The sequence below is a fragment of the Phyllobacterium sp. 0TCS1.6A genome (assembly GCF_026420825.1).
Taxonomy (GTDB): Bacteria; Pseudomonadota; Alphaproteobacteria; order Rhizobiales; family Rhizobiaceae; genus Phyllobacterium.
Window position 1 is genome coordinate 120,748 of sequence record NZ_JAPMAB010000006.1, and the last position, 112,285, is coordinate 233,032.

Annotated in this window: 113 protein-coding genes and 1 tRNA gene (2 of these 114 running past the window's edge); 65 read left to right on the forward strand and 49 right to left on the reverse strand. The window is 60.6% G+C overall.

What is annotated here, in order from left to right; all coding sequences use genetic code 11:
• The 6 genes from map to phaC all read right to left on the reverse strand — a co-directional run.
• A protein-coding gene (gene map / locus OSJ75_RS14340) for a type I methionyl aminopeptidase (RefSeq protein WP_267228523.1) crosses the window boundary here: on the reverse strand, positions 1-214 show its beginning. The gene continues 617 nt to the left of window position 1, outside the view; the window shows 214 of its 831 coding nt (coding positions 1-214); the start codon lies at positions 212-214; the stop codon falls past the left edge of the window.
• Between the two features lie 15 nt (positions 215-229).
• Complete coding sequence (gene sfsA, locus OSJ75_RS14345) at positions 230-931, reverse strand: DNA/RNA nuclease SfsA (RefSeq protein WP_267228524.1); 702 nt, start codon at positions 929-931, stop codon at positions 230-232.
• A 775-nt stretch (positions 932-1,706) separates the two neighbouring features.
• Positions 1,707-1,859, reverse strand: coding sequence for a hypothetical protein (locus OSJ75_RS14350; protein WP_250018621.1), 153 nt, complete (start codon positions 1,857-1,859; stop codon positions 1,707-1,709).
• 606 nt (positions 1,860-2,465) lie between these two features.
• Positions 2,466-2,541: transfer RNA gene (locus OSJ75_RS14355), tRNA-Glu, on the reverse strand.
• Between the two features lie 122 nt (positions 2,542-2,663).
• Positions 2,664-3,977: a YcbK family protein gene (locus OSJ75_RS14360; protein ID WP_267228525.1), complete on the reverse strand. Its 1,314-nt coding sequence runs from the start codon at positions 3,975-3,977 to the stop codon at positions 2,664-2,666.
• Positions 3,978-4,279: 302 nt separating this feature from the next.
• Positions 4,280-6,100: a class I poly(R)-hydroxyalkanoic acid synthase gene (gene phaC / locus OSJ75_RS14365; RefSeq protein WP_267228526.1), complete on the reverse strand. Its 1,821-nt coding sequence runs from the start codon at positions 6,098-6,100 to the stop codon at positions 4,280-4,282.
• Positions 6,101-6,217: 117 nt separating this feature from the next.
• On the opposite strand from phaC, the gene OSJ75_RS14370 reads away from it, so the two are divergent.
• The 22 genes from OSJ75_RS14370 (at position 6,218) to OSJ75_RS14475 (ending at position 27,349) form a co-directional block, all read left to right on the forward strand.
• Positions 6,218-6,574, forward strand: coding sequence for a hypothetical protein (locus OSJ75_RS14370; protein ID WP_267228527.1), 357 nt, complete (start codon positions 6,218-6,220; stop codon positions 6,572-6,574).
• Positions 6,575-6,709: 135 nt separating this feature from the next.
• Complete coding sequence (locus OSJ75_RS14375) at positions 6,710-7,939, forward strand: MFS transporter (protein WP_267228528.1); 1,230 nt, start codon at positions 6,710-6,712, stop codon at positions 7,937-7,939.
• 437 nt (positions 7,940-8,376) lie between these two features.
• Positions 8,377-8,742: an NADH-quinone oxidoreductase subunit A gene (locus tag OSJ75_RS14380; RefSeq protein WP_250018626.1), complete on the forward strand. Its 366-nt coding sequence runs from the start codon at positions 8,377-8,379 to the stop codon at positions 8,740-8,742.
• Positions 8,733-9,314, forward strand: a complete 582-nt coding sequence (locus OSJ75_RS14385) for a NuoB/complex I 20 kDa subunit family protein (protein ID WP_250018627.1) — start codon at positions 8,733-8,735, stop codon at positions 9,312-9,314. The genes OSJ75_RS14380 and OSJ75_RS14385 overlap by 10 nt, the downstream gene beginning before the upstream one ends.
• 10 nt (positions 9,315-9,324) lie before the next feature.
• The gene (locus tag OSJ75_RS14390; RefSeq protein ID WP_250018628.1) at positions 9,325-9,930 is read left to right on the forward strand and encodes an NADH-quinone oxidoreductase subunit C; all 606 of its coding nucleotides are present in this window, start codon (positions 9,325-9,327) and stop codon (positions 9,928-9,930) included.
• A gap of 86 nt (positions 9,931-10,016) precedes the next feature.
• On the forward strand, positions 10,017-11,207 hold the full coding sequence (locus tag OSJ75_RS14395; protein ID WP_250018629.1) for an NADH-quinone oxidoreductase subunit D: 1,191 nt from the start codon (positions 10,017-10,019) through the stop codon (positions 11,205-11,207).
• Positions 11,207-12,379 (forward strand): NADH-quinone oxidoreductase subunit E, encoded by a 1,173-nt coding sequence (locus OSJ75_RS14400; protein ID WP_267228529.1) that lies wholly within the window; start codon positions 11,207-11,209, stop codon positions 12,377-12,379. The genes OSJ75_RS14395 and OSJ75_RS14400 overlap by 1 nt, the downstream gene beginning before the upstream one ends.
• 57 nt (positions 12,380-12,436) lie before the next feature.
• Positions 12,437-13,738 carry an NADH-quinone oxidoreductase subunit NuoF gene (gene nuoF, locus OSJ75_RS14405; protein WP_250018631.1) on the forward strand — a complete coding sequence of 434 codons (1,302 nt, stop codon included), beginning with the start codon at positions 12,437-12,439 and terminating at the stop codon, positions 13,736-13,738.
• Between the two features lie 11 nt (positions 13,739-13,749).
• Complete coding sequence (locus tag OSJ75_RS14410) at positions 13,750-14,316, forward strand: hypothetical protein (protein ID WP_267228530.1); 567 nt, start codon at positions 13,750-13,752, stop codon at positions 14,314-14,316.
• Entirely contained in the window at positions 14,316-14,480 is a 165-nt protein-coding gene (locus tag OSJ75_RS14415; protein WP_267228531.1) for a hypothetical protein, read from the forward strand. The genes OSJ75_RS14410 and OSJ75_RS14415 overlap by 1 nt, the downstream gene beginning before the upstream one ends.
• Positions 14,480-16,573 carry an NADH-quinone oxidoreductase subunit NuoG gene (nuoG, locus tag OSJ75_RS14420; RefSeq protein ID WP_267228532.1) on the forward strand — a complete coding sequence of 698 codons (2,094 nt, stop codon included), beginning with the start codon at positions 14,480-14,482 and terminating at the stop codon, positions 16,571-16,573. The genes OSJ75_RS14415 and nuoG overlap by 1 nt, the downstream gene beginning before the upstream one ends.
• A gap of 16 nt (positions 16,574-16,589) precedes the next feature.
• Positions 16,590-17,636 carry an NADH-quinone oxidoreductase subunit NuoH gene (nuoH, locus tag OSJ75_RS14425; RefSeq protein WP_250018635.1) on the forward strand — a complete coding sequence of 349 codons (1,047 nt, stop codon included), beginning with the start codon at positions 16,590-16,592 and terminating at the stop codon, positions 17,634-17,636.
• Entirely contained in the window at positions 17,633-18,124 is a 492-nt protein-coding gene (gene nuoI, locus OSJ75_RS14430) for an NADH-quinone oxidoreductase subunit NuoI (protein ID WP_250018636.1), read from the forward strand. The genes nuoH and nuoI overlap by 4 nt, the downstream gene beginning before the upstream one ends.
• A 152-nt stretch (positions 18,125-18,276) precedes the next feature.
• Positions 18,277-18,897: an NADH-quinone oxidoreductase subunit J gene (locus OSJ75_RS14435; RefSeq protein ID WP_250018637.1), complete on the forward strand. Its 621-nt coding sequence runs from the start codon at positions 18,277-18,279 to the stop codon at positions 18,895-18,897.
• A gap of 2 nt (positions 18,898-18,899) precedes the next feature.
• Positions 18,900-19,208, forward strand: a complete 309-nt coding sequence (gene nuoK, locus OSJ75_RS14440; RefSeq protein ID WP_099999304.1) for an NADH-quinone oxidoreductase subunit NuoK — start codon at positions 18,900-18,902, stop codon at positions 19,206-19,208.
• 7 nt (positions 19,209-19,215) lie between these two features.
• A complete protein-coding gene (gene nuoL, locus OSJ75_RS14445) occupies positions 19,216-21,207 on the forward strand; it encodes an NADH-quinone oxidoreductase subunit L (protein ID WP_267228533.1) in 1,992 nt (663 codons plus the stop codon).
• Positions 21,207-22,712 carry an NADH-quinone oxidoreductase subunit M gene (locus OSJ75_RS14450; RefSeq protein WP_250018639.1) on the forward strand — a complete coding sequence of 502 codons (1,506 nt, stop codon included), beginning with the start codon at positions 21,207-21,209 and terminating at the stop codon, positions 22,710-22,712. The genes nuoL and OSJ75_RS14450 overlap by 1 nt, the downstream gene beginning before the upstream one ends.
• Positions 22,713-22,730: 18 nt before the next feature.
• The gene (gene nuoN / locus OSJ75_RS14455) at positions 22,731-24,167 is read left to right on the forward strand and encodes an NADH-quinone oxidoreductase subunit NuoN (RefSeq protein ID WP_250018640.1); all 1,437 of its coding nucleotides are present in this window, start codon (positions 22,731-22,733) and stop codon (positions 24,165-24,167) included.
• 8 nt (positions 24,168-24,175) lie between these two features.
• Positions 24,176-24,973, forward strand: coding sequence for a biotin--[acetyl-CoA-carboxylase] ligase (locus OSJ75_RS14460; RefSeq protein WP_267228534.1), 798 nt, complete (start codon positions 24,176-24,178; stop codon positions 24,971-24,973).
• 20 nt (positions 24,974-24,993) lie between these two features.
• The gene (locus OSJ75_RS14465; RefSeq protein ID WP_250018642.1) at positions 24,994-26,667 is read left to right on the forward strand and encodes a ribonuclease J; all 1,674 of its coding nucleotides are present in this window, start codon (positions 24,994-24,996) and stop codon (positions 26,665-26,667) included.
• A gap of 8 nt (positions 26,668-26,675) precedes the next feature.
• On the forward strand, positions 26,676-27,080 hold the full coding sequence (gene mce / locus OSJ75_RS14470; RefSeq protein ID WP_250018643.1) for a methylmalonyl-CoA epimerase: 405 nt from the start codon (positions 26,676-26,678) through the stop codon (positions 27,078-27,080).
• Complete coding sequence (locus OSJ75_RS14475; protein WP_267228535.1) at positions 27,080-27,349, forward strand: DUF1467 family protein; 270 nt, start codon at positions 27,080-27,082, stop codon at positions 27,347-27,349. Before mce ends, OSJ75_RS14475 begins: the two co-directional genes overlap by 1 nt.
• A 35-nt stretch (positions 27,350-27,384) precedes the next feature.
• Here OSJ75_RS14475 and OSJ75_RS14480 read toward each other — a convergent pair whose 3' ends face one another.
• Entirely contained in the window at positions 27,385-28,377 is a 993-nt protein-coding gene (locus OSJ75_RS14480; RefSeq protein WP_267228536.1) for a glycosyltransferase family 2 protein, read from the reverse strand.
• A 657-nt stretch (positions 28,378-29,034) separates the two neighbouring features.
• Between OSJ75_RS14480 and proS the strand changes: the two genes are divergently transcribed.
• The 4 genes from proS (at position 29,035) to dnaE (ending at position 36,206) form a co-directional block, all read left to right on the forward strand.
• Positions 29,035-30,384 (forward strand): proline--tRNA ligase, encoded by a 1,350-nt coding sequence (proS, locus tag OSJ75_RS14485; RefSeq protein ID WP_267228537.1) that lies wholly within the window; start codon positions 29,035-29,037, stop codon positions 30,382-30,384.
• Positions 30,381-31,667, forward strand: a complete 1,287-nt coding sequence (locus OSJ75_RS14490; protein WP_267228538.1) for a lipoprotein-releasing ABC transporter permease subunit — start codon at positions 30,381-30,383, stop codon at positions 31,665-31,667. The genes proS and OSJ75_RS14490 overlap by 4 nt, the downstream gene beginning before the upstream one ends.
• Positions 31,668-32,351, forward strand: a complete 684-nt coding sequence (locus OSJ75_RS14495; protein WP_250018648.1) for an ABC transporter ATP-binding protein — start codon at positions 31,668-31,670, stop codon at positions 32,349-32,351. It begins immediately after the preceding gene.
• Positions 32,352-32,735: 384 nt separating this feature from the next.
• Positions 32,736-36,206: a DNA polymerase III subunit alpha gene (dnaE, locus tag OSJ75_RS14500; RefSeq protein WP_267228611.1), complete on the forward strand. Its 3,471-nt coding sequence runs from the start codon at positions 32,736-32,738 to the stop codon at positions 36,204-36,206.
• A gap of 11 nt (positions 36,207-36,217) precedes the next feature.
• Here dnaE and OSJ75_RS14505 read toward each other — a convergent pair whose 3' ends face one another.
• Positions 36,218-37,534, reverse strand: a complete 1,317-nt coding sequence (locus OSJ75_RS14505; RefSeq protein ID WP_267228539.1) for a DNA polymerase IV — start codon at positions 37,532-37,534, stop codon at positions 36,218-36,220.
• Between the two features lie 87 nt (positions 37,535-37,621).
• Positions 37,622-37,903 carry a DUF3572 domain-containing protein gene (locus tag OSJ75_RS14510; RefSeq protein ID WP_250018650.1) on the reverse strand — a complete coding sequence of 94 codons (282 nt, stop codon included), beginning with the start codon at positions 37,901-37,903 and terminating at the stop codon, positions 37,622-37,624.
• Positions 37,904-38,203: 300 nt separating this feature from the next.
• On the opposite strand from OSJ75_RS14510, the gene OSJ75_RS14515 reads away from it, so the two are divergent.
• Both OSJ75_RS14515 and OSJ75_RS14520 read left to right on the forward strand, forming a co-directional pair.
• On the forward strand, positions 38,204-38,575 hold the full coding sequence (locus tag OSJ75_RS14515) for a response regulator (protein ID WP_250018651.1): 372 nt from the start codon (positions 38,204-38,206) through the stop codon (positions 38,573-38,575).
• A 21-nt stretch (positions 38,576-38,596) separates the two neighbouring features.
• On the forward strand, positions 38,597-39,970 hold the full coding sequence (locus OSJ75_RS14520) for a PleD family two-component system response regulator (RefSeq protein WP_267228540.1): 1,374 nt from the start codon (positions 38,597-38,599) through the stop codon (positions 39,968-39,970).
• Positions 39,971-40,042: 72 nt separating this feature from the next.
• On the opposite strand, the gene rpmG is transcribed toward OSJ75_RS14520, so the two are convergent.
• From rpmG to topA, 6 genes are all read right to left on the reverse strand, one after another.
• Positions 40,043-40,210 carry a 50S ribosomal protein L33 gene (rpmG, locus tag OSJ75_RS14525; protein ID WP_250018653.1) on the reverse strand — a complete coding sequence of 56 codons (168 nt, stop codon included), beginning with the start codon at positions 40,208-40,210 and terminating at the stop codon, positions 40,043-40,045.
• Between the two features lie 131 nt (positions 40,211-40,341).
• Positions 40,342-41,520 (reverse strand): MFS transporter, encoded by a 1,179-nt coding sequence (locus tag OSJ75_RS14530; protein ID WP_267228541.1) that lies wholly within the window; start codon positions 41,518-41,520, stop codon positions 40,342-40,344.
• A 3-nt stretch (positions 41,521-41,523) separates the two neighbouring features.
• Positions 41,524-42,267, reverse strand: coding sequence for an NUDIX hydrolase (locus OSJ75_RS14535; protein WP_267228542.1), 744 nt, complete (start codon positions 42,265-42,267; stop codon positions 41,524-41,526).
• Positions 42,268-42,269: 2 nt separating this feature from the next.
• Positions 42,270-42,698, reverse strand: a complete 429-nt coding sequence (locus OSJ75_RS14540) for a DUF983 domain-containing protein (RefSeq protein WP_267228543.1) — start codon at positions 42,696-42,698, stop codon at positions 42,270-42,272.
• Positions 42,695-45,013: a ribonuclease R gene (gene rnr, locus OSJ75_RS14545; RefSeq protein WP_416362567.1), complete on the reverse strand. Its 2,319-nt coding sequence runs from the start codon at positions 45,011-45,013 to the stop codon at positions 42,695-42,697. Before rnr ends, OSJ75_RS14540 begins: the two co-directional genes overlap by 4 nt.
• 9 nt (positions 45,014-45,022) lie before the next feature.
• Entirely contained in the window at positions 45,023-47,635 is a 2,613-nt protein-coding gene (topA, locus tag OSJ75_RS14550) for a type I DNA topoisomerase (protein ID WP_267228544.1), read from the reverse strand.
• A gap of 332 nt (positions 47,636-47,967) precedes the next feature.
• On the opposite strand from topA, the gene OSJ75_RS14555 reads away from it, so the two are divergent.
• Positions 47,968-48,171: a hypothetical protein gene (locus tag OSJ75_RS14555; RefSeq protein WP_250018659.1), complete on the forward strand. Its 204-nt coding sequence runs from the start codon at positions 47,968-47,970 to the stop codon at positions 48,169-48,171.
• Here the strand turns inward: OSJ75_RS14555 and dprA are convergent.
• From dprA to OSJ75_RS14590, 7 genes are all read right to left on the reverse strand, one after another.
• Positions 48,148-49,281 (reverse strand): DNA-processing protein DprA, encoded by a 1,134-nt coding sequence (gene dprA, locus OSJ75_RS14560; RefSeq protein ID WP_267228545.1) that lies wholly within the window; start codon positions 49,279-49,281, stop codon positions 48,148-48,150. The two genes, OSJ75_RS14555 and dprA, sit on opposite strands and share 24 nt — an antisense overlap.
• On the reverse strand, positions 49,278-49,892 hold the full coding sequence (gene plsY, locus OSJ75_RS14565) for a glycerol-3-phosphate 1-O-acyltransferase PlsY (protein ID WP_267228546.1): 615 nt from the start codon (positions 49,890-49,892) through the stop codon (positions 49,278-49,280). Before plsY ends, dprA begins: the two co-directional genes overlap by 4 nt.
• A gap of 26 nt (positions 49,893-49,918) precedes the next feature.
• A complete protein-coding gene (locus OSJ75_RS14570; protein ID WP_267228547.1) occupies positions 49,919-51,205 on the reverse strand; it encodes a dihydroorotase in 1,287 nt (428 codons plus the stop codon).
• Positions 51,202-52,167 carry an aspartate carbamoyltransferase catalytic subunit gene (locus tag OSJ75_RS14575; protein WP_267228548.1) on the reverse strand — a complete coding sequence of 322 codons (966 nt, stop codon included), beginning with the start codon at positions 52,165-52,167 and terminating at the stop codon, positions 51,202-51,204. The genes OSJ75_RS14570 and OSJ75_RS14575 overlap by 4 nt, the downstream gene beginning before the upstream one ends.
• 88 nt (positions 52,168-52,255) lie before the next feature.
• On the reverse strand, positions 52,256-53,041 hold the full coding sequence (locus OSJ75_RS14580) for an ABC transporter ATP-binding protein (RefSeq protein ID WP_250018664.1): 786 nt from the start codon (positions 53,039-53,041) through the stop codon (positions 52,256-52,258).
• Positions 53,038-53,814, reverse strand: coding sequence for an ABC transporter permease (locus OSJ75_RS14585; protein WP_267228549.1), 777 nt, complete (start codon positions 53,812-53,814; stop codon positions 53,038-53,040). Before OSJ75_RS14585 ends, OSJ75_RS14580 begins: the two co-directional genes overlap by 4 nt.
• A gap of 53 nt (positions 53,815-53,867) precedes the next feature.
• Positions 53,868-54,815, reverse strand: coding sequence for an ABC transporter substrate-binding protein (locus OSJ75_RS14590; RefSeq protein ID WP_267228550.1), 948 nt, complete (start codon positions 54,813-54,815; stop codon positions 53,868-53,870).
• Between the two features lie 246 nt (positions 54,816-55,061).
• On the opposite strand from OSJ75_RS14590, the gene OSJ75_RS14595 reads away from it, so the two are divergent.
• Complete coding sequence (locus tag OSJ75_RS14595) at positions 55,062-56,690, forward strand: acyl-CoA dehydrogenase family protein (protein ID WP_250018667.1); 1,629 nt, start codon at positions 55,062-55,064, stop codon at positions 56,688-56,690.
• 267 nt (positions 56,691-56,957) lie between these two features.
• Positions 56,958-57,278 carry a DUF6105 family protein gene (locus OSJ75_RS14600; RefSeq protein ID WP_267228551.1) on the forward strand — a complete coding sequence of 107 codons (321 nt, stop codon included), beginning with the start codon at positions 56,958-56,960 and terminating at the stop codon, positions 57,276-57,278.
• On the opposite strand, the gene ruvX is transcribed toward OSJ75_RS14600, so the two are convergent.
• Positions 57,245-57,742, reverse strand: a complete 498-nt coding sequence (gene ruvX / locus OSJ75_RS14605; RefSeq protein ID WP_250018669.1) for a Holliday junction resolvase RuvX — start codon at positions 57,740-57,742, stop codon at positions 57,245-57,247. The genes OSJ75_RS14600 and ruvX overlap by 34 nt on opposite strands.
• 112 nt (positions 57,743-57,854) lie before the next feature.
• On the opposite strand from ruvX, the gene OSJ75_RS14610 reads away from it, so the two are divergent.
• From OSJ75_RS14610 to OSJ75_RS14645, 8 genes are all read left to right on the forward strand, one after another.
• Entirely contained in the window at positions 57,855-58,559 is a 705-nt protein-coding gene (locus tag OSJ75_RS14610; RefSeq protein ID WP_267228552.1) for a metal-dependent hydrolase, read from the forward strand.
• A gap of 120 nt (positions 58,560-58,679) precedes the next feature.
• The gene (gatC, locus tag OSJ75_RS14615) at positions 58,680-58,967 is read left to right on the forward strand and encodes an Asp-tRNA(Asn)/Glu-tRNA(Gln) amidotransferase subunit GatC (protein ID WP_250018671.1); all 288 of its coding nucleotides are present in this window, start codon (positions 58,680-58,682) and stop codon (positions 58,965-58,967) included.
• A 3-nt stretch (positions 58,968-58,970) separates the two neighbouring features.
• On the forward strand, positions 58,971-59,453 hold the full coding sequence (locus OSJ75_RS14620) for a GNAT family N-acetyltransferase (protein WP_267228553.1): 483 nt from the start codon (positions 58,971-58,973) through the stop codon (positions 59,451-59,453).
• A 9-nt stretch (positions 59,454-59,462) separates the two neighbouring features.
• Entirely contained in the window at positions 59,463-60,944 is a 1,482-nt protein-coding gene (gatA, locus tag OSJ75_RS14625; RefSeq protein WP_267228554.1) for an Asp-tRNA(Asn)/Glu-tRNA(Gln) amidotransferase subunit GatA, read from the forward strand.
• Positions 60,941-61,414, forward strand: a complete 474-nt coding sequence (locus OSJ75_RS14630; protein WP_267228555.1) for a GNAT family N-acetyltransferase — start codon at positions 60,941-60,943, stop codon at positions 61,412-61,414. The genes gatA and OSJ75_RS14630 overlap by 4 nt, the downstream gene beginning before the upstream one ends.
• Position 61,415: 1 nt before the next feature.
• A complete protein-coding gene (locus OSJ75_RS14635; protein ID WP_250018675.1) occupies positions 61,416-62,210 on the forward strand; it encodes a YdcF family protein in 795 nt (264 codons plus the stop codon).
• Positions 62,207-63,388, forward strand: coding sequence for an NAD(P)/FAD-dependent oxidoreductase (locus OSJ75_RS14640; protein ID WP_267228556.1), 1,182 nt, complete (start codon positions 62,207-62,209; stop codon positions 63,386-63,388). Before OSJ75_RS14635 ends, OSJ75_RS14640 begins: the two co-directional genes overlap by 4 nt.
• A 143-nt stretch (positions 63,389-63,531) precedes the next feature.
• Positions 63,532-63,711 (forward strand): flagellar FlbD family protein, encoded by a 180-nt coding sequence (locus OSJ75_RS14645; RefSeq protein WP_250018677.1) that lies wholly within the window; start codon positions 63,532-63,534, stop codon positions 63,709-63,711.
• A 398-nt stretch (positions 63,712-64,109) separates the two neighbouring features.
• Here OSJ75_RS14645 and OSJ75_RS14650 read toward each other — a convergent pair whose 3' ends face one another.
• From OSJ75_RS14650 to OSJ75_RS14660, 3 genes are all read right to left on the reverse strand, one after another.
• Positions 64,110-64,253, reverse strand: a complete 144-nt coding sequence (locus OSJ75_RS14650; protein WP_267228557.1) for a hypothetical protein — start codon at positions 64,251-64,253, stop codon at positions 64,110-64,112.
• Positions 64,254-64,336: 83 nt separating this feature from the next.
• Positions 64,337-65,869, reverse strand: coding sequence for an acyl-CoA carboxylase subunit beta (locus tag OSJ75_RS14655; RefSeq protein ID WP_250018678.1), 1,533 nt, complete (start codon positions 65,867-65,869; stop codon positions 64,337-64,339).
• A 104-nt stretch (positions 65,870-65,973) separates the two neighbouring features.
• Complete coding sequence (locus OSJ75_RS14660) at positions 65,974-66,414, reverse strand: VOC family protein (protein WP_250018679.1); 441 nt, start codon at positions 66,412-66,414, stop codon at positions 65,974-65,976.
• Positions 66,415-66,673: 259 nt separating this feature from the next.
• Between OSJ75_RS14660 and OSJ75_RS14665 the strand changes: the two genes are divergently transcribed.
• The 6 genes from OSJ75_RS14665 to OSJ75_RS14690 all read left to right on the forward strand — a co-directional run bounded on the left by OSJ75_RS14665 (position 66,674) and on the right by OSJ75_RS14690 (position 70,357).
• Entirely contained in the window at positions 66,674-67,255 is a 582-nt protein-coding gene (locus tag OSJ75_RS14665) for a cold-shock protein (RefSeq protein ID WP_250018680.1), read from the forward strand.
• 8 nt (positions 67,256-67,263) lie between these two features.
• Complete coding sequence (locus OSJ75_RS14670) at positions 67,264-67,746, forward strand: DUF192 domain-containing protein (protein ID WP_250018681.1); 483 nt, start codon at positions 67,264-67,266, stop codon at positions 67,744-67,746.
• An 11-nt stretch (positions 67,747-67,757) separates the two neighbouring features.
• Positions 67,758-68,513, forward strand: a complete 756-nt coding sequence (locus OSJ75_RS14675; protein WP_371929495.1) for an alpha/beta fold hydrolase — start codon at positions 67,758-67,760, stop codon at positions 68,511-68,513.
• Positions 68,514-68,671: 158 nt separating this feature from the next.
• Complete coding sequence (gene cysE, locus OSJ75_RS14680) at positions 68,672-69,496, forward strand: serine O-acetyltransferase (protein WP_267228558.1); 825 nt, start codon at positions 68,672-68,674, stop codon at positions 69,494-69,496.
• A 90-nt stretch (positions 69,497-69,586) separates the two neighbouring features.
• Entirely contained in the window at positions 69,587-69,793 is a 207-nt protein-coding gene (locus OSJ75_RS14685; RefSeq protein WP_105733161.1) for a DUF3126 family protein, read from the forward strand.
• 33 nt (positions 69,794-69,826) lie between these two features.
• On the forward strand, positions 69,827-70,357 hold the full coding sequence (locus OSJ75_RS14690; protein ID WP_267228559.1) for a gamma carbonic anhydrase family protein: 531 nt from the start codon (positions 69,827-69,829) through the stop codon (positions 70,355-70,357).
• A 1-nt stretch (position 70,358) separates the two neighbouring features.
• On the opposite strand, the gene OSJ75_RS14695 is transcribed toward OSJ75_RS14690, so the two are convergent.
• Positions 70,359-70,970 (reverse strand): transglutaminase-like cysteine peptidase, encoded by a 612-nt coding sequence (locus OSJ75_RS14695; protein WP_416362568.1) that lies wholly within the window; start codon positions 70,968-70,970, stop codon positions 70,359-70,361.
• Positions 70,971-71,282: 312 nt separating this feature from the next.
• Between OSJ75_RS14695 and OSJ75_RS14700 the strand changes: the two genes are divergently transcribed.
• Positions 71,283-71,993 carry a rhomboid family intramembrane serine protease gene (locus OSJ75_RS14700; protein ID WP_267228560.1) on the forward strand — a complete coding sequence of 237 codons (711 nt, stop codon included), beginning with the start codon at positions 71,283-71,285 and terminating at the stop codon, positions 71,991-71,993.
• Positions 71,994-72,105: 112 nt separating this feature from the next.
• Entirely contained in the window at positions 72,106-72,537 is a 432-nt protein-coding gene (locus tag OSJ75_RS14705; protein WP_250018685.1) for a CBS domain-containing protein, read from the forward strand.
• 38 nt (positions 72,538-72,575) lie between these two features.
• Here OSJ75_RS14705 and OSJ75_RS14710 read toward each other — a convergent pair whose 3' ends face one another.
• From OSJ75_RS14710 to folE, 3 genes are all read right to left on the reverse strand, one after another.
• On the reverse strand, positions 72,576-73,547 hold the full coding sequence (locus OSJ75_RS14710; protein ID WP_267228561.1) for a patatin family protein: 972 nt from the start codon (positions 73,545-73,547) through the stop codon (positions 72,576-72,578).
• Positions 73,548-73,657: 110 nt separating this feature from the next.
• On the reverse strand, positions 73,658-74,077 hold the full coding sequence (gene hisI / locus OSJ75_RS14715) for a phosphoribosyl-AMP cyclohydrolase (protein ID WP_250018687.1): 420 nt from the start codon (positions 74,075-74,077) through the stop codon (positions 73,658-73,660).
• Between the two features lie 9 nt (positions 74,078-74,086).
• Positions 74,087-74,713 carry a GTP cyclohydrolase I FolE gene (gene folE / locus OSJ75_RS14720; RefSeq protein WP_250018688.1) on the reverse strand — a complete coding sequence of 209 codons (627 nt, stop codon included), beginning with the start codon at positions 74,711-74,713 and terminating at the stop codon, positions 74,087-74,089.
• A gap of 262 nt (positions 74,714-74,975) precedes the next feature.
• Here folE and OSJ75_RS14725 point away from each other — a divergent pair, with 262 nt between their 5' ends.
• Positions 74,976-75,419 (forward strand): iron-sulfur cluster assembly scaffold protein, encoded by a 444-nt coding sequence (locus tag OSJ75_RS14725; RefSeq protein ID WP_250018689.1) that lies wholly within the window; start codon positions 74,976-74,978, stop codon positions 75,417-75,419.
• A 4-nt stretch (positions 75,420-75,423) separates the two neighbouring features.
• A complete protein-coding gene (gene yidD, locus OSJ75_RS14730) occupies positions 75,424-75,768 on the forward strand; it encodes a membrane protein insertion efficiency factor YidD (RefSeq protein WP_267228562.1) in 345 nt (114 codons plus the stop codon).
• A 66-nt stretch (positions 75,769-75,834) separates the two neighbouring features.
• On the opposite strand, the gene OSJ75_RS14735 is transcribed toward yidD, so the two are convergent.
• Positions 75,835-77,610 carry a glucan ABC transporter ATP-binding protein/ permease gene (locus OSJ75_RS14735; protein ID WP_250018691.1) on the reverse strand — a complete coding sequence of 592 codons (1,776 nt, stop codon included), beginning with the start codon at positions 77,608-77,610 and terminating at the stop codon, positions 75,835-75,837.
• 196 nt (positions 77,611-77,806) lie between these two features.
• Here OSJ75_RS14735 and crcB point away from each other — a divergent pair, with 196 nt between their 5' ends.
• From crcB to OSJ75_RS14750, 3 genes are all read left to right on the forward strand, one after another.
• Entirely contained in the window at positions 77,807-78,184 is a 378-nt protein-coding gene (crcB, locus tag OSJ75_RS14740; RefSeq protein ID WP_267228563.1) for a fluoride efflux transporter CrcB, read from the forward strand.
• A 96-nt stretch (positions 78,185-78,280) separates the two neighbouring features.
• Positions 78,281-79,264, forward strand: a complete 984-nt coding sequence (locus OSJ75_RS14745) for an RluA family pseudouridine synthase (RefSeq protein WP_250018693.1) — start codon at positions 78,281-78,283, stop codon at positions 79,262-79,264.
• A 28-nt stretch (positions 79,265-79,292) separates the two neighbouring features.
• Entirely contained in the window at positions 79,293-80,075 is a 783-nt protein-coding gene (locus OSJ75_RS14750; RefSeq protein ID WP_267228564.1) for an ATP12 family chaperone protein, read from the forward strand.
• A gap of 86 nt (positions 80,076-80,161) precedes the next feature.
• On the opposite strand, the gene glnA is transcribed toward OSJ75_RS14750, so the two are convergent.
• The 4 genes from glnA to uvrA form a co-directional block, all read right to left on the reverse strand.
• Positions 80,162-81,571 (reverse strand): type I glutamate--ammonia ligase, encoded by a 1,410-nt coding sequence (gene glnA, locus OSJ75_RS14755; protein ID WP_250018695.1) that lies wholly within the window; start codon positions 81,569-81,571, stop codon positions 80,162-80,164.
• A 62-nt stretch (positions 81,572-81,633) separates the two neighbouring features.
• Positions 81,634-81,972, reverse strand: coding sequence for a P-II family nitrogen regulator (locus tag OSJ75_RS14760; RefSeq protein WP_008123000.1), 339 nt, complete (start codon positions 81,970-81,972; stop codon positions 81,634-81,636).
• Positions 81,973-82,190: 218 nt separating this feature from the next.
• Complete coding sequence (locus OSJ75_RS14765) at positions 82,191-82,994, reverse strand: DUF72 domain-containing protein (RefSeq protein ID WP_416362569.1); 804 nt, start codon at positions 82,992-82,994, stop codon at positions 82,191-82,193.
• Positions 82,995-83,016: 22 nt separating this feature from the next.
• Positions 83,017-85,938: an excinuclease ABC subunit UvrA gene (uvrA, locus tag OSJ75_RS14770; protein ID WP_267228565.1), complete on the reverse strand. Its 2,922-nt coding sequence runs from the start codon at positions 85,936-85,938 to the stop codon at positions 83,017-83,019.
• Between uvrA and OSJ75_RS14775 the strand changes: the two genes are divergently transcribed.
• The 3 genes from OSJ75_RS14775 to OSJ75_RS14785 all read left to right on the forward strand — a co-directional run bounded on the left by OSJ75_RS14775 (position 85,913) and on the right by OSJ75_RS14785 (position 88,349).
• On the forward strand, positions 85,913-86,266 hold the full coding sequence (locus OSJ75_RS14775) for a hypothetical protein (protein ID WP_267228566.1): 354 nt from the start codon (positions 85,913-85,915) through the stop codon (positions 86,264-86,266). The two genes, uvrA and OSJ75_RS14775, sit on opposite strands and share 26 nt — an antisense overlap.
• 77 nt (positions 86,267-86,343) lie before the next feature.
• Positions 86,344-86,847, forward strand: a complete 504-nt coding sequence (locus tag OSJ75_RS14780; RefSeq protein ID WP_250018698.1) for a single-stranded DNA-binding protein — start codon at positions 86,344-86,346, stop codon at positions 86,845-86,847.
• A gap of 218 nt (positions 86,848-87,065) precedes the next feature.
• Positions 87,066-88,349 (forward strand): NAD(P)/FAD-dependent oxidoreductase, encoded by a 1,284-nt coding sequence (locus OSJ75_RS14785; protein ID WP_267228567.1) that lies wholly within the window; start codon positions 87,066-87,068, stop codon positions 88,347-88,349.
• Between the two features lie 17 nt (positions 88,350-88,366).
• On the opposite strand, the gene OSJ75_RS14790 is transcribed toward OSJ75_RS14785, so the two are convergent.
• The gene (locus OSJ75_RS14790; protein WP_267228568.1) at positions 88,367-88,996 is read right to left on the reverse strand and encodes a MarC family protein; all 630 of its coding nucleotides are present in this window, start codon (positions 88,994-88,996) and stop codon (positions 88,367-88,369) included.
• Between the two features lie 252 nt (positions 88,997-89,248).
• On the opposite strand from OSJ75_RS14790, the gene gyrA reads away from it, so the two are divergent.
• The gene (gene gyrA, locus OSJ75_RS14795) at positions 89,249-92,032 is read left to right on the forward strand and encodes a DNA gyrase subunit A (RefSeq protein WP_267228569.1); all 2,784 of its coding nucleotides are present in this window, start codon (positions 89,249-89,251) and stop codon (positions 92,030-92,032) included.
• 14 nt (positions 92,033-92,046) lie between these two features.
• On the opposite strand, the gene OSJ75_RS14800 is transcribed toward gyrA, so the two are convergent.
• On the reverse strand, positions 92,047-92,184 hold the full coding sequence (locus OSJ75_RS14800) for a hypothetical protein (RefSeq protein ID WP_250018701.1): 138 nt from the start codon (positions 92,182-92,184) through the stop codon (positions 92,047-92,049).
• A 199-nt stretch (positions 92,185-92,383) separates the two neighbouring features.
• On the opposite strand from OSJ75_RS14800, the gene coaD reads away from it, so the two are divergent.
• The 5 genes from coaD to tgt are packed head-to-tail and all read left to right on the forward strand — an operon-like array spanning position 92,384 to position 96,242.
• Entirely contained in the window at positions 92,384-92,878 is a 495-nt protein-coding gene (gene coaD / locus OSJ75_RS14805) for a pantetheine-phosphate adenylyltransferase (RefSeq protein WP_250018702.1), read from the forward strand.
• A 15-nt stretch (positions 92,879-92,893) separates the two neighbouring features.
• Positions 92,894-93,478 carry a peptidylprolyl isomerase gene (locus OSJ75_RS14810; RefSeq protein ID WP_250018703.1) on the forward strand — a complete coding sequence of 195 codons (585 nt, stop codon included), beginning with the start codon at positions 92,894-92,896 and terminating at the stop codon, positions 93,476-93,478.
• A gap of 24 nt (positions 93,479-93,502) precedes the next feature.
• On the forward strand, positions 93,503-94,015 hold the full coding sequence (locus OSJ75_RS14815) for a peptidylprolyl isomerase (RefSeq protein ID WP_250018704.1): 513 nt from the start codon (positions 93,503-93,505) through the stop codon (positions 94,013-94,015).
• 17 nt (positions 94,016-94,032) lie between these two features.
• Positions 94,033-95,112, forward strand: coding sequence for a tRNA preQ1(34) S-adenosylmethionine ribosyltransferase-isomerase QueA (gene queA / locus OSJ75_RS14820; RefSeq protein ID WP_267228570.1), 1,080 nt, complete (start codon positions 94,033-94,035; stop codon positions 95,110-95,112).
• Positions 95,109-96,242 (forward strand): tRNA guanosine(34) transglycosylase Tgt, encoded by a 1,134-nt coding sequence (gene tgt, locus OSJ75_RS14825; protein WP_267228571.1) that lies wholly within the window; start codon positions 95,109-95,111, stop codon positions 96,240-96,242. Before queA ends, tgt begins: the two co-directional genes overlap by 4 nt.
• 18 nt (positions 96,243-96,260) lie before the next feature.
• Here tgt and OSJ75_RS14830 read toward each other — a convergent pair whose 3' ends face one another.
• Positions 96,261-96,914: a TetR/AcrR family transcriptional regulator gene (locus OSJ75_RS14830; protein WP_267228615.1), complete on the reverse strand. Its 654-nt coding sequence runs from the start codon at positions 96,912-96,914 to the stop codon at positions 96,261-96,263.
• An 84-nt stretch (positions 96,915-96,998) separates the two neighbouring features.
• On the opposite strand from OSJ75_RS14830, the gene OSJ75_RS14835 reads away from it, so the two are divergent.
• Together OSJ75_RS14835 and OSJ75_RS14840 are read left to right on the forward strand one after the other, a co-directional pair.
• The gene (locus OSJ75_RS14835) at positions 96,999-98,240 is read left to right on the forward strand and encodes an efflux RND transporter periplasmic adaptor subunit (protein WP_250018707.1); all 1,242 of its coding nucleotides are present in this window, start codon (positions 96,999-97,001) and stop codon (positions 98,238-98,240) included.
• Positions 98,237-101,329, forward strand: a complete 3,093-nt coding sequence (locus OSJ75_RS14840; protein WP_250018708.1) for an efflux RND transporter permease subunit — start codon at positions 98,237-98,239, stop codon at positions 101,327-101,329. Before OSJ75_RS14835 ends, OSJ75_RS14840 begins: the two co-directional genes overlap by 4 nt.
• Positions 101,330-101,405: 76 nt before the next feature.
• Here the strand turns inward: OSJ75_RS14840 and OSJ75_RS14845 are convergent, their stop codons facing one another.
• From OSJ75_RS14845 to OSJ75_RS14895, 11 genes are all read right to left on the reverse strand, one after another.
• Positions 101,406-101,660, reverse strand: coding sequence for a GlsB/YeaQ/YmgE family stress response membrane protein (locus OSJ75_RS14845; protein WP_267228572.1), 255 nt, complete (start codon positions 101,658-101,660; stop codon positions 101,406-101,408).
• Between the two features lie 148 nt (positions 101,661-101,808).
• Positions 101,809-102,813: a N(2)-acetyl-L-2,4-diaminobutanoate deacetylase DoeB gene (gene doeB / locus OSJ75_RS14850; protein WP_267228573.1), complete on the reverse strand. Its 1,005-nt coding sequence runs from the start codon at positions 102,811-102,813 to the stop codon at positions 101,809-101,811.
• Positions 102,814-102,820: 7 nt separating this feature from the next.
• Positions 102,821-104,002 carry an ectoine hydrolase DoeA gene (gene doeA / locus OSJ75_RS14855; RefSeq protein ID WP_416362570.1) on the reverse strand — a complete coding sequence of 394 codons (1,182 nt, stop codon included), beginning with the start codon at positions 104,000-104,002 and terminating at the stop codon, positions 102,821-102,823.
• 33 nt (positions 104,003-104,035) lie between these two features.
• Positions 104,036-105,028, reverse strand: a complete 993-nt coding sequence (eutC, locus tag OSJ75_RS14860; RefSeq protein ID WP_267228574.1) for an ectoine utilization protein EutC — start codon at positions 105,026-105,028, stop codon at positions 104,036-104,038.
• Positions 105,016-106,008 carry a hydroxyectoine utilization dehydratase EutB gene (gene eutB, locus OSJ75_RS14865; protein WP_267228575.1) on the reverse strand — a complete coding sequence of 331 codons (993 nt, stop codon included), beginning with the start codon at positions 106,006-106,008 and terminating at the stop codon, positions 105,016-105,018. Before eutB ends, eutC begins: the two co-directional genes overlap by 13 nt.
• Before the next feature lie 2 nt (positions 106,009-106,010).
• Positions 106,011-106,790, reverse strand: coding sequence for an ectoine utilization protein EutA (eutA, locus tag OSJ75_RS14870; protein ID WP_267228576.1), 780 nt, complete (start codon positions 106,788-106,790; stop codon positions 106,011-106,013).
• A 9-nt stretch (positions 106,791-106,799) separates the two neighbouring features.
• On the reverse strand, positions 106,800-107,456 hold the full coding sequence (gene ehuD / locus OSJ75_RS14875) for an ectoine/hydroxyectoine ABC transporter permease subunit EhuD (RefSeq protein WP_250018714.1): 657 nt from the start codon (positions 107,454-107,456) through the stop codon (positions 106,800-106,802).
• A gap of 9 nt (positions 107,457-107,465) precedes the next feature.
• On the reverse strand, positions 107,466-108,125 hold the full coding sequence (gene ehuC / locus OSJ75_RS14880) for an ectoine/hydroxyectoine ABC transporter permease subunit EhuC (RefSeq protein WP_250018715.1): 660 nt from the start codon (positions 108,123-108,125) through the stop codon (positions 107,466-107,468).
• A 75-nt stretch (positions 108,126-108,200) separates the two neighbouring features.
• The gene (gene ehuB / locus OSJ75_RS14885) at positions 108,201-109,049 is read right to left on the reverse strand and encodes an ectoine/hydroxyectoine ABC transporter substrate-binding protein EhuB (protein ID WP_250018716.1); all 849 of its coding nucleotides are present in this window, start codon (positions 109,047-109,049) and stop codon (positions 108,201-108,203) included.
• A 48-nt stretch (positions 109,050-109,097) separates the two neighbouring features.
• Positions 109,098-109,895, reverse strand: coding sequence for an ectoine/hydroxyectoine ABC transporter ATP-binding protein EhuA (gene ehuA / locus OSJ75_RS14890; RefSeq protein ID WP_250018717.1), 798 nt, complete (start codon positions 109,893-109,895; stop codon positions 109,098-109,100).
• A 124-nt stretch (positions 109,896-110,019) separates the two neighbouring features.
• Positions 110,020-111,405, reverse strand: coding sequence for a PLP-dependent aminotransferase family protein (locus OSJ75_RS14895; RefSeq protein WP_267228577.1), 1,386 nt, complete (start codon positions 111,403-111,405; stop codon positions 110,020-110,022).
• Positions 111,406-111,488: 83 nt separating this feature from the next.
• On the opposite strand from OSJ75_RS14895, the gene OSJ75_RS14900 reads away from it, so the two are divergent.
• Together OSJ75_RS14900 and OSJ75_RS14905 are read left to right on the forward strand one after the other, a co-directional pair.
• Positions 111,489-111,977, forward strand: a complete 489-nt coding sequence (locus OSJ75_RS14900) for an Lrp/AsnC family transcriptional regulator (protein ID WP_267228578.1) — start codon at positions 111,489-111,491, stop codon at positions 111,975-111,977.
• Positions 111,978-112,095: 118 nt separating this feature from the next.
• A protein-coding gene (locus tag OSJ75_RS14905; protein WP_267228579.1) for an NAD-dependent succinate-semialdehyde dehydrogenase crosses the window boundary here: on the forward strand, positions 112,096-112,285 show its 5' end (the start). It continues 1,304 nt past the right edge of the window; the window shows 190 of its 1,494 coding nt (coding positions 1-190); its start codon is at positions 112,096-112,098; the stop codon falls past the right edge of the window.

The following is a 112,285-nucleotide window of genomic DNA, read 5'->3' on the forward strand; positions in this document are numbered from 1 at the left end:
CGGGCAGGGCGCCATGGTCGGCGCCGAACTCGAAGACGAAGCGGTCGATCGTATTGGTGGTAACGCCCGGCGCGACGATGGAGGCAAGCTCGTCGAGGCAGCGCGCCGTAAGCTGACACGCCTTGCGCATGGCCTCGAAGGCCTCCGGACCGTGAAGCCGGATCTGTCCGGTATTCTTCAGCGGCGCATGTTGTGCATCGAGATAGGTGACCATGGCGTCGTCCGATTGCTAGATAATGATAGGGATCGCGGCGATTGCAGCAATTCCTGCCGGAGTGATGTGGCATTTTACGGCGTAAGCTTCAACCCCGCGCGACATCGCTCTGTCGAACGCCGCCCGGTAGAGCGGGTCGAGGTCGCCGCAAATGCCGAGGCAATCGCAGTCGCCACGCTGAACGACGTAGAACATCACGCCACGATGGCCATTTTCCACCATGTTGCCGAGTTCGTCCAGATGCTTTGCACCGCGCGCCGTCGGCGAATCGGGAAATTCCGCGAGACCCGGGGTGCGCGAGAAGTGGACATTCTTGACTTCGACATAGGCGTCGCCGCGCACGGGATCGCTCAAGAGAAGATCGATGCGGGAACTGGCGCCGTATCTTTGCTCGCGGCGCAGCCCGCCATAGCCCGAAAGTTCCGGGATGAGCCCGGAAAGGATGGCCTCTTCCGCGATCCTGTTCGGCAGGCCGGTATTGACGCCGACCATTTCGCCGCCGACCTCGACGATTTGCAGCGTATGCGGATATTTGCGCTTCGCATCGCCGCTATGCGACAGCCATACCCTGATGCCCGGATCGGTCAATCCGAGCATCGATCCGGTATTGGGGACGGAACTGGTAATGGCGCGGCCATCATCGAGCACGATATCGGCGAGGAAGCGCTTGTATCTTTGCACGAGCCTGCCGGTGACGAGGGGATCCATGAAGTTCATGGCCGGAGGATTAGCCGAATCGCCGCTGCGAATAAAGCGCCGCCGGGGACTTTTGCCGGGTGGCGGTCGGCAAGGGGGATGGATTTGCGAGCCTTCAGCGCGGGCTCCATGCTTTTTCTGCAATCAAATCAATCATCCTCATCCCGGGGCGGGTGGAAGCACGCGCTCTATTCATGCAACGCACGACCCTCCCGGTGGGATGGATTTTCGGCCTCAGAAAATATTTTACCCTGCAAGCCACTGATTTCGCTCATTCCTCCCCCCGGCTGCCAAAATAAATAACACGGACTTATCCCACCACTTTGGAACAGGGTTATTTTGTACAAATCCTTTCCAGTGGGGGAGCAGCTTCCGGTGCTGTTTCGATTGCTGGGAAAGGGTGGCGTTGCCGGATGGTCGGAAGTGACAAACCCGATCGGCCGGCAAACTGCAGATGGAAACGGAGGTAGCGCTCTTGTTTCCGGGTTGTTGCGTCTGACAAGCGCAGCAACAGCAGGCAAAGACGTCGCGGGCGGTCTTCGGACCTCGACCCTGATACCTACTGACGCGCTGAAGACCGCCCGTCTCCCCCCATTTTCAATGACCAGACGCGATTTCGCGGGCGTGGTGAGGATTTTGGCTATTCAGGCACCTGTTCTGGCTGCCACCACAAAATCCCCTGAAGGTTAGCTCCCCCCATGATGAGCCAACCTCCCTCATGCTGAGCCTGTCGAAGCACGCACGATGCTTTTGCAGCTTCCCAGGGTGGCAGTTGGCGTTGGCGGTTGGCAGGACGCTATTTCTGCAGGCTCGCGGAATGCGGTGCATGGGGTGCGTGCAGGAGGTTCGTTCGGGCCAGCGGACCGTCCGACAGCATGACGAGTGTTGCAGCCATGAGACCGGCCGCGAGGAATATGATGGTGGTCCTGGTGTCTTTCGTGAATCTCATGCACCGGTTATCGCCGCCAATACAGCCAGGATTATGATGCAATCTGGCCGCTTCGGGGGCAGGCAAAAGACCTGCCTTTCGAAAAAAGGCAGGTAAATTTGCTCTGGGGTGGGAGAATCGGGCCCGCTTGGAGGTTTAACCGAGCCCTGCTGCCCGATGGGAATCGTGGCAGTGATTTTATGATATGCCACCTCATCATTTCAGCCTCATAACTTTGTCTAACATGGCGTGACAAAGCTTGAAAAAGTGGGGCTGTTCTAAAGGGCGGGACTATCACATCTTATTGATAGGGACATCACCCTGAAGGAGGACGCTCATGAATTACAAGATCCTACTCCCAATCGTGGCACTTGCCGCCTTTACCTTGACCGCATGTGACAACAAGCCATCGGAAGGGACTGCAACGCCGCCGGCGACCACAACCGAACCCTCTACGCCTGCCACGCCGGCCCCTGCGGAACCCGCACCATCACAGCCGGCGCCCGCCAACTAGGCGCTCGCGCAAAAGGTTTCAAAGATGGCCGGCTGGACAGTCGGCCATTTTTCATTGGCCAGGCCGCTTGTGAGCTCGGTCATCTAAATGCTTGAATATCCAGGGAAAGAACCTGGTACGCCCAAGGGGAATCGAACCCCTGTTTCCGCCGTGAAAGGGCGGCGTCCTAGACCGCTAGACGATGGGCGCCCCGCAGGTAAGCGGCTTATAGTGAAACAGTTTTTCCGCCGCAACCCCATAAGTCATTCTTTTTTTGAAAAAGTCGATTTTGTGCAGAATTTTATCGGGCGCGCGATCCGGCATCGCCGATCTCAGCCGCGCCGGCGCGAGCAGCGCCAGTTCCAGTCGCGGCGCGGGCCGATATCGACGTGCACTGATTCGGTATGGCAATAGGTTCCGACGCCGCCACGGCCGGACATGTTGCGGGCGAAATTCGCCAGTTCCCACTTCGAAACGCCGGGCACCTGGATGTCGGCGGCGGCACAGGACATGTGCAGCGATGCCTTCGCGCCGTTCACCTTGCGATTGTAGGGCGGGCTGCGATAGCCGGAGGTGACGATGACGTTCTTGCCGTATTTGCGTTCGATCGCCTTCAGCATGCCGACGAGCTGCGGCTTCAGGCAGGCGACATCGACCGATTCGCGCTGGACCTTGAGCCCGTTGGGTGCGAGGCGCGCCAGACCGGCCGCCGATGCGAGAATCACCGGAGTGCCCGCTGCCTCGACATCGTCATCGTCATAGAGGCTGTCGCGCTGCATGATCTGGATGCCGGCATTCGGGCGGACGCCGGGCAGGGACGCCAGACGCTCGCTCTTGCCCTCGTAGGATTCAGCCGACGGCAATGCAGAATCATCGCCCGATGCGGCTTTCGTGGCGCGCAGCTCCGGCTTCGACTGCGGATCGATGACCGCGACGAGGCGTTTTGAAGCCGGCCGGGAATTGTTGTTGGAGAAGAGCCTCAGCAACGCGCCGTTGGATTTCGGCGGCGTCGCCTTCGCCTGTGCCGGCGCGGCATAGGCCGCTTCCGTCTTCGTGCTGGCGTCGTCGGCGCTCACATCACCCTCGGCGCGGGCCTCGGTACCAGCGCCGGTGCCAGCCTCGGCGCCAGCAGCAGCCGGTGCCCCGGTGGAGGCGCCAGTGGACGCGCCGGTGGAAGCACTTGCCGTCGAGCTGCCGAAGAGCGAGGTGCGGACAGGCTGTTCGGCGCCCTGCGCCGCGCTTGCGGTCTGAACCGGCGTGTCCTTGGCCTTGCTCGATCCGAACAGCGACGTCTTCGTCTCCTGCGGGGCGGGCGCGGCCGCAGCCGGTTCCGCAGCGGCGGTGACCGTCTCGGCCTTGGCGCCATCCTGGGCCTCGGCAGGCTTGGCGGGCTTGGCGGCGGCATTCAGCGCCTGGAGCGCGTTGGTCTCGGTGCTGCCGGCCAATGCCAGGGCGCGCGGCCCGACTTCCTGCGTGCCGCCGGAGGCCATTGCGCCGGTTTGCGCCGCCTTTTCCTGCTCGCCGTCAGGTGCGGATGCGGCCGGTGTCGCGGTGGACGTCGCAGTCGGGGCGAGGCCGGCGGTGAGGTTTGGATTGGAGACAGTCGACGTACAGGATGTGGCGGCGAGGGAAGCGAGCCCGACCATACATGCGATTGTGCTTGCCCGAAGGGCAGAGATTGAGCGCCGCAGTATTTTCAACGATTCCCCCGTCCTGGCATTCTATACCGGCCGATGCCTGGTCAGAACGCTTCTATAAGAGCAGTAAGCTCGCGAAGTCCTGTCGAGGTGCGTAATACACCCATAGAGAGCAAAAAGAACTAGTTGTTTTTGCTCGGCTGCACAAGACACGAACTATAACCAGAATGAGGCAAAAGCGTGATACGACACTTTCCTGCCTTTGTTGTTAACCTTGATATACAGGCGATCTTGCTTGGGCCGATACGATATCAGACCCGGACGCGCACATAGGTGCCGGGTGCATCGGCCAGCACTTCGACGTGATTCGCGCCGGGTTGGCGCGCGGCGACGCGCGTATCGTCCTGCGCCGTGATCCAATCGTGCCAGTGATTCCACCACGAGCCGGGATGTTCTTCGGTGTGCGCCAGCCAGTCCTCGAACGACCCCTTCGGCGCGCCGCCGGTCCAGTACTGATACTTGTTCTTGCTCGGCGGATTGACCACCCCGGCAATATGGCCGGAACCCGAGAGGACATAGGTGACGTCGCCGCCGAAATGATGACAGCCGGTGAAAACCGACAGCGCCGGCGCGATGTGATCTTCCTTCGCCGCCAGATTGTAGATCGGTATCTTCACGTCCTTCAGCGAGAGTTGCTCGCCCGCCAGCCGCATCATCCCGCGCACCAGATTGTTGTCCAGATAGCAATTGCGCAGATAATAGGAGTGGTTGGCGGCGCTCATGCGCGTGGCGTCGGCATTCCAGTAGAGCAGGTCGAACGGCACTGGCTCGCGGCCGCGCATGTAATTATTGACCACATAGGGCCAGATCAGGTCGCCGGAGCGCAGCATGTTGAACGCCATCGCCATCCGCGTGCCTTCGAGGAAGCCTTCCGCCGACATGGCATTCTCCAATGCCCGGATCTGGTCCTCGTCGACAAAGACCTTCAGGTCGCCCGCATGGGTGAAATCGACCTGGGTGGTGAAGAGAGTGGCGCTTTTTATCCGCTCCTCGCCTTCCTTGGCGAAGAGGGCGAGCGCGGCGCTCAGCAGCGTCCCGCCGACGCAATAGCCGATGGCGTTGATGTCCTTTTCGCCGGTGATCTTCTCCACCGTGTCGAGGGCGTAGCGCAATCCCTCATTGACATACGCCGTCCAGTCCTTCTGCGCGTGGCGCTGGTCGGGATTGACCCAGGAGATCACGAATACCGTGTGGCCATGATCGACCGCCCATTTGATGAACGACTTTTCCGGGTTGAGATCGAGGATGTAGAATTTGTTGATCCATGGCGGGCAGATCAGGAGAGGGCGCTTCAACACCTCTTTCGTGGTCGGTTCGTATTGGATGATTTCCGCGACTTCGCTTCTCGCCACGACCTTGCCGGGCGTCGTCGCGATATTTTCGCCGAGCGCGAACTTGGTCAGGTCGGACTGGCGCAGGCGCAGGTCGCCGCCGCCGGCCGCAATGTCCTCGGCGAGCATCTTCATGCCCCTGACGAGATTCTCGCCATTGCTGGCAACCGTCTCCTTGTAGAGTTCCGGATTGGTCAGGAGGAAGTTGCTCGGCGACGCCGCCGCCGTCAGCTGCTTGACGTAGAACGAGGCCTTGTGGCGCGTATGTTCGTCGAGCCCCTCGGCGTTTTCCACCAGGTCGATGGCCCAGCGCGAGGTGACGAGATAGGCCTGTTTCAGGAAATCGAAGAACGCATTGCGGCCCCAGTCTTCATCGTTGAAGCGCTTGTCGTTCCTGTCCGGTTCGGCGACGGCCTCGACCTCCTCGCCGCCGAGACGCCTGATGGAATTGGCCCATATCTGCATATAGCTGGCGAAGAGCTTCGTCTGCGCCTCGACCGCGCGCGATGGCTCCGCCAGCCAGTATTCGGTGACCTTGGAGAAGGTTTTCACCACATCGGCGACGGGATCGGCGAGCGTGTCGCGCTTCATGCCTTTTTCGCGGGGCTCGACCCAGGCAGAGGCAGCCTTGCCGGCCTGCTCGATCATATGGGCGACATTGCGCGCGAAAGCATCCGGATCCTTGACGACGTAGCTGTCGAGGTTCGGGAACTTGCCTCCCTTGCCGCCCTGATTATCCATGCAGTCGCTTCCTCCCGGTCACAGCATTCTTGACATGATAACATAAGATGGTGCTATCCCTCCAAGGCGCAATTGGTGTAGCCATGAGAAATATCGATACAGCAGTCAGGATAAACGATGATTATGACGCTTGAACCGCTTGCCCGTGGCTTGGCAGTTGCATCCCTGATTGCGGCCTTGAGCGCCTGCGCCAATACGCCTCCGGCGCCGGGTGCCAGCTCGCCGCTGGTCGGCCCGGTCAATACCGGCACCTATCCGCACTTCACTCCGGACCCGAAGGGCGAGACGACTCAGTTCACGCCCGAAGAGAAGACTGCGCTGCAACAGCGCCTCGTCGCCGCCAAGGGCAGGCAGGCGGGCCCGTCGGCAGACCCTGCAGCCGCGGCGCGCAAACAGGCGGAGATAAGGCAATTGCGCGAGCAGCAGGCGCAAGACCTCAAGGATATCGAGGGCCAGACGGTCGAAGGCCAATAGCCCGCCAACAGCCTGAAAACCGGTAGCTGAAAGCAGCCTGTCCGTTAATGCAACGCTGCGTTGCATTAATATCATTTGTGCGCGCACCGCCCCCAATGCAGCATCGCATTTTTCAACCTTCTGCGGTCCCCAGCCATGCCCTTGCCGATTCTCGCCCTAGCGATAGCCTCCTTCTGTATCGGAACCACCGAATTCGTGATCATGGGACTTCTGCCCGAAGTCGCCGCCGACCTGTCGGTTTCGATCCCGAGCGCCGGCCTGCTGGTCACCGGCTATGCGCTCGGCGTCGTCCTCGGCGCGCCGATCATCGCCATCGCCACCGCATCGATGCCGCGCAAGCCGGTACTGGTCGGGCTGGCCATGCTGTTCGTCATCGGCAATCTCTTCTGCGCCATCGCGCCGAACTACTGGCTGCTGATGCTGGCGCGCGTCGTGACCGCCTTTGGGCATGGAGCGTTCTTCGGCATCGGTTCCGTCGTCGCGGCCAGCCTCGTGCCACGCCACAAGCGGGCCAGCGCGATCGCCCTGATGTTTGCCGGCCTGACCCTTGCCAATATTCTCGGCGTGCCGGCCGGCACGGCGCTCGGCGAAGTCTATGGCTGGCGCTCGACCTTCTTTGCCGTCGTCGTCATAGGCATTGCCGCGGTCATCGCGATCCATGTCCTGGTGCCGTCGGCAGGCGAGGGGCAGAAGGGGGCCGGCATACTCAATGAGGTCAAGGTTCTGGCCAAGCTGCAGGTCTGGCTCGCCATGCTGATATCGGCGCTGGCGTCAGGCAGCCTGTTTGCGGTCTTCACCTATATCAAGCCGATCCTGACCGATGTTTCCGGCATTTCGACCGGCAGCGTCACCTGGGTGCTGCTGCTCTTCGGTGCGGGCATGACCGTCGGCAATGTGGTCGGCGGCAGGCTGGCCGACTGGAAGCTGATGCCGACCGTGCTGGCGACGCTGGTCGCCCTTGCCGTGACGCATGTCGTGCTGGCCGAGGTCGCGGGCTTTGCCACGGCGACCATCGTGCTGGTGTTCTTCTGGGGCGTCCTGACCTTCGTCATCGTTCCGCCGCTGCAGATGCGGGTGGTGGAATCGGCCGACGAAGCGCCAAACCTTGCGGCCACGCTCAATCAGGGCGCCTTTAATTTCGGCAATGCCGCCGGCGCCTGGATCGGCGGCGCCGCGCTGACCCTCGGCGTCTCCTATCAGCAGCTTCCCTTCGTCGGCGCTGCGCTTGCCGTTGTCGGCCTCGGCTTTGCGGCCTGGTCGGCATGGCTGGACAGCCGCGGGCGGCGCGCGAATGCCCCGGTGGAGATCGGCGAGGTGCTCGACCAGGAGATGGCGCTCGAGCCGCTTGCGGGCGTCCAGGGCTAGCCGGCAATTCCGCTGCCTGGCCCGATGTCCGCTACCCGGTTTATTGCCGCCTCCTGACCGTGCATGAATCGTTCATAGGACCGGCCCGGATCGTTCGTAGGACCGAATGTCGCAGTTAGGATTTTAGCGGTCGGTGCGGCGAAGGAACCGGGTCACATTAATATCATTCTAAAGAGCGTTTTTAGGGTGATTTTCGATCAGAAAGTGAGAAGAATCGTGATTTTTGCTGGTGTTTTTGCAGGCTGGGCGCATATTCTGCAGCGGGTAGGGGCGGTTCAGAACGTGATTGTTGCACTTGCGTGCTTGGCGCTAACGCGCTAACCCTCGCCCAACGTCCAGCCGGAAGGTTGGCGTGGCCTGTCGCGTGTTTGCGGCGACTGTTTTTATGACATGGCATTCTTGTCAGCCTGAGTTCAATAGGCGGAAAAAGACGGATCATGAACGAGCTCTTAAGTTCCTATCTGCCCATCGTAATCTTTATCGGTGTGGCGCTGCTGATTGGTGTGGCGCTTCTTGTTGCCCCATTCCTGGTGGCATATAGCGCGCCGGACGCCGAGAAGCTCTCGGCCTATGAATGCGGCTTCAATGCTTTCGACGACGCCCGCATGAAGTTCGACGTTCGCTTCTACCTCGTCTCGATCCTGTTCATCATCTTCGATCTCGAAGTGGCCTTTCTCTTCCCCTGGGCGATATCGTTTGGCGCCGTCGGATGGTTCGGCTTCTGGTCGATGATGGTTTTCCTGGCCGTGCTGACGATCGGCTTCATTTATGAATGGAAGAAGGGAGCGCTGGAATGGGATTGACCAACAGCAATACCACCCTGGTTGCGCCGCAGCCAAAAGGTATAATCGACCCGAATTCGGGCAAGCCGATCGGCTCCGACGATGCTTTCTTCGGCGAGATAAACAATGAGCTGGCCGACAAGGGTTTCATCCTGACTTCGGCCGATGCGCTCGTTACCTGGGCGCGCACCGGTTCGCTGATGTGGATGACCTTCGGTCTTGCCTGCTGCGCCGTGGAAATGATGCACACCTCCATGCCGCGCTATGACGGCGAGCGTTTCGGCTTCGCGCCGCGCGCCTCACCGCGCCAGTCCGACGTGATGATCGTCGCCGGCACGCTGACGAACAAGATGGCGCCTGCGCTTCGCAAGGTCTACGACCAGATGCCGGAGCCGCGCTATGTCATCTCCATGGGCTCCTGTGCCAATGGCGGCGGCTATTATCACTATTCCTATTCGGTGGTGCGTGGCTGCGACCGCGTGGTGCCGGTCGATATCTACGTGCCGGGCTGCCCGCCCACGGCGGAAGCGCTGCTCTACGGCGTTCTGATGCTGCAGAAGAAGATCCGCCGCACCGGGACGATCGAGCGATAGGATGGTGACGATGTTCGAAGAAGCGCTGACCGAGCTTTCAGCCTATCTGAGCGAAAAGCCTGCGCTGTCGCTCAAATCGGTCGAGGTCGCCTATGGCGAACTCAATCTCGAGGTGGAGAGGGACGGCCTGCTCGACCTTCTGACCTTCCTGCGCGACGATGTGCAGTGCCAGTTCGTATGCCTCATCGACATTTGCGGCGTCGACTATCCGTCGCGGGTGCACCGGTTCGACGTGGTCTACCACCTTCTGTCGCCACGGCAGAACTTGCGCGTCCGCGTCAAGGTCGCGACGGACGAGGATACGCCGATACCATCGGCGACGCCGGTCTATCCGGGCGCCGACTGGTATGAGCGCGAGACCTACGACCTTTACGGCGTGCTGTTCTCCGGTCATCCGGATCTGCGCCGGATTCTCACCGATTACGGTTTCGAGGGACATCCGCTGCGCAAGGATTTCCCGCTTACCGGTTTCGTCGAAGTTCGCTACGATGACGAGATGAAGCGGGTCGTCTACGAGCCCGTCGAATTGCGTCAGGAATTCCGTAAGTTCGATTTCGAGTCACCATGGGAAGGCACGGATTATGTGCTTCCGGGCGACGAAAAAGCGAAGCAATAGGGGGAGACAGTGGGTTCGTTCTCCAAAATCCCGCCTGTTTGCCTGAATCCTGCTTTGGATCGTCAGTTTCAAGAAATGGCCTAGCGATGACTGAACACAACGTTCGCAACTTCAACATCAATTTCGGGCCGCAACATCCTGCGGCGCACGGCGTTCTGCGCCTTGTGCTTGAGCTGGATGGCGAGGTGGTCGCGCGCGTGGACCCGCATATCGGTCTTCTGCACCGCGGCACCGAAAAGCTGATGGAAGCCAAGACCTATCTTCAGGCCGTGCCCTACCTCGACCGCCTCGATTATGTGGCGCCGATGAACCAGGAACATGCCTTCGCGCTCGCGGTGGAGCGTCTGCTCGGCCTCGAAGTGCCGATGCGCGGCCAGCTGATCCGCGTGCTTTTCTCCGAGATCGGCCGTATTCTCTCGCATCTTCTCAACGTCACCACGCAGGCCATGGACGTCGGCGCGCTGACGCCGCCGCTCTGGGGCTTCGAAGAACGCGAGAAGCTGATGGTCTTCTACGAGCGCGCGAGCGGCGCCCGCATGCACGCGGCCTATTTCCGTCCGGGCGGCGTCCATCAGGACGTGCCGGACCAGCTGATCGAAGATATCGGCAAATGGTGCGATCCGTTCCTTGAGACCGTCAAGAACCTCGACGATCTGATCACGCCGAACCGCATCTTCAAGCAGCGCAACGTCGATATCGGCGTCGTTTCGCTGGAAGAGGCCTGGGCCTGGGGATTCTCCGGCGTCATGGTCCGTGGTTCCGGCGCCGCGTGGGACCTGCGCAAATCGCAGCCCTATGAGTGCTATTCCGAGATGGAGTTCGATGTACCGATCGGCAAGAATGGCGATTGCTACGACCGCTATCTGATCCGCATGGAAGAGATGCGCCAGTCGGTTCGCATCATGCGCCAGTGCGTCGACCGGCTGCTCGGTGCCGAGAAGGTCGGGCCGGTGTCCAACACCTCCGCCAAGATCGTGCCGCCGAAGCGCGGCGAGATGAAGCGTTCGATGGAAGCGCTCATCCATCACTTCAAGCTCTATACGGAAGGCTATCACGTTCCCGCCGGCGAAGTTTACGCCGCCGTGGAAGCCCCGAAGGGCGAATTCGGCGTGTTCGTCGTCGCCGATGGTTCCAACAAGCCCTATCGCGTCAAGCTGCGCGCGCCCGGTTTCGCCCATCTTCAAGCCATGGATTTCCTGTGCCGTGGTCATATGCTGGCCGACGTTTCCGCCGTGCTCGGCTCGCTCGATATCGTATTTGGTGAGGTTGATCGTTAATGTCAGTCCGTCGTCTCGCAGAAGATAATTTCCAGCCGGGGACATTCGCGTTCAACCGCGAAAACAGCGCCTGGGCGAAGCTTGCAATCAAGAAATATCCCAAGGGCCGCGAACAATCCGCTGTGATACCGCTGCTGATGCGGGCGCAGGAGCAGGAAGGCTGGGTGACGAAGGCCGCCATCGAGCACGTCGCCGAAATGCTCGACATGCCGATGATCCGCGTGCTGGAAGTCGCCACCTTCTATACGCAGTTCCAGCTGAAGCCGGTCGGGACGCGCGCGCATTTCCAGGTCTGCGGCACGACGCCCTGCATGCTGCGCGGCTCGGAGGACCTGAAGAAGGTCTGCCAGAGCAAGATCCATCATGAACAGTTCCATCTCAACGAGAGCGGCACGCTGTCATGGGAAGAGGTGGAATGCCTCGGTGCCTGCGTCAACGCCCCGATGGTCATGGTTTTCAAGGATACCTACGAAGATCTGACGCCGGAGCGCCTCGAAGAGATCATCGATGCCTATGAGGCGGGCAAGGGTGCCGAACTGCCGGTAGGACCGCAGATCGAACGGCATTTCTCCGCGCCCGAAGGCGGATTGACCTCGCTGACCGAAAGGGCGGCCAACGCCAACAAGGCATCGTCCGGCGATGCGGGAGCGGCGGCGGTGCCCCCTTCCAATGCCGCCAAGCCCGTGACCCATGCGGAGGCGACCGATCCCGCGATCAAGTCGCCATCCACGGTGAAGGCGCCGAAAGGCGCGGAAGCCGCCACGTCGACGCCCGCGCCGAAGCAGTCCACCACGCGGCGGACCATCAAGAACCCGCCGCTGGCAGAGGGTTCGCCTGGCGAGAAACCAACGGTACAGTCGATCGAGGCGGACCCGAAGGCCCTGTCGCTGACCGACAGGAACCGGCCGGCTGCCGTCGAGCGTCCGGCGCAGGTCGACGATTTGAAGCTGATTTCCGGCGTCGGGCCGAAGATCGAGCAGACTTTGCATGAACTGGGCATATTCACCTATGCGCAGATCGCGTCGTGGAAGAAGGCCGAGCGCGAATGGGTCGACGGCTATCTGAAGTTCCACGGCCGCATCGAGCGCGAGGAATGGGTGAAACAGGCCAAGGCATTGGCCAAGGGCGGCGAAGCGGAATACATCAGGGTATTCGGCAAGACGCCGCGATGATGAATTCGGACGCTTCCGGCGTTCGACAGGTGCACGAAGAGAATAGGACGGTGTGAAATGCTTGCTGATAAAGACCGCATCTTCACCAATATTTATGGCCTTCACGACAAATCGTTGAAGGGCGCAATGTCTCGTGGCCATTGGGACGGCACTGCCGGCATCATCGCCAAGGGCAGGGACTGGATCATCGAGGAAATGAAGGCTTCCGGCCTGCGCGGGCGCGGCGGTGCCGGCTTCCCGACCGGGCTTAAATGGTCCTTCATGCCGAAGGAAAGCGACGGCCGTCCGCATTATCTCGTCATCAATGCCGACGAATCCGAGCCCGGCACCTGCAAGGACCGCGATATTATGCGGCACGATCCGCACACGCTGATCGAAGGTTGCCTCATCGCCGGTTTCGCCATGGGCGCGCACACCTGCTACATCTATGTCCGCGGCGAATACATTCGCGAGCGCGAGGCGCTGCAGCGGGCGATCGACGAGTGCTACGATGCGGGCCTGCTCGGCAAGAACAACAAGAATGGCTGGGATTACGACATCTTCGTCCATCATGGCGCCGGCGCCTATATCTGCGGCGAGGAGACCGCGCTGCTCGAAAGCCTTGAAGGCAAGAAGGGCCAGCCACGGCTGAAGCCGCCATTCCCGGCCAATATGGGTCTCTACGGCTGCCCGACGACGGTCAACAACGTCGAATCCATTGCCGTTGCGCCGACGATCCTGCGCCGCGGCGCTTCCTGGTTCTCCAGCATCGGCCGCCCGAACAATGTCGGCACCAAGCTGTTCATGGTCTCGGGCCACGTCAACCGTCCCTGCACGGTCGAAGAGGCAATGGGCATCCCGTTCCGCGAACTGATCGAGAAGCATGCCGGCGGCATTCGCGGCGGCTGGGACAACCTGCTGGCGGTCATCCCCGGCGGCGCATCCTGCCCGGTCGTCCCCGCGGCGGACATCATCGATTGCCCGATGGATTTCGATGGCCTGCGCGGGGTGAAATCCTCCTTCGGCACGGCTGCCGTCATCGTCATGGACAAGTCCACCGACATCGTGCGGGCGATTGCGCGGCTGTCCTACTTCTTCAAGCATGAGAGCTGCGGCCAGTGCACGCCGTGCCGCGAAGGCACCGGCTGGATGTGGCGGGTGATGGAACGCATGGTCACCGGCAATGCCCAGAAGCGCGAAATCGACATGCTGCTCGACGTGACCAAGCAGATCGAGGGCCATACGATCTGTGCGCTCGGAGACGCGGCCGCCTGGCCGGTGCAGGGACTCATCCGTCACTTCCGCCCGGAAATCGAGCGGCGTATCGACGAGTTCTCGCGCAACGCCTCGGCCAGCCCCGTTCTCGTCGCGGCAGAGTGAGGCGGACGCCGATGAGCAAATCCCGGAACAGGACGAGCGAAGTCGATGTCATGGCGCTGCTGCCACGACAGTTCGCTCCGGCTGCCAATCTGTTCGGCCCCGTCATGGGCGCCGCGGCTGCGGCCTCGGTCGTCGGTCTCGGTGTTGCCAGCCAGTTCTGGGGGTTCTGGGCAGGTGCGTTCGCCGGCGGTCTCGACGCTGCGCGGACGGGGGAGGCCCATGTTCCGGCCCAGCCCTCGCGGGGCGAACGCGCTGACGAGCTCGACCGGCTGAAACAGATGATCCGCGCCCGGCCGGATATCAGGGATCAGGTGAAGAGTCCGGTGCAAGCATCGGAAAAGAAAGAAGTATCGTCCGCTATTGCCGTCAAGGACGATCTGAAGCGGATTTCCGGCCTTGGTCCCAAGGCCGAGCAGGTGCTGAATGGGATGGGCATCTTCACCTATGAACAGGTGGCGGCCTGGACCTCGGAAGAAATAGCCGGGATCGATGCGCGGTTGCGGCTTGGCGGCCGTATCCGGCGCGACGACTGGACCGGCCAGGCGGCGGCGCTCGTCATATCGGATGGAGCGCGCTGATGCTGTCCGGAGAAATTGGAAGATTGTTCGACGACCAGCCGGCAGGGCTTTGCCGGGGCAGGTCGGGGACTGATATCCGCGCCTTGGTGCCGCTTGATGCCGGTGCCGGTTTTGCGGATGTGCATGCAGCTTTTGAAGCGGCAACAGGTGCCGGAGAAGAATAATGGCGAAGATCAAAGTCGACGGTAACGAGCTTGAGGTACCGGATCACTACACGCTGCTGCAGGCAGCGGAAGCGGCAGGCGCCGAGGTGCCGCGCTTCTGCTTCCATGAGCGCCTGTCGATCGCCGGCAATTGCCGCATGTGCCTCATCGAGGTGAAGGGCGGGCCGCCCAAGCCTGCCGCATCCTGCGCCATGGGCGTGCGCGATCTGCGCCCGGGTCCGAACGGCGAGACGCCGGAAATCTTCACCAATACGCCCATGGTCAAGAAGGCCCGCGAAGGCGTGATGGAGTTCCTGCTGATCAACCACCCGCTGGATTGCCCGATCTGCGACCAGGGCGGCGAGTGCGACCTGCAGGACCAGGCGATGGCCTTTGGCGTCGATTCTTCGCGCTACAAGGAGAACAAGCGCGCCGTCGAGGACAAGTATATCGGGCCGCTGGTCAAGACGATCATGACCCGCTGCATCCATTGCACGCGCTGCGTCCGCTTCACCACGGAAGTTGCCGGCATTTCGGAACTGGGCCTGATCGGCCGCGGCGAAGATGCCGAGATCACCACCTATCTCGAGCAGGCGATGACCTCCGAACTGCAGGGCAATGTCATCGACCTCTGCCCGGTCGGTGCGCTGACGTCCAAGCCCTACGCCTTCCAGGCGCGTCCGTGGGAGCTGAGCAAGACCGAATCGATCGACGTCATGGACGCCGTCGGTTCCGCTATCCGCGTCGATACGCGTGGCCGCGAAGTCATGCGCATCCTGCCGCGCGTCAACGAACAGGTCAATGAAGAGTGGATTTCCGACAAGACCCGCTTCATCTGGGACGGACTGCGCACGCAGCGCCTCGACCGCCCCTATGTGCGCACGAATGGCAGGCTTGTCGCAGCCACCTGGCCGGAAGCCTTCGCCGCGATCAAGGCAGCGGTTTCGGCGACGGGCGGCGACAGGATCGGCGCCATTGCCGGCGATCTTGCGACCGTCGAGGAAATGTATGCGCTGAAGCAGCTGATGCAGTCGCTCGGCTCGGCCAATATCGACGCCCGGCAGGACGGTTCGGTCCTCACCAACGCCAATGGCCGCGCGAGCTATGTCTTCAATCCGACGATCGACGGTATCGAACAGGCCGACGCCATCCTGATCATCGGCTCCAATCCGCGCTTTGAAGCGTCGCTGCTCAATGCGCGCATCCGCAAGCGCTGGCGTGCAGCGGGCATCCCGATCGCCGTCATCGGCGAGAAGGCGGACATGCGCTTCAACTACGAATATCTCGGCGCCGGGGCGGAAACGCTCGCCGATCTCGCGGCCGGTTCGCTCAAGTTCCTTTCGGTGCTGCAGAAGGCCAAGAACCCGATGATCCTGATCGGGCAGGGCGCGCTGAACCGCCCGGACAGCGCTGCGGTGCTTGGACTGGCAGCGAAGCTCGCCGCCGATACCGCGGCGATCGGCGCGGACTGGAACGGTTTCGGCGTGATCCACACGGCTGCCAGCCGCGTCGGCGCGCTCGACATCGGCTTCGTGCCCGGCGAAGGCGGCAAGACGGTCGCCGAGATGAAGGATGCGATGGATGTCGTGTTCCTGCTCGGCGCGGATGAATTGAACTGGGGCGACCGGTCCGCCGACGCCAACAAGGCCTTCACGGTCTATATCGGCACGCATGGCGATCAGGGCGCGCACAATGCCGACGTGATCCTGCCGGGCGCCGCCTATACGGAGAAGTCCGGAACCTATGTGAATACGGAAGGACGGGTGCAGATGGCGGCCCGCGCCGGCTTCGCGCCCGGCGATGCCAAGGAGGATTGGGCGATCCTGCGCGCCCTGTCGGATGTCCTTGGCCAGAAGCTGCCCTTCGACTCGCTCGCGGCGCTGCGTGCCCGTCTTTACGGCGAATATCCACACCTTGCGGCAATTGATACGATTGAGGCTGGGAACCCTGACGATATAAGGAAGCTGGCGAGCGTGACCGGGCCTGTCGACAAGACCGGTTTCGTTTCGCCCGTCGCCGATTTCTACCTGACCAACCCGATCGCACGTGCCTCGGCTGTGATGGCCGAATGTTCCGCGCTCGCCAAGGGCGGCTTCAAGCAGGCAGCCGAATAGGCGGGAAGAGACTGATATGGAAGATATATTCGCAACCTACATCCTGCCGTTTCTGATCATCCTCGGGAAGTCGCTCCTGCTGCTGGTCGTGATGCTGCTCATCATCGCCTATCTGCTTTATGCGGATCGCAAGATCTGGGCGGCGGTACAGCTTCGTCGCGGCCCGAACGTGGTCGGGCCCTTCGGCCTGCTGCAATCCTTCGCCGACCTTCTGAAATTCGTCGTCAAGGAGCCGATCATCCCGTCGGGCGCCAACAAGGGCATCTTCCTGCTCGCGCCGCTGGTGTCGTCGGTTCTCGCCATGGCGGCCTGGGCCGTGGTTCCGGTGAATGAGGGCTGGGCGGTAGCCAATATCAATGTCGGCATACTCTACGTCCTGGCGATCTCCTCGCTGGAGGTCTATGGCGTCATCATGGCCGGCTGGGCGTCGAACTCGAAATATCCGTTTCTCGGCGCGCTTCGCTCGGCGGCGCAGATGGTGTCCTACGAGGTGTCGATCGGCTTCGTCATCGTCACCGTTCTCCTCTGCGTCGGTTCGCTCAACCTGACCGATATTGTCCTGTCGCAGAAGGACGGACTGGGCACGATGGTCGGCCTGCCGAACAGCTTCCTCGACTGGCATTGGCTCGGCCTGTTCCCGATGTTCATCATCTTCTTCGTCTCCGCCCTTGCCGAGACCAACCGTCCGCCATTCGACCTGGTGGAAGCCGAGTCGGAGCTCGTCGCCGGCCACATGATCGAATATTCGTCGACGGCATTCCTGCTGTTCTTCCTTGGTGAATATGTCGCCATCGTGCTGATGTGCGCCCTGACCACCATCATGTTCCTCGGCGGATGGCTGCCCCCGGTCGATGTATGGTTCCTCAACTGGGTGCCGGGCGTCGTCTGGTTCCTGCTCAAGCTGTTCTTCTGCTTCTTCATGTTCGCCATGGTGAAAGCATTTGTTCCGCGCTATCGCTACGACCAGTTGATGCGCCTCGGCTGGAAGGTCTTCCTGCCAATCTCGCTCTTCATGGTCGTCGCCACCGCGGCCTTCCTTAAAATAACGGGTCTTACGCCATGAGTTCGCTTGCACAAGCTGCAAAATCACTCCTGCTTCTGGAATTTGTCGGCGCATTCTTCTTGTCGATGCGGCAGTTCTTCGCGCCGAAGGCGACGCTGAACTACCCGTTCGAAAAGGGGCCGCTCAGCCCGCGCTTCCGCGGCGAGCATGCGTTGCGCCGCTATCCCAATGGCGAGGAACGCTGCATCGCCTGCAAATTGTGCGAGGCGATCTGCCCGGCACAGGCGATCACCATCGAGGCCGGCCCGCGCCGCAATGACGGAACGCGCCGCACCGTCCGTTATGACATCGACATGGTGAAGTGCATCTATTGCGGTTTCTGCCAGGAGGCTTGCCCGGTGGATGCCATCGTCGAGGGGCCGAATTTCGAATTCGCCACCGAGACCCGCGAAGAACTCTACTATGACAAGGAGAGGCTTCTGGCGAACGGCGATCGTTGGGAACGCGAACTGGCGCGCAACATAGCATTGGATGCGCCTTACCGCTGAGTGTGCGTGCGCGCTTGTGTCCTTCCAAGGTAGCTTCTACCGAGGGGAAACTTGCGCTAAGAGGCGTGAAAATTTGGAAGGTCGGTCCGCCCGTGGCGGAGCGGCTGTGAGAATGGCAGTTCATGCTGCCGGATTGGAAATCGAGGAAACCCATGCTGACAGGTATAGCGGCGGCGTTTTTCTACCTCTTCGCCTTTATAACGATCGCCAGTGCTTTCATGGTGATCGCGGCCCGCAACCCCGTACATTCCGTACTGTTCTTGATCCTGGCATTCTTCAATGCGGCGGGCCTGTTCCTGCTGACTGGCGCTGAATTCCTGGCGATGATCCTGCTGGTCGTCTATGTCGGCGCCGTTGCGGTTCTCTTCCTCTTCGTCGTCATGATGCTCGACGTGGATTTCGCGGAACTGAAAAGGGGAGCGCTGCAATATGCGCCCATCGGCGCGCTCGTCGGCATCATTCTCGCTGCCGAACTCATCGTCGTCCTGGCCGGATCGGTCTTCGCGCCCAATGTCGCTTCGGTCGCCGTGCAGCCATCGCCGGATGCCGCGACACGCAGCAATACGGCGGCGCTCGGCGATATTCTCTACACGGATTACGTGTACTTCTTCCAGATCGCCGGGCTTGTCCTGCTGGTCGCGATGATCGGCGCCATCGTGCTGACCTTGCGCCACAAGGAAGGCGTCAAGCGCCAGAACATAACGCAGCAGGTCCGCCGCACGCCGGAAACGGCGATCGAGGTCAAGCAGGTCGAAACAGGCAAGGGTATTTGATTATGGAAATCGGTATCGCACATTATCTCACGGTTTCGGCGCTGCTCTTCACGCTCGGCATCTTCGGTATCTTCCTGAACCGCAAGAATGTCATCGTCATCTTGATGTCGGTCGAGCTCATCCTTTTGGCCGTGAACCTGAATTTCGTAGCTTTTTCGGCTGCTCTCGGCGATCTCGTCGGGCAGATCTTCGCATTGTTTGTCCTGACCGTGGCTGCCGCCGAGGCGGCGATCGGTCTTGCAATTCTAGTCGTGTTCTACCGCAATCGGGGGTCGATTGCCGTGGAAGACGTCAACATGATGAAAGGTTGACGGGGACATGCTGTACCTGGCGATTGTCTTCCTTCCGCTTGCCGGTTTCCTGATAGCGGGCCTGTTCGGCGCGTCGATCGGCGCCAAGGCGAGTGAATATGTGACGACGGGCCTGCTGATCGTCGTGGCGATCCTGTCGTGGATCGCTTTCGTGACGGTCGGCCTCGGCCATACCGAGGCTTTCAAGGTACCGGTGCTTCACTGGGTCGAATCTGGCTCGCTGAGCTTCGACTGGGCCTTGCGCATCGACACGCTGACGGTGGTCATGCTTGTCGTGGTGAACACGGTGTCCGCGCTGGTGCATGCCTATTCCATCGGCTACATGCACCATGATCCGCATCGCCCGCGTTTCTTCGCCTACCTGTCGCTCTTCACCTTCGCCATGCTGATGCTGGTCACTGCCGACAACCTCGCGCAGATGTTCTTCGGCTGGGAAGGCGTCGGCCTTGCCTCCTACCTGCTGATCGGCTTCTGGTTCAAGAAGCCATCGGCCAATGCCGCGGCGATGAAGGCCTTCATCGTCAACCGCGTCGGCGATTTCGGCTTCCTCCTCGGCATCTTCACGCTGTTCGTGCTTTTCGACACGGTGCAGTTCGACACGCTGTTCTCGGCGGCGGCACAATACCTGCCGGCTGAAGGCGCTGCCGGCGGCGATGCCGTCGTGCTGAATTTCCTCGGCTACAGCCTCGACAAGCAGGGTGCGATCACGGTTGCGGCCTTGCTGCTGTTCATGGGCGCCATGGGCAAATCGGCGCAGTTCCTGCTGCACACCTGGCTTCCGGACGCCATGGAAGGCCCGACGCCCGTCTCGGCGCTGATCCATGCCGCGACGATGGTCACGGCCGGCGTCTTCATGGTGGCGCGGCTTTCGCCGATCTTCGAACTGTCGCATACGGCGCTGATCGTCGTGACGGTCGTCGGCGCGACCACGGCGTTCTTCGCCGCGACGGTGGGCCTGGTCCAGAACGACATCAAGCGTGTCATCGCCTATTCGACCTGCTCGCAGCTCGGCTACATGTTCGTTGCGCTCGGGCTCGGTGCCTATGGCGCCGGCATCTTCCATCTGTTCACGCACGCCTTCTTCAAGGCGCTGCTGTTCCTGTGCGCCGGTTCCGTCATCCATGCGGTTTCGGACGAGCAGGACATGCGCCACATGGGCGGCCTGCGCAAATACATCCCCAAGACCTATTGGATGATGATCATCGGCACGGTCGCGCTGACGGGCCTCGGCATTCCGGGCACCATCATCGGCACGGCAGGCTTCTTCTCGAAGGACATGATCATCGAATCGGCCTTTGCGTCGCACAGCCCGGTCGCCGGCTATGCCTTCATCCTCCTCGTGGTGGCGGCGATCTTCACCAGCTTCTATTCATGGCGCCTGATTTTCATGACGTTCCACGGCCAGCCGCGCGCCAGCCATGACGTCATGCACCACGTGCACGAATCTCCCTATGTCATGCTGGTTCCGCTGTTCATTCTCGCCATTGGCGCGCTGTTCGCCGGTGTCGTCTTCCGCGAGTATTTCTTCGGCCACGAATATGCCGAGTTCTGGAAGGGCGCGATCTATACCGGCCCGGAAAACGAGATCCTCAACGAGTTCCACCACGTGCCCTTCATCGTGGCCGCGTCGCCGTTCCTGGCGATGGTCGCAGGCTTCCTCGTGTCCTGGTACTTCTATATCCGCTCGCCGGAAACCCCGAAGCGTCTGGCCGAGCAGCATCACGGGCTCTACCAGTTCCTGCTCAACAAATGGTACTTCGACGAACTCTATAATTTCATCTTCGTCCGTCCGGCCATGGCTCTCGGCAAGTTCCTGTGGAAGCGCGGCGATGGCTGGCTGATCGACGGGCATGGTCCCGACGGGATTTCCGCCCGCGTCGTCGATGTCACCAACCGGGTCGTGCGCCTGCAGACCGGCTACCTTTATCACTATGCGTTCGCGATGCTCATCGGGGTCGCCGCACTCGTCACGTGGATGATGCTCGGGAGCAACTTCTGATGACCGACTGGCCAATACTTTCTACCGTAACATTCCTGCCTCTGGTCGGCGCCTTCCTCGTCCTCATGATCCGCGACGACAGCGATGTCGCGCGCCGGAACATCCGCAATGTCACGCTGTGGACGACAATCATCACGTTCCTGCTGTCGCTGCCGATCTGGTACTATTTCGACAATAGCGAGGCGGGCTTCCAGTTCGTCGAGAAGTTCGACTGGCTGGACTCCGGCATCTCCTATCACATGGGCGTCGACGGCATTTCGGTGCTGTTCGTCATTCTGACGACCTTCCTCATGCCGCTGTGCATCCTTGCCAGCTGGGAGGCCATCCAGAACCGCGTGAAAGAGTACATGATAGCGTTTCTCATTCTCGAGACGCTGATGATCGGCGTGTTCTGCGCGCTCGATATCGTGCTCTTCTACGTCTTCTTCGAGGCGGTGCTGGTTCCGATGTTCATCATCATCGGCGTCTGGGGCGGCAAGCGGCGCGTCTATGCGAGCTTCAAGTTCTTCCTCTATACGCTGCTCGGTTCGGTGCTGATGCTGCTCGCCATCATGGCGATGTACTGGCAGGCCGGCACCACGGACATCCCGACGCTGCTCGCCTATTCCTTCCCGGTCTCGATGCAGACCTGGCTGTGGCTCGCCTTCTTTGCGTCCTTCGCCGTGAAAATGCCGATGTGGCCCGTCCACACCTGGCTGCCGGATGCGCACGTCGAAGCGCCGACGGCCGCCTCGGCCATCCTCGCCGGCATCCTCTTGAAGCTTGGCGGCTACGGCTTCCTGCGCTTCTCGCTGCCGATGTTCCCGATCGCTTCGGCCGACTTCGCGCCGCTGATCTATACGCTTTCCGTCGTCGCCATCGTCTATACGTCGCTCGTCGCGCTGATGCAGGAAGACATCAAGAAGCTGATCGCCTATTCGTCCGTCGCCCATATGGGATATGTGACGATGGGCATATTCGCGGCGAACGAGCAGGGCATCCAGGGTGCGCTGTTCCAGATGCTGTCGCATGGCCTCGTTTCGAGCGCGCTGTTCCTGTGCGTCGGCATCGTCTACGACCGCACCCATACGCGTGATATCGCGGCCTATGGCGGCCTCGTGAACAACATGCCGAAATATGCCGTGGTCTTCCTGATCTTCACGATGGCCAATGTCGGACTGCCCGGCACCTCGGGCTTCATCGGCGAATTCCTGGCGCTGATGGGCGTGTTCCGCGTCAATAGCTGGGTGGCGCTGTTTGCCACGACGGGCGTGATCTTCTCGGCGGCCTATGCGCTCTGGCTTTACCGGCGCGTGGTGTTCGGAAGTCTCGACAAGGAGAGCCTCAAGGCGCTTCTCGACATGACGCCGCGCGAAAAGGCCGTGATCTACCCGCTGGTGATCCTGACGATCTTCTATGGCGTCTATCCGATGCCCGTCTTCGATGCCACGGCGAGTTCCGTCCACGCACTGATCAATCAATACAATAACGCGCTATCCACGGCTGCCACGCTGGCGCTGAAATAGCAGGAGAGGCCAAGGCCGATGCAGACCGACATGATTGCAAACCTTTCGCTGATGGCGCCCGAATTGCTGCTCGCAATCGGGGCCCTCGCTCTCCTGATGGTTGGAGCCTTCGCCGGCGAGAAATCCTATAGCCTCGTCAATGGCCTCAGCATTGCCGTCCTGTTGCTGGCGCTCGCCCTGGTTGTCGTGTTCCCGCAAGACGGGCACGTCTTCGGTCGTGCCTTCATCTCGGATTCGTTCGCGCGCTTCATGAAAGTACTGACCCTCGTCGGATCGGTGGTGACGCTGATCATGTCGTCGGGCTTCGCGAAATCGGAGAAGTTCGACAAGTTCGAGTTCCCGATCCTCGTCCTGCTGGCGAATGTGGGCATGCTGCTCATGATTTCCGCCAATGACACGCTTTCGCTTTATCTCGGCCTCGAGCTACAGTCGCTTGCGCTCTATGTCGTCGCCGCGATCAATCGCGACAGTGTCCGTTCGACGGAAGCCGGCCTGAAATATTTCGTCCTCGGCGCGCTGTCCTCGGGCATGCTGCTCTACGGTATTTCGCTCGTCTACGGCTTCACCGGCCATACGGGCTTCGAGGGCATCGCGCAGTCGCTGGCCGGCGGCGAACGGCCGCTCGGCGTGGTGTTCGGGCTGGTCTTCATCTTTGCCGGACTGGCATTCAAGATTTCGGCCGTGCCGTTCCACATGTGGACGCCGGACGTCTATGAGGGCGCGCCGACCCCGGTCACCGCCTTCTTCGCCAGCGCGCCGAAGATGGCTGCCATGGCGCTGCTGACGCGCGTCGCGGCGGAGACGTTCCAGCCGATCACCGCCGACTGGCGCCAGATCATCGTCTTCATCGCCATTGCCTCGATGGTCCTCGGCGCCTTTGCCGCCATCGGCCAGCGCAATATCAAGCGGCTGATGGCCTATTCCTCGATCAGCCACATGGGCTATGCGCTCGTCGGCCTTGCCGCCGGCACCGCTGTCGGCGTGCGCGGCGTCGCCATCTACATGCTGATCTATCTCGTCACCACGCTCGGCACTTTCGCCTTCATCCTGGCGATGCGCCGCAAGGACGGCAATGTCGAGCAGATCAGCGATCTTTCCGGTCTTTCCCGCACCAATCCGATCATGGCCACCATCCTGACCATCCTGATGTTCTCGCTGGCCGGCATTCCGCCGCTCGCGGGCTTCTGGGGCAAGTGGTACGTGTTCCTTGCCGCGATGCAGGCCAATCTCTATGCGCTGGCCATCATCGGCATCGTCGCTTCGGTCGTCGGCGCGTTCTACTACCTGCGTATCATCAAGATCATGTGGTTTGACGAACCGGCAGGCGGCTTCGTACCCGTGGCCGGCGAGCTGCGCCTCGTGCTCGGCGCATCCGGCCTGCTGGTCCTGTTCTACGTATTGGTTGGCGGTCCCGTCAGCACCTACGCGGAAGCAGCGTCCCGCTCGTTCTTCTAGGTCCGGGGATGGGCTTCACGCTATCGCCGCTGGCGCAGCAGAACGGTTTCAGGCTTGAGGCATTCGATGCGATAAGCTCGACCAATGCCGCGGGCCTCGAACGCGGGCAGGCCGGGGAGCCCGGAAAATTATGGATCGTATCGAAGAACCAGGCCAGCGGCCGCGGCAGGCGGGGGCGGGCATGGTCCTCGCCCACGGGCAATCTCGCCGCATCGCTGCTGCTGACCGATGGTCTCGAACTGCGCAACGCCGCAACGCTCGGCTTCGTCGCCGGGCTCTGCCTCATCGAAGCACTGGACGCGGTGGCGCCGCCGGCCGTGACCGCGACAGTGGATTTCAGGTTGAAATGGCCGAATGATCTGCTTGCAAATGGCGCGAAGCTCGCCGGCATCCTGCTCGAATCGACGCAATTGCCCAATGGCTGCCTCGCGCTCGTCATCGGCATCGGCGTCAATGTCGTCGCCTTTCCGGAGGGCCTGCCATATCCGGCCGCCTCGCTGCACGGCCTCGGCGTCGACTGCGATGCCGAGACGCTGTTCCTGGCAATGTCCGACAGCTGGCAGGAAAACTTCGCGCGATGGAATGGCGGGCAGGGGCTTGCCGCCATACGCCGGCGCTGGCTCGAACGGGCGGCGGGTATCGGCGGCGAAGTCGCCGTTCGAATGGACGGCGGGGTGGTACATGGTGTATTCGAAACTATTGACGACGATTGCCAGTTTGTCATTCGCGAGAGTGATGGCCGTCGTTTGAAGATTGCAGCAGGCGATGTCCATTTTGGCGCTATCGCTTCGGCACATGCCGATTGAATTATGTTCTAGGAGTTTAGATGGCACATTCCGATCAAGCGGAGCTTGTATTTCTGCCCTTGGGTGGTGTTGGCGAGATCGGCATGAACCTTGCAATGTATGGCTACGGTCCCGCCCATAAGCGGGAATGGGTCGTGGTCGACATGGGCGTGAGCTTCGCCGGGCCGGACCTGCCCGGCGCCGACCTCATTCTGCCGGATATCCGCTTCCTGCAGGCCGAGCGGAACAATCTGCGCGGCATCGTCATCACCCATGCCCATGAAGACCATTATGGCGCCTTGCTCGACCTCTGGCCGCTGCTGAACGTCCCGGTCTATGGCACGCCGTTCACCGCCGGCCTGCTGGAGGCCAAGCGCCAGTCCGAACCGGGTGCTCCGAACATTCCCGTTACGGTCTACAGGGCCGGCGAGACCTTCCAGGTCGGCCCGTTCGAATTCGAGGCGATTGCCGTCACCCACTCCATTCCCGAACCGGTCTCGCTGGCGATCAAGACACCGCTCGGCACCGTGATCCATACGGGCGACTGGAAGATGGACCCCGAGCCGGCGCTTGGACCGCTTATCGATGAGCGGCGCTTCCGCGCGCTTGGCGATGAGGGCGTGCTGGCGCTGATGTGCGATTCGACCAATGCCCTGCGCGATGGCGAATCTCCCTCGGAGCGCGAAGTCGGCGAGAGCCTGCGCGAGATCATCGAACGGGCGCGCGGACGTGTGGCGATCACGACCTTTTCGTCCAATGTCGGGCGCATTCGCTCCATAGCGCTGGCTGCGCGCGATGCCGGGCGCCAGACCCTCGTGCTCGGCCGCTCGATGAAGCGGATGATCCAGGTCGCCAGCGAACTCGGCTATCTGGACGGCGTGCCGGAATTCCTCAGCGAGGATGATTACGGCTATATACCGCGCGAGAATATCGTCGTCGTGCTGACCGGCAGCCAGGGCGAGTCCCGTGCGGCGCTGGCCAAGCTTGCCCGCGACGAGATGCGCAGCGTGGCGCTGTCGCCGGGCGATACGGTGATTTATTCGTCGCGCGCCATTCCCGGCAACGAGAAAGCCATCATCGACACCAAGAACATGCTGATCGAGCAGGGCATCCACATCATCTCCGATGGGGATGAACTGGTGCATGTGTCCGGCCATCCGCGCCGCAACGAATTGAAGCGGATGTATGAATGGGTGCGGCCGCGCATCCTGGTGCCGGTTCATGGCGAGGCGGCCCATCTGGTCGGGCAGGGCTCCCTTGCCGCCATGGCCGGCATTCCCGAGGTTCCGCAGGTGCGCAATGGCGATGTCCTGCGGCTGGCGCCGGGCCGGCCTGAAGTCATAGACCAGGCTCCCTTCGGACGGCTGTTCAAGGATGGCAAGCTGATCGGCGACGAGGAAGAAACCGGGATCAGCGAACGCCGCAAGCTCTCCTATGTCGGGCATGTGGCGGTGTGCATGCTGCTCGATGCCAAGTACAACATATTGGAAGATCCGGAGGTCGTGCCCTATGGCGTGCCGGAGACCGATGCCGAGGGCGAACTCTTCGAGGACCTCTTCTACGACGTGACCGTCGAGGCGGTGCAGAGCATACCGCGCGAGAAGCGGCGCGATCTGGCGATGGTGCGCGAAGCGATCCGCCGGGCCGTACGTTCGGCTGCCAACGAGGTCTGGGGCAAGAAGCCCGTCGTTACCGTCTTCGTCACGCAGGTTTGAGAGGCGTCATGCTCGGCAGGTTGAATCACGTCGCGATTGCCGTTCCCGATCTGGCGGCGGCCTGCGCGACCTATCGCGACATGCTGGGCGCCGAGCTCTCGGAACCGGCCGCTCTGCCGGAGCATGGCGTCACGGTCGTCTTCATCGATGTCGGCAATACGAAGATCGAACTGCTGGAGCCCCTGGGCGCCGACTCGCCCATCGCCGCCTTCCTGGCGAAGAACCCTTCCGGCGGCATGCACCATGTCTGCTACGAAGTGCCCGATATCGCCGCCGCCCGCGATCAGCTAAAACAGAAGGGAGCGCGGGTTCTCGGAAATGGCGACCTGAGGATCGGCGCGCATGGCAAACCCGTTCTTTTCCTTCACCCGAAGGATTTCAACGGAACCCTTATCGAGCTGGAGCAGGAATAATGCCAGTTGCAACGGCGATGGCCGTCTATTTCATCTTCTGGTGGCTCGTGCTTTTCACCATGCTGCCGATCGGCCTGCGCACGCAGGCGGATGAGGATGATGTCGTTCTCGGCACCACCCCGAGCGCACCGCACAAGCACCGCATGGGCAGGATATTCCTGCTGACGACGATCGTTACGACCATCATTTTCGCGATCTTCTACATCGTCAATGAAAAGCTCGGCTATGGCGTCGGCGACCTGCCGATCTTCTTCCCGACGCTTGACTGATTGAACCCATGGCCCGGCATTGCCGGACCCAGAGCTCACGCGCCGGTCGTGGTGCGATAATGCGCGATATCGCGCCCGGTCAGGCCATGCAGCAGGCCGGCGAGGCTCCCCAGGCAGATGGAAGCCGCCACCAGTTGCGCCCCGCCGCGAAACGGCAGCAGCAGCAGGCAGGCCAGAAACTTGAAAAGGCGGGCGATCATGGAGCCGGGCAGACGCAGCGCCGTCTTCCACGGCCGCAGGGCAAGTTTCTTGCGCAGGGCAACGGCACAGGTATCGCGGCTGCGGCAGAATTGATAGCGAAGCGTCAGCCTGGCCAAGGGCATTGTCTCGGCGGCGATGGCCGCCGGCGCCCAACCCGTCCTCGCACCACGTCTGACCGCCTCTTTCCAGAGCTGCGAATCTTCGCCGCCGGCAAAGCCCAGCGTTTCATCGAAGCGGAGGGCGGTGCCGCGGAAAAACTCGAGATTGCCGAGCCAACTGCCGGTGGCGAGGACGATCCTCGCGGCCCGTCCCTGCTTCCACAGCCGGGAAGCGCCGTGTTCCTTGGCGCGATTTCGCCGGTCGATGCCGTTCCAGACCAACCTATGCCAGGTTCCGGCAGCCGGTTCGAGCGGCAATAGCCGCACGGGGCCGCCCACAATATCCAGATCGTCCCGATCGCGCGCCGCCAGCAGATGCTCGAGCCAGTGCGTATCGACCACTTCGTCATCATCGGCGAAGAGCAGGATGTGGCAATCAGCATGAAGCGCAGCATCCAGCGCCCGATTGCGGGCGAAAGCGATACCAAGGCGAGGCTCGATCTCGTAGTGAACGGCGCGTTCCGGCACCGATAGGCGAAATCTCTCGACGATATCATGCAGGTTCGCCCGAGGATTGTTCTCCACGATGGCGAAGCGCAGTTCGATTCCGGGCGGAACGGCGAGTGCTGAATAGGACCTCAGCAGACATTCGAGCATAACCGGTCGATCGCGCGTTACGGTTGCAATGCAGACGCAGCGCGGGGCGGTGGCGATTTGATTCGTCATCATGCACGCGCCCTCTGCGGCGCTGGGCGGAAACAAGCATCGATCCGGGCACAGGATCGACGCTCGGCCGACCGTCGCAAGGAGCAGCCTTGGCGCAGGTAGATCAGGCGCAGGAGGGATGTGGCGCAGAGCCATTGCCCGGGATCACTATCCCGGCACTTCAGATAGAAAAGGGACATTTAAAATTAACTCGTTGAAATAAAAGATAAAAATCAGTTCAGTTAAAAATGGGCAGGCAAAGATGCGAAAAACTTGCGGAATGGAGACAGCTAAGCGGAAGACAAAAAAAATGCAAGGCTTTCGCCTTGCATTTAAAGATCGCGTCTGACCCAGTCCACTTGCGTGGCGGCTGCGGAAAACCGCGCCAGGGTCACATCCTCCCAAGACTTTGACCGCGTAGGAAAGCGGAAATATTCTCACTTTCTCCTTATGATTAAAAAAATAGCGGAGTGCCTCCGAAATGTCACGAAAAATATTCGGAAACGTCATTTTTTGATTAGGATTTTAGCAACGGCGATTCACTGGCTTCGCCCAACTGGCAAAGATCGATGGTTGCGGGTTTCCAATCCACCCGTAAGCCAGTAATAAATACCGACTTTGCACTTGGTTTTGCCTGATTCTTCAAGCAATTCAGGCTTCACACAATTCTGGTGATTCTCAATGCGGCTTTCCCGTTACTTTCTGCCCATCCTCAAAGAAAACCCCAAGGAGGCAGAAATTGTCTCGCACCGGCTGATGCTCCGCGCCGGCCTCATCCGCCAGGAGTCGGCGGGCATCTATGCGTGGCTGCCGGCGGGGCTGCGCATCCTCAACAAGGTCAGCGCGATCATCCGCGAGGAGCAGAATCGTTCGGGCGCGATCGAGCTGCTGATGCCGACCATACAATCGGCCGATCTCTGGCGCGAAAGCGGCCGCTACGACGCCTATGGCGACGAGATGCTCCGCATCAAGGATCGCGGCGAGCGCGACATGCTCTACGGGCCGACCAATGAAGAGATGATCACCGAGATATTCCGCTCTTATGTCAAGTCTTACAAGGACTTGCCGCTGAATCTTTATCATATTCAATGGAAGTTCCGCGACGAGCGCCGGCCGCGTTTCGGTGTCATGCGCTCGCGCGAATTCCTGATGAAGGACGCCTATTCGTTCGATCTGGATTTCGAGGGCGCGAAGGCCGCCTATAACAGGATGTTCGTGGCCTATCTGCGCACCTTCTCCAGACTGGGGATCAAGGTCATTCCGATGCGTGCCGATACCGGGCCCATCGGCGGCGATCTCAGCCATGAGTTCATCATTCTCGCCGAGACCGGCGAAAGCCAGGTCTTCTGCGATCGCGCCTATCTGGAAATGCCGGTTCCGGGCCCCGATACGGATTTCGACGACGATGCCGGGATCGCCAGCATCGTCGCCCGCTGGACCGCACCCTATGCCGCCACCGACGAAATGCACGACGAAGCGGCCTGGGCCAAGGTCGATGCTGGCGAGCAGCTTGCCGCCCGCGGCATCGAAGTCGGCCACATCTTCCATTTCGGCACCAAATATTCGGAACCGATGGGCGCGAAGGTCACCGGGCCGGACGGCAGGGAATATCCGGTGTCGATGGGCTCCTATGGCATCGGACCTTCCCGCGTCATAGCTGCGATCATCGAGGCTTCGCATGACGAGAACGGCATCATCTGGCCGCAGGCCGTGGCGCCTTTCGGTGCCGGCATCATCAACATGAAGCCCGGCGACGAAGCCTGCGATGCCGTTTCGCAGAAAGTCTACGACGTCCTGACGAAAGCCGGTCTTGACCCGCTTCTCGACGATACGGACGAGCGCCCGGGTTCGAAATTCGCGACGATGGATCTTATCGGCCTGCCGACGCAGGTCATCATCGGGCCGCGCGGCGTTGCTGCCGGCGAGATAGAGATCAAGGACCGTGCCACGGGCAACCGCGAGACGCTGACGATAGAAGCCGCCATCAACAAGCTGGCCGGGCCGGCAGATTTTCAGGCAGGAACTCTATGACCGCAAAAGACGAGGCCGCTCCGACCGGCTCGAGGGCCTTTTCGGCCTATGAACGAATGATCGCGTGGCGATATTTGCGCGCCCGGCGGAAAGAGACGTTCATCTCGGTCATCGCCGGCTTTTCCTTCACCGGGATCATGCTGGGCGTTGCGACGCTCATCATCGTCATGGCGGTGATGAACGGCTTTCGCAGCGAACTGCTGACGCGGATACTCGGCATAAACGGCCATGTGATCATGCAGCCGATGGACAGGCCGCTCGACGATTTCGACGCGGCGATCAAGCGGATCGACGGCGTGCAGGGCGTTTCCTTCGCTATTCCGGTCGTCGAGGGCCAGGTTCTGGCCACCGGCAATGTCGGGGCAGGGTCGGGCGCGCTCGTTCGTGGCCTGCGCGAGGAAGATATCGCCAAGCTGCAACTTGTCGCCAAGAATGTGCGCCAGGGCACTTTCCAGGGCTTCAACAGCGCCGGCGGCGTCGCCATCGGCACGCGCATGGCGGAAAACATGGGGCTCGGGCTGGGCGACTCGCTTACGCTGATCTCGCCGGATGGCGACGTCACGCCGCTCGGCGTCGGCCCCAGGATGAAGTCCTATCCCGTGACCGCGATCTTCGAAGTCGGCATGTCGGAATATGATTCGTCTATCGTCCTGATGCCGCTTGAAGAGGCGCAGACCTATTTCAACCAGGAGGGCAAGGTCCAATCCCTCGAGATCTTCGTCGACAATCCCGACGCGGTCGATTCGATCAAGAAGCCGATCGAGGATGCCGCCCAGCGCTCGGTGATGTTGACCGACTGGCGTCAGCGCAACCAGACCTTCTTCTCGGCACTTCAGGTGGAGCGCAACGTCATGTTCATGATCCTGACGCTCATCGTGCTCGTCGCCGCGCTCAATATCATTTCGGGGCTGATCATGCTGGTCAAGGATAAGGGGCACGACATCGCGATCCTGCGGACGATGGGGGCGACGCGAAACTCGATCCTGCGCATATTCCTGATGACGGGCGCCGCCATCGGCGTCACCGGAACCATCGCCGGCGTCATTCTCGGCGTCGTCGTCTGCCTGAACGTGGAGCGGATAAGGCAGTTCTTCTCTTGGTTGTCCGGTACGACATTGTTCAACCCAGAGCTTTACTTCCTCAGCACATTGCCGGCCAAGATGGATTTCAACGAGACGTTCAGCGTCATCCTGATGGCGCTTGTGCTGTCGTTTCTGGCCACTCTTTTTCCGGCATGGCGGGCGGCCAAGCTCGATCCCGTCGAAGCGCTGAGGTATGAATAGATGAGTGCTGCACCCATCCTGCAGCTGACGGGCGTCGGCCGCCGCTATGACGAGATCGGCCGCGAGCTGATCATCCTCGACGAGGCGAATTTTTCACTGGGTCGCGGCGAGATGGTTGCGCTTGTTGCCCCATCGGGCGCCGGCAAATCCACCCTGCTGCACACGGCCGGCCTGCTTGAGCGCCCCGACAGCGGCGACGTCCTGCTCGACGGCCGTTCATGCGGCGCGCTGTCCGATGACGAACGCACGGCCATTCGCCGCAATGATGTCGGCTTCGTCTACCAGTTCCACCATCTCTTGCCGGAGTTCACGGCGCTGGAGAACGTGATGATGCCGCAGATGATTCGCGGCATGTCGCCTTCCATCGCCTCCGAACGGGCGCAGCAGCTTTTGGACTACATGAAGGTCGGCGCCCGGGCGTCGCATCGGCCGAGCGAACTTTCCGGCGGCGAGCAGCAACGCGTCGCCATCGCCCGCGCCGTCGCCAATGCGCCGCTGGTGCTGCTGGCCGACGAGCCGACGGGCAATCTCGACCCGGTGACATCGTCCTATGTGTTCGAGGCTCTCGAAGCGCTCGTGCGTCAATCCGGCCTGTCGGCGATGATAGCGACGCATAATCACGAGCTCGCGCGCCGCATGGATCGCCGCGTGACGTTGAAGAACGGCAAGATAATAAATCTCTGAACAGACGGGCGCGTTTACCTTTTGAAAACCATTAGGGCGCGGTGGCGGATAAACAGGCTTGACGAGAGAACAAAAATAGAACAAAACAGAGACACAACGACAACGAAGAAGGGTTTATACCATGAACGAACTTTTCCAGGACGTTATGTCATTCGTTACTGTCAGCCTGTTCATAGCAACATTCGCCATGTGGGTGAGCGTCATTTGATGGAAGCCAATAACGGTGCCGGCCGTCTTCCGGCATCGTTCTCCACCGGAGATGCGGCGTACCGGCCGGAAAGCTGTAGACACCGGTTTAGCCATGCGGAACTATAGGGCCGGGCGGTAGAATCGAGTTCTCCGTTCAATTCTCGGAGATTGATCGTGGCTGACGGACAGATTGGTATGGACGTGTCGAAGAGCGCATTGCGCTTTGTGCACCTCAGGGTTCACTCGGCCTATTCGCTGCTTGAAGGCGCGTTGCAGGTTCCGAAGGTCATAGACCTCGCGGTCAAGAATTCTGCTCCGGCGATTGCAATCACCGATACGAACAATCTCTTCGGCGCACTCGAATTCGCGCAGAAGGGGTCCAAGGCCGGGCTGCAGCCCATCATTGGCTGCCAGCTGGACATCGCCTTTCACGATCAGAGCGAGGAAAGCCGCAGCGTCAACAGGCGCGAGGCATTGGGGCTGGCCCCGATCGTTCTGCTGGCCGCGACGGAGACGGGCTATGCCAATCTCGTGCGGCTGGTCAGCCGCGCCTATCTGGAGACCGTCAGCGGCGATCCGGTGCATATCCGCTGCGACTGGCTGGTTGGCGCAACCGAAGGCCTGATAGCACTGACGGGCGGGCCGGAAGGTCCCATCGCCAAGGCGATCAGGGATGATCGCACCGACAGGGCCCGCCAGCGGCTCGTCAGCCTGAAATCGCTGTTCGGCGACCGGCTCTATGTCGAACTGCAGCGGCACCGGGGCTATGACCGCGCGCTGGAGGCGGCCCAGGTCGAGCTTGCCTATGCGCTGGAACTGCCGCTGGTCGCGACGAATGACGTGTTCTTCTCCATGAGCGCCGATTACGATGCGCATGATGCCTTGCTCGCCATCGCATCCGGCTCGCTGCTTTCGATCGACGATCGCAGGCGGCTGACGCCCGATCACTACTTGAAGAGCGAGGCGGAGATGGTCGAGCTTTTCGCCGATCTGCCCGAGGCCATCGACAATACCGTCGAGATCGCGCTGCGCTGTTCATACTACCCGAAGAATCGCGCGCCCATCCTGCCGCGCTTCACCGGCGAAAGCGCCGATCCGGATGCCGCCCTCGAGGCGGAGGCGGAGGAGTTGGCGCGGCAGGCTCGCGAGGGGCTGGCGCGTCGGCTGGAGACGCTGGGGCTCGCCGAGGGCCACACGCCGGAAGGTTACGCGCAGCGCCTGGAATATGAAATCTCGGTCATAACCCGCATGAAATATCCGGGCTATTTCCTTATCGTCTCGGACTTCATCAAATGGGCGAAGGCCCATGACATCCCGGTCGGCCCGGGCCGTGGTTCCGGCGCCGGTTCGCTGGTTGCCTATGCCCTGACGATTACCGACGTCGATCCGCTGCGTTTCTCGCTGCTGTTCGAGCGCTTTCTCAACCCCGACCGCGTCTCGATGCCGGATTTCGACATCGACTTCTGCCAGGACCGGCGCGATGAGGTCATCCGCTATGTGCAGGGCAAGTATGGCAGGGACCAGGTCGCCCAGATCATCACCTTTGGAACGCTGCAGGCCCGCGCAGTCCTGCGCGATGTCGGGCGCGTTCTCGAAATGCCCTATGGCCAGGTCGATCGCCTGACCAAGATGGTGCCGGCCAACCCGGCCAATCCGGTGACGCTTTCCAAGGCCATCGAGGACGAACCGCGGCTGCGCGAGGAGCGGGACAAGGAACCGGTCGTCGAACGGCTGCTGGATATCGCGCTGAAGCTTGAAGGGCTTTACAGGCACGCCTCGACCCATGCCGCCGGCATCGTCATCGGCGACCGCCCCTTGTCCGAGCTGGTGCCGATGTATCGCGATCCGCGGTCGGACATGCCCGTCACGCAGTTCAACATGAAGATGGTCGAGGAGGCGGGGCTGGTCAAGTTCGACTTCCTCGGCCTCAAGACGCTGACCGTGCTGCAGACGGCGGTCAATCTTGTGAAGCGGCGCGGCATTTCAGTCGATCTGTCGAACCTGCCGCTGGACGACAGGCTGACCTATGAGATGCTGTCGCGCGGCGAGACGGTCGGCGTGTTCCAGGTTGAAAGCACGGGCATGCGCAAGGCCCTGATCGGCATGAAGCCCGATCGGATCGAGGACATCATCGCGCTCGTCGCGCTTTATCGCCCGGGCCCGATGGAGAATATCCCGACCTATAATGCCCGCAAGAATGGCGAGGAGGAGATGGCGTCGATCCATCCCAAGATCGACCATCTGGTCAAGGAAACGCAGGGCGTCATCATCTACCAGGAACAGGTGATGCAGATCGCGCAGGAAATGTCCGGCTATACGCTGGGCGAAGCCGACCTTCTGCGCCGCGCCATGGGCAAGAAGATCCGCTCCGAGATGGATCTGCAGCGCGTGCGTTTCGTCGATGGCGCTGTCGAGCGTGGCGTGACCAAGCCGCAGGCCAATTTCATCTTCGACCTGCTGGCCAAATTCGCCGATTACGGCTTCAACAAGTCGCATGCCGCGGCCTATGCCATCGTCTCGTTCCAGACCGCCTATATGAAGGCGCATTTCCCGGTCGAGTTCCTCGCCGCGTCGATGACTTACGATATGTCCAATACGGACAAGCTCAACGATTTCCGGCGCGAGGCTGTTCGCCTCGGCATCGAGGTCGTGCCGCCGTCGGTCAACACGTCCTATCGGCTGTTCGAGGTGGGCGAGAACCGGATCTTCTATTCTCTTGCCGCCATCAAGGGTGTCGGCGAGGCGGCCGTTGATCACATCGTCGAGAAGCGCGGCGCCACGCCCTATGCCAGCCTGGAGGATTTCTGCGAGCGGATAGACCCGCGTGTCGTCAACCGGCGCGTCTTCGAAAGCCTCATCAATGTCGGGGCGTTCGATTGCTTCGGTCGCGACCGCCCCGCGCTCATTGCCGGCCTCGACCGCATCATCGGCCATGCGCAGAGGACCCAGGAGGACAGCATCAGCGGGCAGGCGGATATTTTCGGCGCAATGGCCGGTGCGGGTTCGCAGGCGATACAGCTCCCCGCCGCCGCGCCATGGCTTTCCTCGGAGAAGCTCCGCCGCGAATTCGAGGCGGCGGGCTTCTATCTGTCGGCGCACCCGCTCGATGAATATCGGCCGATCCTGGAGAAGATGCGGGTCCAGAACTGGGCCGACTTTTCCGCCGCGGTCAAGCGCGGCGCCAATGCCGGGCGTCTTGCCGGCACCATCACGGCCAAGCAGGAGCGCAAGACCAAGACCGGCAACAAGATGGGAATCATCCAGTTTTCCGACGCATCAGGCCAGTTCGAAGCGGTGCTTTTCTCCGAGGCGCTCAATCAATTCCGCGACCTGCTGGAGCCCGGCCGTTCCGTGGTCGTCACGGTTGGCGCCGAAGATCGTCCCGAGGGCATAAGCCTGCGCATCCAGACGGCGCAATCGCTCGAGGACGAGGCAACGCGCATGCAGAAGTCGTTGCGCCTCTATATGCGCAACAGCACGCCGCTCAGTGCCCTCAGCCCCTATCTGGCGCCGCAGAATGACGGCCAGGTCGTCAGCCTTATCCTGATCAAGGAGAATGGCGCCAATGAAGTGGAGATAGAGTTGCCCAACCGCTACCGCGTCGGTCCGCAGGTGGCGAGTGCAATGAAGGCCATTCCCGGTATAATTGAAGTCGAAATGGCCTGACGGCCGGCGCCTCAGTCGATCTCGTCGGGAATATCCGGGCGCCGCCGCTTTATCTTGCCGAAAGTATAGCCGGTCTCCACGGCATCATTGCCGAATTTCAATCTCAGCTTGTCCATGGCCGTTTCGGCCACGGCGCGTTTCGTCCCCTGTATATCGACGAGATCGAGCGGGTCGGCGCGGCCGTCATCGGCAAGGTCGCTGACCCCGATGCCGATGAGCCGGAAGCGCGTGCCGTCGATCTCCTTCACCAGCAGCGAATAGCCGGTGCGGAAAATGCGGTCCGCCAGTTGCGTCGGATCGGCCAGTTGGCGATTGCGCGTCCGCAGCTTGAAATCCTTCGATTTGAGCTTGAGGACGACCGTCCGCCCGGCAATGTCGGCTGCCTTCAGCCGGCGCGCCACCTTTTCCGAGAGCGAGCGCAGGATCGGCGTCAGTTCCTCGAGCGTAGCGATATCCTCGTTGAACGTCGTCTCGGCGGACACGCTCTTGCTCTCGCCGTCGGGCTCGACCTTTCGTTCGTCGAGACCCCTTGAAAGCCGATAGAGGCGCTGGCCCATGGTGCCATAGGCGCGCATCAAAGGCCCTTGTTCCATGGTTTGCAACTGGCCGATGGTGCGGATGCCATCACGTTCCAGCGATGCGGCGAAGGCCTTGCCGACGCCCCAGATCATCGTCACCGGCTTGTCGTGGAGGAAGGCGACGGCTTCCTCGCGGCCGATGATCGAAAAGCCCCGCGGCTTGTTGAGGTCCGAAGCGATCTTGGCCAGGAACTTGCAGTAGGACAGGCCGATCGACACCGTCACCCCGACTTCCCGTTCGATCCGGTCGGCAAACTGCGCCATCACCCGTGCCGGCGGATCATGATGCAGCCGCTCCGTGCCCGAAAGATCGAGGAAGGCCTCGTCGATCGACAACGGCTCGACCAATGGCGTGAGGTCGCGCATCAACTGCCTGATCTGGCGCCCGACGCCCACATATTTCTCCATGTCCGGTTTTATGACCACCGCGTCCGGACAGGCTTCCAGAGCCTTGAACATCGGCATTGCAGACTTAACACCATGGATGCGCGCAATGTAGCAAGCCGTTGAAACAACGCCACGTTTTCCGCCGCCGATAATTACCGGCCTGTCGCGCAGTTCCGGGTTGTCACGCTTCTCGACCGAAGCATAGAACGCGTCGCAATCCACATGCGCAATGTTGAGGCTGTAAAGTTCGTCATGGCGCAGCAGCCGCGGACTGCCGCATTTGTGGCAGCGGCGCGACGCCGTTGTCTGTAGCGTCAGGCAGTCCCGGCAGAAACCGAAGTTCGGGGCATTCAGATTGACCATGGTGCGCAACGGAACATAGGATGAACGTGATGCACACTACCGAAGCGGAAACGCGCTTGCAATGCGCGGCGCGTCGCTGTGCACCGTTCAATCGGGCACGGCGCCGCCAGGAAGCAGGAAAAGCGCTTCACGGAAGTGGCGCGGATCGGTGTTCGTGTCCTCGCAATAGCGCACCAGTGTCGGCTCATGCGCAAGATAGAACTGCAGCACGCCGGCGAGAAACCCGGGCTCGCCCGCTGCCACGCGGATCTGGTCGGCGGTAATGCCCGTCAATGCGAGAAATCGCGGCATCAGTTCCTGGTCGCCGGCAAGATATACCAGGGCGTCGATTGCGAGCGTCTGTGCTTCGTCGAGCGTTATAGTTTTCATCGTCCACGCCAATATTGATCCCGGCCAGTCGTACAGCGATTCTCGGCGGATTGGAGACAATAAGTCTGCGATTGTGAGCCGATTGGAACAGGCGGCCCACGGTATGGTGTTGAACATGTTGAAAAGAAGATGTTGAATAATGCTTGGTTAAACATGATCGACAGCATTTGGCGGGTTGGGCCAAGAGTTTTCTTTTCATCAATCATCAGCCGTTATTCCAGAGGCAACCAGGATTGCCAGCACTGCCCGGACAGGGTCGATCGCCGCTTCTGCGCAAATGAGTGAAATGGGAAATTGCCTATGGTGAAGAAAGTCATGATCGTCGAAGACAATGAGCTGAACATGAAGCTCTTTCGCGATCTCATCGAGGCCAGCGGCTATGAAACCATTCGCACGCGCAACGGGCTGGAGGCGCTCGATCTTGCCAGGGAACATCGCCCCGACCTGATATTGATGGATATTCAATTGCCGGAAGTATCGGGACTCGAGGTAACGAAGTGGCTGAAAGCCGATGATGATCTGCACACGATACCGATCATCGCCGTGACCGCCTTCGCCATGAAGGGGGACGAGGAGCGTATTCGCCAGGGAGGGTGCGAAGCCTATATTTCGAAACCCATCTCCGTTCCGAAATTCATCGAAACCATCAAATCCTATCTCGGCGATGCATGATCCGCTCCGGAGAAACCTGCCATGACGGCCCGCATACTTGTCGTTGACGATGTTCCTGCAAATGTCAGGCTTCTCGAAGCGCGACTGAGCGCCGAATATTATGATGTCGTGTCGGCCACCAATGGCTATGACGCGCTCGAGATCTGTGAAAACGGCAATATCGACGTGATCCTTCTCGATGTCATGATGCCCGGGCTCGACGGTTTCGAGGTTTGCCGCAGGCTGAAATCGCGGCCGGCCACGGCCCATATTCCGGTCATTCTCGTCACGGCGCTCGATCAGGAGGCCGACAGGATCACCGGGCTCAATTTCGGCGCGGAAGATTTCCTCAGCAAGCCCGTCAACGATCTGCAGCTGCTGGCGCGGGTGAAAAGCCTGGTGCGGCTGAAGAACCTGACCGACGAGCTGCGCCTGCGCGTCGCGACGACCCGCGATGCGGGGCTCGAATCGCTTCTCAATACGCCGGCCGAGATTTCCGGCCGCGAGGCGCGCATTCTGCTGATCGACGAGCGGCCCGAAATCATCGCCCGATTGCAGGAAGTGCTGGCGCCGGAAGCGCGGGTGGAAGTGCAGGGCGATCCGCAGACCGGGTTCTTCGATGCGGCACAGGGCAATTATGATTGCCTCTTCATCGCATCGAGCCTTTCGAACCACGATCCGCTGCGCATATGCGCGCAATTGCGTTCCCTGGACAATACCCGTTCGCTGCCGATCGTCCTGATGGCCGAACTCGGCGAGGAGCCTCTCATCCGCCGCGCGCTGGACCTCGGCATAAGCGATTATCTCGTGCAGCCATTCCGCTCCGACGAGCTGATTGCCCGCCTGCGCACGCAGCTGCGCCGCAAGGCCTATCATGATGGCCTGCGGGCCAGCGTCGTCAAAAGCTACGAGATGGCCGTCACGGACAGCCTTACTGGGCTGCATAACAGGCTCTATCTCGAAACCCACCTTTCCAGCCTGTTCAAGCGTGCTGCCGAGCGCAAGCGACCCTTGTCGGTGCTCATGATCGATATCGACCGCTTCAAGATGATCAACGACACGTTCGGGCATGATTGCGGCGATGAAGTCCTGCGCGAATTCGCGCGCCGGCTGCGCAGGAATGTTCGCGGCAGCGATCTCGCCAGCCGCTATGGCGGGGAGGAGTTCTTCATCGTCATGCCGGATACCGATGCGGCGATGGCATCGATCGTCGCCGAGCGAATCAGGCGGGAGACGGCGTCGACGCCGTTCACCATCGACCAGGATGGTATCGGCGTGCCCGTCACCATCAGCATCGGCATTGCCAGTATCCACACCGGCACCGACAGCGTCCAGGCGCTGCTGAAGCGCGCGGACGTGGCGCTGTACGAAGCCAAGGCGGCCGGGCGGAACCGGGTGGTCTCGGCCGCAGCCTGACGCGACTATAAAAAGCCCGGCACAAATAAAAATGCCGCCCGGAGGCGGCAGTTTTAAGCGGTGGAAACCAGATTACTTGATCTTGGTTTCCTTGAATTCTACGTGCTTGCGCGCGACCGGATCGTACTTGCGGAAAGACAGCTTTTCCGTCTTCGTACGGCTGTTCTTGCTCGTGACATAGAAGAAACCGGTGTCAGCAGTAGACAGAAGCTTGATTTTGATATTCGCAGCCTTAGCCATTTTCAGGTTACCTGTTCTGATTATTGAGGACCGCTATTCAAGTCCAGCAGTGTGGCTATAAGCGGGAATTCGGTCGGACACATAAACCAACCCGGTGAAAAGTCAAGCCTCAGCTCGACACAAAGGCGGCATCAGCCGTGCCGCCTGAGCAATCTGCCGCCGACGAGCAGGGCATAGGCGGCAAAGAAGACCGCAAGACTGATGGCAAAGCCGCCGGGGCCCATCAGGTCCATTCCGATGCCGATTGCCTGGGGTCCGACAAGCATGCCGATGGCATAGCAGAAGACGAAGGCGGCATTGGCCGAGGCAAGCTCGCGCCCGGTGAGCTGGGAGCCGAGATGCGCCAGCCCGACCGTGTAGAGGCCGGCCACGGCGCCGCCCCATACGAAGAGCAGTGCCGCCACCAGATACCAGTTGAGATAGATGAAGGGCAGGAGGCACATGCCGGCAAGACCGATGACGCTGCAGGCAAGCAGCAATTTGCGCCGGTCCTTCACATGATCGCTCAGGAGGCCGATCGGGATCTGCATCAGCACATTGCCAAGCCCGATCGTCGTCAGCAGCAGCGCGGCGTTGGCCTCCGTATAGCCGATGCGGGCGCCAAAGACCGGGAAGAGGGCAAAGCCGCCCGTTTCCACGGCGCCGAAGACGAAGACCGCCGCCGTGGCCGTCGGCACCGCCCAGATGAAGGGCGCGAAGGGCACATGCTCCTCCTCATGGAAATCCGGACTGTCGTTCCAGGCGAACATGACCGGCACCATGGCGAGGATGATAATGGCGAAACCGACGGCAAACGGCATGATTCCACTGCTGCCGATATGCGCGAAGAGCCAGGGGCCAAGGGCGAAGCCCATGGAGAGCACCGTGCCGTAAATGCCGAGCACGAGACCGCGCCGATCGGGTGGCGCAGCGGCATTGATCCAGTATTCGGACAGGATGAAGAGCATGGTCAGCGCGAAATGCAGGAATATGCGCAGGATGACCCAGACCCAGAACTGGGTGAAGAAGTGGAAGCCGAAGAAGGAAAGCCCGCCGATCAGCAGCATGATCAGCAAGGTGGGGACGACGCCCAGCCGCGCGGCGATCGGCGCCGCGAAAGGCGCGGCGATGATCGATGCCACGCCCGCCACGGCGGCGTTCAGCCCGATCATGGTGGCCGAGTGGCCGCGGCTTTCGAGAATGACGCTGAGGAGAGGGATGCCGAGGCCGATCGCGACGCCGACGGCGCTGATCGTGGCGATGGCTGCGACGAGTGCGCGCCAGTGAGTGCGAACCCGTGTCTGGTCCGGCTGGGATCGCGAGGCATCCATGATCTAAATGACCTCTCGCACGAAGCGCCCATGTTTCATGCCGTATTGCACCAGCGCATTGCCGGGCGCCAGCTCAGGATTGTCCTGGAGCAGCGCTCGCGCTTCGCCGATGATCATGCGGGTGATATTCGGAATGTCGAGGGCTGTGGCCTCGTCGAATGTCGGCCAGGCGAGTTCCTCGAGTTCCTGCGCCGGACCGGTGATGGCGGGAAGCCTGTCGGCGACGGATTCGGCGAATGCCAGGAAGAACCGCGTATCGAACCGCCGCGATCCTCCGGGCGGTGTCGTGGCGCGGGCGAAATAGCGTAGTGCCGACAGATCCGGTGCGATGCCACGCTCGGCGAAGGCGGTCCAATCGTCGAATGCCGGCCAGCGGCCGGCGTCGCTGCGGCGGCCCATGATCAATCCGGCTTCCTCATAGGTCTCCCGGATTGCGGCCAGTGCCACGGCGCGGCAACGTGCGCGCGTGCCGCGTGCACCCATTCCGCCGAGAAGCTTGCGCTGGTCATGATCGCTCAATTCGGCGAAAGCGGGCACTTTTCCATCGCTGGGCTCGACCCTTCCGCCCGGGAATACGAACTTTCCGGGCATGAATACGTGCCGCATGTGCCGTTTGCCCATGAGGACCCGCCAATCCTTGCCGGAGCGATCGACGATGAGGAGCGACGCCGCATCGCGCGGACGCACGCGAACCGTCTTGGCAGTTACCCCCGATGTCGTGAAATTGCTCAGCTTGTTCAGGCTCATGATCAATGTTTCGAAGCGTGAGGATCAGTGCTCTCGCCGAAACCATGCATATAATTGGCCCATTGCAGGCCGATGACAGCACCCTTGACCGGCTGGAGCAGTCCGATCGACATGATGATCGTCAGCGGCACCCAGATGGCAAGATGCGCCCAGTTGGACATGACGAACAGCGTCTCGGCGGCCAGAAAGCCGGCGAGCACGATGTGGCCGACGATCGTGATCGTTATATAGGCCGGGAAATCATCGGCCTGCTGATGCGTATAATCTTCACCGCAGGCGGAACAATGATCCACCGATTTGACGAACGAACGGAAAAGCCGGCCCTCGCCGCAATGGGGGCAGCGGCCGAGGAAGCCGCGCCACATCGAGCGGCCGACCGCGCGGCTGGGTCGGGCCGGGGCCACGCCCATTCCGGAAAACTGATTCGTCATCTTCTACCTTTTCTTCCGTTGCGACCGGCGCCGGAGAATCGCTTCTGACCGCCGGCCCGCCTGGCCTTGTGGTGCGATCGAACGCCTGCCGGTACCGCATGCGGCTCGGACAGCATCTCGAAGCGCAACGCACCCGCCACGGGCAGAGCTTCCACCAGACGGACCTCCACCACATCACCCAGACGGAAGCCCTTGCCGCTTCGCTCGCCGGAAATGGTGTGGTTGGCCTCGTCATAGAAATAGTATTCATCGCCCAAGGTTGAAATGGGAATGAAGCCATCGGCGCCATATGTCGCAAGCGAGACGAAGAGCCCGGCCTTCGTCACGCCCTGTATGCGCCCTTCGAACGTGCTGCCGACGCGTTCGGCGAGGTGATGGGCGATTAGCCTGTCGATCGTGTCGCGCTCCGCCGCCATCGCCCGTCTTTCAGCGGCGGAAATGAGCGCGGCGGTTTCAGCCAGGACCTCCTCCTCGCGCGGGGTGATGCCGTCGGAGCCGAGCCCGAGCGCCGCGATCAGCGCGCGGTGGACGATCAGATCCGCATAGCGCCGGATCGGTGAGGTAAAATGCGCGTAATGATGAAGATTGAGGCCGAAATGGCCGATATTGGCCGGATTGTATTCGGCCTGCGACTGGGAGCGAAGCACGACCTGGTTTACCAGTTCCTGCTGTTCGCTGCCTTCGACCCGCTTCAGAATGTGGTTGAACTGGTCGGGCCGCAGCTGCGCGCCGCGAGCAAGCGAAATATCGAGCGTGCGCAGGAATTCGCGCAATATCTCCTGCTTCGCAAGCGACGGCGCATCGTGAATCCGGTAGATCAGCGGCTGCTTCTTTCGCTCCAGCGTCTCGGCTGCCGACACATTCGCCTGGATCATGAACTCTTCGATCAGCTTGTGCGCATCGAGCCGGGGCGGGATGAAGACCTTGTCCACCTTGCCGTCGGCGTCGAGCAGGATCTTCTTCTCCGGCAGGTCGAGTTCGAGCGGCTCGCGGGCATCGCGGCCCCGCTTCAGGACCGCATAGGCGTCCCAGAGCGGCCGGAGGATCGTCGCAAGGATGGCGCTCGTCTTCTCGTCCGGTGCTCCGTCTATCGCCGCCTGGGCCTGGCCATAGGAAAGCCGCGCATGCGAGCGCATCATGATGCGGTGGAAACTGTGCGAGATTTTCCTGCCTTCGGCATTGAACCGCATGCGCACCGCCAGGGCAGGGCGATCCACCAGCTCCTTCAGGGAGCAGAGGTCGTTCGAGATGCGCTCCGGCAGCATGGGAACGACCCGGTCCGGGAAATAGACCGAATTGCCGCGTTCGAGCGCCTCGCGGTCGAGATGGGAGCCGGGCGTGACATAGGCCGCCACATCCGCGATCGCCACGGTCGCAACCACGCCGCCGGGATTGCCTTCGTCGCTGTCGGGCTCCGCATAGACGGCGTCGTCATGATCCTTGGCATCGGCAGGATCGATGGTGACAAGCGGCAGGTCCCGCCAATCTTCCCTCTTGGCCATCGCCGCCGGCTTCGCCGCCTCGGCCTCCGCCAGCACTGCCTCGGGAAAGACATGCGGAATCTCATGTTCGTGGATCGCTATCATCGACAGCGCTTTTTCGCTGGATACGGAACCCACGACCTGGCTTATGCGGCCGAGCGCCAATCCATGCCGGCTGGGCTTGCTGATTTCGACCTCCACGAGGTCGTTCGGCTTGGCATTGTTCAGCTGGCTCGGGTCGATGACGATCTCCGCCTGACGGCGTTCCACCGGCTCAAGCCGCCATTCGCCCGTGTCGAGCCGGCGCAGGACGCCGAGGATATTGTCGCGGCGATGTTCGATCCGCTTGATGATGCGGGCGGTATATTCCGGTCCCGAGGGATCGGCGCCGCGGAAGATGCGCGCCAGGACCCGGTCGCCGACGCCCGCCGTCACTGCCCTGGAACTGCGTGATGCACGGATGAAAACGACGGGTGCAGGCGTGTCGTCATGGGACGGCCATTCGGCCGGCCGGGCGATCAGCCCGCCATCGCTGTCGCGTCCCGTCACGTCGAGGACGGCGACGCTCGGCAGGCTGCCCGGCACGGCAAGGCGTTTGGAGCGCTTTTCGATAAGGCCGTCATCGGCAAGATCGCGCAGCACGGCCTTGAGGCCAATGCGCGCATCGCCTTTAAGGTTGAACGCCTTGGCTATGTCGCGCTTGCTCGACAGGTCCGGGTTCTCCCGGATGAACTCCATGATCTGTTCGCGGCTCGGCATGCGGATTTCGCGGGCCGGGGCAGAATTGTCTGGCCGCTTCTTTCCGCTTTTCGGTGGAGATATACGGCGTGCCAATTTCGTATCCTAACTTGCTTTCTTTGCCGCTGCCTTTTTTGGAGCCGCTTTCTTGGCGGCCGGCTTCTTGGCAGTTGCAGTCTTCTTCGCGGCAGGTTTCCTGGCGCTCTTGCTGCCGGCCTTCTCCGAGATGAGAGCCAGCGCCTCCTCGACGGTAACGGCAGCCGGGTCCTTGCCCTTGGGCAATGTCGCGTTGACCTTGCCCCAATTGACATAGGGACCGTACCGGCCATCCCGCACCGTGATCGCGCCACCGTCCGGGTGATCGCCAAGCTGCTTCAGCGCTGCCGGCGTGCCGCCGCCGCGGCGCGGGCCCTTGGAGAGCTTGTCTGCCAGAACGGTGACGGCGCGATTGATGCCGATCGAGAACACATCCTCGATGCTGTCGACATTCGCATAGGCCCCGTCATGGGTAATATAGGGGCCATAGCGACCTATTCCAGCGGCAATCATCTTGCCGGTTTCGGGATGCTGGCCCACATCGCGCGGCAGTGAAAGCAATGCCAGCGCCTTTTCATGATCCATGCCGTCGACGGTCCAACCTTTCGGCAGGCTGGCGCGCTTGGCTTCCTTGCCGTCGCCGCGCTGGACATAGGGACCAAATCGGCCGTTGCGGACGCTGATCTCCTCGTCGGTATGGGGATCCTTGCCGAGAACCTTCGGCTCGTCGCCATTGCCGCCATTTTCACTGGCCGTCTCGCTACCGCCGAGCTGGCGCGTGAACTTGCAGTCCGGATAATTCGAGCAGCCGACGAAGGCGCCGTATTTGCCGAGTTTCAGCGACAGGGTGCCGGTGCCGCAGACCTGGCATATGCGGGGATCGCCGCCATCTTCGCGCGGCGGAAATACGAGAGGGCCGAGACTTTCATTGAGCGCGTCCAGCACATTCGTGACGCGCAATTCCTTGATGCCATCGACCGAGCCGAAGAAATCCGTCCAGAAATCGCGCAGGACGTCCTTCCATTTCAGCTTGCCGTCGGAAATCTCGTCGAGCTTTTCCTCCAGTCCGGCCGTGAAATCATATTCGACATAGCGCGGGAAGAAGTTTTCGAGAAACGCCGTGACCAGGCGACCCTTGGCCGCCGGAATGAGCTTGCGCTTTTCGATGCTGACATATTCGCGGTCGCGCAGCGTCGCCAGCGTCGCCGCATAGGTCGACGGGCGACCGATGCCGAGCTCTTCCATCTTCTTGATCAGCGTCGCTTCGGAATAGCGGGGAGGCGGCTCCGTCGAATGCTGCTCCGTATCGATCTTCTCGCGCGCAAGGTTCTCGCCGGCGCGGATTTCCGGCAGCCTTGCGCCGTCCTCGTCCGTGTCTTCCTCTTCGCGATGGTCCGTATAGGCACCGAGGAATCCGTCAAAGCGCACCACCGAGCCCGTTGCACGAAGCTGCGCCGACTGCGAGCCGTTCACAGCGTCGATCTCGACCGTCGTCCGCTCGATATCGGCGGCCTGCATCTGGCTGGCGATCGCCCTTTTCCAGATCAGTTCATAAAGTCGAGCCTGGTCGGCATCGAGGAATTTGCGCACATCCTTGGGATGACGGTTGAAGTCCGTCGGGCGAATGGCTTCGTGCGCCTCCTGGGCGTTCTTTGCCTTCGTCGCGTAGTAGCGCGGCTTTTCCGGGACGTATTTCTCGCCGAAGACCTTGCCTATCGTCTGGCGGGCTGCCTGCACCGCCTCAGGCGCCATCTGCACGCCGTCGGTACGCATATAGGTGATGAGACCTGCCGTCTCGCCGCCAAGATCCATGCCCTCGTAAAGCCGCTGCGCCACCTGCATCGTGCGCGAGGCCGAAAAACCGAGCTGGCCGGATGCGGCCTGCTGCAAGGTCGAGGTAGTGAAGGGCGGCCCGGGATTGCGCTTCGTCGGCTTGGCCTCGACGCTCGCCGCCTTGAACGCAGCGCCGTCAAGCATGGCCTTGATCTGGCCGGCCTGTTCGGCGTTCTTGATGTCGAGCTTCGCCAGCTTCTTGCCGTCCACCGATACGAGGCGGGCCGTGAAACTGTCATTACGCAAGGTCTTGAGCAGGGCCGCAACGGTCCAATATTCCTCGCGGACAAACCGCTCGATCTCGGCCTCGCGGTCGGAAACGAGCCTCAGCGCCACCGATTGCACCCGTCCGGCCGAACGTGCGCCGGGGAGCTTGCGCCAGAGAACGGGCGAGAGCGTGAAGCCGAACAGATAGTCGAGCGCCCGCCGCGCCAGATAGGCATCGACCAGCGGCATATCGATATCGCGCGGATTCGACATCGCCTCGAGTACCGCGCCCTTGGTGATGGCGTTGAATACGACGCGCTGCACCGGCTTCTTGCCGATCGCCTTCTTCTGCTGCAATACCTCGAGAACATGCCAGGAAATGGCTTCTCCCTCGCGATCCGGATCGGTTGCGAGGATGAGGCCGTCGCTGTCCTTGAGCGCCTTTACAATGTCGCCAAGGCGCTTGGACGAGGCGGAATCCACCTCCCAGGACATCGAAAAATCATCATCGGGACGAACCGAGCCATCCTTTGCCGGCAGATCCCGAACATGCCCAAACGACGCCAGGACCTTGTAACCGGAACCCAGATATTTGTTGATTGTTTTGGCCTTGGCGGGCGATTCGACGACGACGACATTCATTACGAGATTATACTTTCCTGCCTTTGCCACAGCGCAAAAGCACTTCTTCCATTACGAAACAGCCCTGTGAAATGAACAGGCCACGGCATCACGTCAAGGTCTGTAAGCGAAAAATCGTTAAATACAACCTACAGTTGCTCGCAGGTAATATGCAATTGATGGTATTTAATTGCGAGTCAAGATCAAGGGGGAGGTTGGACCCGAACTGGAAACGCTGCCTTATATCATTGAAAAACAGCGGCTTAAACAAACGATTTGATAAATGCCAATTTCACGGCACGGCCTTTATATAAGAACAATTTTCTAATTCAAGTTAATTTGGAGATCAATTTATGGGAAATGACCCGGTCAACCAGAAAAATTCCATCGACAATGTCCGGTATATTCAACAATTACTTGGTGAGCTGCGCGCCATTGCACGGGCCAGCCAAAAGGAGATGTTGGCCTATCTGATCGAGATTGCCTACATCGAAAGTTGTGACGAGTTGCGCAAGGATCTTGAAGACCGCAACTCAACCATAAGAAAGAGAAACTAGCCCTCCCGAGTGCCGTACAAGGCGTCCGGCGAGGTCGAGTTCCAGAAGAATCAACATTACGGCGGAAGGGTGCAACCCGCTCGTGCGGACCAGATCGTCCAGATCCACAGCGACCGGGCCGAGGAGGGTGATGAGCCTGTCCCTGTCGGTTTCATCGGGCGGCGGCACCACCGCAAAATCCGCTGCCGGCGCCAGCAGCTCGGCTTGATCCACCAGCGGTCGCTCGCTGAGCGGCGTGACCGCTTCGATGATATCGGCGGTCTCCGTAGCCACGATCGCTCCATTCTTCAAAAGCTGGTTCGCCCCCTTCGCCCTCGGATCGAGAGGCGAGCCGGGCACGGCGAAGACCAGCCGGCCCATTTCCGAGGCGAGGCGGGCGCTGATCAATGAACCGGACCGTTCAGCCGCCTCGACCACGACCAGCCCGAGGGCAAGTGCCGCGATGATGCGGTTGCGCCGCGGGAAATCCCTGGCGCGCGGTTCCCAGCCGAACGGCATCTCGCTGATCACCGCGCCGTTGCGCGCAGGAATGGCGTTGAACAGTTCGATATTCTCCGGCGGATAGGGATGATCGAGCCCGCCGGCCATGACCGCCACGGTTCCATGCTCGATGCTTGCATGATGGGCGGCCGTATCGATGCCGCGGGCGAGGCCGGATATGACCGCGAAACCGGCTTCGCCGAGCTCCCTGGCAAAAGTGCGCGCAATCTTGATTCCCACCATGGAGGCATTGCGGGCCCCGACAATGGCCACGGCAGGCGCCCGGAAAACCGCCGGATCGCCCTTTATCGCCACCACGGGCGGCGGATTGTCGGCCTGGCGGAGGTAGAGCGGATAGTCCGGCTCGCCGATGCAGGTGAAACAGGCGCCCATTCGAGCGGCGAGCGCGAGTTCGCGCTCCACTTGTTCTACGCTGGCGACCCGTATCTGCCGCTTGCCGCCGCCGCGCCGCACCAGTTCGGGCAACATGGCGATGGCATCGGCGGCCGTGCCGCAATGGGCGATCAGGTCGCGAAATGTGGCTGGTCCGACATTCTCGCTGCGGATGAGGCGCAGCCAGTTCAGTCGTTGCATGTCAGAAAGGCGGATGCCCTTCCTGGCTTCATTCATCCCTTCGCCCCGATCTTGCCTTCCGTACCGGAAACAAGACGTCGAATATTGGCGCGATGCTTCATGAAAACGATAATCGTAAGGATGAAAAACAATAGTGAAATGGATTTTTGGTCGATCAGATAGAGCGCGACCGGAACAACGACCGACGCGACGAGGGCGGCAAGCGACGAGTAGCGCGTCACGAAGGCGACGAGCAGCCACGCTGCCGCGAAGATCAAGGCGACAGGCCAGTAGAGGCCCAGCAACACGCCGAGATAGGTGGCGACGCCCTTTCCGCCCTTGAATTTCAGCCATATCGGAAAGATATGACCGAGAAAGGCGCCAAGGCCGGCAAGAAGGGCGTAGTCACCGCCCCAACGGCCGGCGATCAGCACAGCCGCCGTGCCCTTGAACATGTCCAGCAGCAATGTCGCGGCGGCGAGCTTCTTGTTGCCGGTGCGCAGGACGTTGGTGGCGCCGATATTGCCGGAACCGATGCTGCGAACATCGCCGAGCCCGGCGATGCGGGTGAGGATGAGACCGAACGGGATCGAGCCGAGCAGATAGCCGAACAGGAGCGCGAGCAGCAAAAGCATGCGGTTGCTCTCGTCGCTGAACAATCCCAACATGGAAATTCCCCCGATGGCCAAAAGCGCTAGATGCTGAACACGGATTGCCCGGCAACGAATGTCTGTAGAACCCGGCCCTGGAACCGCGCACCTTCAAAGCAGGTGTTCTTGGAACGCGACCGCAATCCTTCTTCCGTCACAATCCACGGTTCGTCAAGATCGACTATGGTCATATCCGCCTTGGCGCCGGGGCGCAGCGAACCACCCTCTATGCCGAATATCCGCGCCGGGGCGGTGGACATGGCGTCGATGATGCGCAGCAAGGGCACGTCGCCATTATGATAGAGGCGCAACGCCGCCGCGAGCATGGTCTCCAGCCCGATGGCACCGGCCGCCGCATCGGCAAAGGGCAGCCGTTTCGTATCGACATCCTGCGGATCATGAGCGGAAACGATGATGTCGATCGTACCGTCGCGCAGGGCTTCGACCATTGCCAGCCGATCCTCCTCGAGCCGCAATGGCGGCTGCAGCCGGAAGAAAGTCCGGAACTCGCCGACGTCATTTTCGTTCAAAGACAAATGGTTGATGGAGCTTGCTGAAGTAACGTTCAAGCCGAGCTCCTTGCCTCGGCGTATGACGTCGGCCGACATGGACGTCGATATCTGCGCGGCGTGGTAGGCGCCCTTGGTCAGCGCAGCGAGCCGCATGTCGCGCTCCAGCGGAATGACCTCTGCCTCGCGCGGCGTGCCGGAAAGACCGAGCCAGCTTGCGAACAGCCCCTCGTTCATCACGCCATCGGCACCGAGATGAGGATCGCGCGGCTCCTGGCAGAGCACGACGCCATAATCACGGGCGTAGGTAAGGGCGCGCCGCAGGAGCTGCGTATTGTTGATCGAATGCTTGCCCTCGGAGATCGCGACGGCGCCGGCCTCCTTCAGCAGGCCGATCTCGGTCATTTCCTCGCCCTTCAGGCCACGGGTGGCGGCGGCAGCGGGATAGACGTTGATGACGGCCGTATCGCGCGCCGTGCGCTTGACGAATTCGACCAGCGCCACATTGTCGATGACGGGATCGGTGTCGGGCATCATGATGACGGAGGTCACGCCGCCCGCCGCCGCGGCATGGCTTGCGGAGGCGATGGTTTCGCGGTGCTCCGCGCCGGGTTCGCCGATGAATACGCGGGCGTCTACCAAGCCCGGGAGAATGGTCTTGCCGGAGCAGTCGACGATTTCGGCCCCGTCCGGCGTGCCCTGGTTCCGCGCATCCGCGCCGCTGGCGACGATCTGGCCGCCGTCGATGATGATGGTGCCGGTCTCGTCGATGTCCCGGGAAGGATCGACGATGCGGGCATTGGTGAAAACCTTGACGCTCATCCGGCCACTCCCGCAGGGTTGCGGCGAAGATCGAGCAACGCCTCCATCACGGCCATGCGCACGGCAACGCCCATCTCGACCTGTTCCTGAATAGCGCTCTGCGAACCGTCGGCGACCTCGGACGAGATCTCGACGCCGCGATTCATCGGTCCTGGGTGCATGACAAGAGCATCCGGCTTGGCATAGCGCAGCTTTTCGCTGTCGAGACCGTGATAACGGAAATATTCGCGCACCGAGGGAACGAAGGATCCGGCCATGCGCTCGCGCTGCAGGCGCAGCATCATGACGACGTCGGCGTCCTTCAACCCCTCCTGCATGTCGTGATGCACCTCGGCGCCCATTTGCGCGATGCCCGATGGCAGCAGCGTGGACGGCGCCACGACGCGAACCCGCGCGCCCAGAGCGTTGAGGAGAATGATGTTCGACCTCGCCACGCGCGAATGAAGGACGTCGCCGCAAATGGCGACGATCAGCCGCTCGACCTTGCCCTTGGCACGCCGAATGGTCAGTGCGTCGAGCAGCGCCTGTGTCGGGTGTTCATGGGCGCCATCGCCGGCATTGATCACCGAACATCCGACCTTCTGTGCCAGCAATGCGGCCGCGCCGGCGGAAGAATGGCGGATCACCAGCACGTCCGGCCGCATGGCATTGAGCGTCATTGCCGTATCGATCAGCGTTTCGCCCTTCTTCACGGATGAATTGCCGACGGACATGTTCATGACGTCGGCTCCGAGCCGTTTGCCGGCGAGTTCGAAGGATGATTGCGTCCGGGTCGAGGCTTCGAAGAACAGATTGATCTGGGTCCGCCCCCGCAGCACCGTCTTCTTCTTCTCGGACTGGCGCGAAACGGCAATTTCGCTGTCGGCCAGATCAAGCAATTGAACGATATCTTGCGGGGAAAGTCCCTTGATGCCAAGCAGATGGCGGTGGGGAAACAGGGGAGAGGCGGGTTCTGATGTCATATCAAGTCTCCCCTATAAGCGTCATGGCCCCATGCTGCAAGCGCGTGCTGCCAATGTCCACCTAAATCCGCCGATCGTCATCCTGTCGTCAGTGCACCTCGGCCGCAAGTATGGCTTCGGTGCGGATCTCCTCGGTGAGGTCGAGGCGCAGCCGCGAAAATTCGGGGCTGGCCTTGATCGTATAGTGGCGCGGATGCGCCAGCGGCACCGGCGTTATCGACTTCACTCGCCCCGGCCGCGCCGACATGGTGACCACATGGGATGCCATGAAGATCGCTTCCTCGATGTCGTGGGTGACGAAGATCACGGTCTTCTGTTCGCGTTCCCATATGCCCAGCAGCAATTCCTGCATCAATCCGCGTGTCTGGTTGTCGAGCGCGCCGAACGGCTCGTCCAGCAGCAGGATCTTCGGGTCGTTGGCCAATGCCCGGGCGATTGCGGTTCTTTGCTGCATGCCGCCCGACAATTGCTTGGGCCAGTGATGCTCGAAACCCTTGAGGCCAACCTTTTCGATATAGGAGGCGACGATTTCCCGCCGATCCCTGTCGCGCACGCCGCGCTCCCGCAGGCCGAAGCCGATATTCTGCTCGACCGTGAGCCATGGGAACAGCGTATAGGACTGGAAGACCACGCCGCGATCCGCGCCTGGCCCACGCACCGCAGTGCCGTCCAGCGTGACGGTGCCGGTCGTCGGGGTGTCGAGGCCGGCGATGATCCGCAGGAGCGTCGACTTTCCGCAGCCGGATGGACCGAGTATGGAGACGAAATCATTGTGTTCGACGGTCAGGTCCGTCGGTTGCAGCGCCTGCGTCGGCTGTCCGCCATGGCTTCCCGGAAAGACGCGGCTGACGCCCTTTATGATGAGCCTGCTCATGCGAGCCTCCAGGCAAAGAGCCAGCGATTGACCGATTTGAACAGGAAGTCGGAGATCAGCCCGATGATGCCGATGATGATGATGCCGAAAATGATCTGGCCGGTGGCGAGCAGTGCCTGGCTGTTGATGATCATATAGCCGATGCCGGAGGACGCGCCGATCATTTCGGCGACGATCACATAGGTCCAGGCCCAGCCGAGAACCAGCCGCAGCGTCTCGGCTATGTCAGGCGCATTGGCGGGTATCAGCACGCGGTTGACGATGCCGCGATCATTGGCCCCGAGCGTATAGGCGGCCTCGACCAGATCGCGGCGTGTATTGCCGACGGCGACGGCGACCATCAGGACGATCTGGAAGACCGCGCCAATGAAGATCACCAGCAGCTTCTGCATTTCGCCGATGCCGGCCCAGAGTATGAGCAGCGGCACGAAGGCCGATGCGGGCAGGTAGCGGGCAAACGAGACAAATGGTTCGAGCAGCGCTTCGATGGGCTTGTAGGCGCCCATGGCTATTCCAAGCGGCACCGCAACGATTGCGGCGATGAGAAAGCCGCCGACGACACGCCAGATCGTCATGCCGATATCGTAGAGGAAGTTCTGCTCGGACAGGAGAAACCAGCCGTCGCGCAGCATGGTCAGCGGATCGGCGAGAAATGTGCTCGACACGAAACCGCCAAAAGTTGCAAGCGACCAGGCGCCGACGAACAGGACGAAGAACAGGATACCGAGCAGGGTGCGGGCGCGCGAACCGATCGGTTGGAGAGGATGGGGCATATTATGTCCGGATTTGAACGGGAGACCACCGCAAGGCGGCCCCCCGTGAGGTCTTACTTGATGAAGCTCGTATCGACGATCGCGGAAATGTCGGGCTTCTGCTTGATGATGCCGATTTCGAGAAGCAGATCGGCAGCTTCATTGGAGAAGCTGGTAAACTCGCCTTCGAAGAATTTCTGGTTGGCGGCCTTGTCCTGCCACTTCAGATGCTTGGCCGATTCGCCGAACTTCTCGGCCGATTGTTTCACGTCCGCGCCCATCGTCTCATAGGCCTTCTTCTCATCGGCGGCGATCAATTCAAGCGCCTCGAAATAGCTCGCGGCAAGCGCCTTGGCGGCTTCCGGGTTCTTCTCCAGGAATTCATTGGTGCAGCCGAACGTGTCCATCACCATGGGGTAGTCGATGGTCGTGGCGATGATCTTGCCCTTGTCGGGCGCGGAACGCACCGTCGAGAGATAGGGCTCATAGGTCATGGCGGCATCATTCTGCCCTGCGACAAAAGCCTGCGCCGCCGGGCCAGGCTCAAGATTGACGACTTTGACATCCTTCAACGTCAGGCCGTTCTTCTTCAGAATCCAGGCGAGGGCGAAATAGGGCGAGGTGCCCGGCGCCGATGCTGCGACGGTCTTGCCCTTCAGATCGGCGACTTTCTCGACGTCGGGCCTTACCACCATGCCATCGGCGCCGAAGGATTTGTCCATCTGGAATATCTGCTTGGTGGCAACGCCATTGGCATTCCAGGCGATCCAGGTCTCCACCGTTGTCGCCGCGCATTGCACGTCGCCGGATGCCAGCGCCAGATGCCGGCTGGCCTGGGGTATCTTGTTGAGCGTGACGTCGAGGCCATTCTTCTCGAAGATGCCGGCCTGCTTGGCGAGCGTCAGCGGCCCGAAGCCCGTCCAGCCGGACAAACCGACGGCGACTTTCGTCTCAGCCGCGGATGGTGTGGTAAAGGCGACGAGCGCCGCGAATGCCGAAGCAATGTGCCATTTTCTGATCATGCTGAACCCCGTTTTATTTTGGTGGATTTGATTGCTGGCATGATAGGCAGTGGCACTTTGTTTTGTCTAGACAATTCAGGCGCCGACCGCGCAATTGCATCGAACCGGGCATAAAGCCTATGTTAGGAGGAATGGATTAACCCCTTGTCAGAAGTTTCCTTTATAACCTTGAGAGAACGTTCCGGCGTCGGACGCCGCCGGGCAATTATCGGCACTGAGATCCGGTAAATCAGTCAGGATGCACATTTGAAAACGCACGACGTACTCAACCAGACGCCTTCGATGGCCGGGCTCAATGCCTATCTGATCGATCCGCTCTTGATGGAGATCACCAAGCGCTTTCCGCAGGCGACGCGGAAAGAGCTGGAGCAGTGCGGCAGGTTTGTGCTTTCCGGCGATGCCGCCGATCTCGCCCGGCTCGCCAATACGGAAACACCGAAGCTCAGAACCCATGATCGGCAGGGAAACCGGCTGGACGTGGTGGATTATCACCCCGCCTATCACGCGCTGATGCGCCGTTCGGTTTCGCTCGGCCTCCACTCGTCGGCATGGGAGGAGACAAAGGACGAAGCAGGGCTCCGGCACCAGGCCCGGGCGGCGCGCTTCTACCTGACGGCGCAGCTCGAATGCGGCCATTTGTGCCCATTGACGATGACGAGCGCCTCGCTTGCCCCGCTGATGGCTGCTCCCAATCTTTACCGGGAATGGTCGCCGCTGATTCTGCCGAGGAAATATGATTCCAGCAACAAGCCGCCGGCGAAGAAGCAGGGCCTGACGCTTGGAATGGGGATGACGGAAAAGCAGGGCGGCACCGACGTCCACGCCAATACGACGCGGGCGGAGCCGGCGGGAAGCGGTTTCCATCGCTTGACCGGCCATAAATGGTTCATGTCGGCACCCATGTCCGATGCGTTCCTGGTATTGGCGCAGGCTCGGGAAGGGCTGTCCTGTTTCCTGATGCCGCGCATTCTGCCCGATGGCAGCTCCAACGGCTTTCGCTTCCAGCGGCTCAAGGACAAGCTCGGCAACCGCTCCAACGCGTCCTCCGAGGTGGAATTCGACAATGCGCTGGCGCAATTGGTCGGCAATCCCGGCGAAGGCGTCAAGACGATCATAGACATGGTCACATTGACGCGGCTCGATTGCTCGGTCGCTTCCGCGGGGTTGATGCGAGCCGGGCTTGCCGAGGCGGTTCACCATGCCCGCCACCGTTCGGCCTTTGGCGGGCCGCTGATCGACAAGCCGCTGATGCTGCGCGTTCTCGCGGACATGGCGCTTGATGTGGCGGCTGCGACCGCGCTATCGCTGCGCCTCGCCCGGGCTTTCGACAATGCCGCCCGCGATCGCGGCGAAGCGGCCTTCGCGCGGGTCATGACCCCCGTCGTCAAATATTGGGTGGCGAAGATTGCTCCGGCCATGCTGTACGAGGCGATGGAGTGTCTCGGCGGCAATGGCTACATCGAAGAGGGCAATCTCGCCCGCTATTATCGTGAGGCGCCGGTGAATGCGATCTGGGAAGGGTCCGGCAATGTCATGGCGCTTGACGTATTGCGCGTTCTCAAGCGCGGGCCGCAATTGTTCGACGATGTGCTCAACTGGATCGGCACCAATCTTGGACGAGGCGGGCAGGGCACCGTCGAGGTCCTGCGCGCTGCCATGCGTGTTGCCGACAATGACGAGGGTGCGGCCCGGATTCTGACGGAGCAGTTGGCACTCGCCGCCGCGGGCGCCGAATTGCGCTATCTTCACTCCGAGGATATTGCCGACGCATTCATAGAAACCCGGCTCGGAGGGCAGTGGCGCACCACCTACGGCATGCTTGATGCCCGCCACAACGCCCAGAGCATCGTGAACTCCCTCTATCCCGGCAACTGACGCCGCCGCGTATCGGGTTCAGTCGCCATTTTTGCGCGCCTGGAAGCCATCTTTGTCAGGAAAGGCGTGGATCGGCACAAATTATTCCGCGCCGGGGCCAGACAGCCACTCGCTAATCCGTTCAATTTGAATTAAATTTTCTTAAATTAACCTTAACAAATGGTTTACGTTGCGGTTAGCATCTTAAGCGATATCACTGTGGCTCGAAAGACACCATAAAAATCCGTGGGTTACGGGCGGCGGAAGTTGCAGTATCGAGGAGTGGGAATGCGCGGTTTTCTGATCTTCTGGGCCGGACCCATCGGATTCCTCTGGGGATGGTACTTCCTCTCCTATTACGATCTCAGCATGGGCATGTATTTCTTCAGCCGCGAGATGCACGAAAAGGTGTTCGCTATCTATGGGGGAATACTGGGCATCCAGCCGGAGACGATCCCGCCCTTGGTGGCGCGCGCCTGCGTTGTCGATACCGCTCTGGTGCTGGGTCTGATCGCCATCCGGCGCAGGCGCCAGATCTTCAATCGCTACAAGGCATGGCGTGCCGAACGCGCTGCCTACAAGAAGTTGTCATCCGCTTCCGCCGCTTGACGCAGCATGTTCAGGCGGTCGAGCGCGCCTTGAAGAATGAAGGCCGCGGCAGCCGAATCTATTCGCTCCGCACGCTTCTGCCTTGATACGTCCATGCCGATGAGGGCGCGTTCCGCAGCGACAGTCGACAGGCGCTCGTCCCAATAGACGAATGGGAGGTCGGTCAGCGGTTCCATATTGCGCACGAATGCCCGCGTCGCCTGCACACGCGGACCCGCGCTGCCATCCATGTTGACAGGCAGGCCGATGATGATCGCGCCGGCATTCTCGGCCGCGAGCAGCTTCAGCAGATCCTGGGCATCGAGCGTGAATTTTCGCCGCCGCAGCACCGGGCGCGGATTGGCGAAGGAGAGGCCGCGGTCGGAAATCGCGATGCCGATGGTCTTCGTGCCGAGGTCCAGCCCCGCCAGCGTCCTGCCCGGCGCGAGAGTGCTTTCCAATTGCTCGATCGTCAAAATAGTCAAGGTAAGGCCAGTCCTGCCATTGCATCGGTCTTGATAGATGTTTCTAATTGGCTGATACCCCTATTGCACGCCAAATGCGAGCGCCAACTCATGAATGGAGGCAAGCCAAACCATGAAGATCACCTGGCTCGGTCATTCCGGATTCCGCATCGAAACCGCCCGAAACATCATCCTCATCGACCCGTTCTTCACCGGCAATCCGGGCGCCAAGGGCGTCGATCCGCAGGAAGCCGCGAAGGGGGTGAACCATATCGTTCTCACGCACGGACATGGGGATCATGTCGGCGATACGGTGCAATTGTCGAAAGACACGGGCGCCCTGGTAACGGCAAATGCCGATCTTGCCGCCTGGCTGGGTTCCAAGGGAGTGCAGCGCACCGATTCGACGAACACCGGCGGCACCGTTTCCTATGATGGTTTCAGCGTCACCTATGTCAACGCGCTTCATTCTTCGGCCCAGCTGACGGAAGACGGCGTTTCCCATTCGCTCGGTTCGGCAAATGGCATCGTGCTGCACTTCGATGACGAACCCACGCTCTACCACATGGGCGATACCGACATTTTCTCGGACATGGCGCTGATCCAGGAATTGCATCAGCCCGACATCGGCATCGTGCCGATCGGCGACCGGTTCACCATGGGAGGCGCTGTCGCAGCACTGGCGTCGCGGCGCTATTTCAAGTTCTCGAAAGTCGTGCCCTGCCATTATGCCTCCTTTCCGATCATCGACCAGACCGCGGAGAAGTTCGTCGCGGGAATGGAGGGCGGAACGAGCGAAGTCGTCATAGCGAAGACCGGCGAGGCGTTCACGGCCTAGACATGGCCGCTTGAAGCTGCCGCATCGGCTCGATATTGAAGTGCATCGCCTCTTGTCCGTTGCGCTCGCGCTCGGCGGACACTATAGCACTGGTAATCCATCAGGAATTCAGGAACTCGCATGTCAGTCGATATTTCAACCGTCAAACGCGTGGCGCGGCTTGCGCGTATCGAAGTCAAGGAAGACGAGGCCGAGCGCATGACCGGCCAGCTCAATGCCATCCTTGGTTTTGTGGAGCAGTTGCGCGAAGTCGATGTCGATGGGGTTGAGCCCATGACGTCGGTCACGCCGATCGTCATGAAGAAGCGCAGCGACGTCGTGAATGACGGCGGCAAGGTCGACGACATCATCGCCAATGCGCCCATGTCGGAGGAAAACTTCTTCATCGTCCCAAAGGTGGTGGAATAGGCGATGGCAATAACGATCGCTGTCGAAACTCCGCTACAGGCAGACGTGCGCGCCCTGGTCGATGCGCTGAACGATCACCTTCTGCCGCTTTCGCCCGTCGAGTTTCAGTTCAAGATGACCGTCGAGGAGATGGCGAACCCCGAAACGACCGTTTTCGTCGCCCGTGACGAGACGGGCGCGGCCGTCGGCTGCGGCGCTTTGAAGACGCATGGCGGCGGCATCGGCGAAGTAAAACGGATGTTCACCCTCCCGCAGGTCCGCGGTCAACGGGTGGGCTCCGCCCTGCTGCTCGCCATCGTCGAAGCAGCGAAGAAGCAGAAGATCGACCGCCTGTTGCTCGAGACGGGAAACGGACCGGGCTTCGCTCCGGCGCATCGCCTTTATGAGAATTCGGGTTTCACCCGCTGCGGCGTCGTGCTGGATTACCCGGATTCTGAACATAGTGCATTTTTTGAAAGATGGCTGGCCCTGGCGCCGGCACAGTAAGGACTTGATATGACCGATCTGACCGCTCTCACCATAGCCGAGGCGCGCGAGCAGCTGAAAGCCAAGGCGATCACCGCCGTTGAGCTGACCGAAGCCTATATCAAGGTGATCGATGAAGCGAACGCGGCGCTGAATGCCTATGTCGTGACGACGCCGGAGAAGGCTCTGGAAATGGCCAAGGCATCCGATGCCCGGTTGACAGAGGGCAAGGGCGGCGCGCTGGAAGGCATTCCCCTCGGCATCAAGGACCTTTTCGGTACCGAAGGCGTGCATACGCAGGCCTGTTCGCATATTCTCGACGGCTTCGAACCACATTACGAATCGACGGTGACTGCCAATCTCTGGGCCGATGGCGCAGTCATGCTCGGCAAGCTCAACATGGACGAGTTCGCAATGGGCTCCTCCAACGAGTCCTCGTACTACGGTCCAGTGAAGAACCCCTGGCGTGCCCGCGGCTCCAATGCCGATCTCGTGCCGGGCGGATCGTCCGGCGGATCGGCCGCGGCTGTCGCCGCCCGCCTTTGCGCCGGTGCCACCGCGACGGATACGGGAGGCTCCATTCGCCAGCCAGCCGCCTTTACCGGCACTGTCGGCATCAAGCCTACCTATGGCCGCTGCTCGCGCTGGGGCATCGTTGCCTTCGCATCGTCGCTCGATCAGGCCGGCCCCATCGCCCGCGACGTGCGCGACGCCGCTATTCTGCTGAAATCGATGGCGTCGGTCGATAGCAAGGACACGACGTCGGTCGATATCGCCGTACCGGACTATGAAGCCGCCATCGGCAAGCCGCTTTCCGGAATTAAGATCGGCATTCCGAGGGAATACCGCGTCGAAGGCATGCCGGAAGAGATCGAAAAACTCTGGCAGCAGGGCATCGAATGGCTGAGGGACGCAGGCGCCTCTATCGTCGATATCTCGCTGCCGCACACCAAATATGCCTTGCCCGCCTATTATATCGTTGCTCCGGCGGAAGCTTCGTCGAACCTGGCCCGCTATGACGGCGTGCGCTACGGCCTGCGCGTGCAGGGGCGCGACATTGTCGACATGTACGAAAAGACCCGTGCCGCCGGCTTTGGCGACGAGGTCAAGCGCCGCATCATGATCGGCACCTACGTCCTCTCCGCCGGTTATTACGATGCCTATTACCTTCAGGCCCAGAAGGTGCGCACGCTGATAAAGAAGGATTTCGAGGACGTGTTCCACGCCGGCGTCGATGCGATCCTGACCCCTGCGACACCTTCCGCCGCCTTTGGCATCGCCGATCAGGAACTCGCTTCCGATCCGGTGAAGATGTATCTCAACGATATTTTCACCGTGACCGTGAACATGGCGGGATTGCCGGGAATAGCCGTTCCGGCCGGTCTCGATGCGAAGGGCCTGCCGCTTGGCCTCCAGCTGATCGGCCGGCCTTTCGACGAGGAAACATTGTTCCAGACGGCCCACATCATCGAACAGGCCGCCGGCAGGTTCACTCCGACGAAATGGTGGTGATCAGAAAAGCGGCCGAAGCGGACATAGCGCAGATCGCCGCTATTGGATCGCGGGCCTGGGCATCGAGCATTTTCTCGTTCGAGGAGGAGCGGCCAGGAATGCGCACGCATGTGGAGAAGGCATTCGCCGGCTTCGCCCGAGAATATTACGAGACGGTGCTCGTTGCCGAGACGGAGCAGGGGCTGGCGGGCTGGGGTGCGCGCGAAACGCGGAATGAGTATATTTCCGATCTCTGGGTCGAACCCGCCCTGCATGGGCTTGGTACGGGAACGCTGCTCCTGCGCGCGCTCAAGGCGGAAATTCGCGCGGCAGGCCATCGTCAGGCCCGCATCAGCACGCATGCCCGGAACCGGCGAGCCATCGCGCTTTACCAGCGGGAAGGCTTTGTGATCGTCGAGCAAAAGCTGGAATGGTCCACAAGCCTCGAGCGCGAGATCGAAAAGGTCACCATGATCGCGGAACCGGTCTAGGATGTTCTTTTTTCTCTCAAAGATCTTCTGGTTCCTCGCCCAGCCACTGAATCTCGCCCTTATCCTGATGGCCGCAGGCCTGTTGTTACTTGGGTTCGCGCGGCGCCGGCTGGCTTTCATCAGCGTCGCCTTGGCCTTTCTGGTCCTCGGCACGGGCGGCTGGACGACCGTCGGCGCACTCTTGCTGCATCCCCTGGAAGCGCGGTTTCCGCGGCCGATCGATGCGCCGGCGAAGGTCGATGGGATCATCATTCTCGGCGGCGGCTTCGAGGGCGGCATCAACCTCGTACGGGGCGGCTATGAACTGAATGCGAGCGGCGACCGCTTCGTGGAGGCAGCGATACTTGCCGCGCGCTATCCGTCGGCCAAGGTGGTGGTGACCGGCGGAAGCGGCAATCTGGTGCTGGACGGCGAAGCCGACGGCGATACCGCGCCAAGGCTGCTCAATGCACTCGGCGTAGCATCGGACCGGCTCATCATGGAGAACAAGTCGCGCAATACCTATGAGAACGCGCTGTTCACCAAGGAGATGATGGCGGTGAAACCGGGCGAGGTGTGGCTGCTGGTTACCTCGGCATTTCACATGCCGCGCTCGATGGGGCTTTTTCGCAAGGCAGGATTCGAGGTCACCGCCTGGCCGGCGGATTATCGAACCTCCGGCGCCGAAACACTGGGGCTGGCGCAGGACAATGTCTACGACTCGCTGCAGAATCTTACCCTCGCGGGGCGGGAGTGGGCCGGCCTTCTCGCCTATCGGCTGACGGGGCGGATCGACAGCATCCTGCCATCGCCATGAGGAACAATGTCGACGTCCTCATAATCGGCGCCGGGGCCGCTGGCATGATGTGTGCCATCGAGGCGGGCAGACGCGGCCGATCGGTTCTCATCATCGATCATGCGTCGGCGCCCGGCGAGAAAATTCGCATATCCGGCGGTGGACGCTGCAATTTCACCAATCTGCACGCGGCTCCCGCAAATTACCTCGGAAGCAATCCGCATTTCTGCATATCCGCGCTTCGACGCTACACCCAGCGCGACTTTATCGCGCTCGTCGATCGCCACGGCATAGCCTGGCACGAAAAGACCTTGGGGCAGCTCTTCTGTGATGGATCGGCCCGGCAGATCATCACCATGCTGGTCGATGAGATGCGCGGCGCTGGTGTCGAGATGCGGCTCGGAACCACCGTTCGCGCCATCCACCAGGACGGCGAAGGCTACCGCGTCGAACTCGAAGGCCAGAGCGTAAGATGCCGTTCATTGGTGATCGCCTGTGGCGGCAAGTCGATCCCCAAGATGGGCGCCACTGGGTTCGGCTATGAGATCGCCGGGCAATTCGGGCTGAAGGTCACCGAAACCCGGCCGGCACTGGTGCCGCTGACGTTCAATGACCAGACCTTGGCGGCCCTTAAACCACTATCCGGGATCGGGGTCGATGCGACGGTGACACATGGCAGCACGACCTTCTCGGAGGCGATGCTCTTCACGCATCGCGGATTGAGCGGGCCGGCAATCCTGCAAATCTCGTCCTACTGGCGCGAAGGCGACGTCGTTTCGGTCGATCTGCTGCCCGGAAGGGACGTTTTCTCGATCCTGAAGACCGCGCGCGGCCGCAATGGCAAGCAGGCCGTCCAGACAGTGCTTGGCGATCATCTCCCGAAACGATTGGCACAACACATCGCCGAGACGAGCGTTCCGGACAAGGCGCTGGCCGATCTGCCGGACAAGCAACTCATGCTTGTAGCCAGCGCCGTTCACCGCTGGCAGGTGAAGCCGGCCGGATCGGAAGGCTACCGCACCGCGGAGGTCACGCTTGGCGGCGTGAATACCGACCAGCTGGACCAGAAGACGATGGAGGTGAGGAGCCGCAAGGGCCTCTATTTCATCGGCGAGGTGGTCGATGTCACGGGCTGGCTCGGCGGCTATAATTTCCAGTGGGCCTGGTCGTCCGGATGGGCGGCGGGGCAGGCGGCCTGATACAGGCATCTCCGGCTCGGACTACCATGCGGGGCGTTCATGAGAATGTTTCGCCAACCGCCCGTAATCGATTGCTTTCCCGGGCGAATGCTGCTTCCCTTGACAGGACGCAATTGCGCTTTGTCAAACTGGGAGGTGTGGCTATGTGGATCAAGCTGACGGACGTTAATGGCGATCACATCACATTGAACTTCGACCATGTGGTGTCGTTCAATCCCTACGGCACCGGCACCCATATCGTTACCATCACCGCCGGCCTGACCTTCTTCGTCAAGGAGACGTCGGAAGAGATCCAGAGCAAGGTCGGCGTCAAAAGCACCTGAGGCCGGCGCGCGCTCGTCGAGCCAGTCGAACCGGCATTCAATCCACGTGCCAGTTTGGCTCATCGGTGGCCGGTGCTTCGCCGCTGCAGGCGGCCGGATGCGATCGTTCAGCGCTCCGATTCCTGCTGTCTGCCGGTCGTTCTGATAGCGCCCTGGCTTGAAATGGCCGCGCTTGAAAGCGTTCAGCGAGCGTTCATCATTCTCCCACTATATTGAGGGCGTATTCAGAACAGAGGGCGAATTCCGCCCTGAGGCTTCGCTGGATCAAATAGAAGTCAAAAATGGATACAAATAGTGATTTGTTTAATCGGTTTAGCTTCTGTAAATGAACGGTTAAACAAGTATAAGTTCCATTGGTCAAAAAATACTCCCTAACCGGTGAGTAGATTTTTTGGAGGCTAAAAAAGAATGGTTGCAGTAAAAAATGACGTATCGCCAGTAAAAGGCGCCAATGTTCTTGCGCTGGTTTCAGCTGCGAAGGTTGTACCGTCAATTGTAAAGGCAGCGTCCAGCACCAACCAGCCTTGCGACACGCGAACCATTTCTCAAATCCTGCGGGATTCAAACGGCGGCTTCAGCTTCCGCCGATAATCTTCAAAACAGTTTTGAAACAATATCCCGTTACTCAGAGCGGGATATTGTCGTGTTTCTTCCAGGGATTTTCGAGATCCTTGTTTCGCAGCATCCGCAGCGCCCTTGATACCCGTTTGCGCGTGGAATGCGGCATGATCACCTCATCGATATAGCCACGCTCCGCGGCAACGAATGGCGACAGGAAACGGTCCTCATAGCGCTTGGTATGGGCTGCGATCTTCTCCGCATCGCCTATGTCCTTGCGATAGATGATTTCGACCGCGCCCTTGGCTCCCATGACCGCGATCTGGGCAGAGGGCCAGGCATAGTTGATATCGCCGCGCAGATGCTTTGACGCCATGACGTCATAGGCGCCGCCATAGGCCTTGCGGGTGATGATCGTGATTTTCGGCACGGTCGCCTCGGCATAGGCGAATAGCAGCTTCGCGCCATGCTTGATCAGGCCGCCATATTCCTGCGCCGTGCCGGGCAGGAAGCCCGGAACATCGACGAATGTAATGATCGGAATGTTGAAACAATCGCAGAAGCGAACGAACCGCGCCGCCTTGCGCGAGGCATCGCTGTCGAGGACGCCGGCGAGAACCATCGGCTGGTTGCCGACGACGCCGACGGTCCGTCCCTCGACCCTGCCGAAGCCGATGACGATATTCCGGGCGAAGTTCTCCTGGATTTCAAAGAAATCAGCCTCATCCACCGTTTTGCGAATGAGTTCCTTGATGTCATAGGGCTTGTTGGCATTGTCGGGGACGAGCCTGTCCAGTGAATAGTCCAGCTCATCGACGGGCTGATAGCATTCAAGCTCGGGACCATCGGCGGTGTTGGAGGAAGGAAGAAAGTCGATCAGCCGCCGCATCTGCAGCAGCGCCGCGACATCATTGTCATAGGCGCCATCGGCGATGGACGATTTCGTGGTGTGGATCGACGCGCCGCCGAGCTGCTCCGAGGTGACGGTTTCATTTGTGACCGTTTTGACGACATCGGGCCCGGTGACGAACATGTAGGACGTGTCGCGCACCATGAAGATGAAATCCGTCATGGCGGGCGAGTAGACATCGCCGCCGGCGCATGGCCCCATGATCACCGATATTTGCGGTATGACGCCCGAGGCGAGAACGTTACGCTGGAATATCTCGGCATATCCGCCAAGCGCAGCGACGCCTTCCTGGATGCGCGCGCCGCCAGCATCGTAGAGGCCAATGACAGGCGCGCGGTTTCTGAGCGCCATATCCTGGATTTTCTGCACCTTTTCCGCATGGGCCTCGGAGAGCGAGCCGCCGAACACGGTAAAATCCTTGGCGAAGACGAAGACCGTGCGGCCATTGATCGTTCCCCAGCCGGTGACCACGCCGTCGCCGGCATATTTCGTCGCTTCCATGCCGAAATCGGTGGAGCGATGTTCGACGAACATGTCGAATTCCTCGAACGAGCCATGGTCGAGGAAAATGTCGATGCGTTCGCGCGCCGTCAGCTTGCCGCGCTTGTGCTGTGCTTCTATCCGCGCGGCACCACCACCCTCGCGGGCAATGTTGCGGCGGCGTTCAAGCTCGATCAGCACGTCTTTCATGGCATCCCTCCCGATTGGTCATTCCTGATAACAGGAGAGATGCCTGCTTGGAAGCCGGAAGTGCGAAGCGCGAACGGATGGTTTGCCCGCGCTTCTTTTGGCAATTACCAGTTGCCTGTATTGGGCATGGAAAGCCAGGGCTCCTGTGGCGGAAGCGCCGGGCCCTTCTGCAACAGCTCGATCGAAATGCCGTCGGGCGAGCGCACGAACGCCATATTGCCGTCGCGCGGCGGGCGGTTGATCACCACGCCCTGGTCGGACAGTTTCTGGCAGGTCTCGTATATGTTATCGACGACATAGGCGAGATGGCCGAAATTGCGTCCGCCGGAATATTCTTCAGGATCCCAATTATAGGTGAGTTCGAGTTCGGGAGCGCGCTCGGCGGCCGAGCGCCCTTCATCTTCGGATGCAGCAAGGAAGATCAGCGTGAAGCGGCCCTTTTCGTTTTCCGTGCGGCGAACTTCCTTCAGCCCAAGCTTGTTGCAGTAAAAGTCCAGCGATTCATCGACATCGCGGACACGGACCATTGTATGAAGATAACGCATCTTTTGCCTTTGGGTTTATCGAGATGGATAAGGCACAGTATCAGTATCCGATCTGCGCACGACGCAATTGCTAGCACTTAATGACTAGCCTCACAAATATGGGATTAAGCTAGGTTGTACTTGGTTGAGGATAAACAGCCGATTCGCCCTCGACTTTCAGAAAAAACTCATATGATACTTGCTCAACGGGCGTGGACGGGTGTTATTCTTTAGGCAGAGAATCAGTTGTTCGCGCGCAGGAGAGGAGGGGCTCAGTTTAATGTCGGACCGGCCAGTATCAGCCCAGCAATCCCCCCACGATGAAAATCCCGGTGAGAATCTCGAGCTCATCGAGGTTTCCGGCGCCATCAAATGGTTCGACGTTGCGAAGGGCTACGGCTTCATTATTCCGGACAATTCCGAGCTGCCGGACATCCTGCTTCACGTCACCTGCCTGCGCAGGGATGGCTATCAGACCGCGCTCGAAGGTGCGCGGGTGGTCTGCGAGGCGCGTCAGGGCGACCGTGGCATGCAGTGCTTCCATGTGAAATCCATGGACAATTCGACGGCCGTTCATCCGACCGAAATGGCGCCGGTTCGCACCCATGTCACCGTTACGCCTTCAAGTGGTCTGGAGCGCGTCCTGGTCAAATGGTTCAACAGAACCAAGGGATTCGGATTTCTCACACGCGGCGAGGGCACGGAAGACATCTTCATCCATATGGAGACGCTGCGCCATTTCGGCTTGACCGAGCTTCGCCCCGGCCAGGTGGTGCTGATCCGTTTCGGCCATGGCGAGAAGGGCCTCATGGCCTCCGAAATTCATCCCGACATAGGCACGCAGCTGCCGTCGTCGCATTGATGCCAGCGATGAGCCTTATCAAGGCGCTCTGCGTCGTCCTTGCCGTTATCCTTTCTATTCCGGCTGCCTTTGCGCTCGATCAGACGCCGATGCACCTGCCGGTGGATTCCCGGCCATTGATCATAAATACCAGCAAGGGCGACGTGCCCTTCGCTGTCGAGATTGCCGATGACGATACGGAGCGGCAGCGCGGCCTGATGTTCCGTACCGATCTTAAAGACAATAGCGCCATGCTGTTCGTGTTCGATCAGGCGAGACAGGTGACGATGTGGATGGAGAACACCCCCTCGGCGCTCGACATGCTGTTCCTGGATGAGAAGGGGCGCATCACGACCATCCGCCAGAACGCGGTGCCGTTTTCGCGCGATATCATAGCCTCGGACGGACCGGCCAGTTATACCGTGGAAGTGAAAGCCGGCACGGTGCGACGTCTTGGAATTGCGGTAGGAGACAAGGTGCGCCATCCATCGATCAAATCCGATGGTGGCTGACGGACAGGAACATGAAACATTTCGAGAATGACGGGCTGAAACTTGCCTATGTCGACGAAGGGTCGGGCGAGCCGATATTGCTGATCCACGGCTTCGCCTCCTCGTCCTTCTATAATTGGGTGCAGCCGGGATGGATACCGACACTGACCGCAGCGGGTTATCGCGCCATTGCGATCGATAATCGCGGTCATGGCGCCTCCGACAAGCCCCACGACAAGGCGCTTTATACGCCAACCCTGATGGCGGGCGATGCCGCTGCACTGCTCCGACATCTCGACATCGGCAAGGCGCATGTCATGGGCTACTCCATGGGCGCGCGCATCACGGCATTTCTGGCGCTCAACCACCCGGAAATGGTTCATGATGTCATCTTTGGCGGGCTCGGAATCGGCATGGTCGAGGGAGCGGGCGACTGGACGCCCATCGCCGAGGCACTGATGGCGGAGGACGCCGAGAGCGTCACCCATCCGCGGGGCAAGATGTTCCGCAACTTTGCCGACAAGACCAAGAGCGACCGCATTGCCCTTGCTGCCTGCGTCATCACGTCGAAAGAGGAAATCAGCGCAGAGAATATGGGCCGGATCACTCAGCCTGCCCTGGTCGCCGTCGGGACCAGGGATGATATCGGCGGAAGTCCTCAACGACTGGCCGCGCTGATGCCCAATGGCCAGGCCCTGGACATACCGAACCGCGATCATATGCTCGCGGTCGGCGACAAGGTGTTCAAGCAGGCGGCGGTGGATTTCCTGAAGCAACATCCGCTGTGATTGGGCGCGGAACCGCACCGTCCGCGCGGCGTTGGTCAATGGAACAGCCCGGTGCGTCATTACTCCGCTCTTGCATCCGCATGAAAGGGAGATGTAAAAGCGCGGTCTTTGTCCTATAATTCGTGACAGAACAATCTGCACCTGCCTGGAGCGTGAATATGTCAGCAAGCGTCACAGCCAAGAATACCGGACCCTTGAAGAAGATTGATCCGATCTGGCACGCAATCCGCGCGGAAGCGGAAGAGGCGATCAGTCACGAGCCTTTGCTGTCGACATTCCTCTACGCGACGATTCTCAACCATCAGTCGCTCGAACACGCCGTCATACACCGGATTGCCCAGCGCCTCGACCATCCCGATGTGGAGTCCGAACTGCTGCGCCAGAGCTTCACCGCCATGCTCGATGCCAACCCGCAATGGTCGCAGGTGCTCCGCGTCGATATCCAGGCTGTCTATGATCGCGATCCTGCCTGCGACCGGTTCATCGAGCCGGTGCTGTATTTCAAGGGGTTCCAGGCAATCCAGACGCATCGGCTGGCGCATTGGCTGTGGCATGAAGGACGCCGGGATCTGGCGCTTTATCTGCAGAGCCGGTCGTCTTCGGTATTCCAGACTGATATCCACCCCGCGGTTCCGATGGGCCAGGGCGTCTTCTTCGACCATGCCACGGGTATCGTTGTCGGCATGACCGCCGTCATCGAGGACAATGTCTCGATCCTGCAGGGCGTAACTCTGGGTGGGACCGGCAAGGAGACGGGTGATCGTCATCCCAAGATTCGCAATGGCGTGCTGATCGGCGCCGGCGCCAGCATTCTCGGCAACATCGAGATCGGTCATTGCTCGAAAGTCGCGTCGGGCTCGGTCGTACTGAAACCCGTTCCGCACAATGTGACAGTGGCAGGCGTACCTGCGCGGATCGTGGGTGAAACGGGTTGCGCGGAGCCGTCGCGGGCGATGGATCAGCTTATCGTCGATCTGGATTAAGCGCCGAAGCAACTGTTGTTGTTGCTCTTTACATGGCAGGCGGTGGCATGTCACAAGCCGGACCACCGCCGCCCAACACAGGAGAATTAGGTGAAACCCGAAGAACTCAAAAAACTCGACAGCTATTTCAAGCGCACGTTCAGAAATACGGAACTGACCGTCAAGGCTCGTCCCCGCAAGGACGATTCAGCCGAGCTCTACCTGGGCGACGAGTTTTTGGGGTTGATCTACAAGGATGAGGACGAGGGCGAATTGTCCTACAATTTCTCGATGGCCATCCTCGACATGGATCTTTGAACCAGAATTTTCTGACAGGCAGGGTGGATCGAGATGACCGTCTATGGACTTGGCGACGATGTGCCCCGCTTCGATGACCGCGCTTCCAACTGGATTGCGCCCGATGCGAGCCTGATCGGAAAAGTCGCCCTCGGGCGCAATGTCGGGATCTGGTTCGGGGCCATCCTGCGCGGCGACAATGAGCTGATCAGCATAGGCCAGGACACGAATGTCCAGGAACATGTGGTGATGCACACCGACATGGGCTACCCGCTGACGGTCGGCGCCGGCTGTACCATTGGACATCGCGCCATGCTGCACGGTTGCCAGATCGGCGAGAACTCGCTGATCGGCATAGGCGCCATTGTCCTGAACGGCGCCAGGATCGGCCGGAACTCGCTGGTGGGGGCAGGCGCGCTGGTCACGGAGCGCAAGGAGTTTCCCGATAACAGCCTTATCGTCGGCTCGCCCGCGCGGGTCGTGCGCGAGCTTGACGCGCAGGCTATCGAGCAGCTTCGTGCCTCTGCTGCCCACTATGTCGCGAACGGCAGGCGATTTCTCGCCGGTTTGAAGGCGGCCGACTGAGTTACTGCCCGATGCTGCCGACGAGCACCTGGCGATCATCATTGACGGCAACCCAGGCGCCGGAATTGCGCGTCGATTGACGTTTCAGATAGTCGTAATTGGTCTGGCTCCACAGCTTGATGCGGGTTTCGAGATTGTCCAGAATGTAGTCGCCATGGTCGGTCCGCACGGTAAGCACCGCGTGGCCCTCACCATTCATCTGCCGAACAACGGTGATCAGCAGGTTGGCGAGCGGAAGTCCCGCCGCGTTCAATAATTGGCGCTTCAGGAGAACATAATCCTCGCAGTCGCCAGCCGTGGTCGGGTATGACCAGACTTCGGCCTTGCCCCAGATATCGAGATCCGTTTCCGGCGTTATGTCGGCGTTCACGCGGCGATTTACCTGAACCAGCGTCTGCCAGAGGCGAGGCGTCAGCGCGACGGGCCTGTCATCGCGGGACCGAACGTTGCATTCGGCCTTGTTGGTCTGGCAGAACTCATAATGGCCGATCGGCTGCGACGTCCGCGCCCCGGTCTTCATCGCATCGCCAGTGGTCATGCCCGGCTCCGCCAAAGCCGCTGTAATCGTGCAAAGCAGCGTTGCTGCCCCAAGCAAAATAGTCTTTTTGTTCATTCCCGTCGTCTCCCCGGTTGAGACGACTATGACAGAGAGAGTTTGACCGCCCGGAAACAACGGCAGAAAAATCCGATCTAATCGCGTAGCAAAAAATAAACGAAACAGTAAGGCGCCATTAAGCAACATTATCCGGTAGTTAAAGGGAGTGGCGAGACATTGCCTGCAGGAAGCTCGTTGTTCCTGTTGTTTCGCATCCCGCGCCACGAGACTTGACGCCGCCCTGATAAATCCAAGGTTTTGCTGGCGGTCTGCCTAGGCTTGGGCCAAAGAAATGGCTAGCCTTTTGAAAACACGACGCTGAGGAGCAAAATGTCCGAACCATTGAGATCTGCCGGCCCCCGCGACCGAGAACCGGTTTTCAACGTGCCCCGGACCATCGTTGCGATCATCGCCCTATGCGTCCTGTTATATCTTGCGCAAACCTATGTGCTGACCGCGGATCAATTCGCCAATTTCCTCTGGTATCTCGCCTTCATACCCGCCCGCTTCACGGAATATGATGGCCTGTCTTCGCCGCTGGCGTGGGTGACGCCAATCACCTATTCGCTGCTCCATGGCAGTTTCGCCCATATTGCGCTCAATCTCATCTGGCTTATGGCCTTCGGCTCGCCGCTGTCGGCACGGATAGGGCCAGCGCGGACCATATTGTTCTGGATCGCCACCTCCATCGCGGCGGCACTGACGCATTATGCGGTTTATCCGACCAGCATCGCACCGCTGGTCGGCGCTTCCGGCGTTGTCTCGGGCATGATGGGCGCGGCGGCACGCTTCGGCTTCCGCCGTACCGGTGCGAGCAATTCCTCGGCCTTTGAAGGGAGAATACTGCCGATCGGCGTTGCGCTCCGGATGAGGACCGTCCTGACGTTCCTCGGCGTCTGGTTCGTCACCAATATCATTACGGGTCTGTTCTGGAACGGGCCGGACGCGTCATCCTCCATTGCCTGGGAAGCGCATATCGGTGGCTTTGTCGTCGGATTCTTTGGCGTTTCCCTGTTCGACAGGCCGGGCAAACACCGGTGAGAGAACTGCGAAGCCTGTTGCAATAATAGCGACATACGCGCACCATGACTGAAGTCTGTTCATCTGCGAGCAGGTGGACGGGAGGACGTTTGTTGCAAGGGAGGGATTGCGTATGACCGTTAAGCTGATTCTGGAACGAAAGGGATATGATGTCTTCAGCACATCTCCCGAGACCTCTCTGGCCGACGCTGTCACGCTTCTGGCAAGGCACAAGATCGGTGCCGTCGTGGTTTGCGATGAAGGCCACGCGGTCAGGGGGATATTGTCCGAGCGCGATGTCGTGCGTGCCATCGCGGCCAACGGTGCTGATGCGCTATGGAAGCCGATCTCGGAGATCATGACGGTGAAGGTCAGCGTGTGCGATGAAAGCCATACGATCAACCAGGTCATGGAAACGATGACGCGCGGCCGTTTCCGCCACATGCCGGTGGAGAAGGACGGGCGTTTGCACGGTATCGTCTCGATCGGCGACGTCGTCAAGCTGCGGATCGAGGAGGTCGAGCGCGAGTCGGAGGAGATCCGGACTTATATTGCCACCGCCTAGGCGGAAACCCGGTAGCTGCAAGCTACGATCGAGCGGCGTCAGAAGACCAGTTTCTGCATCCGCTCCAACTCGCCGAGGCGAGCCATTGTCTCGTCATAGCCGCTGCGGATCGCCTCGTCGGCGCGATGGAACTCGGCCAGTCCAATATCTCCGACCTTGGGCAGCAATGCGATGTCCGGCGGATCGCCGGCCATCCGGGCACGCGAGATACGGTCCTGGATGATGTTGAAGGATTCCATCATGACGCCGGTAATGCCAAGGCGCTTGGCATGTGCGGAGCGATGCGAGGCGGCATCGGCGTCGCCGGATCGGGGATCGGGCGCATCCGCAGCGTGCTTGATCACGGCAGCCCGTCCGAATTGATCGTAGTGAAGGTTCACCGCAACGACCAGGGGTTGTTCATAGGACCGGCAGACCGCGACGGGAACGGGGTTGACCAGTGCGCCATCGACCAGGGTGCGGCCATTGCACTCGACGGGCTCGAACACGCCGGGCAGGGCATAGGATGCACGCATCGCCGTGATCAGGCTGCCGCGCGTCAGCCAGATCTCGTGACCGGTATTGATTTCCGTGCAAACCGCAACGAAACGCTTGGGCAGGTCCTCGATAGCCAGTTCTTCAAGGTGGTCGCGCAGGCGTCGATCCAGTTTCATGCCGCCAAAAAGGCCATTTCCGCCGAAGCGCAGGTCCAGAAGGCTGAAAATGCCCCGTTTTGTCAGGCTGCGCGCGAATTCTTCCAACTGATCGAGCTTGCCGCCGAGATAGCAGCCTCCGACGAGTGCGCCGATCGAAGTGCCGGCGATCATCGATATCTCGATGCCAGCCTCGTCCAGAGCGCGAAGAACGCCGATATGGGCCCAGCCTCGCGCCGCGCCGCCGCCGAGGGCCAGGGCGATCGGTGTCTTGGTGCGTTCACGCGGTATTTCGGGAGTGCCTGTCCCCACATCGGAGCCATTATTGACCCCGATCGATTCTGCTGATCGCATTCGGCGCGATGCCCATTCGAGCATGGCATATACTCCCGAGTCATCTGTTTTCTGTCTCGTGATATTGGTAACTGAAGGATGAATATCACGTGAATAAATTTACTTAGCCCGCCAAACGACCGAAGATCGCGTGCCTATCCCTGGGCTCCGGGCTCCATGATCAGGCGCGGCGAGCCATCGGCTGCCGTTACCGTCCGGTAGAAACACGACCGCCGGCCGGTGTGGCAGGTAGGACCGTCACCGGCAACCCGCACCCGCAGCCACAAAGCGTCTTGGTCGCAATCCGTGCGCAGTTCGACGACTGTCTGAAGATTTCCCGACGTTTCGCCCTTTTTCCACAATGTCTGCCGCGACCGCGACCAATAATGTGCAATCCCGGTGGAGAGGGTGAGATTCAGCGCCTCTTGGTTCATATGCGCCACCATCAGGAGGTGGCCATCGACCGCGTCCGTCACCACCGCAGTGATAAGTCCCGACGCGTCGAAGCGCGGCGTGAACGCCGTTCCTTCTTCGAGGTCGTGGCTATGGGCGATGGTCGCGTCGGAAAAGGTCATTATGCTTGCTTACCGGCCTCTCACCATCGACATGAAACGAACCTGGTCGTTGATGTTGGATTTGAACGAGCCGGTAAATGTCGTGGTCGTCGTCAGCGAACCGGGCTTGCGTATGCCGCGCATGGCCATGCACATATGTTCGGCCTCGATCATGACGGCGACGCCGAGTGGCTCCAACGCCCCCTGGATTGCGCCGGCGATCTGTGCCGTCATGCTCTCCTGCGTCTGAAGGCGGTGCGCGAATATATCGACGACACGGGCAATCTTCGACAGGCCGACGACTTTCTCGCCATCGGGGAGATAGGCCACATGCGCCTTGCCGATGATGGGCACCATGTGATGCTCGCAATGGGAAAAGAAGGGAATGTCCTGGATCAGGACCATATCCTCATATCCGGAGATCTCTTCGAAAGTACGTCCGAGAACATCGGCGGCACTTTGGCTGTATCCGGCAAAAAGCTCCTTGAACGACTTGGCGACGCGCTCGGGCGTGTCGAGCAGCCCCTCGCGGTCGGGATTGTCTCCGGCCCAGAGAATGAGGGTCTTGACGGCCTGTTCTGCTTCTTCCTGTGTGGGGCGCCGGTTGTTGTTCTGCTTTGCAGAGGCGGACTGCAAATTCTTGACTACCGCATCCATCGCGATCTCCCGTAGTCGCCTTCGAGGAGGCGACGAGTTAAACGGCAATACACGATAAACGTTCCGGGGAACGGACGGTGTATTGAAACAGGCACGGGCAAACTGCCCGCTCCAGTGACTACACTGTCTCACAGAATTGTTCCATGAGACTTTGTGCGTATCACTTCCCATACTATATAGGTGGCTAGCATGGAATTCAAAGGGCCGCTACGTCGCACAATGGCGCGTTTGCGATGAACGCAATGTCAGGATTGGCAGGATCATGATCAACGACGTCTACAATATGCGCATTCTGGACTTCGCCGGAAATATCCCGCGGCTTGGACGTCTGGACGATCCGCATGCCACCGCGACCGCCCATTCCAAGCTCTGCGGCTCGACCGTTACCGTCGATCTCAAGCTCGAAGATGGCGTCGTCAGTGATTTCGCCCATGACGTCAAAGCCTGCGCGCTCGGCCAGGCTTCGTCTTCGATCATGGCGCGCAATATCATCGGCGCAACGCCGGAGGAGCTGCGCGCCGTGCGCAACCAGATGCTGGCAATGCTCAAGGAGAATGGCGAAGCGCCGTCAGGCCGTTTCGCTGACCTTAAATTTCTGGAACCGGTGCGCGATTATAAGGCGCGGCACAATTCCACGATGCTGACTTTCGATGCCGTTGTGGATTGCCTGGACCAGATCGACAGGAAGAAAGCCGAAGCCGCCTGAAGCAATGTGCGACGATACCGATCATTCGAGCAACGGTCCGCGGCGCTACACGCGGAACTGGACCGGAACGTGGTCCCGGACACCCGGGCGCGTCGCGGGTACCGCGCTGGTGCGACTATACCAGTTGACCCTATCCGGCTTCGTCGGCAATAGCTGCCGCCATATCCCGACCTGTTCCGAATATGCCTATGAGGCCATCGCCCGGCACGGTCTCTGGAGCGGGGGGTGGATGGGCCTGTTTCGTTTCCTGCGGTGCGGGCCGGGCGGCACCAGTGGCCTCGATCCGGTGCCGGATACGCTAGGCGAGCGAACAGCCTGGTATCTGCCCTGGCGCTATTGGCACCCCTGAACCAGCGCAGCAAATGAAAATGGCCGCCTCGAGGGCGGCCATTTTTTCAGGTCATGATCTTGGCTTTCATGCCGCTTCCGTCTTGCGCGGGAAGGGCGTGACATTGGCGGTGTCATCGTCGAGCTTGAGACCACCGGCCTTCAGCAGTGCCGTGAAGCGGCCATTGCTGCGTGCCAGTTCGTCGAAGCTGCCGGACTCGATCACCGAACCCTGATCCATGAACAGGACGATATCCGCATCCCGGACCGTCGACAGACGGTGAGCGATGATGAAGGTCGTGCGGTTCTGGCACAGCTTGTCCACCGCAGCCTTGACGCGCGCTTCCGTTTCGACGTCGAGCGCACTGGTGGCTTCGTCGAGCACCAGGATCGGCGCATCCTTCAGGATTGCACGGGCAAGGGCAACGCGCTGGCGCTCGCCACCGGAAAGCTGCGAACCACGCTCGCCGACGATCGTGTCGAAGCCCGAATCCTTGGATAGGATGAACTCGCTGGCATCGGCGGCCTTGGCCGCGGCAAGCACGTCTTCATCGCTCGCCTTCGGACGTCCGACGCGGATATTATCCTCGATCGAACGGTTGAACATGCCCGCATCCTGGAACACCGTGGCGATGGCGTTGCGAAGCGAACGGCGGCTGATCGTGCGCGTGTCGATGCCATCGACAAGGATACGGCCCTCCTTCGGATCGTAAACGCGCTGCAGCAGGTTGATCAGCGTCGTCTTGCCGGCACCCGTCGGCCCAACGATCGCAATCGTCTGGCCTGCCTTGGCCTTGAACGAAACATTCTTCAGGCCCTGCGTGGAGTTCGGGAACTCGAACGACACATTCTCGAATTCGACATCGCCGCTGACATTGTCGATGTCATGCGCAGACTTCGGCTCGACCGCATAGGCAGCGGAGTCTTCCATCGCATAGAAGTCCTCAAGCTTGGCGCGTGCCGCGAAGATCTGGTTCACGAAAGCGCTCAACTGGTCGAGACGGCCGATGAGCAGCCCGGCGAAACCGGTAAAGGCAACGACCTGGCCGACATTCATTTCATCGCGCATGACGAAATACGAACCGAGCAGAAGCACCACGATCATCGAGATGGTCGAAGCCATGCGGTTGATACCGCTGGCGAGCGCCCACCAGTTGAGGACCGGATACTGGGAATCCAGCAGCTGTTTGGCATAGGTCTGCAGGGCGCGGGTCTCTTCCTCGACGCGGTTGTAGCTCTGCAGCACGGAGATGTTGCTCATCGAGTCGCTCACATGGCTGAACGCCGTGATGTGGTGACGCTCGACCTGAGCCTGGCCGTCCTTGGTCTTCGCCGTCACGACCCGGACCACCATCATGTAGACGACGCCGAGCACGACCAGCACCGAGGTCAGGCGCCAGTCCTGGCTGAGGGCCAGCGGGAACAGCAATACGAGGCCGACTGCGGTCGCCAGATGCGTACGCATGAATTCGAGCCAGAGGCCGAAAAGCGTTTCGACGGCGCGCAGCAGCGTATGCAGCGCATTGGACGTGCCGCGCTGGTGATGCCAGGCGAGGGGCATGCTGATGACGCGATTGTAGGATTCCGTCAGGACCGCAAGCTTGCGCCGATGGGCGAGCCTGTCGGCCTCACGCGAAACGAGCACATTGGCGCCGATATGGAACAGGCCGACGGCTGCCAGCTGGCTAAGCGGGGGGATGATCGCCGTTTTGGTTGCAATAGCCTGGATAACCCGGCCGGCAAGCCACGGTTCAATGATCATGCTCGCAGCAAGGGCTATGTTGGCGAGGCATATAAACACGGTCGCACGCTTCTCAGCGCCGAGATATTGGAGAGATTTCCAATAGATGTTTAATAATGACACTTTGCCACTCCGATTGCTTTGAGACGCATACGCTTAGAATGACACTGCATCAGACCCTTGTGCACCGCAATATTCAATGCTCTAAAGTCCTTGCCGTTCCATCCTGGAGGTAGGAACATTTTCCAACCGTGCGTAACGTCCCGTGATGAGTCAACTTACTGAGATCGCAAACTAAACCAGCCGAGCTGAATGTAAAATGAACGCATTATTACTGGTTGCAACGGGCGGCGCCATCGGCTCGGTATTGCGGTACGGTGTCGGCCTGTTGATGACCCGGCTTTTCGGCGTTTCTTTTCCGTTCGGCACCCTCACGGTGAATGTCGCCGGCGGCTTTCTGATGGGGCTGTTCATCGAGCTGCTTGCAAGGAAATTCAACGGCTTGCCCGAATTGCGCCTGTTCGTTGCGGTGGGCATTCTTGGCGGCTTCACCACCTTTTCGTCGTTCTCTCTGGACGTCGCCGTTCTATGGGAGCGGGGCGAAACGTCGAGCGTCATGATTTATGTATTTGCAAGCGTGCTGCTCAGCATTGGCGCGTTGTTTTTCGGATTATGGCTCGCAAGGACCGTCGCATAGTGCTAAGCGCATCCGATCACATGAAGAGCAGTGTCCCGGGCAGCTGACGATCGAGTCACGCCAGGACCTGCGGATCTGCAATTTAAGGGCATGGCAATGGCGGCTGTAGAACAAAAAACTGTCGACACGGGCGAAGCCGAAATGCGCCTGGATCGCTGGTTCAAGGTCCATTATCCAGGGCTGGGCTTCGGCCATCTCCAGAAGCTGCTGCGGTCCGGCCAGATCCGCATCGATGGCTCGCGCGCCAAGTCCGATACACGGTTGCGGGCAGGGCAGGTGGTGCGCGTGCCGCCTCTGCCGGTAGATTCGAAGGTTGAAGGCCACCTGACGGGCAAGAGCATTCGCGGCAGGGAGGATGGCGACGTCCTGCAGCAGATGTTGCTCTATGAAGATCCCAAGGTGCTGGTTTTCAACAAGCCTGCCGGTCTCGCCGTGCAGGGCGGGTCCGGCGTGACCCGGAATGTCGACGACATGCTGGAGGCCTGGCGCAACAAGAAGGGCGAGAAGCCGCGTCTGGTGCATCGTCTGGATCGAGACACGTCCGGTGTTCTGGTCGTCGCAAGAACGCGGGGCGCAGCCCAGGCGCTGACCGGTGCCTTCCGCGAGCGCGAGACCAAGAAGACCTATTGGGCGCTGGTGAAGGGCATTCCACGCCAGCGCGAAGACAAGATCACCACATGGCTGGTCAAGGAGCCGACGCCGGACGGCGACCGCGTTCGCGTGGCCAAACATGGCGAGCCCGACGCCGATCACGCCGTTTCCTATTATCGTGTGATCGAATCCGCCGGCCAGGTTCTCACCTGGCTGGAAATGGAGCCCTATACCGGCCGCACGCATCAATTGCGCGTACATGCCGCCTATATCGGCTGCCCGATCATCGGCGATCCGAAATATTTCGAGGCGGATACCAACTGGTCGTTTCCGGGCGGCATACAGAACCGGCTGCATCTGCATGCGCGGAGAATTCGCATACCGAATCCCTCAGGTGGTATGATCGATGTCACGGCGCCGTTGCCGCCGCATATGGAGCAATCCTGGAACCTCCTCGGCCTGAACGAGGAAGACGGCAATACCGAATAAACGACAAGCTGCGATTGCGGGTTAAGACATGCGTGATGAATTGTTCAAAATTGATGCCGGGGCGGAGGATCCGGTGCGGCGCGCCCAGATAGCGTCGAAACTGCCCTTGCCGAAGCGTTTCTACACCACGGCGGCTGTCGCCGAGCGGGACGGGACCTATGTGGTCGAACTCGACGGGCGCGGCGTGAAGACTCCGGCGCGCCAGATATTGGCGCTTCCGACCCATGCGGCGGCCGCGCTGATCGCGGATGAGTTCTCGGCCCAGGAAAAGGAAATCGATCCTGCCCGCATGCCGGCGACGCGCCTCGCCAATACGGCCATCGACGGCATCGCCCACGATCCGCAGGCGGTTCTCGAGGACGTTCTGCGTTTTGCCTCGTCCGACATGCTTTGCTACCGCGCCGATGCTCCGGAACGTCTGGTCCAGCGCCAGACCGAGCTCTGGGACCCGCTTATCGACTGGGCCGCACGCACATTGGGCGCGCGCTTCGTCCTGGCGGAAGGGGTGATGCATGTGGAACAGCCGCGCGAAACGCTGGGCGCCATCAATGCGCATCTTTCATCTTTCTCGGACCCGTTTGCCATAGCCGCCTTGCACACCATGACCACGCTCACAGGATCGGCGATATTGGCGCTGGCTGTGGCCAGGGGTGAGGTGACGAGCGAAGATGCGTGGAAACTCGCCCATCTCGACGAGGACTGGACCGCGGAACAATGGGGCGAGGATGCCGAAGCGATGGCTCGCCGCGCAAACCGCCAGCTCGAAATGACTGCGGCGGTGAAGATGCTTCAGGCCGTATCGCACGAATAGAGAAAAGCCGCCGCCAGTTCGGCAGCGGCTCGATATCGCGACAAAAGAAAACCCCGGCCTCTGTTCAGACGCCGGGGTTCTTTTTGTTAGACCGAATAGTACATGTCGTATTCGACCGGGTGCGGCGTCATTTCGAAACGCATCACTTCCGCCATCTTCAATTCGATGAAGGCATCGATCTGGTCGTCGTCGAACACGCCGCCGGCCTTGAGGAAGCCGCGGTCCTTGTCGAGGCTCTGGAGCGCTTCGCGCAGCGAGCCGCAAACGGTCGGGATCTTCTTGAGCTCCTTCGCCGGCAGGTCGTAGAGATCCTTGTCCATCGGCTGGCCGGGATGGATCTTGTTCTTGATACCGTCCAGTCCGGCCATCAGCATCGCGGCAAAGCCGAGATAGGGGTTGGCCGTCGGATCTGGGAAGCGGATTTCGACGCGCTTCGACTTCGGCGAAGAACCGAACGGAATGCGGCAGGAAGCCGAACGGTTGCGCGCCGAATAGGCGAGCAGAACCGGAGCTTCATAGCCCGGGACCAGCCGCTTGTACGAATTGGTCGAAGGATTGGTGAAGGCATTGATCGCCTTGGCATGCTTGATGATGCCGCCGATGAAGAACAGGCAGTTCTCGGAAAGACCGGCATATTCATTGCCGGCGAAGGTCGGCTTGCCTTCCTTCCAGATCGACATGTGCACATGCATGCCCGAGCCATTGTCGCCGAAAATCGGCTTCGGCATGAAGGTTGCCGTCTTGCCATAGGCATTCGCCACCTGATGCACGACATATTTGTAGATGAGCATCTTGTCGGCGTTGCGCGTCAGGGCGTCGAACTTGATGCCGAGTTCGTGCTGTGCCGCAGCCACTTCGTGATGGTGCTTCTCGACCCGCACGCCCATTTCCGACAGGACCGTCAGCATTTCCGAGCGCATGTCCTGGCAGGAATCGACCGGCGGAACCGGGAAATAGCCGCCCTTCACCCGCGGGCGATGGCCAAGATTGCCCGTCTCATAATCCGTATCGTCATTGGACGGCAGTTCGGTTGAATCGAGTTTGAAGCCGGTATTGTACGGATCGGCCTTGTACTTCACGTCATCGAATACGAAGAATTCGGCTTCCGGGCCAACGAAGATCGTATCGCCGATGCCTTCGGCCTTCATGTAGGCCTCGGCCTTCTTGGCGGTGCCGCGCGGATCGCGATTGTAGGATTCGCCCGAAATCGGATCGAGAATATCGCAAAGGATGACCATGGTGGACTGCGCGAAGAACGGGTCCATGTGGACCGTATCCATGTCGGGCATCAGCACCATGTCGGACTCGTTGATGGCCTTCCAGCCTGCGATTGACGAGCCATCGAACATGACGCCGTCGGCAAACATGTCCTCATCGACTTCAGCGACATCCATTGTCACATGCTGCAACTTGCCCTTGGGGTCTGTGAACCGCAGGTCGAGGAATTTTACGTCATTGTCCTTGATCTGCTTGAGAATGTCATTTGCAGTCGTCATGTCTTTTTTTCCTATTCCCTATTTAGTGCCGAATTATTGCCCACGCTTGGTGCAGCCATCGATCAGATGGCGTCGATGCCCGACTCGCCGGTACGGATACGCACCACTTCCTCGATGTTCGATACGAAGATTTTTCCATCGCCGATGCGTCCTGTCTGTGCCGCCTTGCGGATCGCTTCGATCGCCGCCTCGACGGATTCGTCGCCAAGTACGATCTCGACCTTCACCTTGGGGAGGAAGTCGACCACATATTCGGCGCCGCGATAAAGCTCCGTGTGCCCCTTCTGACGGCCGAAGCCCTTGGCTTCAGTCACGGTTATTCCCTGAAGCCCAACTTCCTGGAGTGCTTCTTTCACCTCGTCCAGCTTGAACGGCTTGATGATGGCTTCGATCTTCTTCATCAGAGATTGGTCTCCCTAAATATCTGCCCGGACCTTGCGCCCGCTTGCCATGGTAAAAGCATGAAGCATGCCAATCGACCCCTCGCGGCATCTTTTTTCTAAATTCGACCAATTGCCTAGAAAAATGCCTGTGTTGCGGCCGTTCACGCGGCGACCGGCTACACGGTCGATCAAGTGATGATTATTTTATAGCCTATAAGCTCAATAAATAGGCAGAATTAATCGCGGACACGTTCCGCCAGTGCCTGTGCCGCCTGCGGTGCCCGAACCTTGCCCTCGTGGATGAAGTAAACGAATACGTCCCGCGCGACCTTTTTCGCCGCATCGTCCGGCGCCGCCAGTGGCAGGTCTTCGGGCGCATCGCCCTCGGCCCATTCTTTCGCACGGCGCGCCCATTGGTCGAGTGCATCGCTGGAATAGGCCGTCGGTATATCGTCAACGCCCTTCTGCAGACGCGCATAGACGAAATCCGACGTGATATCGGCTATTTCGGGATAATCGAAATGTTCGGCATAGACGATGGCGATATTCCTGCTGCGGGCGAGCGCAACAAAAGCCGGATCGATGAATGACGGATGACGGACTTCCACCGCATGGCGCAGGGCAATTCCAGCCTCCTTATCTGGCAGCAGGCCCAGGAACGCGCCGAAATCTTCGGCATCGAATTTCTTCGTCGGCGCGAATTGCCAGACAAGTGGTCCAAGCCGGTCACCCAACTCCGATATCCCGGATTTTATGAAGCGATCGAGTGACTCGCCGGCTTCCGCCAAAACGCGGCGATTGGTGACGAAACGATTGCCTTTGACGGAGAAAACGAAGCCATTCGGCACATCGCTCGCCCATTTTGCGAAGGTGGCGGGCTTCTGCGTCCCATAATAGGTGCTGTTGATCTCGATGGTCTGCAGGTGCTGGCCGGCATAGGCCAGCTCTTTCGCCTTGGACAGTCCTTCCGGATAGAAGGTGCCCCGCCACGGCTCGAATGTCCAGCCGCCAATGCCGGTCCTTATGCTTCCCCTCGCCATGATCTCCTCCCCGGAAAAAAGTCTATTCGGCAGCGGCCTGCGAGCGCTGGCCCGGCCGGCGCCGCAGCAATTCCTTCAGGAACTGACCGGTATAGGACCGCTCGACCTCGACAATATCTTCAGGACGCCCGACCGCGACGATCTCGCCGCCGCCGTCACCACCCTCCGGGCCAAGATCGATGACCCAGTCGGCGGTCTTTATCACTTCGAGATTGTGCTCGATCACCACGACCGTATTGCCCTGGTCCACGAGCTCGTGCAGGACCTCCAGCAATTTGGCGACATCGTGGAAATGGAGCCCGGTCGTCGGTTCGTCGAGAATATAGAGCGTCCGCCCGGTCGCCTTGCGCGACAATTCCTTGGCAAGCTTGATACGCTGCGCTTCGCCGCCGGAAAGCGTATTTGCCTGCTGGCCGATATGGATATAGCCGAGACCGACCTTTGCCAGCGTCTGCAGCTTGTCGCGCACGGCAGGCACGGCAGAGAAAAACTCCGCGCCTTCCTCAACCGTCATATCAAGAACATCGGCTATCGACTTGCCTTTGAACAAGACTTCCAGCGTTTCGCGATTGTAGCGTTTGCCGTGGCAGACGTCGCAGGTCACATAGACGTCGGGCAGGAAGTGCATTTCGATCTTGATCACGCCATCGCCCTGGCAAGCCTCGCAGCGCCCGCCCTTGACGTTGAACGAGAACCGTCCCGGCTGATAGCCACGCGCCTTGGCTTCGGGCAGGCCCGCGAACCAGTCGCGGATCGGCGTGAATGCCCCCGTATAGGTGGCGGGGTTGGAGCGCGGAGTCCGTCCGATCGGCGATTGATCGATATCGATGACCTTGTCGAGGAATTCGAGGCCGTCGATCCGGTCATGTTCGGCCGGGTGCTCGCGCGAGCCCATGATGCGGCGGGAGGCGGACTTGAACAGGGTCTCGATGAGAAAGGTCGATTTGCCGCCGCCCGAGACACCCGTTACCGCCGTGAATGTGCCAAGCGGGATTTCCGCCGAGACGTTCTTCAGATTATTGCCGCGCGCGCCGACGACCTTGATGCGCTTCTTGTCGATCTTTCGCCGCTGCGCCGGCACCGCCACCTCGATTTCGCCGGACAGATACTTACCCGTCAACGACTTCGGATGGGCCATCACGTCCCCAGGCGTGCCCTGGGCAATGATCTCGCCGCCATGAATGCCGGCGGCGGGACCGATATCGACCACATAATCCGCGGTGAGGATCGCATCCTCGTCATGCTCCACCACGATGACCGTGTTGCCAAGGTCACGCAGGTGGCGCAGCGTCTTCAACAATTGCTCATTGTCACGCTGGTGCAGGCCGATCGATGGTTCATCAAGCACATAGAGTACGCCGGTAAGGCCCGAGCCGATCTGCGATGCAAGCCGGATGCGCTGGCTCTCGCCGCCCGACAACGTGCCGGAATTGCGCGACAGCGCCAGATAGTCGAGGCCGACATCGTTCAGGAAGCGCAGCCGCTCCCGGATTTCCTTCAGGATGCGCGCCGCGATCTCCCTTTGCTTGTCGTTGAAGCTCTGGTCGATGTCGCGGAACCACGCATCGGCATGGCGAATGGATTTCTCGGTGATCTCGCCGATATGCAGGCCGCCGATCTTCACCGCCAGCGCCTCCGGCTTCAGCCTGTAACCCTTGCAGGCCGGGCAGGGCGTTCCGGACATGAAGCGCTCGATCTCTTCCCTCGACCATGCCGAATCCGTTTCCTTCCAGCGCCTTTCCAGATTGGGAATGACGCCCTCGAAGGATTTCGTCGTGCGGTAGGAGCGCAAACCATCATCATAGGCGAACTGGATTTCGCGGCTTCCGGTACCGTAGAGGATGACATTGCGCGCTTCTTCGCCGAGATCGTTCCAGCGATCGCTGAGCTTGAAACCATAGACATCACCCAAAGCCTGCAATGTCTGGCTGTAATAGGGCGAGGTAGAGCGTGCCCAGGGTGCAATCGCGCCATTCTTCAGCGTCAGGCTCTCATCCGGCACGATCATTGTCGGATCGATTGCCTTCTGCGTGCCAAGGCCATCGCAGGTGGGGCAGGCGCCAAAGGGATTGTTGAACGAAAACAGCCGCGGCTCGATCTCGGAAATCGTAAAGCCGGAGACCGGGCAGGCGAATTTCTCCGAGAACATCAGGCGCTCATGCGTCTCGTTCTTGGATTTATTGGCGGAATCGCTCGATGTTTCTTCGGCCGGCAGCGGCTTGTCGGCAAATTCCGCGACCGCGATCCCGTCGGCAAGCTTCAGACATGTCTCGAGACTGTCGGCAAGACGGGCGGAAATGTCCGGGCGCACCACGATCCGGTCGACGACCACGTCGATGTCATGCTTGTACTTCTTGTCCAGCGCCGGAACATCGGCCATCTCGTAGAACGTGCCATCGACCTTGACGCGCTGGAAGCCGCGCTTCTGCAGATCGGCAAGTTCCTTGCGATATTCACCCTTTCTGCCGCGCACGATAGGGGCGAGAATGAAAAGGCGCGTGCCTTCTTCCTGCTCGAGCACACGGTCGACCATCTGGCTGACCGTCTGGCTTTCGATAGGCTTGCCCGTGGCCGGGGAATAGGGAATGCCGACGCGCGCGAACAGCAGGCGCAGATAATCATATATCTCGGTGACCGTGCCGACCGTGGAGCGCGGGTTGCGGCTGGTCGTCTTCTGCTCGATCGATATGGCGGGCGAAAGCCCGTCGATCTGGTCGACATCCGGCTTCTGCATCATCTCGAGGAACTGGCGCGCATAGGCCGAGAGACTCTCGACGTAGCGCCGCTGCCCTTCGGCGTAGATCGTGTCGAACGCAAGCGAGGACTTGCCCGATCCGGACAGGCCGGTCATGACGATCAGCTTGTCGCGCGGCAGGTCGAGATCAATGTTCTTCAGATTGTGCTCGCGGGCACCGCGGATGGATATGAATTTCTGGTCGCTCATGGTTCGCCTCTGGAGGGCACGCTTTCGATTAGGGGAAACGACGCCGGCCGCCGACGCATTGCCTCTATTTAGTGAGTTTTCGCTGTTTTACGAGGCCGGCGCTGCGGGTCCGGCGGCTCGTACCTTAGTCATGTTGACATTCTTAGAGCAAGTGGTAGAACAAATAAAGAACAAATATCAATCGGTCAATTTGGCGGCAATTTTCGTTTTATCGGTGCATTGGAGGAGTTTAGCCGGGAATTACGGCACCAACACTCCTGACAAATCTGGCAGGAGCATTGATCCTGACATCAGTTGGCGGCAGTCGCCCGATCAGACTTGTGGATAGAGCAATCAAATTGACCGCTCCTGTGCCGCGTTCTGTATGATGGCAAAAATTTTAATGCGAATTCGTGGAGTTTCACTATGGCAGGCAGTGTCAACAAGGTCATTCTGGTAGGCAATCTCGGCGCTGATCCGGAAGTCCGGCGCCTGGGATCGGGGGATCCTGTCGTCAACCTCCGCATCGCGACTTCGGAAACCTGGCGTGACAAGAACTCCGGCGAGCGCAAGGAGAAGACCGAGTGGCACAGCGTCGTGATCTTCAACGACAATCTTGCCAAGGTTGCCGAGCAATACCTGAAGAAGGGCATGAAGGTCTATCTGGAAGGCGCGCTCCAGACGCGCAAATGGCAGGACCAGACCGGCAATGACCGTTATACGACGGAAGTCGTGTTGCAGAAATTCCGCGGCGAATTGCAGATGCTGGATTCGCGCGGCGAAGGTGCCGGTGGCGGACGCTCCTTCGAACAGGGCCGCGGCGGTCAGGTTGCCGACGATCGCAGTTCCGATTTCGGCCGGTCGAATTCCTCGTCGAGCAGCAGTGGGGGAAATTTCTCCCGTGACCTCGATGATGAAATCCCGTTCTGATCGGCGCCATGGCTCCAGACCGTCAAAGTTCGACGCCGCACTTGTTGCGGCGTTGATGTTTTTGAGCGCCGTTCGTCCGCCGATATCTGCGGCCTGAACGCCAATTCGACGCGGCCGAATTTCACGGTTTCTATCTGCCACACCTCAGCGTTGCGTGCATCATCGGCTGCGATGTGGTCTGATGCGTTGCAGGGCATGGTTCGGTACGGAGGTTTGGCATGACGAGAGTGGAGACATCTGCAGGCCACAAACATCGGCTTGTCATCGTCGGAGGTGGTTTTGGCGGGCTCGAAACCGTCTACAGGCTTCGCGGCGTGGATCTCGACATCACGGTCATCGACCAGCGCAATCATCATCTGTTTCAGCCGCTGCTCTATCAGGTCGCCACGTCCACATTGGCGACTTCCGAGATTGCCTGGCCCATCCGCCATCTGCTGCGCCGCTTCGCCAATGTAAAGACCCTGCTCGGGACCGTGACCGGCGTCGATCCGGCCGCCCATACGCTCGGCATTCTCGATGGCGAGCCGGTGCCCTATGATACGCTCGTGCTGGCTACGGGCGCCCGCCATGCCTATTTCGGTCACGACGATTGGGAGCCGTTTGCGCCGGGATTGAAGACGCTCGAAGACGCAACCTTGATCCGCAGGCGTATCCTGACGGCCTTCGAAAAGGCGGAACTGGAGCCTGATCCGGCGATCCGCGAACAATATCTGAACTTCGTCATCATTGGCGGCGGACCGACCGGAGTGGAAATCGCCGGCACGATCGCCGATCTGGCACGCGACACGCTCAAGGGCGATTTCCGCAATATCGATCCCACCAAGGCCCGCGTGATCCTGATCGAGGGCGGGCCGCGGCTGCTCGGTGCCTTCAGCGAGGAACTGTCCGACTATGCCAGGCGCGCATTGGAGCGGCTGGGCGTGACCGTCCATTTCGGACAGCCTGTCACGGACTGCCGCCAGGACGGGGTTTCATTCGGCGGCCAGGTCCTGCACGCCCGCACCATCCTGTGGGCGGCGGGCGTTCAGGCTTCGCCCGCGGCCAGATGGCTGGGTGTCGAGGCGGACAGGGCAGGGCGCGCCATCGTCAATGGCGACCTGACCGCGCCGGGCCATCCGGATATCTTCATCATCGGCGACACCGCATCGGTGAAGAGCGGCGACAAGCCGGTGCCGGGCATAGCGCCCGCCGCCAAGCAGCAGGGCGCCCATGTCGCGAATACCATAAAGGCGCGTCTTGCGGGCGACGAGACGCCGCGGCCATTCCAGTACAGGCATGCCGGCGATCTGGCCACGATCGGCAAGCGGGCGGCGGTGATCCAGTTCGGCAAGCTGAAGATCAAGGGATATGTCGCCTGGTGGATATGGGGGCTCGCGCACATCTATTTTCTCATCGGCTTGCGCAACCGGTTGGCGGTGGCGCTGAGCTGGCTGTGGATATCGCTGACCGGCGTGCGCAGCGCGCGGCTGATCACGCAGAAGGATGCGCACGAGGACGCCTGAACCGGAGCCTTGGAGCGCTATCCCTGCACGACCGTCCTGATGCCATCGGCGACGAATTGCACCGCGAGCGCGGCAAGGATGACGCCGAGGAGGCGCGTGAGAATGGAGCGGCCCGTCTCGCCGAGAAACCTGTCCACGCGCTCGGCCAGGAAGAACACCAGATAGGCGGACGCGATGCAGACCAGTATTATGGCGATCAGGGCAAGGCGCGATGCCGGCCCCGACATGGTTCCGGCCAGCAATATCGTCGCCGAAATGGCGCCGGGACCGGCGATCAGCGGTATGGCAAGCGGGAATGCCGCAATATTGCGGATATGATCCTTGGTGATCGCCACTTCTGCGCTCTTTTCCTTGCGGTCCTGGCGCTTCTCGAAAATCATCTCGAACGCAATCCAGAAAAGCAGCAGCCCGCCGGCGATGCGGAACGCTCCGAGGGTGATGCCGAACAGCGCAAGAATCTGGGCTCCGGCAAGAGCGAAGACCGTGAGCACGACGAACGCCGTCAGGCTCGCCCTGAGCGCCACCTGGCTGCGCTCCTTCCGGTTCATGCCGCCGGTAAGCGCCAGGAAAAGCGGTGCCAGCCCCGGCGGATCGATCGTCACCATCAGGGTTACCAGCGCATTCAGGATTGTGTCGTAGAATGCCACGATTTAGCTTTTCTTTTCTGTTAAGCGCTCCGCCAGGCGGGCGTTTGCCCCGCCTGAACCTAGCCGATTTGCCACCGCGCGTCGACAAAAGCGGATTTCTGCACGGTAAGTTTTTCGACATATGAGAAACAATGCCATATGCCTTTGATTCAAAAGGATTTTCAACTGTGCATTAACGGCCGCCAAGTTGGCAATTGGGGCGGAAAGCCGCTATAAGTTCTAGATTGATTCTATTTGGAAGATGAGTGCCTCGTGTCAGATTTAACTCCACCTAGCGGTTCCGACGACGACAAGGGCGGACCCGGCTCCGGAATTGAAGCGATTTCCATCATCGAGGAAATGCAGCGGTCCTATCTCGACTATGCCATGAGCGTTATCGTGAGCCGCGCGCTGCCGGATGTCCGTGATGGTTTGAAGCCCGTGCATCGCCGCATTCTCCATGCGATGAATGAAATGGGCCTTGCCTGGAACAGGTCCTATCGCAAGTCCGCGGGTGTCGTCGGTGAAGTGATGGGTAAATACCATCCCCATGGCGACGCCTCCATCTATGATGCGCTCGTGCGCATGGCGCAGGACTGGTCCCTGCGTGATCCCCTGGTCGATGGCCAGGGCAATTTCGGCTCCATCGATGGCGATTCTCCCGCGGCCATGCGGTATACCGAGTGCCGCCTGCAGAAGGTAACGGAATCGCTGCTTGCCGACATCGACAAGGAAACGGTCGATTTCCAGGACAATTATGACGGCCGCGAGCAGGAGCCGACGGTTCTTCCGGCCAGGTTTCCCAATCTGCTCGTCAATGGTTCGGGCGGCATCGCCGTCGGCATGGCGACGAATGTGCCGCCGCACAATCTGGCGGAAGTCATCAATGGCTGCGTGGCGCTGATCGACAAGCCGTCGATCGATCTTTCGGAGATCATGGAATATATACCCGGCCCGGATTTTCCGACGGGCGGCATTGTTCTCGGGCGCTCGGGCATCCATTCCGCCTATAGTACCGGGCGCGGTTCGATCCTCATGCGCGGCAAGGTTTCGATAGAGACCATGCGCGGCGACCGCGAAGCCATCGTCATCACCGAAGTGCCTTACCAGGTCAACAAGGCGACGATGATCGAGAAAATGGCCGATCTTGTCCGTGAAAAGCGGATCGAAGGCATTTCCGACATCAGGGACGAGTCCGACCGCGATGGCTACCGCGTCGTCGTCGAACTGAAGCGCGATGCCGTTGCCGATGTCATCGTCAACCAGCTCTATCGCTTCACCCCGCTGCAATCCTCCTTCGGCGCCAATATGGTGGCGCTGAATGGCGGCAAGCCGGGCCTCCTCAATCTTCTCGACATATTGCGGGCCTTCGTCAGTTTCCGCGAGGAAGTGGTCAGCAGGCGCACCAAGTTCCTGCTGCGCAAGGCGCGGGACCGCGCCCATGTCCTCGTCGGACTTGCGATAGCTGTCGCCAATATCGACGAGGTCATCGCGCTGATCCGCCGCGCGCCGGATCCTTCCACGGCGAGGGACCAGCTGATGGAGCGGCGCTGGCCGGCCAATGACATTGCGCCGCTGATCACGCTCATTGCCGATCCGCGCCATACGCTGAACGAGGACAATACCTACAACCTCTCGGAAGAGCAGGCCCGGGCGATCCTCGATCTGCGGTTGCAGCGCCTGACGGCTCTCGGCCGCGACGAAATTGCCGACGAATTGAACAAGATCGGCGTCGAAATCGCCGACTACCTCGACATTCTGGCCTCGCGCAGCCGCATCATGAGCATCGTCAAGGACGAGCTTATCGCCATTCGCGACGAGTTCGGCACGCCGCGCCGGACCGAGCTTGCCGAAGGCGGCGCCGATATGGACGATGAGGATCTCATCGCCCGCGAAGACATGGTGGTGACCGTCAGCCATGCCGGCTACATCAAGCGCGTGCCGCTGGCGACCTATCGTGCCCAGCGTCGCGGCGGCAAGGGCCGCTCGGCGGTTTCCATGAAGGACGAGGATTTCGTCACGCGGCTTTTCGTAGCCAATACGCACACGCCGATCCTGTTCTTCTCGTCCCGCGGCATCGTCTACAAGGAGAAGGTGTGGCGCCTGCCGATCGGCACGCCGCAATCGCGCGGCAAGGCACTCATCAACATGCTCCCGCTCGAACAGGGCGAGCGTATCACGACGATCATGCCGCTGCCCGAGGATGAGGCAAGCTGGGCCAATCTCGACGTGATGTTCGCCACGACCCGCGGCACCGTCCGGCGCAACAAGCTTTCCGACTTCGTGCAGGTCAACCGCAATGGCAAGATCGCGATGAAGCTCGAGGAGGAGGGCGACGAGATCCTCAGCGTCGATACATGCGACGAGTTCGACGATGTGCTGCTGACGGCCGCCGGCGGCCAGTGTATCCGCTTCCCGGTCACGGATGTCCGCGTGTTTGCGGGCCGCAATTCGATCGGCGTGCGCGGCATCTCGCTCGCACCGGGCGACAAGATCATCTCCATGGCCATCCTGGCTCACGTCGAAGCGAGCCCCGCGGAACGTTCCGCCTATCTCAGGTTGGCGGCAGCCGAGCGCAGGGCGCAGGGGGCCGACGATGTCGAGGAGATCGCACTGGTTGGCGAGGAGGCGACCGATGTCGCCGAACTTTCGCCGACCCGCTATGCGGAGCTGCGCGATCGCGAAGAGACCGTGCTGACGGTCAGCGAGTTCGGCTATGGCAAGCGCTCTTCGTCCTATGAATTCCGCGTTTCGGGACGTGGCGGCAAGGGCATCAGGGCGACGGATACGTCGAAAACCGACGAGATCGGCAAGCTGATCGCACTGTTCCCGATCCGTGCGTCGGATCAGATCATGCTCGTGTCCGATCAGGGCCAGCTGATCCGGGTGCCCGTCAACGGCATCCGCATCGCCGGCAGGTCAACCAAGGGCGTGACGATCTTCAATACGGCACAGGATGAAAGAGTGGTATCCGTCGAGCGCATCTCGGAATCCGAGAGCGAAGAAGACGGAGAGGAGAACGGCGACGGAGCGGAAGCGCCCATCGTGACCGAATAGGTCAGGCGCCGAACTCAGTTTGGCATCTGTCTGTAGATACCGAAGCGGGAGGTCTGATTCTGGGCTTTCCGCTTCCGGTTTTCTTCCACGAGCATGATGATGGCCGAAACCATCATCGCAACCATCATACCGATGCTCAATAAAATAACCATTGATCCGTCCTTTGAATTGCTTTCGGCAGTCCAATAAGCAACGCGGAAATCGCCGATTGGTTCATATTTAGCTTCTGGCGCTTGAACTTCAGCTGACGACGCCGTTCATCTCCGGTTCATCTTGCGCTCTCCGCTCCATCGCCCTCGATGGCCCTCCATGGCCATTGAAAGCTTGGGCCAAAGCGGCTACTAAGCCCGAATGACGACAGCGATCTACGCAGGATCATTCGATCCGATAACCAATGGACATATGGATGTTCTGCACGGCTCGTTGCGGCTTGCGCGCAAGGTGCTGGTCGCTATCGGCGTTCATCCCGGCAAGACGCCACTGTTTTCGTTCGACGAGCGGGTCGATCTGATCCAGCGGGTGGCGAACGATTCTTTCGGCGAGGACGGCAAGCGGATCAAGGTCATAGCATTCGATGGGCTCGTGATCGATGCGGCGCGCGCCCATGGCGCCGTGCTTCTCGTTCGCGGTCTCCGCGATGGCACGGATCTGGATTACGAGATGCAGATGGCCGGAATGAACGGCAAGATGGCGCCGGAGCTGCAAACGGTGTTTCTTCCGGCCGATCCTGCGGTTCGCACGATTACCGCCACATTGGTTCGACAGATTGCGGCGATGGGCGGCGATATCAGTCATTTCGTACCGCCGCTCGTTGCCGAGGCCCTCAAGGCAAAGTTCAATCACTGATTTGGAGAGACATTGATGTCCTTTATTCGCACAGCGCTGCTGGTTGCTGCCGTATCGTCCATTTCCCTCGCATCCGCCGGATGGAGCAGGGCGGACGACGCCAACACCATGACCATCAAGCTCAAGGATGGCGATGTGAAGGTCGAACTCCTGCCGAAGCTCGCTCCAAAGCATGTGGAACAGATCAAGGCGCTGGCAAAGGAAGGGGCCTATGACAATGTGGTATTCCACCGCGTCATTCCGGGCTTCATGGCCCAGACCGGCGATGTTCAATATGGCAACACCGAAAAGGGCTTCAATGCGAGCGCGGCCGGCACCGGTGGCTCGACCCGGCCGGACATTCCTGCCGAGTTCTCGGATGAGCCTTTCGTGCGCGGCGTCGTCGGCATGGCGCGGTCGCAGAATCCGAACTCGGCCAATTCCCAGTTCTTCATCATGTTCACCGAATATCCTTCGCTGAACGGCCAGTATACGGTCGTCGGCAAGGTGACGAGCGGCATGGAATATGTCGACAAGATCAAGAAAGGCTCCGAGGCCAACAATGGAGCTGTCGAAAACCCCGACAAGATGATCAAGGTCACCGTCGGATCGACCAAGTAATAATCTAACAGGAGATTGCACGATATGGCTTACAAGGACCCCGAAAACACGATCCTTCTCGAAACGACAAAGGGAAGCGTCGTCATCGAGCTCTACCCGGATCTCGCACCCGGTCACGTTGCGCGGATCAAGGAGCTCGCACGGGATGGCGCCTATGATGGCGTCGTATTCCACAGGGTCATCGATGGCTTCATGGCGCAGACCGGCGACGTGAAGTTCGGCAAGCAGGGTGGAGCCTCGTTCAACCCGGCACGGGCAGGCATGGGCGGATCGGACCTTCCCGACCTGAAGGCCGAATTCTCCAATGCCAATCACGGACGCGGCGCCTGCTCCATGGCGCGGTCGCAGAACCCGAACTCGGCCAATTCGCAGTTCTTCATCTGCTTCGACGATGCCGGCTTTCTCAACCGCCAGTACACTGTCTGGGGCCAGGTGATCGAAGGCATGGACAATGTCGACAAGATCAAGCGCGGCGAGCCGGTGCAGGATCCTGATTCCATCGTTTCGATGCGCGTCGCTGCCGACGCCGCCGAATAGGGCTCGCCAACCCAGCAATGCGCGTTGATCTTTTCGATTTCGAACTGCCGGAAGAGAACATCGCCCTTCGACCCGCGGAGCCGCGCGACACAGCGCGGCTTCTGCTTGTCAGGGACGGCGAAGCTGCGTTCGAAGAAGATATTGTAAGAAACCTTGCCGAGCACCTGCGGCCAGGCGACGCGATTGTCTTCAATAATACCAAGGTCATACCAGCTCAGCTTGAAGGGCTGCGTGAGCGCGACGGTTCACGGGCGCAGATAAGTGCCACTCTGCATATGCGTACCGGCCCCGACCGATGGAAGGCATTTCTGCGGCCCGCCAAACGCATCAGGGCCGGAGAGCGGATCGATTTCGGCCATGGCAATAATATGTGCCTGCTGGGATCGCTGCAGGCGACAGTCGAAGAAAAAGGCGACGCGGGCGAGGCGTTGCTCGTCTTCGATGTCAGCGGCGCCGCGCTGGACGAGGCCATTGCGGCTGTCGGACACATCCCGCTGCCGCCCTATATCGCCTCCAAGCGATCGGATGACGAGCGCGACAGGCAAGATTATCAGACAGTCTATGCCAGCGAGGAAGGCGCTGTCGCGGCGCCAACGGCCGGGCTGCACTTCACGCCGGAACTGCTGGCCGGTCTGGCCGCGCGCGGGATTGAAGAGCATTTCGTCACCCTGCATGTCGGCGCCGGCACCTTCCTGCCGGTAAAGGCGGACGACACGGCCGACCACAAGATGCACTCGGAGTGGGGCAGCGTCGATGCGGCGACGGCGCAAGCGCTCAACGATGTGAAGGCGCGGGGAGGCCGTATCGTCGCTGTCGGAACGACGTCGTTACGACTGCTGGAAAGCGCGACCGATTCCGGCGGCGTCATTCAGCCCTGGACCGGGGCGACCGACATTTTCATCACGCCCGGATATCGCTTCCGGGCAGTGGACATGCTGCTGACGAATTTCCACCTGCCGCGGTCGACGCTGTTCATGCTGGTTTCGGCCTTCAGCGGCCGCGAACGCATGCAGGCGGCCTATCGTCACGCAATCAAAAACGGCTTTCGCTTCTATTCCTATGGCGATGCAAGCCTGTTATGGCGATCACCATCATGAGCAGCGAAACATTCGAATTCAAGATCACCACGACGGATGACAAGGCGCGGCGCGGGGAAATAACCATGCCGCGCGGGGCGATCCGTACCCCCGCCTTCATGCCTGTCGGCACAGCCGCCACCGTAAAGGCCATGTATATGGACCAGGTGCGCGACCTCGGTTCCGATATCATCCTGGGCAATACCTACCATCTCATGCTGAGGCCCGGAGCGGAGCGCGTGGCAAAGCTCGGCGGCCTGCACCAATTCTCGCGCTGGAGCGGCCCGATCCTGACCGATTCCGGCGGATTCCAGGTCATGTCGCTGGCGCAGCTCAGGAAGCTCTCCGAACAGGGCGTGACGTTCCGCTCCCATATTGACGGGCGACCTTACGAGATGAGCCCCGAGCGCTCCATCGAAATTCAGGGGCTCCTCGGCTCCGATATCCAGATGCAGCTCGACGAATGTGTCGCGCTGCCGTCGACGCCAAACGATATCCAGCGGGCAATGGAGCTTTCGCTGCGTTGGGCCGAGCGGTGCAAGACCGCCTTCGGCGACCAACCGGGCAAGGCCATGTTCGGTATCGTCCAGGGCGGCGATGTTGCCGATCTGCGTGTCCGCTCCGCCCAGGCGCTGCGCGAAATGAACCTGAAGGGTTATGCCGTCGGCGGCCTGGCCGTGGGCGAGCCGCAGGATGTGATGCTGGAAATGCTGGACGCGACCTGTCCCGAATTGCCGGCCGACCGGCCGCGCTATCTGATGGGCGTAGGAACGCCGGACGATATTCTGAAATCCGTGGCGCGCGGCATCGATATGTTCGACTGCGTGATGCCCACGCGTGCCGGCCGTCATGGCCTGGCATTCACCCGCCGCGGCAAGGTCAATCTCCGCAATGCCCGCCACGCCGAGGATCCGCGTCCGCTGGACGAGGAATCGACTTGCCCGGCCGCCCGCGACTATAGCCGCGCCTATCTGCATCATCTGGTGAAATCAGGCGAGGCGCTGGGTGGAATGCTGCTCACCTGGAACAATCTCTCATATTATCAGCAATTGATGCAGGGCATTCGCAGCTCTATCGAAGCACGCCGCTTTGCAGCGTTTGCCGCCGAGACGCAGCAGTCCTGGCTGGAAGGCGACCTGCCGCCAGTCTGATCGCCTGGCTATTGCTTATCAGGCAGCGCCAGGCAGATTGCTCCGGGGCTCCTCGGCCGGCTCGAACAGGAGGCTGAGGCGATCGATGGCGGCGATCTGCTCGTCGCGGCTGAGGCCATCCATTTCGAACAGCTTCTGGCAGCGCATGCCTTCAATCGTCAGATAGGCCATCAGCGCCAATGTCGGATCGTCCGAATTTTCGCGGATTCGCTGCAGAAGCTGCGTCGTATAGCGGCGGATCGGGTCGAGAAACGTGCGGTCATTGGCAATTGCCGCCAATATGCCGGACGGTTCGGCCTCGTTACAGACAAATTCAGCCCGATAAACTGCGATACAGGCGAGAACCACGCTGTTTCTGCCATGGTTCCGCAATGCTTCGTGGTGTTTAAGTTGTTTGTCGAATTGGGCCATGTGATCTTCGACGAGAGCCTCGAGCAGCTTGGCTTTCGTCGGGAAGGAGTAAAGGAGACCACCCTTGGAGAGACCCGCTCGCCGGGCAACGGCATCAAGCGAGAGGTTGACCGGGCCGACCTCCATCGCGATCTCGGCCGCGGCTTGTAAAATCTTGTCCTTGGTCGTCAGGGTGTCCGCCTTCATTCCTGTTCTTTCTGTGCCGGGTCTATATAAACCCATATTGACAATACCGTCCAGACGGTACAGTACATTGCGCACGGCAATCAAGCCGCGTGATCTAATCCATTCTGAGGCTGGCAGAGCATTTGCTGGCCCTTGTTTTGTTCCGGAGCGGCATTTCCCATGATAAAGCGCTACATTCTGCCAGTTATAATCGTAATCCTGGTTGTATTGCTCGGTGTGGGGCTTGTCGGCTTCAACCTGTTCCGCGACAAGGCGATCTCGGATTTCTTCGCCAGCATGCAGCAGCCGGCCGCTCCTGTCTCGACCTATACGGTCAAGCCGGAGGTCTGGACGCCGAATATCGAGGCCATCGGCACGGTCAGCGCCATCCAGGGCGTCGAGCTTGCCGTCGAGGTTGCCGGCATCGTCAAGGAAATCCCGTTCAAGGCGAACCAGATCGTCGAGCAGGGCGCCGCGCTGCTGCAACTCGACGATGCGATCGAAAAGGCCGATATCGTCGCGGCGAAGGCGCAGGACGTTCTTGCGGACCAGACCCTGGCCCGTGCCCGTACGCTCAGCACGCGCGGCGTCGGCGCGATTTCCAACGTCGATGAAGCGCAGTCCGCCTCGCTCGCCAAGAAGGCCGAGATCGCCAAACTGCAGGCCGTTCTCGACCAGAAGCTGATCAAGGCGCCCTTCAAGGGCACTGTCGGTATTCCGCGGATCGAGGTCGGCCAGTATGTTTCGCCCGGCACCGTGGTCGTTTCGCTGCAGGACCTTGCAACGATGCGCGTGGATTTCACCGTGCCCGAGCAGATGCTGGCCTCGATCCATGTCGATCAGCCGATCAAGCTCAATTTGACCGACAATGATGAGCAGTTCGACGGCCAGATCACCGCAATCGAGCCGCGTATCGATCCTTCGACGCGCCTGGTCTCTGTTCGTGCCCAGGTCGACAACGACAGCGGCAAGCTGCGCCCGGGCCAGTTCGCCCAGGTCCGCGTACAATTGCCGACCGAGGAAAACGTGCTTACCGTGCCGCAGACCTCGCTCGTTTCGAGCCTTTATGGCGACTACGTCTTTGTCGTCCGTCCGGCACCTGCGGAGAATGCAAAGCCGGCCGACGCGGCCGCTGCCGGCGAGGGCGAGAAGCCAGCCGACGCCGCCAAGCCGGCGGAAGAGGCAAAGCCGGCGGAACCCGCCGCCAATGGCGAGAAGGCGGAGGAGAAGCTCGTTCTGGCGCAGGTCTTCGTGACGCCCGGCCGCCGGTCCGGTCTGCTTGTTGAAATCACCAAGGGTCTGAAGCCGGGAGATATCGTTGTGACCGCAGGCCAGAACCGCCTCAATCCCGGTTCGGCAGTGAAGATCGCCAACGAAGTCAATCCAGCCAATACAACCGAGTCGGGGCTCCCCACAAAATGAACTTCTCAGACATTTTCATTCGCCGCCCCGTTCTTTCGACCGTCGTGGCGCTCATGATCATCCTCCTGGGTGCGCAGGGGCTCGTCAATCTCTCGGTTCGTGAATATCCAAAGGTCGAAGAGACGGTCATCACTATCAAGACCGCCTATGCCGGCGCGAGTGCGGACCTCATCCAGGGCTTCATCTCGTCGCCGATCGCCAAGGCCGTCACGACGACGGAAAACATCGATTACGTGACATCCTCGTCGGCGCCGTCCTCCAGCACTGTCACGGTGCAGATGAAGCTTGGCGCCGATCCTGACGCGGCGCTGACCGAGGTCATCTCCAAGGTGAACCAGGTGCGCGGCGACCTGCCGGAAGAGTCCGACGATCCGGTGATCACCAAGGGTACCGGCCAGGACTTCGCGACGATGTACCTTGCCGTTCAGAACCCGAACATGAGCAGCGAGCAGATCACCGAATATCTCGAACGCGTCATCCAGCCGCGCATGTCGACGATCCAGGGTGTCGCTGACGCCCAGATTCTCGGCGGCCAGGTATTCTCGATGCGCGTCTGGATCGATCCGGTGAAACTGGCGGCGCGCGGCACGACGGCGACCGAAGTTCTCGCGGCGATCAATCGCTCCAACTTCCTTTCCGCGCCGGGCAAGGTGAAAAACCTTTACGTCGCTTCGCCGATCACCATGAAGACGACATTGCAGACGCCTGAGGCGTTCGGGGCAATGCCGATCAAGTCCGATGGCGACAATATCGTTCGCCTGCGCGATGTCGCGCGCGTCGAACTTGGCGCGGTGAGCGAGGATACGATCGTTACGTTCAACGGCTCGAGCGGTACGTTCCTCGGCATCTTCCCGACGCCTGCCGCCAATCCGATCGACATGACGGCTGCCGTTCGCGCCGAACTGCCCTCGATCCAGGCGACATTGCCGGAAGGCATGACCATCACGATGCTCTATGACGCTACCGAGCAGATCAGTTCCTCCATCGAGGAAGTGTTCAAGACCATCGGCGAAGCGGTTCTCATCGTGGTTCTGGTCATTCTGCTCTTCCTGGGGTCGTTCCGGTCGGTGATCATCCCCGTGGTGACGATCCCGATTTCGCTCGTGGGCGTGTGCTTCTTCCTCTATATGCTTGGCTATTCGATCAATCTTCTATCGCTTCTGGCGATGGTTCTCGCCATCGGCCTCGTGGTGGATGACGCCATCGTGGTTCTGGAGAACATCCATCGCCATATCGAGGAAGGTCTGAAGCCGATCGACGCTGCCTTGCGCGGCATGAAGGAAATCACGGGTCCGATCATCGCCATGACCGTGACGCTGGCGGCAGTGTTCGCGCCGCTCGGCTTCACCGGCGGCCTGACCGGCGCGCTTTTCCGGGAATTTGCCTTCACGCTTGCGGGCTCGGTCATCATCTCCGGCGTTGCCGCATTGACGGTTTCGCCGATGATGTGCGCCTTGCTGTTGCGCGCCGGCAATCACAGCCGCTTCCAGAGGATCGTCGATAGCAGCTTCGGCTGGCTGGAAGGCGCCTATGAACGGCGCGTCGCCGGCTCGCTCAACTTCCGCTTCGTCACGCTGTTCGCGGTCGTGACACTCGTCGCATTGACCGGGTTCCTCTTCACCAAGACCTCATCTGAACTCGCCCCGGAAGAAGATTCCGGAGCATTGTTCTCGCTGGTCAACGGACCGCAATACGCCACCTCGGCCTATATGAAGCTCTATGCCGACCAGATCGACAATCTCACCAAGGATCTGCCGGAACTGAAGGCGCGCTTCAACATTCTCGGCCTCGGCACGACAAACTCCGCCTTTGCCATCTGGGTGTTCAAGGACTGGTCGCAGCGTGACAAGTCGCAGAAGGAGCTTCAGCAGGAACTCCAGGGCATGATCTCCCCGGTGGCCGGCGTGGAAGCCTTCATCTTCGCGCCGCCGACGCTTCCGGGTACCGGTGGCGGCTTGCCGATCTCCGTGGTCATCCAGTCCACGGGTCCGGCCGACAAGGTGTTCGAAGTCGCCGAGGAGATCAAGAAGAAGGCCCAGGCTTCCGGCCAGTTCATCGTCGTGCAGAACTCGCTGTCGTTCAATGCGCCGCAGGTAACGGTGACGATCGATCGCGACAGGGCTTCGGCCCTCGGCGTTCCGGTCAGCGATATCGGCCAGACATTGGGCCTGCTCGTCGGCGAGCCGAAAGTGGCGAAATTCGACCGCGATTCGAACAGCTACGACATCTATCCGCAGGTTCCACAGGACTTCCGCTCGAACCCCGAAAAGCTTGGCCAGTATTTCGTCAAGAGCGCATCGGGCGACATGGTGCCGTTGTCGGCGGTCATCAAAGTGACCGAGAATGCCTCTCCGGCCGCAATCGAGCAGTTCAACCAGCTGAATTCGGCGACGATCTCGGCATTGCCGCTACCTGGCGTCACCACCGGCCAGGGTCTGCAGACCGTCATCGACACGGCGCAGCCGCTGATGCCGGATGGGTTCTTCATGGATTATTCCGGCCAGTCGCGGCTTGAGATCGAGCAGGGCAACACGATCCTGATCGCCTTCGCGCTCGCCGTCATCGTCATCTACCTGGTGCTGGCGGCGCAGTTCGAAAGCTTCCGCGATCCGTTCATCATCATGATGTCGGTGCCGCTCTCGATCTTCGGCGCCATCGTTCCGCTCAATCTCGGCCTGGGTACGCTCAATATCTATACCCAGGTCGGGCTGATCACCCTCGTCGGACTGATCACGAAGCACGGCATCCTGATGGTGGAGTTCGCCAACCAGCAGCGTGAGCTGCATGGCATCAATCGCCATGACGCGATCGTGCTCGCGGCCAAGACCCGTCTGCGGCCGATCCTGATGACCACCGCAGCCATGGCTCTCGGCGTCATACCGCTGATCACCGCAACCGGTGCCGGCGCCGCCGCCCGCTATTCGATCGGCCTGGTGATCTTCTCCGGCATCCTCGTCGGAACGATCTTCACGCTGTTCGTGGTGCCGATGTTCTATACGTTCATCTCGCGTAAGGACAGCAAGACAGAGGCCACCCACGAGAGCTCACCGCCAGCTGGCGAACCGACACCGGCGCCGTCGCACGGCTAATCGGGCCAAAATAGAGGCCAAGACATAAAAATGCCCCCGGAGCGCCAGGCGTCCCGGGGGCATGTTGCCGTCAGTATCAGGCTCGTTTAACTGCTCTTACGATGACCAGCAATATGACCGCACCGATCGTGGCTGCAATGATGGCGCCAAGTATGCCGCCACCCAGCGAGAGTCCGAGCGCCGGGAAGAGGTAACCGGCGATGAATGCACCAATCACGCCGACGATAAGATCACCGATCAGGCCGAAGCCGCCACCGCGCACGAGAATGCTCGCCAGCCATCCGGCGACCAAACCGACCAACAGGAATACAAGAAGGCCTTGTCCGTCCATACCAATCTCCTCCAATCAGGTTTCAGCATGATGGTCCGCAGGCCGGGATTCCTTGATCCGTATCGGCAAGAGAATCATCACGCAGATGTTAGGACGAAGAAAAGCGTTTGGATAACAAAACCTGCCGCACGCTCCGGGCCCCGGCGTACTAGTCGACTGTTCCGATGACGGCAACGCAGTCGCCGGCCTTGACGAGCCCGGGGAAATGCCGGGCAGCAAGGATACCATCCAGTTTCGAACGAAGTTCCGTCGGCTCCGTGCCGGTGCGGCCGATGGGATAGATACGCGCGATGACCTGGCCGACGCTGACGGGATCGCCGAGATCGACCATGGTTTCGATCAGCCCGCCATCCTCCGCGAAGGAGAAGCAATCGCCGGAGGGCATGTCCAGCCAGCGCGTGGCCTGTCGCTCCACGGCACCGGCGAGAATCCCGGCATGGCGCAACAGATTGGCGGCGCCGCGCTTGGCTATGGCGATGGTTTCGGCGCGCGCGGTGCCGCCGCCGCCAAGCTCGGTGGTCACGAAGACCTTGCCCATTTCCTCGACGGTCGTGTCGTACATTCCAACGGCATCGATTTCGAGCATGCGCATCGACCATGGCGCCGAAAATGCTTCCACCGCCGCGAAGCCACGGGCTTCCTGTTCCTTGTCCGGCAGGATATGCGCGGCCGCGAAGGGCACGAAGTCGAGCGTCTTGCCGCCGGAATGAAAGTCCAGGACGATATCGGCCCGCGGCAACAGCTCGCGCGTGAAGAAGTCGGCGATTTTCTGCGTCACCGTGCCATCCGGCCGGCCGGGATAACTGCGGTTCATATTGCCCTTGTCGATCGGCGACGTTCTGGTGCCGGCGCAGAAGGCCGGATAATTCATCGCCGGAACGATGATCACCGTGCCGCTGATGCGGTCGATGTCCAGCGTGCGGGCGAGGTCGAACAGGGCAATCGGCCCTTCATACTCATCGCCATGATTGCCGCCGGTGAGGAGCGCCGTCGGTCCATTGCCGTTGCGCAGGACGGCAATGGGGATCATCACCGAACCCCAGGCGGAATCGTCACGGCTATAGGGCAGTCGCAGGAAACCGTGCTGCACGCCCGGCTTGTCGAGGTTGATCGTCGGCGTTATGGGCGAGGGGCGTGGCGTTCCGTTCAGCATGGCTGCCTCAATTCTTCACGAACAGCTTGCGCGGCACGTTGGCGAGACATTCCACACCCGTGTCCGTGATAAGAATGCTTTCGGTTATCTCGAGGCCCATCGTTTCCAGCCACAGGCCGGTCATGAAATGGAAGGTCATGCCGGGTTGCAGCACGGTCTTGTCACCGGGACGCAGGCTCATGGTGCGCTCGCCCCAATCCGGCGGATAGGATATGCCGATGGGATAGCCCGTGCGGTTGTCCTTTACGATGCCGTATTTCTTCAGCACGCCGAAGAAGGCATTGGCGATGTCTTCGCAGGTATTGCCCGGCTTGGCTGCTGCGAGTCCGGCCTCCATGCCTTCGAGTGTCGCCTTTTCCGCATCCAGAAACTCGTCCGTCGGCTTGCCGAGAAACACGGTGCGGGAAAGCGGCAGATGGTAGCGATTGTAGCAGCCGGCGATCTCGAAGAACGTGCCTTCGCCGGATTTCATCGGCTTGTCGTCCCAAGTCAGGTGCGGCGCCGAAGCGTCGATGCCCGAGGGAAGAAGCGGCACGATCGCGGGATAGTCGCCGCCGAATTCGTCGGTGCCGCGGATACCGGCATCATATATCTCCGCCACGAGGTCGCATTTGCGCATTCCCGGCTCGATTTTTTCGACGATGCGCTGATGCATGAGCTCGACGATGCGCGCCGCCTTGCGCATATAGTCGATTTCCGTCGGGCTTTTCACCGCCCTTTGCCAGTTGACGAGCGCCGTGGCGTCGAGGAAGCGCGCATTGGGCAGATGTTTCTGCAACGCGGCGTAGGCCGCCGCCGAGAACCAGTAATTGTCCATCTCGACGCCGATGGTCAGCTTGTCCCAGCCGCGCTCTGTGATGATCTGCGACAGGAAATCCATCGGATGGCGTTCCGTCGACTGAACGTAATGGTCGGCATAACCGACGATATTGTCATGGTTCAGATAGGCGGTCCGTTTGGCGCCATTGGCGTCCTGGCCGCGGCCATACCAGACCGGCTCGCCTTCCGGTGGCACGATGACAGCCTGGTGCACGTAGAACGACCAGCCATCATAGCCCGTCAGCCAGGCCATGTTGGAGGGATCGCTGCAGATCAGCAGATCGACGCCGCGCTTTGCCATCGCCGCGCGCGTCTTGGCCAGCCTGTCGGCAAATTCCTGCCTGGTGAATTTCAGATTTGGTTCGATCATGTTCGTTACCTCATGCTCGGGCCGATGAGCCCATCAACTTTCGAAATCTGTGCCGGCCTTCGCCTTTCGTGCGCGGTCGCGGGCGAGGGTGGCTATGGCGGTATCCTGGACGCCGGTTCCCGTGAGGTCGGCTATCGTTATGTCGGTCTGCGACAGGCGGCCTGTCGATGTCGCCGCGACGACGGCGCCGAGCTCGGCAAATTCATCGTCCGGCTTGACGAGGCCGGCGGCGATGGCATGGTGCAGTTCGCCAAGCCGTCTCGTCTGTTTGAGGCTGTCGGCGACATAGACATCGGCCCAGGTGATGATGTCGGGCGCCAGCTCGTTCTTGTGTTCGGCATCGGAACCCATCGCCGTGATGTGCTGGCCGGGCTGGAGCCATGTCTTCTGCAGGATGGGAGTATCCGAGGGCGTCGTCGTCACGATGATATCGGCCGAGCGAACGGCCTGTTGCGGATCGGCGATGGCCGCGACGGGAAAGCCGAGCTGCTCCGTCAACGCGCGCGCCGCCTGTTCGGCCTTGGCCATGTCGCGTGCCCAGATGCGGGCCGAAGCGATCGGCCGGACGAGCGTCAATGCCTGCAATTGCAGGCCTGCCTGCACGCCCGCACCGAAGATGGTCGCGACACTGGCGTCGGCGCGGGAGAGATGCTTTGCCGCCACGGCCCCGGCGGCCGCCGTGCGCACATCGGTCAAATAGCCATTGTCGAGCAGCAAGGCTTCCACAAGCCCGGTGCGACTGCTGAGCAACACCATCATTCCATTGACGCTCGGAAGGCCGAGCTTGGGGTTGTCGAAGAAGCCGGGGCTGATCTTGATCGCAAAACCGTCGATTCCGGGGACATAGGCGGTCTTCACATCGACTTCGCCGCGATATTCCGGAATGTCGAGCCGCAGAATGGGCGGCATTGCCACCGCCTTCGTCGCCAGTGCGCGGAACGCATCCTCGACGCAGGCTACTGCATCAATATCGAGAGGCACGATCTTCCTGAGATCCGCCTCTGTCAGGATCGTCATTCTGGCCATGATGAAGCGCTTTCCGAGCAGATGAGTTTAAGATGTTGGTTCATATCGATATTACGCCCGGACAGGACGATGACGGTCGGCCCGTCGAGCCGTGCTTTTCCGGCCAGGATTGCCGCTATGCCCACCGCCGCCGCTCCCTCGACGATTTCCCGCTCCTCACGATAGGCATGGACGATACCGGCGGCGATCTGCTCTTCGTCGAGCAGGATGACCTCGTCGACCAGCGCGCGCGCCATGGCGAATGTGAAGCGGTTGTCGAGTCCGATGCCGCCGCCGAGCGAATCCGCCAGGCTCTCGCTCTCCTCGACGAGAACCGGCCTGCCGGCGGCCAGGCTTGCATACATGGCCGCGCCGCGATCCATCGAAATGCCGACGATCCTGGCGTTCGGCGCGCGGCCCTTGACGGCAGCAGCCACCCCGGCAATCAACCCGCCGCCGGATAGCGGCACCAGAACGGAGGTCACGTCCGGCACATCCTCGACGATCTCGAGACCGAGTGTGCCCTGGCCGGCAATGATCGCCGCATGGTCGAAGGGCGGGATCATGATCAGCCCCTCCTGTTCCACGAGCCGTTCGACCTCCTCCTGTGCATCATCCTGCGATTTGCCGACAATGCGGATCTCGGCGCCGAGCCGCCTGATTTCCTCGACCTTGTTGGAGGGGACGAGCCGCGACATGCATATCGTGGCGCGCATGCCTTCGAGGCTGGCGGCATAGGCCAGCGCCCGGCCGTGATTGCCTGTCGAGGCAGCAACCACGCCGCGCCGCTTCTGCGCTTGATCGAGCCGGGCAACGGCATTGCTCGCGCCGCGCAGCTTGAAGCTGCCCGTCGTCTGGTGATGTTCGAGCTTCAGATGGACCGGAACGCCGGCAAGCTCCGAAAGGGCGCTGGAGCGGACCATGGGCGTGCGCAAGACGCGGCCGCGGATGGCCTCGCGCGCCGTCTCGATGTCCGCCAGGGTGACAGGTTCCGTGATCATGATCACCAACGCGCCAGGGATTTGGTCAGGAGCTGCCCATATTCGGGCTTGGCCGCCGCATCGCCGCAGATCCTCAGCGTCGCCCAGGCTGTCGCCTGATTGCTGGTGACGACAGTCTTGCCGGTAATTTGCTCGATCCTTGCCGCTACCCCGGCCGACCGCAACGCGGTGCAGGAGATGAAGAGCGCATCGCTATCCGCCGCGAGCGCCTGCCTGGCCAGTTCGATGAGCGAATCCGGTGAAATCCGCGCCATTTTTCGATCATCATCGAGCCCCAGGCAGGTAAAGCGCGCAATATCGAAGCCCTTTTCCTCGAAATAGGCCGCCATGGGCGTACTCGTCTCGATCGTATAGGGCGTAAGCACGCTGATGCGGCGCGCGCCAAGGGCTTGCAATCCCTTCACGGCGGCAAGCGGCGGCGTGACGACCGGTACATCCGGCTTGGCAAGATTGATGGCCGCCGCGATCTCGTCATCGCCGATGACGACCGAAGCCGACGTGCACGAATAGCAGATGGCATCCAGCGGTTCGTCGGGCAGGATAAGGCGTGCACCCTCCGTCAATGTCGGCTGCATCCGGCGCAGGTTCTCGGGCGTAGTCGGATTGGCGTAGGGGACGCGGGCGGTGTAGAGACCGATGGCCGGGCTTGCCACCATCCGCTGGAAATCCGGTTCGGTCGTATGGTCGGTGGCAAGGATCACCAGGCCGACGCGCTTTGCTACGGGCCTGTCGTCATAGGCCGGTTCATATCTGCTCTGTTGGATATTCGTGGTGCTGTCCATCGGGTCCACCTAGTCGATCTTGCCGTAGCGGCGTTCGAGCCAGCGCAATCCGACGACCGAAACCAGCGAAATGACCAGGAAGAACGCACCGACCAGGGTGATCGGCTCAATATAGCGATAATTGTAGTTGGCGATGCTGCGGGCCTGGTTCATCAGTTCCAGAACGGTGATCGCCGACAGCAGCGGTGTCTCCTTGAACATCGCAATGAAATAATTGGCGAGGGCAGGGATCATCGGCGGCAGGGCCTGGGGCAGGATGACCTGCGTCCATGTCTGGCGCGTCGTCAGGTTGCATGCCCGGGCCGCCTCCCATTGGCCGCGCGCCACATTGTCGATGCCCGCCCGGTAGACCTCGGCTGCATAGGTGCCGTAATGGAGGCCAAGCCCGATGACGCCGGCGACGAGCGGCGAAAGCGTGATGCCGAGATCCGGCAGGACGTAGAATATGAAATAGAGCTGCACGAGAAGCGGTGTGCCGCGGATGAATTCGGCCAGGAAGCCGACCGGCATCGAGATGAGCCGGTTCTTCGAACGACGGACGATCGCAATGGCGAGCCCGATGATCGCTGCGAACACCGATCCGAGAAGCGTGGCGATGATGGTGATCTTCACGCCCTCGATGAGGGTGGGAAGTATCTGTACGACGAAACTCCAATCCCATTCCATCGCTGCCTCCTATGACCGAATGCCGTCGAGGCCGCGCGTCAGATAACGCTCAAGACCACGGATTGCGAGGGATATGACGCTTGCCATGATGAAATAGAGAATGAGGATCGTCAGGAACGGAAACAGCGTGTTTCCGGTCTGTGCCCGGACCACCTGGGCCTGAAAGGTCATATCGGTCAGCGAGATAAGGGAGACGACGGCCGAAGCTTTCAACAACTCGATCGCGTTGTTGCCGAAGGTCGGCAGCATCAGCACGAATGCCTGCGGCAGGATGACATGCCGAAGACCTTGCCAGCGATTGAAGTTGAGCGCGATGCAGGCCTCATATTGTTCCTTGCCGATGGATTTGATGGCGCCGCGCACGACCTCGGCCGCATAGGCGCCGACATTCAGCCCCAGCGCCAGCACGCCGGCCTGCAATGGCGTCAGCGAAAAGCCGAACAATGGCAGGACGAAATAAGCCCAGAACAGCTGGACAAAGATCGATGTGCCGCGAAAAAACTCGATATAGGCCGTCGCAAGCCAGCGAAACACCGCAAACCTGGACAAGCGGCCGAGGCCGGCAAGAAACGCCATCACAAGCGCCAAGGCGGAACCCATCAACGTCAGCTTGATCGTGACGACGGCGCCATCGAGGATAAGTTGTAGATAGCCGGCCCATTGGCCCATTGCAGCCACCCTTCGTCGTTGCTGTGGGAGGAGCCGCCACGCCCGCGGGCAGGCGGCTCTACTTTCACGGAGGAGTTACTTTGCGGCGCAGAGCTTGTCGCGGGTGGTCGACATCGCCGCCTGTGCGGAGAACCCATAGGGTTCGACGATCTTGGCGAATTCGCCGGACTTCTTCATCTCGGCGAGCACCTTGTCGAACTCGTCGCGCAGTGCCGTATCGCCCTTGCGGAAGGCGGCGCCATCGCAATAGACCGGCGCACCCTGTACCGGCGCGATCACCTCGAGATTGGGGTCATTGGCCTTCTTGACGAGATCGTTGATCGAAAGTACCGGCAGCGAATAGGTGTCGATGCGTCCGTCCTGCAGCATTTTCAGACCGCTCTGCCCATCCGGGACGACGATGACCCGCTCACGCGGAACACCGGCTTCGAGCGCAAGGCGTTCTTCCGTGCCACCGCCCGGCGCACCGATCGTCGCCTTTTCGTCCTTGGCGATATCCGCATAGCTCTTGAAGCCTTTCGGATTGCCCTTCTTGACGAGGAAAGCTTCGGCGTCGCACAGGATCGGCTCCGAATAGGCGACCGCGTTGCAGCGCTCCGGCTTCATGAACAGGCCTGCGGTCACGACATCATGACGACCAGCCTGCAGGCCGGGGATCATGGCGCCATATTCCGAGATCGACGCAACCACGTCGCCGACTCCGAGCTTCTTGAACACTTCGCGGGCGACATCCGGACCGGCGCCGGAAACGGTGCCGTCCGCCTTCACGGCTGTAAATGGCGGTTCGTTGGCGATGGCGATGCGGGCAAAACCCTGTTCCTTCAGCTTGTCCAATGCCTCGTCTGCACGGGCCGCCGGCGCGGACATGGCAATGCTGGCGCAGGTGGCAGCTGCAAGAAATGCACTCAAACTCTTCAATTTCATGTTCCCAACTCCTCTGGTTGTTTTTTTGGGTATTTCTTGTTCAGCGCCTCAGACGCGATGCCCTGCTGCGATGATCTTCTTCAGGAAGGCCTGGGTGCGCTCCTGTTTCGGGTGCCTGAAAATTTCATCCGGCTTGCCGTCTTCGACGATGCGGCCGCGGTCGAAGAAAAGGACGCGGTCGGCAAAATCATGGGCAAAGCCCATCTCGTGCGTGACGAGCAGCATGGTCATGTCGGTCTCGCGGCAAAGGCGCCACAGGACGTTGAGCACTTCCTCGACAAGCTCGGGATCGAGTGCCGAGGTCACCTCGTCGAACAGCATGATCTTCGGCTTCAAGGCCAGAGCGCGGGCGATCGCGACGCGCTGCTTCTGTCCGCCCGAGAGCTGCGAGGGCATGGATTTTGCCTTGTCCGCCAGTCCGACCATGTCCAGCAGTTCCATCGCGTGCTTCTCCGCATCCCGGCGGGAAACGCCTTTGGTCAGCATCGGCGCGAGGGTGACATTGTCGAGAACGCATTTATGCGGGAACAGGTTGAAGAGCTGGAACACCATGCCGATCTTCTCGCGCATCCTGTGCAGATGAGACTCGTCGGCGGGTTGCAGTTTTCCATTGCGCTCCATCTGGTAGAGATTATCGCCATCGACCCGGATCGTGCCGGAATCGATGCCTTCCAGCGTCATCAATATGCGCAGGATCGTGGTCTTGCCTGAGCCCGATGGGCCGATCAGCGCCAGCTTTTCGCGCGGCTTGACGCTGAACGACAGGTCGTTCAGCACCTTGAAGGCGCCAAAGCTCTTGCTGATGCCGTCAATCTCTATGATCGGGGCGGCGTTGGATGGGGGCATGCGTGTCTCCCTTCTGGTTGAGACAACCTCATGGCCAACGATGGGAGAGTTATCAAATCATGTCAATTGTAAAAATTAAATCATGACAATTTAGGCGAGCGTGCTGAAGAATCGGGCAGTTCGATCATATGGCGAGCAGCAGATGCTCGAGATCGCCGCGCATGAGATTTGCCACCACGGCAAGGCCGGAGCGCAATTCGTTTTCGGTGGTCGATCCGAGCGAAATGCGCACCGCCGAATGCCAGGGATAGTTCGATATGCGGAAGGATGCGCCGGGCGCTATCGCGACGCCTTGCAGGCGCGCATGGGCAACGAAGGCGTCCTCGGTGCGCTCGCCGGTCAATGGCAGCCAGATATGCAGGCTTTGCGGATGCGATAGAAATGGAATGTCCGAAAGCATTTCGGCGGCGGTCGCGTGACGCGCCCTCAATGCCTCCCGCTGCCAATCCACGAGTTCCCTGGCGGTGCCGTCGACGACCCAGCGGCTGGCGATCTCGGCCATGATCGGCGTCGCCATCCAGTTGGATACGAGATGCCGGTTCGCCACCGCGGCAACATAGCGATCCGGCGCCACAAGATAGCCGATGCGCAGCCCCGGAATCACGATCTTGGTGAAACTGGTGAAATAGAGCGTCCGCTCCGGCGCGAGCGCGGCGATCGGAGGAGGGCGATCCTCCACCAGCGGGCCGAGGACATCGCTCTCGATAATCGCTATGTCGTGTTTGCGGGCCACCTCGACAAGCGCCAAACGCCGCTCAAGACCCATGAGGGCGGCGGTGGGATTGATCACCGAAGGCTGCACGAACACGGCCTGAATACCGGTTTCGCGGCAACACTCGTCCAGTGCCTCCGGAACGATGCCCTGGTCGTCGATGGCCAGGCCGTCCAGCGTCAGGCCGAGATAGGAGGCAAGGGGCGTCAGCGTGTGATGGCCTATGCCCTCGGTCGCGATGCGCGAGCCGGGCGGCGCGACGCTCATCAGGGCGACGGTCATGGCTGCGGTCGCGCCATTGGTGACGCTTACATTCGTCGGATGCACGTCGAGCCCGCACAGCCGCAGCCATTCCACCGCCGTGGCGCGGTGGCGGGGGAATACGACGTTCGGCCGGAACGACAGGGCCGAGCTTGGCGGCAGGCTTTCCGAAAGCCAGGCCAGCGCCTTCTTCATGCGGTCGAGATGCGACGTTTCGCAAATCGGCTTGAGGATCGAAAGGTCGATGACTTCGCCGAGACGTTCCGGCAGGTAGGGCGGATCGGGCTCACTGCGGGTGGATGAAACGAATGTGCCGCGCCCCGTTTCGCCGGTAATCAGGTTGCGGCGGATCAATTCCTCATAGGCCCTGCTCACGGTCTGCACCGAAAGCTGCAGATCGTCGGCCATCTTTCGATGGGTCGGCAGGCGCGCGCCTTGCTCCAGCTTGCCATCGGCAATCGCGCGCGCAATCTGTTCGGCGAGCGAGAGATAGGCCGGGCGGCGCAGTGCCGCAGGATCTGGTTGCCAGAATGTCATGATTTATAAGTGATCGAAGTCAGTGCAATTGACAATCAAAAAATGACAACGTCATGATTAGGCGATAGCGAAACAGGCGAAACATGACCTCAATCAAGCTCGATACGATCGATATCCGGATTCTCGACGCGATACAGCGGGAAGGGCGCATCACCAAGCTGGCGCTCGCCGAGCGTGTCGGCATCTCGCCGACGCCGTGCTGGACCCGGCTGCGGCGGTTGGAGAAGGCCGGCATCATCACCGGCTATCACGCGCGGCTCGCGCTGCGTCTGGTCACGCCTGTAACGACCGTCCTGATGGAGGTCACGCTCGGTGCGCACCGGCAGGCCGATTTCGACCGTTTCGAACGGACGGTCAAGACGATACCGGAGATCGTCGCATGCTGGTCCGTGGGCGGAGGCGTCGACTACGTCGTGAAGGTCATGGCGCGAGATATCGATTCCTATCAACGGCTGGTTGACGATCTGCTACAGCAGGAGATCGGCATCGACCGTTACTTCACCTATATCGTGACGAAGACCGTCAAGGACGATGCGGTCCTGCCGGTTGCCGATCTCATTCCCGATGCGTAGCCAGAATATCCTCCTATCCGCGGCAATACAGACAATCTCTCCGTTCTCCCGGCCATAAACAGCCTCTTTCTCCGCATGAAAGCGCGAAACTGGGCCCGAACATATTCGGGAGAGCCTTATGTCAGCCCATTTTGCACGACCAGACCGGCACGCCGCGCTCGACGGTCTCAAGGACCGTCGCATGCTGCGCGAGCTTGCCTATATTGACGGCCATTGGACCGCCGGCGATGCGGGTCAGACATTCGAAGTCAACGATCCGGCCTCGGGCACGGCGATCGGCTGGGTGTCGAAGCTGAATGCCGAACAGG

Excerpts from the sequence above, each read along its gene's own strand:
- ehuB (WP_250018716.1), bottom strand. The coding sequence starts at position 109,049 with ATGAAATTGAAGAGTTTGAGTGCATTTCTTGCAGCTGCCACCTGCGCC.
- OSJ75_RS14435 (WP_250018637.1), top strand. The coding sequence starts at position 18,277 with ATGCTGACAGGTATAGCGGCGGCGTTTTTCTACCTCTTCGCCTTTATA.
- OSJ75_RS14635 (WP_250018675.1), top strand. The coding sequence starts at position 61,416 with ATGTTCTTTTTTCTCTCAAAGATCTTCTGGTTCCTCGCCCAGCCACTG.
- OSJ75_RS14480 (WP_267228536.1), bottom strand. The coding sequence starts at position 28,377 with ATGATGACGAATCAAATCGCCACCGCCCCGCGCTGCGTCTGCATTGCA.
- OSJ75_RS14640 (WP_267228556.1), top strand. The coding sequence starts at position 62,207 with ATGAGGAACAATGTCGACGTCCTCATAATCGGCGCCGGGGCCGCTGGC.
- OSJ75_RS14490 (WP_267228538.1), top strand. The coding sequence starts at position 30,381 with ATGACCGCAAAAGACGAGGCCGCTCCGACCGGCTCGAGGGCCTTTTCG.
- ehuA (WP_250018717.1), bottom strand. The coding sequence starts at position 109,895 with ATGCCCCCATCCAACGCCGCCCCGATCATAGAGATTGACGGCATCAGC.
- OSJ75_RS14650 (WP_267228557.1), bottom strand. The coding sequence starts at position 64,253 with ATGGTTCGCGTGTCGCAAGGCTGGTTGGTGCTGGACGCTGCCTTTACA.
- tgt (WP_267228571.1), top strand. The coding sequence starts at position 95,109 with ATGAGCAGCGAAACATTCGAATTCAAGATCACCACGACGGATGACAAG.
- queA (WP_267228570.1), top strand. The coding sequence starts at position 94,033 with ATGCGCGTTGATCTTTTCGATTTCGAACTGCCGGAAGAGAACATCGCC.
- OSJ75_RS14775 (WP_267228566.1), top strand. The coding sequence starts at position 85,913 with ATGGATATGAATTTCTGGTCGCTCATGGTTCGCCTCTGGAGGGCACGC.
- OSJ75_RS14570 (WP_267228547.1), bottom strand. The coding sequence starts at position 51,205 with ATGAGCGTCAAGGTTTTCACCAATGCCCGCATCGTCGATCCTTCCCGG.
- nuoK (WP_099999304.1), top strand. The coding sequence starts at position 18,900 with ATGGAAATCGGTATCGCACATTATCTCACGGTTTCGGCGCTGCTCTTC.
- OSJ75_RS14895 (WP_267228577.1), bottom strand. The coding sequence starts at position 111,405 with ATGACATTCTGGCAACCAGATCCTGCGGCACTGCGCCGCCCGGCCTAT.
- eutA (WP_267228576.1), bottom strand. The coding sequence starts at position 106,790 with ATGGACAGCACCACGAATATCCAACAGAGCAGATATGAACCGGCCTAT.
- OSJ75_RS14840 (WP_250018708.1), top strand. The coding sequence starts at position 98,237 with ATGAACTTCTCAGACATTTTCATTCGCCGCCCCGTTCTTTCGACCGTC.
- OSJ75_RS14815 (WP_250018704.1), top strand. The coding sequence starts at position 93,503 with ATGGCTTACAAGGACCCCGAAAACACGATCCTTCTCGAAACGACAAAG.
- OSJ75_RS14610 (WP_267228552.1), top strand. The coding sequence starts at position 57,855 with ATGAAGATCACCTGGCTCGGTCATTCCGGATTCCGCATCGAAACCGCC.
- OSJ75_RS14645 (WP_250018677.1), top strand. The coding sequence starts at position 63,532 with ATGTGGATCAAGCTGACGGACGTTAATGGCGATCACATCACATTGAAC.
- glnA (WP_250018695.1), bottom strand. The coding sequence starts at position 81,571 with ATGACGACTGCAAATGACATTCTCAAGCAGATCAAGGACAATGACGTA.
- OSJ75_RS14400 (WP_267228529.1), top strand. The coding sequence starts at position 11,207 with ATGTCAGTCCGTCGTCTCGCAGAAGATAATTTCCAGCCGGGGACATTC.
- eutB (WP_267228575.1), bottom strand. The coding sequence starts at position 106,008 with ATGATCACGGAACCTGTCACCCTGGCGGACATCGAGACGGCGCGCGAG.
- crcB (WP_267228563.1), top strand. The coding sequence starts at position 77,807 with ATGAACGCATTATTACTGGTTGCAACGGGCGGCGCCATCGGCTCGGTA.
- OSJ75_RS14845 (WP_267228572.1), bottom strand. The coding sequence starts at position 101,660 with ATGGACGGACAAGGCCTTCTTGTATTCCTGTTGGTCGGTTTGGTCGCC.
- proS (WP_267228537.1), top strand. The coding sequence starts at position 29,035 with ATGCGGCTTTCCCGTTACTTTCTGCCCATCCTCAAAGAAAACCCCAAG.
- OSJ75_RS14660 (WP_250018679.1), bottom strand. The coding sequence starts at position 66,414 with ATGCGTTATCTTCATACAATGGTCCGTGTCCGCGATGTCGATGAATCG.
- OSJ75_RS14675 (WP_371929495.1), top strand. The coding sequence starts at position 67,758 with ATGAAACATTTCGAGAATGACGGGCTGAAACTTGCCTATGTCGACGAA.
- OSJ75_RS14800 (WP_250018701.1), bottom strand. The coding sequence starts at position 92,184 with ATGGTTATTTTATTGAGCATCGGTATGATGGTTGCGATGATGGTTTCG.
- OSJ75_RS14390 (WP_250018628.1), top strand. The coding sequence starts at position 9,325 with ATGTTCGAAGAAGCGCTGACCGAGCTTTCAGCCTATCTGAGCGAAAAG.
- OSJ75_RS14745 (WP_250018693.1), top strand. The coding sequence starts at position 78,281 with ATGGCGGCTGTAGAACAAAAAACTGTCGACACGGGCGAAGCCGAAATG.
- OSJ75_RS14620 (WP_267228553.1), top strand. The coding sequence starts at position 58,971 with ATGGCAATAACGATCGCTGTCGAAACTCCGCTACAGGCAGACGTGCGC.
- OSJ75_RS14760 (WP_008123000.1), bottom strand. The coding sequence starts at position 81,972 with ATGAAGAAGATCGAAGCCATCATCAAGCCGTTCAAGCTGGACGAGGTG.
- nuoH (WP_250018635.1), top strand. The coding sequence starts at position 16,590 with ATGGAAGATATATTCGCAACCTACATCCTGCCGTTTCTGATCATCCTC.
- gatA (WP_267228554.1), top strand. The coding sequence starts at position 59,463 with ATGACCGATCTGACCGCTCTCACCATAGCCGAGGCGCGCGAGCAGCTG.
- OSJ75_RS14380 (WP_250018626.1), top strand. The coding sequence starts at position 8,377 with ATGAACGAGCTCTTAAGTTCCTATCTGCCCATCGTAATCTTTATCGGT.
- OSJ75_RS14505 (WP_267228539.1), bottom strand. The coding sequence starts at position 37,534 with ATGGTCAATCTGAATGCCCCGAACTTCGGTTTCTGCCGGGACTGCCTG.
- OSJ75_RS14695 (WP_416362568.1), bottom strand. The coding sequence starts at position 70,970 with ATGAACAAAAAGACTATTTTGCTTGGGGCAGCAACGCTGCTTTGCACG.
- OSJ75_RS14600 (WP_267228551.1), top strand. The coding sequence starts at position 56,958 with ATGCGCGGTTTTCTGATCTTCTGGGCCGGACCCATCGGATTCCTCTGG.
- OSJ75_RS14835 (WP_250018707.1), top strand. The coding sequence starts at position 96,999 with ATGATAAAGCGCTACATTCTGCCAGTTATAATCGTAATCCTGGTTGTA.
- dprA (WP_267228545.1), bottom strand. The coding sequence starts at position 49,281 with ATGAATGAAGCCAGGAAGGGCATCCGCCTTTCTGACATGCAACGACTG.
- OSJ75_RS14590 (WP_267228550.1), bottom strand. The coding sequence starts at position 54,815 with ATGATCAGAAAATGGCACATTGCTTCGGCATTCGCGGCGCTCGTCGCC.
- plsY (WP_267228546.1), bottom strand. The coding sequence starts at position 49,892 with ATGTTGGGATTGTTCAGCGACGAGAGCAACCGCATGCTTTTGCTGCTC.
- OSJ75_RS14515 (WP_250018651.1), top strand. The coding sequence starts at position 38,204 with ATGGTGAAGAAAGTCATGATCGTCGAAGACAATGAGCTGAACATGAAG.
- OSJ75_RS14765 (WP_416362569.1), bottom strand. The coding sequence starts at position 82,994 with ATGGCGAGGGGAAGCATAAGGACCGGCATTGGCGGCTGGACATTCGAG.
- OSJ75_RS14555 (WP_250018659.1), top strand. The coding sequence starts at position 47,968 with ATGGGAAATGACCCGGTCAACCAGAAAAATTCCATCGACAATGTCCGG.
- dnaE (WP_267228611.1), top strand. The coding sequence starts at position 32,736 with ATGGACGTGTCGAAGAGCGCATTGCGCTTTGTGCACCTCAGGGTTCAC.
- eutC (WP_267228574.1), bottom strand. The coding sequence starts at position 105,028 with ATGGCCAGAATGACGATCCTGACAGAGGCGGATCTCAGGAAGATCGTG.
- topA (WP_267228544.1), bottom strand. The coding sequence starts at position 47,635 with ATGAATGTCGTCGTCGTCGAATCGCCCGCCAAGGCCAAAACAATCAAC.
- sfsA (WP_267228524.1), bottom strand. The coding sequence starts at position 931 with ATGAACTTCATGGATCCCCTCGTCACCGGCAGGCTCGTGCAAAGATAC.
- OSJ75_RS14670 (WP_250018681.1), top strand. The coding sequence starts at position 67,264 with ATGAGCCTTATCAAGGCGCTCTGCGTCGTCCTTGCCGTTATCCTTTCT.
- OSJ75_RS14520 (WP_267228540.1), top strand. The coding sequence starts at position 38,597 with ATGACGGCCCGCATACTTGTCGTTGACGATGTTCCTGCAAATGTCAGG.
- gatC (WP_250018671.1), top strand. The coding sequence starts at position 58,680 with ATGTCAGTCGATATTTCAACCGTCAAACGCGTGGCGCGGCTTGCGCGT.
- OSJ75_RS14580 (WP_250018664.1), bottom strand. The coding sequence starts at position 53,041 with ATGAGCAGGCTCATCATAAAGGGCGTCAGCCGCGTCTTTCCGGGAAGC.
- uvrA (WP_267228565.1), bottom strand. The coding sequence starts at position 85,938 with ATGAGCGACCAGAAATTCATATCCATCCGCGGTGCCCGCGAGCACAAT.
- nuoL (WP_267228533.1), top strand. The coding sequence starts at position 19,216 with ATGCTGTACCTGGCGATTGTCTTCCTTCCGCTTGCCGGTTTCCTGATA.
- OSJ75_RS14385 (WP_250018627.1), top strand. The coding sequence starts at position 8,733 with ATGGGATTGACCAACAGCAATACCACCCTGGTTGCGCCGCAGCCAAAA.
- OSJ75_RS14540 (WP_267228543.1), bottom strand. The coding sequence starts at position 42,698 with ATGACGAATCAGTTTTCCGGAATGGGCGTGGCCCCGGCCCGACCCAGC.
- OSJ75_RS14700 (WP_267228560.1), top strand. The coding sequence starts at position 71,283 with ATGTCCGAACCATTGAGATCTGCCGGCCCCCGCGACCGAGAACCGGTT.
- hisI (WP_250018687.1), bottom strand. The coding sequence starts at position 74,077 with ATGACCTTTTCCGACGCGACCATCGCCCATAGCCACGACCTCGAAGAA.
- OSJ75_RS14750 (WP_267228564.1), top strand. The coding sequence starts at position 79,293 with ATGCGTGATGAATTGTTCAAAATTGATGCCGGGGCGGAGGATCCGGTG.
- nuoN (WP_250018640.1), top strand. The coding sequence starts at position 22,731 with ATGCAGACCGACATGATTGCAAACCTTTCGCTGATGGCGCCCGAATTG.
- OSJ75_RS14725 (WP_250018689.1), top strand. The coding sequence starts at position 74,976 with ATGATCAACGACGTCTACAATATGCGCATTCTGGACTTCGCCGGAAAT.
- OSJ75_RS14785 (WP_267228567.1), top strand. The coding sequence starts at position 87,066 with ATGACGAGAGTGGAGACATCTGCAGGCCACAAACATCGGCTTGTCATC.
- OSJ75_RS14900 (WP_267228578.1), top strand. The coding sequence starts at position 111,489 with ATGACCTCAATCAAGCTCGATACGATCGATATCCGGATTCTCGACGCG.
- OSJ75_RS14450 (WP_250018639.1), top strand. The coding sequence starts at position 21,207 with ATGACCGACTGGCCAATACTTTCTACCGTAACATTCCTGCCTCTGGTC.
- doeA (WP_416362570.1), bottom strand. The coding sequence starts at position 104,002 with ATGATCGAACCAAATCTGAAATTCACCAGGCAGGAATTTGCCGACAGG.
- ehuD (WP_250018714.1), bottom strand. The coding sequence starts at position 107,456 with ATGGAATGGGATTGGAGTTTCGTCGTACAGATACTTCCCACCCTCATC.
- OSJ75_RS14710 (WP_267228561.1), bottom strand. The coding sequence starts at position 73,547 with ATGCTCGAATGGGCATCGCGCCGAATGCGATCAGCAGAATCGATCGGG.
- OSJ75_RS14655 (WP_250018678.1), bottom strand. The coding sequence starts at position 65,869 with ATGAAAGACGTGCTGATCGAGCTTGAACGCCGCCGCAACATTGCCCGC.
- rpmG (WP_250018653.1), bottom strand. The coding sequence starts at position 40,210 with ATGGCTAAGGCTGCGAATATCAAAATCAAGCTTCTGTCTACTGCTGAC.
- OSJ75_RS14690 (WP_267228559.1), top strand. The coding sequence starts at position 69,827 with ATGACCGTCTATGGACTTGGCGACGATGTGCCCCGCTTCGATGACCGC.
- OSJ75_RS14360 (WP_267228525.1), bottom strand. The coding sequence starts at position 3,977 with ATGGTCGGGCTCGCTTCCCTCGCCGCCACATCCTGTACGTCGACTGTC.
- nuoG (WP_267228532.1), top strand. The coding sequence starts at position 14,480 with ATGGCGAAGATCAAAGTCGACGGTAACGAGCTTGAGGTACCGGATCAC.
- OSJ75_RS14510 (WP_250018650.1), bottom strand. The coding sequence starts at position 37,903 with ATGAAAACTATAACGCTCGACGAAGCACAGACGCTCGCAATCGACGCC.
- OSJ75_RS14530 (WP_267228541.1), bottom strand. The coding sequence starts at position 41,520 with ATGGATGCCTCGCGATCCCAGCCGGACCAGACACGGGTTCGCACTCAC.
- phaC (WP_267228526.1), bottom strand. The coding sequence starts at position 6,100 with ATGGATAATCAGGGCGGCAAGGGAGGCAAGTTCCCGAACCTCGACAGC.
- OSJ75_RS14395 (WP_250018629.1), top strand. The coding sequence starts at position 10,017 with ATGACTGAACACAACGTTCGCAACTTCAACATCAATTTCGGGCCGCAA.
- OSJ75_RS14415 (WP_267228531.1), top strand. The coding sequence starts at position 14,316 with ATGCTGTCCGGAGAAATTGGAAGATTGTTCGACGACCAGCCGGCAGGG.
- OSJ75_RS14465 (WP_250018642.1), top strand. The coding sequence starts at position 24,994 with ATGGCACATTCCGATCAAGCGGAGCTTGTATTTCTGCCCTTGGGTGGT.
- OSJ75_RS14475 (WP_267228535.1), top strand. The coding sequence starts at position 27,080 with ATGCCAGTTGCAACGGCGATGGCCGTCTATTTCATCTTCTGGTGGCTC.
- OSJ75_RS14410 (WP_267228530.1), top strand. The coding sequence starts at position 13,750 with ATGAGCAAATCCCGGAACAGGACGAGCGAAGTCGATGTCATGGCGCTG.
- nuoI (WP_250018636.1), top strand. The coding sequence starts at position 17,633 with ATGAGTTCGCTTGCACAAGCTGCAAAATCACTCCTGCTTCTGGAATTT.
- OSJ75_RS14575 (WP_267228548.1), bottom strand. The coding sequence starts at position 52,167 with ATGACATCAGAACCCGCCTCTCCCCTGTTTCCCCACCGCCATCTGCTT.
- ehuC (WP_250018715.1), bottom strand. The coding sequence starts at position 108,125 with ATGGGCCAATGGGCCGGCTATCTACAACTTATCCTCGATGGCGCCGTC.
- cysE (WP_267228558.1), top strand. The coding sequence starts at position 68,672 with ATGTCAGCAAGCGTCACAGCCAAGAATACCGGACCCTTGAAGAAGATT.
- mce (WP_250018643.1), top strand. The coding sequence starts at position 26,676 with ATGCTCGGCAGGTTGAATCACGTCGCGATTGCCGTTCCCGATCTGGCG.
- OSJ75_RS14810 (WP_250018703.1), top strand. The coding sequence starts at position 92,894 with ATGTCCTTTATTCGCACAGCGCTGCTGGTTGCTGCCGTATCGTCCATT.
- OSJ75_RS14665 (WP_250018680.1), top strand. The coding sequence starts at position 66,674 with ATGTCGGACCGGCCAGTATCAGCCCAGCAATCCCCCCACGATGAAAAT.
- OSJ75_RS14585 (WP_267228549.1), bottom strand. The coding sequence starts at position 53,814 with ATGCCCCATCCTCTCCAACCGATCGGTTCGCGCGCCCGCACCCTGCTC.
- OSJ75_RS14460 (WP_267228534.1), top strand. The coding sequence starts at position 24,176 with ATGGGCTTCACGCTATCGCCGCTGGCGCAGCAGAACGGTTTCAGGCTT.
- folE (WP_250018688.1), bottom strand. The coding sequence starts at position 74,713 with ATGGATGCGGTAGTCAAGAATTTGCAGTCCGCCTCTGCAAAGCAGAAC.
- OSJ75_RS14370 (WP_267228527.1), top strand. The coding sequence starts at position 6,218 with ATGATTATGACGCTTGAACCGCTTGCCCGTGGCTTGGCAGTTGCATCC.
- OSJ75_RS14705 (WP_250018685.1), top strand. The coding sequence starts at position 72,106 with ATGACCGTTAAGCTGATTCTGGAACGAAAGGGATATGATGTCTTCAGC.
- nuoF (WP_250018631.1), top strand. The coding sequence starts at position 12,437 with ATGCTTGCTGATAAAGACCGCATCTTCACCAATATTTATGGCCTTCAC.
- OSJ75_RS14780 (WP_250018698.1), top strand. The coding sequence starts at position 86,344 with ATGGCAGGCAGTGTCAACAAGGTCATTCTGGTAGGCAATCTCGGCGCT.
- OSJ75_RS14535 (WP_267228542.1), bottom strand. The coding sequence starts at position 42,267 with ATGAGCCTGAACAAGCTGAGCAATTTCACGACATCGGGGGTAACTGCC.
- OSJ75_RS14495 (WP_250018648.1), top strand. The coding sequence starts at position 31,668 with ATGAGTGCTGCACCCATCCTGCAGCTGACGGGCGTCGGCCGCCGCTAT.
- doeB (WP_267228573.1), bottom strand. The coding sequence starts at position 102,813 with ATGCTGAACGGAACGCCACGCCCCTCGCCCATAACGCCGACGATCAAC.
- OSJ75_RS14375 (WP_267228528.1), top strand. The coding sequence starts at position 6,710 with ATGCCCTTGCCGATTCTCGCCCTAGCGATAGCCTCCTTCTGTATCGGA.
- yidD (WP_267228562.1), top strand. The coding sequence starts at position 75,424 with ATGTGCGACGATACCGATCATTCGAGCAACGGTCCGCGGCGCTACACG.
- OSJ75_RS14350 (WP_250018621.1), bottom strand. The coding sequence starts at position 1,859 with ATGAGATTCACGAAAGACACCAGGACCACCATCATATTCCTCGCGGCC.
- coaD (WP_250018702.1), top strand. The coding sequence starts at position 92,384 with ATGACGACAGCGATCTACGCAGGATCATTCGATCCGATAACCAATGGA.